This window comes from Okibacterium sp. HSC-33S16, assembly GCF_024171565.1.
Taxonomy (GTDB): domain Bacteria; phylum Actinomycetota; class Actinomycetes; order Actinomycetales; family Microbacteriaceae; genus Mycetocola_A.
Map to the genome: position 1 here is coordinate 57,363 of NZ_JALJZZ010000002.1, position 112,614 is coordinate 169,976.

At 64.3% G+C, this 112,614-nt stretch carries 112 protein-coding genes and 1 pseudogene (1 of these 113 cut by a window edge); 61 read left to right on the forward strand and 52 right to left on the reverse strand.

The window, feature by feature from the left end; translation table 11 throughout:
• The 4 genes from L1277_RS05385 to L1277_RS05400 all read left to right on the forward strand — a co-directional run.
• A protein-coding gene (locus L1277_RS05385) for a serine hydrolase (protein ID WP_253375339.1) crosses the window boundary here: on the forward strand, window positions 1-1,642 show its 3' portion. It extends 449 nt beyond the left edge of the window; the window shows 1,642 of its 2,091 coding nt (coding positions 450-2,091); the start codon falls outside the window, past its left edge; it ends in the stop codon at window positions 1,640-1,642.
• Window positions 1,643-1,733: 91 nt separating this feature from the next.
• Window positions 1,734-3,143 carry a sensor histidine kinase gene (locus tag L1277_RS05390; protein WP_253375340.1) on the forward strand — a complete coding sequence of 470 codons (1,410 nt, stop codon included), beginning with the start codon at window positions 1,734-1,736 and terminating at the stop codon, window positions 3,141-3,143.
• Window positions 3,140-3,823, forward strand: a complete 684-nt coding sequence (locus L1277_RS05395; RefSeq protein WP_253375341.1) for a response regulator transcription factor — start codon at window positions 3,140-3,142, stop codon at window positions 3,821-3,823. The genes L1277_RS05390 and L1277_RS05395 overlap by 4 nt, the downstream gene beginning before the upstream one ends.
• Window positions 3,824-3,892: 69 nt before the next feature.
• Window positions 3,893-5,359: a flotillin family protein gene (locus tag L1277_RS05400; RefSeq protein ID WP_253375342.1), complete on the forward strand. Its 1,467-nt coding sequence runs from the start codon at window positions 3,893-3,895 to the stop codon at window positions 5,357-5,359.
• A 147-nt stretch (window positions 5,360-5,506) separates the two neighbouring features.
• Here L1277_RS05400 and L1277_RS05405 read toward each other — a convergent pair whose 3' ends face one another.
• The gene (locus L1277_RS05405) at window positions 5,507-6,604 is read right to left on the reverse strand and encodes a hypothetical protein (RefSeq protein WP_253375343.1); all 1,098 of its coding nucleotides are present in this window, start codon (window positions 6,602-6,604) and stop codon (window positions 5,507-5,509) included.
• Window positions 6,605-6,679: 75 nt separating this feature from the next.
• On the opposite strand from L1277_RS05405, the gene L1277_RS05410 reads away from it, so the two are divergent.
• Entirely contained in the window at window positions 6,680-7,633 is a 954-nt protein-coding gene (locus L1277_RS05410; RefSeq protein ID WP_253375344.1) for an L-lactate dehydrogenase, read from the forward strand.
• Between the two features lie 12 nt (window positions 7,634-7,645).
• Here L1277_RS05410 and L1277_RS05415 read toward each other — a convergent pair whose 3' ends face one another.
• Window positions 7,646-8,668, reverse strand: a complete 1,023-nt coding sequence (locus tag L1277_RS05415) for an NADPH:quinone reductase (RefSeq protein WP_253375345.1) — start codon at window positions 8,666-8,668, stop codon at window positions 7,646-7,648.
• Between the two features lie 11 nt (window positions 8,669-8,679).
• Window positions 8,680-9,597: an NADP-dependent oxidoreductase gene (locus tag L1277_RS05420; RefSeq protein ID WP_253375346.1), complete on the reverse strand. Its 918-nt coding sequence runs from the start codon at window positions 9,595-9,597 to the stop codon at window positions 8,680-8,682.
• 124 nt (window positions 9,598-9,721) lie between these two features.
• Here L1277_RS05420 and L1277_RS05425 point away from each other — a divergent pair, with 124 nt between their 5' ends.
• From L1277_RS05425 to L1277_RS05440, 4 genes are all read left to right on the forward strand, one after another.
• Window positions 9,722-10,990 (forward strand): MFS transporter, encoded by a 1,269-nt coding sequence (locus L1277_RS05425; protein ID WP_253375347.1) that lies wholly within the window; start codon window positions 9,722-9,724, stop codon window positions 10,988-10,990.
• 95 nt (window positions 10,991-11,085) lie between these two features.
• Window positions 11,086-11,514: a hypothetical protein gene (locus L1277_RS05430; protein ID WP_253375348.1), complete on the forward strand. Its 429-nt coding sequence runs from the start codon at window positions 11,086-11,088 to the stop codon at window positions 11,512-11,514.
• Window positions 11,508-11,747, forward strand: a complete 240-nt coding sequence (locus L1277_RS05435; RefSeq protein WP_253375349.1) for a helix-turn-helix transcriptional regulator — start codon at window positions 11,508-11,510, stop codon at window positions 11,745-11,747. Before L1277_RS05430 ends, L1277_RS05435 begins: the two co-directional genes overlap by 7 nt.
• 5 nt (window positions 11,748-11,752) lie before the next feature.
• Window positions 11,753-12,724: an NAD(P)-dependent alcohol dehydrogenase gene (locus L1277_RS05440; RefSeq protein ID WP_253375350.1), complete on the forward strand. Its 972-nt coding sequence runs from the start codon at window positions 11,753-11,755 to the stop codon at window positions 12,722-12,724.
• A 6-nt stretch (window positions 12,725-12,730) separates the two neighbouring features.
• Here the strand turns inward: L1277_RS05440 and L1277_RS05445 are convergent, their stop codons facing one another.
• Window positions 12,731-13,564 (reverse strand): aldo/keto reductase, encoded by an 834-nt coding sequence (locus L1277_RS05445; protein ID WP_253375351.1) that lies wholly within the window; start codon window positions 13,562-13,564, stop codon window positions 12,731-12,733.
• Window positions 13,565-13,746: 182 nt separating this feature from the next.
• Here L1277_RS05445 and L1277_RS05450 point away from each other — a divergent pair, with 182 nt between their 5' ends.
• On the forward strand, window positions 13,747-14,763 hold the full coding sequence (locus tag L1277_RS05450) for an isopenicillin N synthase family oxygenase (RefSeq protein ID WP_253375352.1): 1,017 nt from the start codon (window positions 13,747-13,749) through the stop codon (window positions 14,761-14,763).
• A gap of 4 nt (window positions 14,764-14,767) precedes the next feature.
• Here the strand turns inward: L1277_RS05450 and L1277_RS05455 are convergent, their stop codons facing one another.
• From L1277_RS05455 to L1277_RS05465, 3 genes are all read right to left on the reverse strand, one after another.
• Window positions 14,768-15,214 carry a hypothetical protein gene (locus L1277_RS05455; protein WP_253375353.1) on the reverse strand — a complete coding sequence of 149 codons (447 nt, stop codon included), beginning with the start codon at window positions 15,212-15,214 and terminating at the stop codon, window positions 14,768-14,770.
• 144 nt (window positions 15,215-15,358) lie between these two features.
• A complete protein-coding gene (locus tag L1277_RS05460) occupies window positions 15,359-15,634 on the reverse strand; it encodes an SHOCT domain-containing protein (RefSeq protein ID WP_253375354.1) in 276 nt (91 codons plus the stop codon).
• Between the two features lie 372 nt (window positions 15,635-16,006).
• The gene (locus L1277_RS05465; RefSeq protein ID WP_253375355.1) at window positions 16,007-16,441 is read right to left on the reverse strand and encodes a very short patch repair endonuclease; all 435 of its coding nucleotides are present in this window, start codon (window positions 16,439-16,441) and stop codon (window positions 16,007-16,009) included.
• Window positions 16,442-16,577: 136 nt separating this feature from the next.
• On the opposite strand from L1277_RS05465, the gene L1277_RS05470 reads away from it, so the two are divergent.
• Genes L1277_RS05470 through L1277_RS05485 form a run of 4 tightly spaced genes read left to right on the forward strand, consistent with a single transcriptional unit; the run spans window position 16,578 to window position 23,788 of the window.
• Entirely contained in the window at window positions 16,578-18,077 is a 1,500-nt protein-coding gene (locus tag L1277_RS05470; RefSeq protein WP_253375356.1) for an ATP-binding protein, read from the forward strand.
• A complete protein-coding gene (locus L1277_RS05475) occupies window positions 18,074-20,740 on the forward strand; it encodes a Z1 domain-containing protein (RefSeq protein WP_253375357.1) in 2,667 nt (888 codons plus the stop codon). The genes L1277_RS05470 and L1277_RS05475 overlap by 4 nt, the downstream gene beginning before the upstream one ends.
• Window positions 20,733-21,713 (forward strand): PD-(D/E)XK motif protein, encoded by a 981-nt coding sequence (locus tag L1277_RS05480; protein WP_253375358.1) that lies wholly within the window; start codon window positions 20,733-20,735, stop codon window positions 21,711-21,713. Before L1277_RS05475 ends, L1277_RS05480 begins: the two co-directional genes overlap by 8 nt.
• A complete protein-coding gene (locus tag L1277_RS05485) occupies window positions 21,710-23,788 on the forward strand; it encodes an AIPR family protein (protein WP_253375359.1) in 2,079 nt (692 codons plus the stop codon). Before L1277_RS05480 ends, L1277_RS05485 begins: the two co-directional genes overlap by 4 nt.
• Window positions 23,789-23,804: 16 nt before the next feature.
• On the opposite strand, the gene L1277_RS05490 is transcribed toward L1277_RS05485, so the two are convergent.
• Window positions 23,805-25,292: a DNA cytosine methyltransferase gene (locus tag L1277_RS05490; protein ID WP_253375360.1), complete on the reverse strand. Its 1,488-nt coding sequence runs from the start codon at window positions 25,290-25,292 to the stop codon at window positions 23,805-23,807.
• A gap of 497 nt (window positions 25,293-25,789) precedes the next feature.
• Window positions 25,790-26,734 carry a hypothetical protein gene (locus L1277_RS05495; RefSeq protein ID WP_253375361.1) on the reverse strand — a complete coding sequence of 315 codons (945 nt, stop codon included), beginning with the start codon at window positions 26,732-26,734 and terminating at the stop codon, window positions 25,790-25,792.
• 115 nt (window positions 26,735-26,849) lie between these two features.
• Between L1277_RS05495 and L1277_RS05500 the strand changes: the two genes are divergently transcribed.
• From L1277_RS05500 to L1277_RS05520, 5 genes are all read left to right on the forward strand, one after another.
• On the forward strand, window positions 26,850-27,467 hold the full coding sequence (locus L1277_RS05500; RefSeq protein WP_253375362.1) for a GyrI-like domain-containing protein: 618 nt from the start codon (window positions 26,850-26,852) through the stop codon (window positions 27,465-27,467).
• Between the two features lie 29 nt (window positions 27,468-27,496).
• A complete protein-coding gene (locus L1277_RS05505) occupies window positions 27,497-28,228 on the forward strand; it encodes an MBL fold metallo-hydrolase (protein ID WP_253375363.1) in 732 nt (243 codons plus the stop codon).
• An 81-nt stretch (window positions 28,229-28,309) separates the two neighbouring features.
• The gene (locus L1277_RS05510) at window positions 28,310-28,729 is read left to right on the forward strand and encodes a YciI family protein (protein ID WP_253375364.1); all 420 of its coding nucleotides are present in this window, start codon (window positions 28,310-28,312) and stop codon (window positions 28,727-28,729) included.
• A 26-nt stretch (window positions 28,730-28,755) separates the two neighbouring features.
• The gene (locus tag L1277_RS05515; RefSeq protein WP_253375365.1) at window positions 28,756-30,000 is read left to right on the forward strand and encodes an RNA polymerase sigma factor; all 1,245 of its coding nucleotides are present in this window, start codon (window positions 28,756-28,758) and stop codon (window positions 29,998-30,000) included.
• Window positions 30,001-30,075: 75 nt separating this feature from the next.
• A complete protein-coding gene (locus L1277_RS05520; protein ID WP_253375366.1) occupies window positions 30,076-30,705 on the forward strand; it encodes a TMEM175 family protein in 630 nt (209 codons plus the stop codon).
• A 73-nt stretch (window positions 30,706-30,778) separates the two neighbouring features.
• Here the strand turns inward: L1277_RS05520 and L1277_RS05525 are convergent, their stop codons facing one another.
• Entirely contained in the window at window positions 30,779-32,284 is a 1,506-nt protein-coding gene (locus L1277_RS05525) for an HNH endonuclease signature motif containing protein (RefSeq protein ID WP_253375367.1), read from the reverse strand.
• Between the two features lie 231 nt (window positions 32,285-32,515).
• On the opposite strand from L1277_RS05525, the gene L1277_RS05530 reads away from it, so the two are divergent.
• A complete protein-coding gene (locus tag L1277_RS05530; protein ID WP_253375368.1) occupies window positions 32,516-34,063 on the forward strand; it encodes a deoxyguanosinetriphosphate triphosphohydrolase family protein in 1,548 nt (515 codons plus the stop codon).
• Here the strand turns inward: L1277_RS05530 and murQ are convergent.
• On the reverse strand, window positions 34,060-35,964 hold the full coding sequence (gene murQ, locus L1277_RS05535) for an N-acetylmuramic acid 6-phosphate etherase (RefSeq protein WP_253375369.1): 1,905 nt from the start codon (window positions 35,962-35,964) through the stop codon (window positions 34,060-34,062). The genes L1277_RS05530 and murQ overlap by 4 nt on opposite strands.
• 109 nt (window positions 35,965-36,073) lie before the next feature.
• Here murQ and L1277_RS05540 point away from each other — a divergent pair, with 109 nt between their 5' ends.
• Entirely contained in the window at window positions 36,074-37,165 is a 1,092-nt protein-coding gene (locus tag L1277_RS05540; protein ID WP_253375370.1) for an alkene reductase, read from the forward strand.
• A 145-nt stretch (window positions 37,166-37,310) separates the two neighbouring features.
• Entirely contained in the window at window positions 37,311-38,126 is an 816-nt protein-coding gene (locus L1277_RS05545; protein WP_253375371.1) for a DarT ssDNA thymidine ADP-ribosyltransferase family protein, read from the forward strand.
• A 5-nt stretch (window positions 38,127-38,131) separates the two neighbouring features.
• Here the strand turns inward: L1277_RS05545 and L1277_RS15705 are convergent, their stop codons facing one another.
• Complete coding sequence (locus L1277_RS15705) at window positions 38,132-41,002, reverse strand: helix-turn-helix transcriptional regulator (RefSeq protein ID WP_305884282.1); 2,871 nt, start codon at window positions 41,000-41,002, stop codon at window positions 38,132-38,134.
• 171 nt (window positions 41,003-41,173) lie between these two features.
• Here L1277_RS15705 and L1277_RS05560 point away from each other — a divergent pair, with 171 nt between their 5' ends.
• Window positions 41,174-41,590: a hypothetical protein gene (locus L1277_RS05560; RefSeq protein WP_253375372.1), complete on the forward strand. Its 417-nt coding sequence runs from the start codon at window positions 41,174-41,176 to the stop codon at window positions 41,588-41,590.
• A 13-nt stretch (window positions 41,591-41,603) separates the two neighbouring features.
• On the opposite strand, the gene L1277_RS05565 is transcribed toward L1277_RS05560, so the two are convergent.
• The 6 genes from L1277_RS05565 to L1277_RS05590 form a co-directional block, all read right to left on the reverse strand.
• Window positions 41,604-42,794: a MarP family serine protease gene (locus L1277_RS05565; RefSeq protein ID WP_253375373.1), complete on the reverse strand. Its 1,191-nt coding sequence runs from the start codon at window positions 42,792-42,794 to the stop codon at window positions 41,604-41,606.
• Between the two features lie 141 nt (window positions 42,795-42,935).
• Window positions 42,936-43,343 (reverse strand): hypothetical protein, encoded by a 408-nt coding sequence (locus tag L1277_RS05570; protein WP_253375374.1) that lies wholly within the window; start codon window positions 43,341-43,343, stop codon window positions 42,936-42,938.
• Window positions 43,344-43,423: 80 nt separating this feature from the next.
• Window positions 43,424-43,930 (reverse strand): metallophosphoesterase, encoded by a 507-nt coding sequence (locus L1277_RS05575; RefSeq protein WP_253375375.1) that lies wholly within the window; start codon window positions 43,928-43,930, stop codon window positions 43,424-43,426.
• A 43-nt stretch (window positions 43,931-43,973) separates the two neighbouring features.
• Window positions 43,974-44,150, reverse strand: a complete 177-nt coding sequence (locus tag L1277_RS05580) for a hypothetical protein (protein ID WP_253375376.1) — start codon at window positions 44,148-44,150, stop codon at window positions 43,974-43,976.
• A 100-nt stretch (window positions 44,151-44,250) separates the two neighbouring features.
• Window positions 44,251-44,988 carry a hypothetical protein gene (locus L1277_RS05585; RefSeq protein WP_253375377.1) on the reverse strand — a complete coding sequence of 246 codons (738 nt, stop codon included), beginning with the start codon at window positions 44,986-44,988 and terminating at the stop codon, window positions 44,251-44,253.
• A gap of 15 nt (window positions 44,989-45,003) precedes the next feature.
• Complete coding sequence (locus L1277_RS05590; protein WP_253375378.1) at window positions 45,004-45,660, reverse strand: hypothetical protein; 657 nt, start codon at window positions 45,658-45,660, stop codon at window positions 45,004-45,006.
• Between the two features lie 114 nt (window positions 45,661-45,774).
• On the opposite strand from L1277_RS05590, the gene L1277_RS05595 reads away from it, so the two are divergent.
• Window positions 45,775-46,527 carry a hypothetical protein gene (locus tag L1277_RS05595; RefSeq protein ID WP_253375379.1) on the forward strand — a complete coding sequence of 251 codons (753 nt, stop codon included), beginning with the start codon at window positions 45,775-45,777 and terminating at the stop codon, window positions 46,525-46,527.
• Here L1277_RS05595 and L1277_RS05600 read toward each other — a convergent pair.
• A complete protein-coding gene (locus L1277_RS05600; protein WP_253375380.1) occupies window positions 46,505-47,632 on the reverse strand; it encodes a LacI family DNA-binding transcriptional regulator in 1,128 nt (375 codons plus the stop codon). The genes L1277_RS05595 and L1277_RS05600 overlap by 23 nt on opposite strands.
• Window positions 47,633-47,789: 157 nt before the next feature.
• Between L1277_RS05600 and L1277_RS05605 the strand changes: the two genes are divergently transcribed.
• The 10 genes from L1277_RS05605 to L1277_RS05650 all read left to right on the forward strand — a co-directional run bounded on the left by L1277_RS05605 (window position 47,790) and on the right by L1277_RS05650 (window position 57,298).
• Window positions 47,790-49,013 carry an ABC transporter substrate-binding protein gene (locus L1277_RS05605; protein ID WP_253375381.1) on the forward strand — a complete coding sequence of 408 codons (1,224 nt, stop codon included), beginning with the start codon at window positions 47,790-47,792 and terminating at the stop codon, window positions 49,011-49,013.
• 46 nt (window positions 49,014-49,059) lie between these two features.
• Window positions 49,060-50,043, forward strand: coding sequence for a carbohydrate ABC transporter permease (locus L1277_RS05610; RefSeq protein WP_253375382.1), 984 nt, complete (start codon window positions 49,060-49,062; stop codon window positions 50,041-50,043).
• Between the two features lie 121 nt (window positions 50,044-50,164).
• Window positions 50,165-50,917 (forward strand): carbohydrate ABC transporter permease, encoded by a 753-nt coding sequence (locus L1277_RS05615; RefSeq protein ID WP_253375908.1) that lies wholly within the window; start codon window positions 50,165-50,167, stop codon window positions 50,915-50,917.
• A gap of 71 nt (window positions 50,918-50,988) precedes the next feature.
• Window positions 50,989-51,768, forward strand: a complete 780-nt coding sequence (locus tag L1277_RS05620; RefSeq protein ID WP_253375383.1) for a ThuA domain-containing protein — start codon at window positions 50,989-50,991, stop codon at window positions 51,766-51,768.
• 5 nt (window positions 51,769-51,773) lie between these two features.
• Window positions 51,774-52,901: a Gfo/Idh/MocA family protein gene (locus tag L1277_RS05625; protein ID WP_253375384.1), complete on the forward strand. Its 1,128-nt coding sequence runs from the start codon at window positions 51,774-51,776 to the stop codon at window positions 52,899-52,901.
• A gap of 150 nt (window positions 52,902-53,051) precedes the next feature.
• Window positions 53,052-53,804, forward strand: coding sequence for an SDR family NAD(P)-dependent oxidoreductase (locus L1277_RS05630; RefSeq protein WP_253375385.1), 753 nt, complete (start codon window positions 53,052-53,054; stop codon window positions 53,802-53,804).
• A 33-nt stretch (window positions 53,805-53,837) separates the two neighbouring features.
• On the forward strand, window positions 53,838-55,130 hold the full coding sequence (locus L1277_RS05635) for a M18 family aminopeptidase (RefSeq protein WP_253375386.1): 1,293 nt from the start codon (window positions 53,838-53,840) through the stop codon (window positions 55,128-55,130).
• 94 nt (window positions 55,131-55,224) lie between these two features.
• Window positions 55,225-56,271, forward strand: a complete 1,047-nt coding sequence (locus L1277_RS05640) for a glutathione S-transferase family protein (RefSeq protein WP_253375387.1) — start codon at window positions 55,225-55,227, stop codon at window positions 56,269-56,271.
• A gap of 23 nt (window positions 56,272-56,294) precedes the next feature.
• Window positions 56,295-56,975, forward strand: a complete 681-nt coding sequence (locus L1277_RS05645; protein ID WP_253375388.1) for an SRPBCC family protein — start codon at window positions 56,295-56,297, stop codon at window positions 56,973-56,975.
• Complete coding sequence (locus L1277_RS05650) at window positions 56,975-57,298, forward strand: helix-turn-helix transcriptional regulator (protein WP_253375389.1); 324 nt, start codon at window positions 56,975-56,977, stop codon at window positions 57,296-57,298. Before L1277_RS05645 ends, L1277_RS05650 begins: the two co-directional genes overlap by 1 nt.
• An 83-nt stretch (window positions 57,299-57,381) precedes the next feature.
• On the opposite strand, the gene L1277_RS05655 is transcribed toward L1277_RS05650, so the two are convergent.
• Window positions 57,382-57,699 carry a zf-TFIIB domain-containing protein gene (locus L1277_RS05655; protein WP_253375390.1) on the reverse strand — a complete coding sequence of 106 codons (318 nt, stop codon included), beginning with the start codon at window positions 57,697-57,699 and terminating at the stop codon, window positions 57,382-57,384.
• 141 nt (window positions 57,700-57,840) lie between these two features.
• Between L1277_RS05655 and L1277_RS05660 the strand changes: the two genes are divergently transcribed.
• On the forward strand, window positions 57,841-58,197 hold the full coding sequence (locus tag L1277_RS05660; protein ID WP_253375391.1) for a hypothetical protein: 357 nt from the start codon (window positions 57,841-57,843) through the stop codon (window positions 58,195-58,197).
• Here L1277_RS05660 and L1277_RS05665 read toward each other — a convergent pair.
• Window positions 58,190-58,690 (reverse strand): glutathione peroxidase, encoded by a 501-nt coding sequence (locus tag L1277_RS05665; protein WP_253375392.1) that lies wholly within the window; start codon window positions 58,688-58,690, stop codon window positions 58,190-58,192. The two genes, L1277_RS05660 and L1277_RS05665, sit on opposite strands and share 8 nt — an antisense overlap.
• 227 nt (window positions 58,691-58,917) lie before the next feature.
• Between L1277_RS05665 and L1277_RS05670 the strand changes: the two genes are divergently transcribed.
• Together L1277_RS05670 and L1277_RS05675 are read left to right on the forward strand one after the other, a co-directional pair.
• Window positions 58,918-59,421 (forward strand): flavodoxin domain-containing protein, encoded by a 504-nt coding sequence (locus L1277_RS05670; protein WP_253375393.1) that lies wholly within the window; start codon window positions 58,918-58,920, stop codon window positions 59,419-59,421.
• A gap of 54 nt (window positions 59,422-59,475) precedes the next feature.
• Window positions 59,476-60,198: an alpha/beta fold hydrolase gene (locus L1277_RS05675; protein ID WP_253375394.1), complete on the forward strand. Its 723-nt coding sequence runs from the start codon at window positions 59,476-59,478 to the stop codon at window positions 60,196-60,198.
• 11 nt (window positions 60,199-60,209) lie between these two features.
• On the opposite strand, the gene L1277_RS05680 is transcribed toward L1277_RS05675, so the two are convergent.
• A complete protein-coding gene (locus tag L1277_RS05680; protein WP_253375395.1) occupies window positions 60,210-61,013 on the reverse strand; it encodes a 3-hydroxybutyrate dehydrogenase in 804 nt (267 codons plus the stop codon).
• An 85-nt stretch (window positions 61,014-61,098) separates the two neighbouring features.
• Window positions 61,099-62,490, reverse strand: a complete 1,392-nt coding sequence (locus L1277_RS05685) for an MFS transporter (protein WP_253375396.1) — start codon at window positions 62,488-62,490, stop codon at window positions 61,099-61,101.
• A 142-nt stretch (window positions 62,491-62,632) separates the two neighbouring features.
• On the opposite strand from L1277_RS05685, the gene L1277_RS05690 reads away from it, so the two are divergent.
• A complete protein-coding gene (locus L1277_RS05690) occupies window positions 62,633-63,553 on the forward strand; it encodes a LysR family transcriptional regulator (RefSeq protein WP_253375397.1) in 921 nt (306 codons plus the stop codon).
• A 43-nt stretch (window positions 63,554-63,596) separates the two neighbouring features.
• The gene (locus L1277_RS05695; RefSeq protein ID WP_253375398.1) at window positions 63,597-63,887 is read left to right on the forward strand and encodes a DUF4287 domain-containing protein; all 291 of its coding nucleotides are present in this window, start codon (window positions 63,597-63,599) and stop codon (window positions 63,885-63,887) included.
• A 51-nt stretch (window positions 63,888-63,938) separates the two neighbouring features.
• Here L1277_RS05695 and L1277_RS05700 read toward each other — a convergent pair whose 3' ends face one another.
• Both L1277_RS05700 and L1277_RS05705 read right to left on the reverse strand, forming a co-directional pair.
• Entirely contained in the window at window positions 63,939-65,117 is a 1,179-nt protein-coding gene (locus L1277_RS05700) for an NAD(P)/FAD-dependent oxidoreductase (RefSeq protein WP_253375399.1), read from the reverse strand.
• On the reverse strand, window positions 65,114-65,302 hold the full coding sequence (locus L1277_RS05705) for a ferredoxin (RefSeq protein ID WP_253375400.1): 189 nt from the start codon (window positions 65,300-65,302) through the stop codon (window positions 65,114-65,116). The genes L1277_RS05700 and L1277_RS05705 overlap by 4 nt, the downstream gene beginning before the upstream one ends.
• Window positions 65,303-65,503: 201 nt before the next feature.
• Between L1277_RS05705 and L1277_RS05710 the strand changes: the two genes are divergently transcribed.
• The 3 genes from L1277_RS05710 (at window position 65,504) to L1277_RS05720 (ending at window position 68,339) form a co-directional block, all read left to right on the forward strand.
• Complete coding sequence (locus L1277_RS05710) at window positions 65,504-65,980, forward strand: HtaA domain-containing protein (protein WP_253375401.1); 477 nt, start codon at window positions 65,504-65,506, stop codon at window positions 65,978-65,980.
• A complete protein-coding gene (locus L1277_RS05715; RefSeq protein ID WP_253375402.1) occupies window positions 65,973-66,911 on the forward strand; it encodes a LysR family transcriptional regulator in 939 nt (312 codons plus the stop codon). Before L1277_RS05710 ends, L1277_RS05715 begins: the two co-directional genes overlap by 8 nt.
• Before the next feature lie 249 nt (window positions 66,912-67,160).
• Window positions 67,161-68,339 carry a cytochrome P450 gene (locus L1277_RS05720; protein ID WP_253375403.1) on the forward strand — a complete coding sequence of 393 codons (1,179 nt, stop codon included), beginning with the start codon at window positions 67,161-67,163 and terminating at the stop codon, window positions 68,337-68,339.
• A gap of 43 nt (window positions 68,340-68,382) precedes the next feature.
• Here L1277_RS05720 and L1277_RS05725 read toward each other — a convergent pair whose 3' ends face one another.
• Window positions 68,383-69,429 carry an ABC transporter permease gene (locus L1277_RS05725; RefSeq protein ID WP_374110167.1) on the reverse strand — a complete coding sequence of 349 codons (1,047 nt, stop codon included), beginning with the start codon at window positions 69,427-69,429 and terminating at the stop codon, window positions 68,383-68,385.
• Window positions 69,426-70,943 carry a sugar ABC transporter ATP-binding protein gene (locus L1277_RS05730; RefSeq protein ID WP_253375404.1) on the reverse strand — a complete coding sequence of 506 codons (1,518 nt, stop codon included), beginning with the start codon at window positions 70,941-70,943 and terminating at the stop codon, window positions 69,426-69,428. The genes L1277_RS05725 and L1277_RS05730 overlap by 4 nt, the downstream gene beginning before the upstream one ends.
• A gap of 167 nt (window positions 70,944-71,110) precedes the next feature.
• Here L1277_RS05730 and L1277_RS05735 point away from each other — a divergent pair, with 167 nt between their 5' ends.
• The 3 genes from L1277_RS05735 (at window position 71,111) to L1277_RS05745 (ending at window position 74,491) form a co-directional block, all read left to right on the forward strand.
• Window positions 71,111-72,157: a substrate-binding domain-containing protein gene (locus tag L1277_RS05735; RefSeq protein ID WP_253375405.1), complete on the forward strand. Its 1,047-nt coding sequence runs from the start codon at window positions 71,111-71,113 to the stop codon at window positions 72,155-72,157.
• Between the two features lie 129 nt (window positions 72,158-72,286).
• Window positions 72,287-73,438 carry a Gfo/Idh/MocA family protein gene (locus L1277_RS05740; RefSeq protein WP_253375910.1) on the forward strand — a complete coding sequence of 384 codons (1,152 nt, stop codon included), beginning with the start codon at window positions 72,287-72,289 and terminating at the stop codon, window positions 73,436-73,438.
• 48 nt (window positions 73,439-73,486) lie between these two features.
• Window positions 73,487-74,491 carry a sugar phosphate isomerase/epimerase gene (locus L1277_RS05745; RefSeq protein ID WP_253375406.1) on the forward strand — a complete coding sequence of 335 codons (1,005 nt, stop codon included), beginning with the start codon at window positions 73,487-73,489 and terminating at the stop codon, window positions 74,489-74,491.
• Between the two features lie 218 nt (window positions 74,492-74,709).
• On the opposite strand, the gene L1277_RS05750 is transcribed toward L1277_RS05745, so the two are convergent.
• Window positions 74,710-75,909: an ROK family transcriptional regulator gene (locus tag L1277_RS05750; protein WP_253375407.1), complete on the reverse strand. Its 1,200-nt coding sequence runs from the start codon at window positions 75,907-75,909 to the stop codon at window positions 74,710-74,712.
• A gap of 95 nt (window positions 75,910-76,004) precedes the next feature.
• Between L1277_RS05750 and L1277_RS05755 the strand changes: the two genes are divergently transcribed.
• Entirely contained in the window at window positions 76,005-76,895 is an 891-nt protein-coding gene (locus L1277_RS05755; RefSeq protein WP_253375408.1) for a 3-methyladenine DNA glycosylase, read from the forward strand.
• A 29-nt stretch (window positions 76,896-76,924) separates the two neighbouring features.
• On the opposite strand, the gene L1277_RS05760 is transcribed toward L1277_RS05755, so the two are convergent.
• Window positions 76,925-77,557, reverse strand: a complete 633-nt coding sequence (locus L1277_RS05760) for a LysE family translocator (RefSeq protein ID WP_253375409.1) — start codon at window positions 77,555-77,557, stop codon at window positions 76,925-76,927.
• Between the two features lie 95 nt (window positions 77,558-77,652).
• Here L1277_RS05760 and L1277_RS05765 point away from each other — a divergent pair, with 95 nt between their 5' ends.
• Window positions 77,653-78,084 carry a DUF1761 domain-containing protein gene (locus tag L1277_RS05765; protein ID WP_253375410.1) on the forward strand — a complete coding sequence of 144 codons (432 nt, stop codon included), beginning with the start codon at window positions 77,653-77,655 and terminating at the stop codon, window positions 78,082-78,084.
• On the opposite strand, the gene L1277_RS05770 is transcribed toward L1277_RS05765, so the two are convergent.
• Both L1277_RS05770 and L1277_RS05775 read right to left on the reverse strand, forming a co-directional pair.
• Window positions 78,081-78,890, reverse strand: coding sequence for a tryptophan-rich sensory protein (locus L1277_RS05770; protein WP_253375411.1), 810 nt, complete (start codon window positions 78,888-78,890; stop codon window positions 78,081-78,083). The genes L1277_RS05765 and L1277_RS05770 overlap by 4 nt on opposite strands.
• A 181-nt stretch (window positions 78,891-79,071) precedes the next feature.
• Window positions 79,072-79,497 (reverse strand): DapH/DapD/GlmU-related protein, encoded by a 426-nt coding sequence (locus L1277_RS05775; protein WP_253375412.1) that lies wholly within the window; start codon window positions 79,495-79,497, stop codon window positions 79,072-79,074.
• 294 nt (window positions 79,498-79,791) lie between these two features.
• On the opposite strand from L1277_RS05775, the gene L1277_RS05780 reads away from it, so the two are divergent.
• Window positions 79,792-81,063 (forward strand): cytochrome P450, encoded by a 1,272-nt coding sequence (locus L1277_RS05780; protein ID WP_253375413.1) that lies wholly within the window; start codon window positions 79,792-79,794, stop codon window positions 81,061-81,063.
• Between the two features lie 57 nt (window positions 81,064-81,120).
• A pseudogene (locus L1277_RS05785) lies at window positions 81,121-81,717 on the forward strand (oxidoreductase); the annotation flags it as partial.
• A gap of 160 nt (window positions 81,718-81,877) precedes the next feature.
• Here L1277_RS05785 and L1277_RS05790 read toward each other — a convergent pair.
• The 5 genes from L1277_RS05790 to L1277_RS05810 form a co-directional block, all read right to left on the reverse strand.
• A complete protein-coding gene (locus tag L1277_RS05790) occupies window positions 81,878-82,858 on the reverse strand; it encodes an SDR family oxidoreductase (RefSeq protein ID WP_253375415.1) in 981 nt (326 codons plus the stop codon).
• A 121-nt stretch (window positions 82,859-82,979) separates the two neighbouring features.
• Window positions 82,980-83,990 (reverse strand): PHP domain-containing protein, encoded by a 1,011-nt coding sequence (locus L1277_RS05795; RefSeq protein ID WP_253375416.1) that lies wholly within the window; start codon window positions 83,988-83,990, stop codon window positions 82,980-82,982.
• 11 nt (window positions 83,991-84,001) lie between these two features.
• Entirely contained in the window at window positions 84,002-84,349 is a 348-nt protein-coding gene (locus tag L1277_RS05800) for a hypothetical protein (protein ID WP_253375417.1), read from the reverse strand.
• A gap of 74 nt (window positions 84,350-84,423) precedes the next feature.
• Window positions 84,424-85,266 carry a DUF4097 family beta strand repeat-containing protein gene (locus tag L1277_RS05805; RefSeq protein ID WP_253375418.1) on the reverse strand — a complete coding sequence of 281 codons (843 nt, stop codon included), beginning with the start codon at window positions 85,264-85,266 and terminating at the stop codon, window positions 84,424-84,426.
• An 11-nt stretch (window positions 85,267-85,277) separates the two neighbouring features.
• Window positions 85,278-85,757, reverse strand: coding sequence for a nucleoside deaminase (locus L1277_RS05810; RefSeq protein WP_253375419.1), 480 nt, complete (start codon window positions 85,755-85,757; stop codon window positions 85,278-85,280).
• A gap of 120 nt (window positions 85,758-85,877) precedes the next feature.
• Between L1277_RS05810 and L1277_RS05815 the strand changes: the two genes are divergently transcribed.
• Window positions 85,878-86,237, forward strand: a complete 360-nt coding sequence (locus L1277_RS05815) for a helix-turn-helix transcriptional regulator (RefSeq protein WP_253375420.1) — start codon at window positions 85,878-85,880, stop codon at window positions 86,235-86,237.
• Window positions 86,238-86,241: 4 nt separating this feature from the next.
• Window positions 86,242-86,724, forward strand: a complete 483-nt coding sequence (locus L1277_RS05820; protein ID WP_253375421.1) for an SRPBCC family protein — start codon at window positions 86,242-86,244, stop codon at window positions 86,722-86,724.
• A gap of 75 nt (window positions 86,725-86,799) precedes the next feature.
• Here the strand turns inward: L1277_RS05820 and L1277_RS05825 are convergent, their stop codons facing one another.
• Window positions 86,800-87,045, reverse strand: a complete 246-nt coding sequence (locus tag L1277_RS05825; RefSeq protein WP_253375422.1) for a hypothetical protein — start codon at window positions 87,043-87,045, stop codon at window positions 86,800-86,802.
• Between the two features lie 80 nt (window positions 87,046-87,125).
• On the opposite strand from L1277_RS05825, the gene L1277_RS05830 reads away from it, so the two are divergent.
• On the forward strand, window positions 87,126-87,896 hold the full coding sequence (locus tag L1277_RS05830; protein ID WP_253375423.1) for a VOC family protein: 771 nt from the start codon (window positions 87,126-87,128) through the stop codon (window positions 87,894-87,896).
• 112 nt (window positions 87,897-88,008) lie between these two features.
• Here the strand turns inward: L1277_RS05830 and L1277_RS05835 are convergent, their stop codons facing one another.
• From L1277_RS05835 to L1277_RS05845, 3 genes are all read right to left on the reverse strand, one after another.
• Entirely contained in the window at window positions 88,009-88,953 is a 945-nt protein-coding gene (locus L1277_RS05835) for an LLM class flavin-dependent oxidoreductase (RefSeq protein ID WP_253375424.1), read from the reverse strand.
• Window positions 88,954-88,992: 39 nt separating this feature from the next.
• Window positions 88,993-90,777, reverse strand: a complete 1,785-nt coding sequence (locus L1277_RS05840) for a hypothetical protein (RefSeq protein WP_253375425.1) — start codon at window positions 90,775-90,777, stop codon at window positions 88,993-88,995.
• Window positions 90,778-90,854: 77 nt separating this feature from the next.
• Window positions 90,855-91,835 (reverse strand): diacylglycerol kinase family protein, encoded by a 981-nt coding sequence (locus tag L1277_RS05845; protein ID WP_253375426.1) that lies wholly within the window; start codon window positions 91,833-91,835, stop codon window positions 90,855-90,857.
• Between the two features lie 142 nt (window positions 91,836-91,977).
• Here L1277_RS05845 and L1277_RS05850 point away from each other — a divergent pair, with 142 nt between their 5' ends.
• Window positions 91,978-92,847, forward strand: coding sequence for a metal-dependent hydrolase (locus tag L1277_RS05850; protein ID WP_253375427.1), 870 nt, complete (start codon window positions 91,978-91,980; stop codon window positions 92,845-92,847).
• Between the two features lie 89 nt (window positions 92,848-92,936).
• Window positions 92,937-93,395, forward strand: coding sequence for a hypothetical protein (locus L1277_RS05855; RefSeq protein ID WP_253375428.1), 459 nt, complete (start codon window positions 92,937-92,939; stop codon window positions 93,393-93,395).
• Between the two features lie 72 nt (window positions 93,396-93,467).
• Here L1277_RS05855 and L1277_RS05860 read toward each other — a convergent pair whose 3' ends face one another.
• The 5 genes from L1277_RS05860 to L1277_RS05880 all read right to left on the reverse strand — a co-directional run bounded on the left by L1277_RS05860 (window position 93,468) and on the right by L1277_RS05880 (window position 100,775).
• On the reverse strand, window positions 93,468-95,057 hold the full coding sequence (locus tag L1277_RS05860) for a M28 family peptidase (protein ID WP_253375429.1): 1,590 nt from the start codon (window positions 95,055-95,057) through the stop codon (window positions 93,468-93,470).
• A 164-nt stretch (window positions 95,058-95,221) separates the two neighbouring features.
• Window positions 95,222-96,703, reverse strand: a complete 1,482-nt coding sequence (locus tag L1277_RS05865; RefSeq protein ID WP_253375430.1) for an amidohydrolase — start codon at window positions 96,701-96,703, stop codon at window positions 95,222-95,224.
• A complete protein-coding gene (locus L1277_RS05870; protein WP_253375431.1) occupies window positions 96,700-97,314 on the reverse strand; it encodes an FMN-binding negative transcriptional regulator in 615 nt (204 codons plus the stop codon). Before L1277_RS05870 ends, L1277_RS05865 begins: the two co-directional genes overlap by 4 nt.
• 112 nt (window positions 97,315-97,426) lie before the next feature.
• Complete coding sequence (locus L1277_RS05875) at window positions 97,427-100,066, reverse strand: glycoside hydrolase family 78 protein (RefSeq protein WP_253375432.1); 2,640 nt, start codon at window positions 100,064-100,066, stop codon at window positions 97,427-97,429.
• A gap of 112 nt (window positions 100,067-100,178) precedes the next feature.
• Window positions 100,179-100,775: a TetR/AcrR family transcriptional regulator gene (locus L1277_RS05880; RefSeq protein ID WP_253375433.1), complete on the reverse strand. Its 597-nt coding sequence runs from the start codon at window positions 100,773-100,775 to the stop codon at window positions 100,179-100,181.
• A gap of 136 nt (window positions 100,776-100,911) precedes the next feature.
• On the opposite strand from L1277_RS05880, the gene L1277_RS05885 reads away from it, so the two are divergent.
• The 3 genes from L1277_RS05885 to L1277_RS05895 all read left to right on the forward strand — a co-directional run bounded on the left by L1277_RS05885 (window position 100,912) and on the right by L1277_RS05895 (window position 104,424).
• The gene (locus tag L1277_RS05885; protein ID WP_253375434.1) at window positions 100,912-102,261 is read left to right on the forward strand and encodes an MFS transporter; all 1,350 of its coding nucleotides are present in this window, start codon (window positions 100,912-100,914) and stop codon (window positions 102,259-102,261) included.
• A gap of 69 nt (window positions 102,262-102,330) precedes the next feature.
• Entirely contained in the window at window positions 102,331-103,572 is a 1,242-nt protein-coding gene (locus tag L1277_RS05890) for a glycoside hydrolase family 1 protein (RefSeq protein ID WP_253375435.1), read from the forward strand.
• Between the two features lie 30 nt (window positions 103,573-103,602).
• On the forward strand, window positions 103,603-104,424 hold the full coding sequence (locus tag L1277_RS05895) for a nucleoside hydrolase (RefSeq protein ID WP_253375436.1): 822 nt from the start codon (window positions 103,603-103,605) through the stop codon (window positions 104,422-104,424).
• 75 nt (window positions 104,425-104,499) lie between these two features.
• Here the strand turns inward: L1277_RS05895 and L1277_RS05900 are convergent, their stop codons facing one another.
• Both L1277_RS05900 and L1277_RS05905 read right to left on the reverse strand, forming a co-directional pair.
• Window positions 104,500-105,291 carry a PIG-L family deacetylase gene (locus L1277_RS05900; protein ID WP_253375437.1) on the reverse strand — a complete coding sequence of 264 codons (792 nt, stop codon included), beginning with the start codon at window positions 105,289-105,291 and terminating at the stop codon, window positions 104,500-104,502.
• Complete coding sequence (locus L1277_RS05905; protein ID WP_253375438.1) at window positions 105,288-106,481, reverse strand: glycosyltransferase; 1,194 nt, start codon at window positions 106,479-106,481, stop codon at window positions 105,288-105,290. The genes L1277_RS05900 and L1277_RS05905 overlap by 4 nt, the downstream gene beginning before the upstream one ends.
• Window positions 106,482-106,555: 74 nt before the next feature.
• Here L1277_RS05905 and L1277_RS05910 point away from each other — a divergent pair, with 74 nt between their 5' ends.
• A complete protein-coding gene (locus L1277_RS05910; protein WP_253375439.1) occupies window positions 106,556-106,849 on the forward strand; it encodes a DUF1905 domain-containing protein in 294 nt (97 codons plus the stop codon).
• A gap of 7 nt (window positions 106,850-106,856) precedes the next feature.
• On the opposite strand, the gene L1277_RS05915 is transcribed toward L1277_RS05910, so the two are convergent.
• Window positions 106,857-107,453: a helix-turn-helix domain-containing protein gene (locus tag L1277_RS05915; RefSeq protein WP_253375440.1), complete on the reverse strand. Its 597-nt coding sequence runs from the start codon at window positions 107,451-107,453 to the stop codon at window positions 106,857-106,859.
• Between the two features lie 65 nt (window positions 107,454-107,518).
• On the opposite strand from L1277_RS05915, the gene L1277_RS05920 reads away from it, so the two are divergent.
• Window positions 107,519-108,493: an NAD(P)/FAD-dependent oxidoreductase gene (locus L1277_RS05920; RefSeq protein WP_253375441.1), complete on the forward strand. Its 975-nt coding sequence runs from the start codon at window positions 107,519-107,521 to the stop codon at window positions 108,491-108,493.
• Between the two features lie 52 nt (window positions 108,494-108,545).
• On the opposite strand, the gene L1277_RS05925 is transcribed toward L1277_RS05920, so the two are convergent.
• Complete coding sequence (locus L1277_RS05925) at window positions 108,546-109,277, reverse strand: alpha/beta hydrolase (RefSeq protein ID WP_253375442.1); 732 nt, start codon at window positions 109,275-109,277, stop codon at window positions 108,546-108,548.
• A 248-nt stretch (window positions 109,278-109,525) separates the two neighbouring features.
• Here L1277_RS05925 and L1277_RS05930 point away from each other — a divergent pair, with 248 nt between their 5' ends.
• Window positions 109,526-109,705, forward strand: coding sequence for a hypothetical protein (locus tag L1277_RS05930; RefSeq protein ID WP_253375443.1), 180 nt, complete (start codon window positions 109,526-109,528; stop codon window positions 109,703-109,705).
• Here the strand turns inward: L1277_RS05930 and L1277_RS05935 are convergent.
• On the reverse strand, window positions 109,702-110,232 hold the full coding sequence (locus L1277_RS05935) for a glyoxalase/bleomycin resistance/extradiol dioxygenase family protein (RefSeq protein ID WP_253375444.1): 531 nt from the start codon (window positions 110,230-110,232) through the stop codon (window positions 109,702-109,704). The genes L1277_RS05930 and L1277_RS05935 overlap by 4 nt on opposite strands.
• Before the next feature lie 68 nt (window positions 110,233-110,300).
• Here L1277_RS05935 and L1277_RS05940 point away from each other — a divergent pair, with 68 nt between their 5' ends.
• The gene (locus tag L1277_RS05940) at window positions 110,301-111,095 is read left to right on the forward strand and encodes a helix-turn-helix domain-containing protein (RefSeq protein ID WP_253375445.1); all 795 of its coding nucleotides are present in this window, start codon (window positions 110,301-110,303) and stop codon (window positions 111,093-111,095) included.
• 162 nt (window positions 111,096-111,257) lie between these two features.
• Here the strand turns inward: L1277_RS05940 and L1277_RS05945 are convergent, their stop codons facing one another.
• The gene (locus L1277_RS05945) at window positions 111,258-112,043 is read right to left on the reverse strand and encodes an SDR family oxidoreductase (RefSeq protein ID WP_253375446.1); all 786 of its coding nucleotides are present in this window, start codon (window positions 112,041-112,043) and stop codon (window positions 111,258-111,260) included.
• Window positions 112,040-112,549: a MarR family winged helix-turn-helix transcriptional regulator gene (locus tag L1277_RS05950; RefSeq protein WP_253375447.1), complete on the reverse strand. Its 510-nt coding sequence runs from the start codon at window positions 112,547-112,549 to the stop codon at window positions 112,040-112,042. Before L1277_RS05950 ends, L1277_RS05945 begins: the two co-directional genes overlap by 4 nt.
• Window positions 112,550-112,614: the final 65 nt, after the last annotated feature.

Consider the following 112,614-nt stretch of genomic DNA (forward strand, 5'->3'; position numbering starts at 1 on the left):
TCGGGTCGGATCCGTGTCGAAGCTCTTCACGGCAACCGCGGTGATGCAACTCGTCGAACGCGGCGAGCTCGACCTCGACAGGGATGTCGACGAGTACATCGACTTCGACCTGCCGCGGCACTTTGATACGACGCTGACCCTTCGGCACCTCCTCAGCCACACCGCCGGATTCGAAGAGCGCATCGCGGGAATCATCGGGTACGGCGACTCGGTCCCGAGCCTGCGCGACGTGCTGGCCACGGATCCGCCGGAGCAAGTGTACGAGCCGGGCACGGTGCCGGCCTATTCCAACTACGGGAACGCGCTCGCCGGCTACATCGTCGAGCGGGCCAGCGGTATGCCGTTCGCGGAATACGTCGAGTCGAACGTTCTGGAGCCGGTCGGCATGACCTCGTCGCGGTTCGCCCAACCGCTCCCGGCCGAGCTCGCCGACCGGATGGCGAAAGGTTACGCCTCGGGCAGTGACGTGCCGACGCCGTTCGAGATGGTGCCCGTTGCCCCTGCCGGTGCGCTCGCCGCGACCGCAACCGACATGGCCCGGTTCATGATTTCCCAGCTCGGGGACGGCCCACAGCTGCTCGAGCCGGACACCCTGGAAGAGACGCACTCGCCTGCCCTCGGCGAAGACTCGCTGGGCACCCTCGCCGCCGGACCGCGCATGGCCCTCGGCTTCTTCGACGAGAGCCGAAACGGCACCCGCATCATCGGCCACGGTGGCGACACCAACGTCTTCCACTCACACCTGCAGCTGTACCCCGATGACGGTGCCGGAATCTTCATCTCGCTCAACAGTTCAGGAAACGGGCCGCTCGACGACCTCAACATCCGCGAAACCGTCATGACCGGTTTCGCCGACCGCTACTTCCCCGGTGAGAAAGCGGATGCTCCAGCGTCTGCAACGGCCGCCAATCATGCCGCGCAAGCGGCCGGCACCTATACCGAATCACGGGCAGCCCGGAGCACATTCGCCGGCGCATTCGCACTCACCGGTCCCACCGAGATCAGCGCACGAAATGACGGCACCATCCTCGTCTCGCCCGCTCCGCTCAGCCTGACGCCAGCGGTGTTCGAGGAAATCGAGCCGTGGCTCTGGCAGGAAGTCGGCGGTGACCGCCAGATCAGCATGCGCGCCGAAAGTGGGCAGGTGACCACCATCTCCTACGACTCGGCCTTCGCGCTCCTGCGCGTCGACACCGCACAGCACCCGGGCATCGCCGTCCCCGTGCTCCTCGGCTCGGCAACGGTGCTGCTTCTCGCCGTGCTCCTCTGGCCGATCAGCGCACTGGTCCGCCGTCACTATCGCGTCAGCTCGGCACCCGCGCCGCGGAGCAGCCGGGTCGTCCGACTCCTCACCCGCGTGGCGGCAGCAAGCACCCTGTTGGCCCTCGCCGGCTGGATCCAGGCGGTGACCCAGATCATGGAGTTGCAGGATGTGCCGACCGTCGCCCTGCGGGGGCTTCAGGCGCTGCAACTGCTCGGTGTGCTTGGAGTGATTCCCGCCGCTCTCACGGTGACCGACAGCATCCGTTCGAAAAAGGGGTGGATTCGAATCGTCGGCTGGATCCTCGTCCTGGCCGCGCTGGTTGGGGTGGCGTGGTTCGCCCTGACTTTCAACCTCATCGCCCCGAGCGTCTCGTACTGACCGGCAAGCGACGCGGCAGGCTGGCGAGCCTGCCGCGTCGCTGGCATACGATCGGAACACGGAACCGGCAGCCGACCCCACAAGGACTCACATGCAGAACGACAACCCGAACCGGGATCGCCCGGTCGCTGGGGGAACCGCCGTGTTGCCCGCCCCGCGGCGCTGGCGACTCGACGAGCGGCTCAGCCGGGTGGGCCTCGGCAGCCCGCTGGCGCAAGACACCGCGCTCGCCGTGATCGTCGCACTTCTCGGCGCCGTCATGGTGTGGGTTCTCGTCAGTTTGCTCGGCCCGTCCGAAGGCCTGAGCCTTACCGCCGGGGACGTCACCGCCCTGCTCGTCACCTCAACGGTGCAGTCGCTGTTCCTCTGTTTCCGCCGCAGCCGACCGGTGCTGTGCCTCGTGCTTGTCGCTGTCGCGCAGGTGGTTCTCGTCGCCCTGCTGCCGGTGGGCTTCGGCTTCCGCGGGTTCGCCGCGTTCGTGGCCGCGTACACGGTGGGGGCGCTGCTTCCGTTCAGACCCGCGCTTCAAGCGGTCGTCGCCGTCGTGCTGCTCGAGGTGGTGGCCGGAGTCGCGGTCTCCCTCCTGGTCTCGAGTCCACCGCCAGGGTCAGGAACCGTGTCCGACGCCATCGGCGGGGTCGGCATCCTCCCGCTCCTGCTCATCAACTTTGTCATCACCGCTGTGCTCAGCTACGTGGCGGCCGCGCTCGTCGGCTCCTACGTAGCGACCCGACGCACCTATGTCGAGCTGGTGCACGTTCGGGCCACCGAGGCGATTCGCGAGCAGGAGGCCCGAGCCGACGCGGCGATCCGAGCCGAACGCTCCCGCATGGCTCGAGAATTGCACGACATCGCGGCCCACCACCTCTCCGGCATGGTCGTGCAGGCGGGAGCGGTCGAGCGGCTCATCGACAGGGACCCGCAAGCCGCCAAGGACGCGACGGCGTGGATTCGCGCCCAAGGCAGAGAGACCCTCGCGAACCTGCGCTCTGTGGTCGGCGTGCTGCGTGAGCCGACCGCGACAGGCAGCATCGAGAGCGCCCCGGTGCCGGGCGTCGACGGAGTGGACGAGCTGATCGAGACGGCCCGCAGCCTGGGTAGCGGGGTCGAACTCACTCGCGAGGGTGACCCGTTCCCCCTCGCCCCGATCGCCGACGTCACGCTCTACCGCGTGCTCCAGGAGGCACTGTCGAATGCGCGCCAACATGCCCCTGGCCAGCCGGTTCGGGTGCGGCTTGCCTGGGGCGCCGCGTCCGTGACGCTCGAGGTCGAAAATTCACCTGCTGCCAATGCGCAGTCGAACAACCCGCAGGCGAATAACCCGTCGACGGATGCCCGCAGCGGGCTTGGTCTTGTCGGCATGCGTGAGCGCGCCCACATTCTGGGAGCGCGCCTCGATGCCGGGCCATCCCCGCACGGCTGGCGTGTCGAACTCGAGGTGCCGGCCGAGCGTGCGGACAGTGCCGGGCGTGCGGAACGTGCGGAGAAGGAGAGCTCATGATTTCGGTCGTACTCGTCGACGACCAGGCCGTGGTGCGTGCCGGGTTTCGGGTGATTCTCGAATCCGCCGGTGACATCGAGATCGTGGGTGAGGCCGCGACGGGACCTGACGCGGTGGACGTCGTGCGTCGGCTGCAGCCCGACGTCGTGTGCATGGACGTGCGTATGCCGGGCGGAGACGGCCTCACGGCGACCCGCGCACTCGTGGCCGAGCGGGGTGCCGACGCGACCGCCCCCGCGATCCTCATCGTCACCACCTTTGACCTCGACGAGTACGTGTTCGGCGCACTCGAAGCCGGAGCAAACGGGTTTGTGCTCAAGGACACCGAACCCGACGAGCTCATCGACGCTGTCCGGCGCCTCGCGGCAGGTCAGGGGCTCGTAGACACGGCCGTCACCTCCCGGGTCATCGCCGAGTTCGCTCGTCGCTCCTCCGGTGCCCGGGTGGTCGAGCCGATCGCCCCGCACGACGCCATTGCCCTCGACTCGCTCACCCTGCGCGAACGCGAGATCGTGCGGCTGCTCGCCAACGGTCTCTCCAACGCCGAGATCGCGACGGCGTTGTTCGTCGAGACGAGCACCGTGAAGTCGCACCTCACGCGGGCCATGGCGAAAATTGGGGTGCGCGACCGCCTGCAGACGGTGGTGTGGGCGTACCGCAACGGAGTGGCATCCGTGTGAATAATTTGTCGCCGTGAAATGACGCCCCACTAGGCTGGGGGCGCCGACCACCGGCCGACAAGGAGCGTCATGGAATTGCTAGGTATTGTTCTGAGCCCGATTCTCGTGGCGGTGGTCGTGGGCATCGTTGTCCTGATCGTTCTCATCATGTTTGTCCAGGGGCGATACAAGATCGCTCAGCCGGACGAGGCGATCATCATCACCGGGCGACGCGCACGCAAGTCCGTCGGAGCTGACGGTCGGACGATTACCGACCTGACCGGCCAGAAGGTGGTGCAGGGCGGTGGCGTTTTCGTCATCCCGTTCCTGCAGAAGCAGTTCTCGATGTCGCTGCGCTCGCGCGCGATCGGCATTCAGGTGGTCGCGCAGACCCGCAACGGTGTGACGATTCGCATTGAGGCCGTCGCCGTTGTGAAGGTCGGCGACAGTGATGGTGCGATTCGCTCGGCCGCCCAGCGGTTCCTCGGTCAGGACCAGCACATTGAGCCGTTCACGCAAGAGGTGCTCTCGGGTTCACTGCGTTCCTCGATCGGTAACCTCACGGTTGAGGAGATCATTCGCGACCGGGCCGGACTCGCCGAGCAGGTCATCGAGGCGGCGCGGACGTCCTTGCTCAACCAGGGACTCGACGTCGACACCTTCCAGATCAAGGAAATCGCCGACGACAAGGGCTACATCACCGACCTCGGCCGCCCGGAGCAGGCGCGTGTGCGCCAGGCCGCCGAAATCGCCGAGTCGGTGTCGGCGCGTGCATCCGAGCAAGCCCGGATTGAAGCCGCGGAGGCGATCGCCGATGCGAACCGTGAACTGTCCCTGAAGAACGCGTCGATCAAGAGCGAGACAGACAAGGCGCTCGCCGAAGCCGAGGCCGCGAAGCCGCTCGCCGAAGCGTTTGCCCAGCAGGGGATCCTGCAGCAGCGCGAGGTCACCGCCCAGCGCGAGACCGCCCTGCGCGAGCAGCAGCTCAACGCCGATGTGCGTAAGACCGCTGACGCCGAGTCGTATCGGATCCGCCAGATCGCTGAGGCAAACGCGGCGCAGGTGGTTGCCGAAGCGAAGGCAGACCGTGACCGCCGTATCGCTGAAGCCGAGGCGACCCGGGCTGAGGGTGAAGCCGAGGCAGCCGCGATCTTCGCCCGGGGTCAGGCTGAGGCTCGCGCGACCGAGCTGCGGGTAGCCGCTTTGCGTGACGAGTCCGAGGCGCTGCTGCAGCAGCGAGCGATCGAGATTCTCCCCGAGATCGCCAAGCAGCTCGCCGCCCCGTATGGTGCGATCGACAATCTCACGGTCATCTCAACCGATGGCGCGTCGCACCTGTCAAAGCAGGTCGTCGGCAACGTCACCGAGGTGAACCAGCTCCTCAAGGACTCGACCGGAATCGACCTGGCCAGCCTGCTGAGCGGGTTCGTCGGTGGGCGGTCAGCCGCCTCGACAACGACCGCGGCCACAGCGTCCAACGCTGAGGCCCAAGACCCGACCCCGGCCGACGTGCCGGTGCCCGCGATCGCCTCGGCTGCGTCCGTGCCCACCGAGTAGCAGCCCGGATCGAACCCGCAGACGGAAATCGGCCCCAGCGAAGGATCAGAATTCAACTTCTGTCCTTTTCTGGGGCCGATCTCCTGTCGCCGCCACGTGGCATCCGCTCACCGTTTTATGTACGGAAGCGGTGGCACTTTGACCGGGCTACAGGGATTCGATGCCGAAAGCGAGCAGTCCGACCGCGACAGCGATGACAATGCCCCAGAGAGTCGCTGTGTGGGCGCCTCGGCGCAAGCGCCGTCCGTCCACGCCGACACCGGGTGGGCGCACCGGAGGGGTGACGGACGGGCGCACGGATGCATCGGTCGGGGTGATGGCGGGCTGCTCCAGCCGATCGTCACGCCAGCGTGACCACTGGTCGACCTTGGCCTGGAGCGCGTGAACCGTGTCGAACAGCCAGGCCCACTGCTCCGGGCTCGTTGTTGAGATGCCGGGGCCGGTGTAGAGGAAGAGCGTGTTGTCGACAATCTCGATGTCGAAGAGAGCGGCGCGATCGACGAATCGAGCCATGATGTCGGGCGAGAAGAGGTAGAGCGCGTCGCGTTCGTAACCGGAAGGGCAATACAGCGCGAAGTGGCGGTCGAAATCGCCCTCGAGCGAGAGCCGCTGTGAGCCGGAAAACGAGGCAGGCAGGTTCGTGCCCAGTGCCGAGTTGTTGGTGACGGCGTCGAGCACGATGTGTGGGAGCGTCGTGTCAAGTTCGATGGCGATGTAACCCCACCGAAAGTGTGTCGAGCTCTTGCCGCGACTGACGAGGTATTGATGGTGGCCGTATTCGACGGTCGGCTGGGATTGGGTGCGAATCACGTCGGTGGCGATGCGGTCCCCTCCGACCGAGAAGATCATTCCGGGGAGCTTCGGATTCCGGACCTGGTGCTCATACGTCATGTGGTTTGCGGTCGCAAAATGGTCGAGCCGGTATCGAATCTCCCAGTCCCTGCGGATGCGGCGACGCACCCGGATCGTGATGAGCGTTGCGCCCGCGGCGATGACGGCAAGCACGCTGATGACGACGACGGGGCCGGCGGGCAGGCGCGCCAGGTCACGGAACAGCAGAACGAGCGGGATCAGGCCGATCAACACCACGAACGGGATGATGACGGACACAAAGACGTCCCCGGCCGTGCGCGTGCGAGCGGCTTTCAGCGTGTCATGGTGCTCCCGGACCTTCCGGTTGTCGACGGGCTCGGTCAGTGGGGTGGGGTCAAAGGCGAGATCGGGTCGCAGGGAAGGCAGGCTCACCTACCCCACGGTATCGAAACGGGACGCTGCGTTTCGGGTCTGTGCTGTCGACCGGGATCCCGCCATACTGGGGCGATGACCCTCGTGCGCAATACGAAACTGTCAATCATCGGTGCGGGAAGCGTGGGCTCGTCGCTCGCCTATGCGGCACTTATCCGGAATTCGGCCCGTGAGGTGGTGCTGTACGACCTCAACGCTGTGAAGGCCGAGGCGGAGGTGCTCGACCTCGCACACGGCACGCCATTCATCGGCTCAAGCCGCATCACCGGCGGCGCAGACATCGAGTTGGTGGCCGACTCCGACGTGATCGTCATTACGGCGGGTGCGAAGCAGGAGCCGGGCCAGACCCGCCTAGACCTCGCCGCCACCAATGCTCGTATCCTTGAGAAGCTGATGCCTCGGCTTGTCGAGCTCGCGCCAAATGCTGTCTTCATTCTGGTGACTAATCCGTGTGACGTACTCACCGTGGTAGCCGAGCAGTTGGTCGATCTGCCCGCCGGCCGCATCTTCTCGTCGGGCACCGTGCTTGACTCGGCACGGCTGCGCTGGCTACTGGCCGAGGCCGCTGACGTTGCACCACAAAGCGTGCACGCCATCATCGTCGGCGAACATGGCGACAGTGAGTTTCCGCTGTGGTCGGACGCGACGATCGGGCAGACCCCGTTGCGCGACTGGACTGACGCGACCGGCACCCGGCTGTTTCCTCGCGAGAAGCTCAAGTCGCTGACCTCTGACGTGGTGCACGCCGCCTACAAGATCATCGAGGGCAAGGGCGCAACCAACTACGCCATCGGACTCTCGGGCGCGCGCATCGTTGAGGCCGTGTTGCACAACGAACGCGCCATCCTCCCGGTGTCGAGCGTGCTGACCGGCTATCGGGGCATCGACGGAGTCGCGCTCAGCGTGCCGTCGATCGTCGGGGCGGGTGGAGTGATCCGCACCCTCGACGTGCCCATGGATGACGTCGAGGTCGATTTGCTGCACCGCTCGGCCGAAGCGCTGCGCGGATCACTGGCCCACGTCCTGTAACCGAACCGTCGATCAGGCGTCCTCCTCGCTCACGCGAATGAGCACCTTGCCCGTTGTGCCCGTCTCGACGGCGTCATGGGCGGCAGCGGTCTCCTCGAGCGGGAACCAGGTGAGGGGCAATCCGGCCGATTCGCCGACGGGCAGCACGCCGTCGCGCAACGCCGCCGAGATGTCCTCGGTGGCGGCGTGGTGCGCAGCAGATCCCATCGTGTAGAGGAGGAGGCCCTGCCACCGGACGTTCTTCGCGTAGCTCGGGTTGATCGGTGCCGTGAACTCGTCGCCATTGTTGTTGGCGTAGTACGCGATGCTTCCGTGGTTGGCGATTACGTCGACGTCGAGCGCCGCGTTCTGTGCCGGGGACACCTCGACGATCTGGTGGACGCCGTCAGAAGCAATCTCACGGATGCGGTCAGCCAGCGCGTCGTCGGGGTAGCGGAGGACGTGGTGGGCGCCGGCGGCGCGGGCAAGTTCGGCCTTCGCGTCGCTGCTGACCGTCGCAATGACAGTGGCTCCGGCCCAGACCGCCAGTTGAATGGCGGCGTGGCCAACGGCACCCGCGCCACCCTGAACGAGCACCACTCGATCGGCGAGGGCGTCAGGAGCGAGGCGGGACGGGCCGTGCTCGTGCACGGTCAGAGCGCGGTGCGCGGTCATCGCGGGGACGCCGATACTGGCTCCGACGTCGAAGCCCACACCCTCCGGCAACTGAACCACCCGATCAGCCGGGAGGATCGTGAACTCCTGGGCCGTTCCCGTCGGTCGACCATGGGCCGCGAGATACACCCACACCCGATCGCCCACCCGAACGTCGTCGACCCCGTCACCGACCGCATCGACAACGCCGGCGCCATCCTGGTTCGGCACTACGTCGGGAAAAGCGATGCTGGTGCCCGAGCGCGCCTTCCAATCGGTGGGGTTCACCCCGGAGACGACGACGCGAACGCGAACGTCACCGGGCCCCGGATCGGGGATGTCACGCTCGACGAGGGAGAGTACGGAGGACGCGCCGGTTCCGGAATACACGATGGCCTTCATGGCGACCCGATTCAATCCGTCACCACGATGAGCTTGCCGCGCACGTGGCCGCGCTCGAGCTCGTCGTACGCCTCGGCAGCCCGTTCGAGCGGGTAGATGCCGCTGATCGGGAGGTCCAGGTCGCCGCTCGCGACGAGTTCGGCGACGGCGAGCAAGTCGTCATTGGTGGCTTGGGCGCCGCCGACGTGCGCGGCTCCGCGGTCACCGGGGCCGTGGACGGCGATCGTGTTGATGCGTTCGATCGGGATGCCCAACTCGAGCGCAACATCAATCGAGTCCGTCCCGTGATTGTCGAGCGCAGCCGTATAACCCTGCGGGGCGGCGGCGCGCAGCCGTTCGACGAGTCCGTCGCCGTACGCAACGGGAATCACGCCGAGCGAACGCAGGTACTCGTGATTCGATTCGCTTGCCGTACCGACGACCGTCGCGCCCTTGCGCTTCGCGAGCTGAACAGCCAGTCCTCCGACGCCACCCGCAGCGGCGCTGACGAAAACCGTGTCAGCATCCGTCAACGATAGAGACTCCACAGTGGCCCACGCGGTGCGTCCGACGACCGGAAGAGCGGCCGCCTGCTCGAAGCTGAGGTCGGTGGGCTTGTGGACGATCGACGCCTCTTCGGTGGTGACCAGGAAGTCGGCCATCGCGTAGTTGCGGGCCCCGCCGAGAACGGCATCGCCGACCGCGAACCGGGTGACGCCCTCTCCGATCTGCTCGACGACTCCGGAGTAGTCGTTCGCAACACCGGTCGGTGGTGTCGCGCCGTAGGTCGCGGCAGCCGGACCGCGGAAAATCTTGAAATCGACCGGGTTGAGTCCAACGGCGCGGACCCGGACAACGATCTCGCCGGGACCGGCAGTGGGCTTGTCGACGTGAATCAGTTCAAGGACCTCTGGTCCGCCGAACTCGGTGTACTGAAGAAATCGGGGCATGCGTCCTACTTTCCGGTCGAGGAATCGTGCGTTACTGAAGTTCTACGCGCGGTATGGCCGGATTGTTCCCATCGACGGCACTTTTTCCTGTGTTCAGAGGCGGCATGGAGGGAAGAATGGACCGGTGACCTCCACCACCCTCGATCTCGCCGCGCTACAGCGACGCACCGTTCGTGTGCTGATCGCCGGCCAGATTCTCGGCGGCCTCGGCATCGGCGCCACCCTGTCAATTGGTTCGGTGCTGGCCGCCGAGGTGAGCGGATCGGAAGCGTGGGCCGGTTCAGCCGCAACCCTGAGCACTCTCGGCGCGGCCGCCGTCGCGATCCCGCTCGGCCGGCTCACCCGTCGGCACGGCCGCCGCGTCTCGCTCGCCCTCGGCACCGGCATCGCGCTGCTCGGTGCGATCGTCACGGTGGCCGCCGCCGCGATCGCGTTCTTCCCGCTCATGCTGCTGGGCTTCGCCATGCTCGGCTCGGGTGCGGCCGTCGGTCTGCAGTCGCGATTTGCCGCCACCGACGTTGCCGACCCGCGTCACCGCGGTCGCGACCTGTCGATCGTCGTCTGGTCCGCCACCGTCGGCTCGGTGGTCGGCCCAAACCTGTTCGGCCCCGGTGAAGTGATTGCGACCTGGTTACGGATGCCTCCCCTCACCGGATCGTTCGTTATCGCGGTCATCGCCCAACTGGCGGCGGTCTGCGTCTACGCGTTCGCGCTCAAGCCTGACCCCTACCTCGTCAGCCAGGCGCTCGCAGCCGAAGCTCCGGCGACCGACGAGGCACAGCCCACCGCGGACTCTGCGTCCGAGCGCGCCGCAGGTGTGATGCACAACCGCACGATGGTCATTGTCACCATTGGCATTCTCGGCCTCAGCCACGCCACCATGATCGCGGTCATGTCGATGACGCCCGTTCACCTCGTGCACCACGGCACATCGCTCGCCGGCGTCGGGCTCACCCTCAGCCTCCACATCGCCGGCATGTTCGCCCTCTCCCCCGTGTTCGGGTGGCTGAGCGACACCTACGGTCGGTATCGGGTCATTCTCCTCGGGCAAGCGATGTTCGCGATCTCGCTCGTGATCGTCGCGCTCGGCGAACAGTCGATGGCCCTCGTCACCGTGGGCCTTATCTTCCTCGGTCTCGGCTGGAGCGCGTCAACCGTCTCGGCCTCCGCCCTGCTCGGCGACCTCGTCACCGGAGCTGCGCGCCCGATCATCCAGGGCCGCAGTGACCTCGTGATGAACCTCGCCGGTGCGGTTGGCGGAGCGGCCGCGGGCCCGGCGCTCGCCCTCGTCGGCTACCCGGGTCTGGCGGCGTCCGCTGGAGTACTCGTCGCGGCCGTGGTCGTCGCCGTTGTGACGGTCGGGCGGCCGTCCAGCCGCACTCGCACCGCTTGACACCCGTCAGGCAGGTTAATTTTCCTTGACATCGTGTATAGAACTCTTTACATTAGCGAGGGTAAAGAAATCTTTACACGAGCAGGGAGAAACGGATGTCATCCGAAGAGAAAAGCGCGTGGGTCATGCTGGTCGTATCGCTGGCCGGCTACGCGACGTATGCGGTCATTGTGGCCGCACAGGCGGCATCCGTTTCGGTGATGGAAACCGCCTGGGTCACCGCGATGCTGTGGACGATTGGCGGCGGGATTGTGGCGGGCATCGTTCTCAACATGGTGTGGGGCATGTTCTCGGCGAAGGACGCCGGCCGCAAAGATCAACGCGACCGCCAGATCACTCGATTCGGTGACTCGATCGGGCAATCATTCGTGGTCATTGGGGGTGTCGCCGCGCTGGCTCTCGCGATGGTCGAGGCCGACTACTTCTGGATCGCCAACGTGATCTACCTGGCGTTCGTGCTGTCTGCGTTTCTGGGTTCGATCGCGCGACTGGTCGCCTACCGCCGGGGGTTGCCGACATGGTGAGGACCAAGGCGGCCACCCGGGTGACCAATGACATTCGGCGCCTGCGCTTCGCTCACGGTGAGATGACCCAGGCCGACCTGGCCGACCGCATCGGGGTCACCCGCCAAACCATCATTGCCATCGAGCAGGGACGGTATTCGCCGTCGCTCGAGATGGCGTTCGAGATCGCCGGTGTCTTCGGAGTGCCGCTCGACGATGTTTTCTCGTATTCGGCGCCCACCACGAAGGAGTGATCATCATGAAGGCTGTTGTTCAACACAGGTATGGAGAGCGCGATGTTCTCGCGGTCGAAAACGTGGAGACACCGACCGTTCGGGAGAACGAGGTTCTGATTCGCGTGACCGCGGCCGGCGTTGACGCCGGCGTCTGGCACACGATGGCGGGCAAGCCGTACTTACTGCGGTTGTTCGGCTTCGGCCTTCGGGCACCGGCCAAGAAAATTCCGGGGCGGGATGTCGCGGGCGTCGTTGCGCAGGTCGGCTCGGCCGTCACACGATTCGTCGTCGGCGATGAGGTGTTCGGAACCACACTCGAGGGCAGTTTTGCCGAGTTCACTCGCGCACCGGAGGACCGGCTCGCACAGAAGCCCGCGAACGTCACGTTCAAACAGGCAGCGGCGGCACCGGTGTCGGGGTGCACGGCCTTGCACGGTCTACGCGCCGGAGGGTTGAAAGCGGGGCAGAAGGTGCTCGTGCTGGGAGCGGGCGGGGGCGTCGGTTCGTTCGCGGTTCAGATCGCCGTGGCCGAAGGTGCAACGGTGACCGGTGTCTGTGGGCCGGAGAAGGTCGAGTTCGTCTCATCGCTTGGAGCTACCCGGGTCATCGATCGGAGTAAGGAAGACTTCGCGGCCGGCACCGAGCGGTACGACCTCATTCTCGACACCGCGGGCCACACGTCACTGGCGCGGTTGCGACGGGTACTGACGCGGCGCGGCACACTGGTGATCGTCGGCGGAGAGGGCGGGGGTCCGCTGCTCGGTGGGTTCGGGCGCTCGCTGCGGGCGCCGATCGCCTCGCTGTTCGGGGCCCAGAAGCTCAAGGCGCTGGCGTCGAAGGAAGACCTGCCCACCCTTGAGGCGCTTCGCGACCTGATGGGTGCGGGCAGCGTCGTGCCTGCGGTCGACCGAATGTTCCCGCTCGAGCAGGCGGCCGCGGCAGTGGAATATCTGCACGCGGGCCGCCCGCTCGGGAAGGTCGTTGTAACGGCGTAGGACCGGTTAGTTGACGTCCTCCGGGTGGCCACCGACGCGGCGGTTCTCGTCGAGGGCGTCAATCGCGGCCATCTCCTCGGCGCTCAGCTCAAAGCCGAAGATGTCGAAGTTCTCGGCCATGCGTTCGCGCCGGGTGGACTTCGGGATCACGATGTTGCCGGTCTGGATGTGCCAGCGCAGCACGACCTGCGCCGGGGTGACGTCGTGGGCGGCCGCGACATCCGCGACGGCCGGCATGGAGAAGAGGTCGTACTTGCCCTGTCCAAGCGGTCCCCAGGCTTCGGTGCGGATGCCGTGGGTGGCCTGGAACTCGCGCAGTTCACGCTGCTGGAAGATCGGGTGCAGTTCGACCTGGTTGACGTCAGGAACCACATCGGTGGCGGCGAGCAGCGTCTCGAGGTGAGGAACAAGGAAGTTGCTCACGCCGATCGACCGGGCGCGGCCCTCCGACTTGAACGTCTCGAACTGGCGCCAGGTCTCGACGAAGCGCTCGTTCTTCGGCATCGGCCAGTGGATGAGGTACAGGTCGAGGTAGTCGAGCCCGAGCATGTCGAGGCTGCGCGAAAACGCACCGGTGACGTCGCCCGCCTTGTGGTCGTCGTTGAGTAGCTTCGTGGTCACGAAGATCTCTTCGCGCGGGATGCCGGATGCCTTGATCGCGGCACCGACCTGCGTTTCGTTGTTGTAACCGGTGGCGGTGTCGATGTGGCGGTAGCCCACCTCAAGCGCGTCTTCGACGACGCGCTGGGTGTCGGACGGGTCAACGAGGAAGACGCCGAATCCGAGCTGCGGAATGCTGTGGCCAGAGTTGAGTTCGATGTGCGGTACTGAATTCGTCATGGGACGACGCTAACGGAGCGGTTTGGTGTGCGTCCAACGGTTGACAGCAGAAATGTGCGCCGCGGGACCGTTGGAATCGCATGTATTCCCGAGCCGCCGTAATGTGACGGCGCTCGCCGCCAGCGCGGTCCAGCCGGCACCGTTTCGTCATATGCCCGGACCGCACACACGCCCATGAAACCATGGCAGTCATGATCTCCACGCTTCCGATTCTCGACTTCTCCCGACTGGACGGGGGCGCCGATGAGGCTGCCGCGTTCCGCGCAGACCTGCTGCGCGCCACCCATGAAGTCGGATTTTTCTACCTCGTCGGCCACGGCGTTGACCGCCAGCTCATCGACGACCTGCTCGCCGTGTCTCGCGAGTTCTTCGCGCTGCCCACCGAGGAGAAGCTCAAACTCGAGAACATTCACAGCCCGCAGTTCCGCGGGTACACCCGCGTTGGCGGCGAACTGACCCACGGCGATGTGGACTGGCGCGAGCAGATCGACATCGGGCCCGAGCGCCCGGCGGTCCAGCAGTCCGAGGACACACCGAACTACTGGCGACTCGAGGGTCCGAACCTCTGGCCCGACGCGTTGCCCGAGCTGCAGCGTGTTGCCGAGCGCTGGAACGACGAGCTCAGTCGCGTCTCGCTGCGGTTACTGCGCACCTGGGCTCTCGCGCTCGGCGCACCCGAGGACTTCTTCGACGAAGCGTTCGCCGAGAAGCCGTTCTCGCTCACCAAGATCGTCCGGTACCCGGGTGAGTCCGACACCGAGCGCAAACAGGGTGTCGGAGCACACCGAGATGGCGGTGTTCTCACGCTCCTCCTCGTCGAGCCCGGCAAGGAAGGCCTGCAGGTCGAGCACGAGGGCGAGTGGATCGACGCCCCGAGCATTCCGGGCGCCTTCGTCGTCAATATCGGCGAGATGCTCGAGCTCGCCACCGGCGGCTACCTCAAGGCAACCCTGCATCGCGTCTTCTCACCGCGCGTTGGAACCGACCGCATCTCGGTGCCATTCTTCTTCAACCCGGCCCTCGACACCGTGATGCCGAGGCTTGAGCTGAGCCCCGAACTGGCCGCCGAGGCACGCGGGCTGTCGGTCGACCCGACCAACAGCCCGATTCTCGACACCTACGGAGACAACGCCCTTCGCTACCGGCTGCGGGCGCACCCGAACGTGGCTGAGATCCACCACGCTGATTTGCTGGCCTGACCCCTTACCGGGCTGAGCCGATGTAGCGGTCGTCGATGCCGTTTGCGGTGGCCGTTCCGATGAGCGTGCCGGACGCCTTCACTCCATCGAGGAAGCCCCATCCATCGAGGACGTGCCACTTTCCGCGCGATCCGAAGTCACCAAACACCGCGGAGAGGCGAACGTCGACGCCACCTTCACCGCCGGCGCAGGTGAACTCCTTCACTCCGGTGTAGACACCGCCCCAGGAGGTGAAGTGTGTTGTGCTCGGGCCTTCGGCAACCGTTCCGGTTTCGCAGCCGGGGATGTTGCCTCCGAACGGGTTCACCGTGGAGTCGAAAGCGGTGTGAGCGACCACATCTATGGAGACGCTCATCGGCGCGGCCTCGGCTGGCGCTAACGCGCCGACTGCAAGCAGCGCACCGAACGCGACGCCCGTTGCTCCCGCGCGTGCCAGTGATTTTTTAAACATTTTGTTGCCCCAAACTCGGACTGTTTGCCCGATGGTCCGGACAGTACGCCCCGGACAGGTCTGCATCCAGCCCCTTCGCGAAGCTGTTCGGTGGCGACGAACTCGACGTGTCTGGGGCGGTGGCTGCGTCTCAATCGCGACGGTTCAGAGCTCACCGAGAATGGCGTCACGTCGAGCGGCGTGTTCCTCGGGCGTGATCGTTCCGGCGGCGCGCAGAGCCTCGAGTTCCTGAAGACGTTCGCGGGCGGTATGGGCTACTGGGACTGACTGGTTGGTGGGAGTCGGTCGACCAGTCGCAGCGGAAGCCGGCGGAGTGCGACGATGGCGCACCGCCAAGACGACCAGGACAATGCCGACGACCACGAAGATCACCGCGGCGAGCGTCGCGAGTACCCAGAGAAAGTCAACGATCAAGTTCACGGTGCCTCCGGCCGGATGGAGTTCAAGCTTCGCAACGATGGGCCGGTGTCGTCAAGGACAGCGGGGCGGGTCGAGTCTTGGTGAAGCTGTACGAACAGAACAGCGGATGCCGTGACGCACGTCGTGCGTGGCGGTATCCGCTGTTCGTGTGGTTACGGTGTTACGGAACCAGGGTCGCGCGACCCGGAACGACGCCGGCCTCAAGGTCGGCGAACGCCTGCTTGCCGTCTTCGAGTGAGTATTGCTTGTCTCGACCGAGATATTACCGAGCTTCGCTAGCTCGATCTGCGCCGAGCCGCCAAACACTGCCAAGAGGTCTGCGATGCGAAGAGGACATGAACACCCATCGTTGACCGATGTAGCCAGCAACCGTCACGCGGCCGAGCCCGGACTCCTTCTGACCGACAGGAAATCGACGAGCTCCGTCTCAAGCACGTCCATGTTGCTGGCACGACACTCCCACACAACCAGCACATCCCAACCCAGGCTCTGAAGATCCCGTCGATTCCTTGCATCTCGAGCCACTGTATCTGACCGCTTCTTTGCCCAGAACTCAGAGTTGGTGACAGGAACGACCCTGCCGTATCTGCAGTCGTGGGAGTGCCAAAAGCAACCGTTCACGAAGATGACTTTTCGTCTACCGGGGAACACCAGATCAGGCTTTCCCGGCAGACCGCGCACATGAAGTCGGAATCGAAAACCTAATTTGTGTAACCGTCGTCTGACCGCTAGCTCGGGCTTTGTGTCGGTCGCACGAATGTGGGACATATTTTTTCGCCGCTGCGCTGGTGTCAGCACGTCATTCATGAATTCAGCCTACGCTGCGCTGTGCATCCGTGAGCCTTACGACTTTTGAGCATCGTGAGACCCACGAATAGGGGTGAGGCAGGATGGTCCTCCGGCGAAGACGCGCAGATATGCTCAAAGGGCGTTATGGCAAGGGGTGGGGGATGCATTGAAGCATGAGGTTTGGGTACCTGGCGCACAGCTTATGGATTCCATGCGGGCGGTCGGTTATTCGCTTCGCACCGCGCTCGCCGACATCGTGGACAATTCACTTGCGGCCCGCGCGCGGGCAATCGAAATACTTTTCGAGTCTGGGCCTACGCCTTACATAGCGGTTCTGGACGACGGCGAAGGAATGGACGCCCGTGCAGCGCGCGAGGCCATGCAGTTGGCCGGGAGAAGCTCCTTGTCGGATCGTGACTCCAGCGACTTGGGCAGGTTCGGCCTTGGCCTAAAGACCGCGTCTCTCTCGCAATGTCGGCAACTCACGGTAGTTTCGAAACAGAGCTCGACTCTTGTTGGTCTCGAGTGGGACTTGGACCATATAGCTCAAGCTAACGAGTGGAGCCTAAATGTTCTCGACCTCGATGAAATCGAGGTGGTTCCAGGCTTCGCAAGGTTGGCGGAGCAGGAATCTGGCACGCTGGTCGTTTGGCGACGGCTTGACCGGCTGCTGGAAGCAGGCGGCGATTCCGCCGATCATCTTGACGCCGCAATGGTGGATGCGCGTGATCATTTGTCCCTTGTGTTTCATCGATTCCTTTCAGGAGATGATGCCCCGCGCGTGGCACTGTCTGTCAACGAAGTATCGATTGACCCCGTGGATCCGTTTCTAACAAAGTCAAGGCGCACGCAGGCTTCGCGCAAAGAGGACATCGCGTATCAAGGCGCGGCTATTGAGGTTCGAGCCTTCACGTTGCCCTTCATCAACAAGATGACCCGCAGGGAACGTGAACTGGCTGCAGTTGCGGGCGCGCTCAGGGACTCGCAGGGCTTTTACATCTATCGTGGCGCGCGTCTGGTGATTTGGGGCACATGGTTCCGGCTGATGCCCAAGAGCGAATCGGGTAAATTGACCAGGGTTCGCGTCGACATACCAAACTCACTCGACCACCTTTGGAGTTTGGACATCAAGAAGTCATCGGCCGTACCGCCGGCTGCGGTGCGTGCCCGCTTGCGGGAGCTCGCTACCACTATGGCCGAGCCGGGCCGAAAAGCGATTTCGTTCCGCGGTCGAAAAGCGGCTGAAGAGGATGCAGTCATTCGCCCTTGGGAGCTCGTTCTGGACCGCGACAGCTTTCGCTACGGGATAAATCGAAACCACCCGATGCTGGGCGGCTTCGTGGACGGACTGGAGCCATATCAGGTTGCGCAGTTCGACGCAGTCCTGCGAGTGCTGGAAGGAACATTTCCGGTTCAGGATCTCCACAACCGCATGTCCAACGATCAGGTCTCGAGTCAGGCAACCGAAGACTTGGCGGAGCTGCGGGCCGCGCTGCAAAGTATGTGGGCATCCACGGCGGTGCGCCGCGAGACGGTTGAAGGATTTGTTGAACGCATGGTTGGGCACGAGCCATTTGACCTGCTCCGGGGCGAGCAGCAATCGCTAATTTCGGCCCTACAAGAACAAGAAGCAGAAAGGGCGACCGCTCGATGAATGACGTGCAGCAGAAGCAATACCTGAAGTTGAAGAACATGCTCATGGCGGCTGCAGCAATCGACGTTCCGTCGGAGCATGAGCTGCGAACTCTTATCAGCGAGTTGCGAGGGCTCGGCCCGGACCTAACCGACGAGCACTTGGACATCGTTTTTGACGAAGTGTCGAAGGTATCCAACGTCATTATGGACATGGGCGTGATGATCGAAGCCGGGGACAGGAAGCCGTGGTTGGCCGACCGCAAAGACAAGATCGAGTGGCGACTCTGGGACGCTTACCGCAGGTGGATGACAAACACCGGTCGCTCACCCCGAGTGATTGATGTACTGGATCAGACGTTAGACACGATTCTCGATCACATGGGTGATCCCATGGACAAGACTCCGTGGGCTCGGCGTGGACTTGTTATCGGCGACGTCCAATCTGGGAAGACGGGCACTTACATTGGGTTGATCAACAAGGCCGCAGATGCGGGATATCGTTACGTTATTCTCCTGACCGGCAACACGGAATCACTCCGCCAACAGACGCAATCGCGTGTGGATCAAGGTGTTATTGGACGTGACTCTTTGTCTCTGTCGCGAGCGGACGCCGGACAGCCGAACAAGTCGCGCCATGTTGGAATTGGACGGTACCTAGAGTCAACATCGTCGGCTATGAGTCTCACCACGATGACCATGGATTTTCGGAAGACGAGTATCGAGGCGGTTGACTTCAATCCTGGCCCGGACAATATCGTCGTATTTGTTACCAAAAAAAATAAGCTCATCCTCAAGAGGATTGCTGATTGGCTGGAGCAGCAGGGCAATGCCGAGAAGCGGGTGAATCAACCCCTCCTCCTCATTGACGACGAATCGGACTACGCCTCGATTGACACTACGGACGAGGACGAAGATCCAACGGCGATCAACGCGGCCATACGCCGTCTTCTCTCAATATTTGACCGTAGTTCGTACGTCGGCTTCACCGCCACACCGTTCGCCAACATTTTCATCAGCGACGAAGTTGAGGATGACCTGTTTCCACGTGACTTTATTTTCGGACTCGAAGCCCCTTCGAATTACATCGGCGCCGGAACGATTTTCAACGAACAGCCAGAAGGAGGTGCAGACCCGATTCGCGTCATCGACGACGCCGAAGACGCGTTCCCGTTAAGCCACAAGAGCCAGCACGCGGTTTTCGAGCTCCCAGAATCGCTCATCGGTGCCGTGCGCACTTTCATCGTCGCCAACACTATTCGCGATTTGCGTGGAGACGCGCCCCATCCTCGCTCCATGCTCATCAATGTCTCACGTTTCAACTCTGTTCAAGCGCAGGTCCAAGAGTTGGTTGCTGAATTGCTGGCGGCATACAAAAACGCAATTTCGCTGCACGCAAAGACCTTCGCGAAAGGCAAGCCCAATGACAGGCTGGCTGAGTTGCAGGACGCTTTCGACGACGAATTCAGCGATCTGCCATTCACTTGGGATGAAGTGTTGGAGAAGTTGCCGGCATCCTCCAGCGGAATTCAGACATTGCTAATGAATTCCAAAACAGAACAGCAGATCGAGCAGGATGAGCTGAGCAGCGAAGCGCCGCCTCGTCTGATCGCCGTGGGTGGAGACATGCTTAGCCGGGGGCTCACCCTGGACGGTTTGATGGTGAGCTACTTCTATCGACGAACGGCTGCAGCAGACACATTGATGCAGATGGGCAGATGGTTTGGATATCGAGACGGTTACGAGGACCTCTGCCGGATCTGGATAAACAATGAAATGCAGGCGGCCTTTGGTTACGCCGCTCGAACCCTCGACGAGTTGCGCACAGAGCTTGTGCGCATGCGCAATCAGAAGCTCACGCCCGAGCAATACGGACTGGCGGTTCGAAACCACCCCGATGCATTGCTAATCACTGCTCGAAACAAGATGAGAAGCGCAAAGGTGGGAAGCAAGAGCATTTCGTTGCGGGGGCATTCCATCGAGTCATACAAGCTCTCAAGCGAAAATCAAGACCTCACTGAGAACTACACTGCCTTCGTTGACCTCGTCGAGGAGCTTGGAAGGCCGGACTCCGGCTCGCGGACCAACCGTCCTGTGTGGACCGGCGTGGACAAGAAGCGGATTGCCAAGTTCATGCAGACGTTTCGTGCACATCCGTCCTCGCAGCTTTTTCAGGAAGGTGCACTATCTCGATTCATCCGGAATGCTTCGGCAGACGATCTCCAGCGGTGGGACGTGGTCGTCGTTGGAGGGCAGGGTTCCTCATTAAGCGTCGGCGAAGTTTCGTTCGCACAACCGATCCGGGGGCTTTCGGCGGGGGACGATGGATCATGGCTCGTATCGAAACGGAATCAGCGGGTGGCCGGCGCCGGGGACGTAGCTACCACACTAGGCCGCGACCGAGCTAAGCGGATCGCGAATGCCTATCTCAGTGAGGCAGTGAATAAGAAGGGTGTGCCCGATACGGCCTATGTCGCAGAGCTCGAGCGACCGTTATTGCTGGTTTACCCGATCGAACCGAAGGGCCTTCATCTTGCTGCTCCGGCAATCGCAGTAAATATTTCCATCCCTGGCGCACGTAACGACGACTCGGGTTCGTCGGATGAGGATCAAGTGACGTACCTGCTGAATAGGGTTGCTCAGCGCCTCTGGTTCCCCGAGCTATTGGCGGGCGACGATGTTTGAGAGTTTGGTTCAGACATGGGAAGAGATGCTTAGGACCGGCGAGCACGGGCAGCGGCTGATCGATCACCATCCCTTGCGGCTCTACTTCGGTTCTGACGCCGGTTCTCGACCGCTCTTTTTCCTCATCACAGCTTCCAAACCGCAGATCCCGGAAATGTCCTCAGCGGTCACTGTGGACCGCGGCGAGCGGCATGACGGCAGTTGGACCATTGTCCTAACACTTCAGGACAAGCTTCTCGCACCTGCGTTCATCGGGATGTGTCTCGAAATGGTCCGAAGGTCCGCGAACGTGACTGATGAAAGTCTCGCTTTGAGTCAGTTCTTTTCCGCGCTCAATCAGCTGCGCTCCTTGCTCGATTTGAAGCCCAAGCACCGATTATCGCTGGAGCAGCTGCGAGGTTTGGCGGCGGAAGTGTGGTTCGCGACCCACGTTTTGTTTGACTCCAGTGCTCCGTCTGACGTGCTGGTCGCATGGCAGGGCCCTTACGGCGCACCCCAGGACTTCCGTCTTGCGAGCGGCCAGATGTTTGAGGTGAAGGCCCTCCACGCGGGTGCGCGGGCATTCGATGTGTCCTCTGTAGAGCAACTGGACCCCACCACCAAAGGAACTCTTGCTCTGGCGGCGGTTGTTCTCGAGGATGCAAGTAGTGCAACCTCGGGTACCTTCACCTTGCTCACGGTTCTCGAAACGTTTAGAACCGCTCTGATCGGCGATCGGAAATCTCTAGAAGGTCTCGACCACCGACTTAGCGCCCTTGGCGTAGAAACCAATGATGACTTTTACGCCAATCACCACTTCATCGTGTCTGGAGTGCGATTTTTCGATGTGACCAATGAATTCCCTCGCCTCCTTCGCGAGGATGTCCCACTTGCGCTTGAGAATGTCACCTATCGAGTACGTCTTGCCGGTATCTCCCAATTGGAGGTGGGGCGCGATGTGGTCGGCCTCGGAAAAAGGGAAGTGAAAGCGTGAGCGAGCTGGATGTCTTCTACACGGACCTGCAGAATACAGTTCGTACAGCGGCGAGCACAGATCAGACCTACACGGCAAGTGCTTTCGTCGACGAGGTCGGTAGGCGGCTCGCGGATGCAGAAGAAGTAGACGCGCTTGCCCCCGGGCACTACGAGGGATCAGCGCCGCGGACGGCGAAGAAGCTCGCGATGGACGCCTATGACTTTGGCGACGAGGAGGGCCATGTCGTCCTAGCGCTGACAGACTATTACGCGACGGATGACGTTCAGACGCTCACGGGGTCCGCCGCGAAACGCCAATTTGGGATGCTCGAAGGATTCCTTGAAACAGCGTTAAGTGGTGGCTTCGAAGGACACCTAGAAGAGAGCTCAGATGCCTATCAGGTCGTCTCCGAGCTGAGGGAGCGGAGGAGTGCCACCTTCAAGTACCGGCTCTACCTGTTAACGAACGCAAAACTGAGCTCGACGGCGAAGGCGTTTGAGAGTACTGAGATTGATGGCGCGACGGTTGAATACCACTTGTGGGATCTCGAGCGCTTCCGAAAGGTAGAGGCATCGAGTCTCGGTCGTGAAGAGATCGATATCGATCTAACCGAGTGGGCACCAGATGGGGTTCCGTTTCTCAAAGCCGCCACTGAGTCAGCGGAGGTCGATACGTATCTCGCTGTGCTCCCAGGCGCCATGCTGGCTGGCATCTATCGAAAGTACGGGGGGCGGGTTCTCGAAGCGAATGTTCGGTCGTTTCTGAGCGTTCGTGGAAACGTGAATAAGGGGATCCGCGGGACGATACTGCAGCAACCTGAAATGTTCCTCGCTTACAACAACGGGATCTCTGCGACTGCCACTGAAGTTCGGACTAGAGAACTCGGTGGGCTGCAGACATTGACGAATTTGAAGGATCTTCAGATCGTCAACGGTGGGCAAACGACGGCTTCCCTTTTCTATGTCGACAAGGATGAGAAAGCCGCTGATCTCTCAAGCGTGTTCGTCCAAATGAAGCTGATCGTGATCGACCAGGAAGCTGCGGCCGAGGTTGTGCCGAAGGTGAGCCGATATGCGAACACTCAAAACAGAGTTAGTGAAGCGGACTTCTTTTCTAATCACCCGTTTCACGTTCGGATGGAAGAGAAGTCGCGTCGGATCCTTACACCTGCGAAAGCCGGAACTCATTTCCAGACAAAGTGGTACTACGAACGCACCCGCGGGCAATACCTCAATGAAAAGGCCAAAATCACCGCTGCTCAGGCTAAGCGGTTCGAGGCCGAGAACCCTCGAGGTCAGTTGATCACGAAGACCGACGCCGCAAAGTACCTTGTGTCGTGGAATCAGCTCCCGCATATTGTCAGTGCCGGTGCACAAAAAAACTTCCTCGCGTTCGCAAAGGACGTGGCAGAGAACTGGTCAAAGGACGACACTCGCTTCAGCGATGATTTTTACCGGACGCTTGTTGCCAAAGGCATACTTTTCAATTCGGTTCGTGCGCTTGTCCAGAAAAGCGATTGGTATTCGTCGGGGTACTTGGCGAACATCGTGACCTACACGATGGCGAAGGTTTCGAATCTTGTTCGGGGCACGAACGGAAGAAGCGATCTTGACTTCGCGCGGATCTGGTCTGAGCAGGCGGTTCCCGACGTCTTGCTTAGCGCGGTCGAACCGATTGCGCGTGGCGTTTTCAGTGTCCTGACGGCGGATGATCGTCCAGTTGTCAACGTTACTGAGTGGGCAAAGCGGGAAAAGTGTTGGGACCAGGTGCGGTCTCTGAACTTCCCGCTGACGTCAGACCTGCGCAAGTACGTTATCGACCCCGAGGCCAGCTCCGCGAACCAACGCGAGTCGAAGAAAGAGCAGCGCGTTGACAATGGGATTCAAGCCCAGATTGACGTGATGAACCTTGGACCGCGCTATTGGGTGAACCTCAGGCACTTCGGGCGAACGACCAGATCGATCACGCCGAAGGAAGCGTCAGTTCTCAATTTTGGGACCGGCGAATCCGGACGCCCGCCCAGCGAGGCGCAGGCAAAGCTGCTTATGCAACTCAGCGAGAGACTCGAATCTGAAGGGTTTGTAGGCAAGTAGCAAGCGCGACCCACGCTCAGGAAACGAAGAGTCGTGCGACCACTTGGGCGATCTGGTTAGCCAGCAGCGGTGGCACAGCATTGCCAACCTGATGGTATTGCTGAGTACGGTTCCCCATGAAGAAGTAGTTATCGGGAAATGACTGGAGGCGTGCAGCTTCCCGCACCGTGAGGCTGCGCATCTGGTCCGCGTCAGGATGAATGTAGTAGTGACCGTCCTTAGCAATGTGTGAGACGACCGTTGTTGACGGCTTATCCCAAACCTGCACACGAAACCGGTCCTCGAAGGGACGGGACTCGGACGAAGCATTCTTGTGATTTGGCTGAAGCGCCGGCGGAAAGTGACGGAGCTTTGGAGACACGGCGTCCATCTCTGCTCGTGCAGCCGCGAACCAATACCGCTTCAAATCTTCGACCATGTGTGATCGAGCCTCGTGTTGGATCACCGCTCGCACGCGTGAGTCAGTTATCCATGCGTTGTACGTGGCGTCCAAAGAAGGGGCAACAGGTGCCTCGACCGATCTTGACCCTCGGTCGAGCGCGTCCGAAGCTCGCGTGGGCCTGTCCACGTCACCAAAGGCGGAGGTCATTTCGGACCGGATGGCCTCCCAGTCAGCTGGGTTATCCAACCGTGCTGGGCTGATACCGGACCGAAGCCGGGGCATTCCGCCTATTGCGTCTCGGAGCCGCACTACTTCCCGCTTCTCGAGCTTGCCCACCCGAAGGTTGTCCGTGAAGAATCCCTTGCGGATACCCAGGAGAATCACACGGTGCCGCTTCTGCGGGACACCATATTCCTCGGCACGGATTATGTAATCGGTGGGCTTCAGCCGATCGAGATCAGCATCGACCGTGAGCGAGTGAATTTCGTACTCGAGCTCGGGCGTCGGGTGTTCAAGATCGCTTTTGATCATGTCGAACATTCGCTCACCTGAGTTAGTAGATGAGAGCAGGCCTTTCACATTCTCCATGACGAACACCGGAGGTGCGAACGTGGCGATGATGTGAAGGTACTCCCGGTAAAGAAAATGTTTCTTGTCCTTCTCGAACTCGGCATCGTTCGCACGTCTCGATCGACCTGCAAGTGAGTACGCCTGGCAAGGTGGGCCGCCAATGAGCACCCAAGGTTCAGTGAGTGCCGACACCCCGTTTTCATGAAGGGCTTCGCTGATCTTCACATCTGACTCTTCGCGGTTGACCCCCAGCTCAATCTGATGAACTTCGTTGCGGGCCTCTTTCAATGCGCGCGCGACTCGAGGGTTGGCTTCGAAGGCCTCCCATGACATTTCGCCACGAATGAATCGATAGTAGTCCTGTGGGACGCCTTCAGGCGCACGCTTCAGACGTCGAAACGCGCTACGGAGGCGGAGAGTACTGCATGCAGACGATTCCATTTCGAACGACCCGACGGTTTCAAATACGGGCGAATTTCCATCCTCGCCGAGTCGTGAAAACCCCTCATTAAGTCCGCCAGGGCCTGCAAAAAGGTCAATGACAGGGATCACTCGTGCTCACTTACTTTCGTCTGGAATTGCCTCAGCCAGGTTACCAGGTCGTCTAGTAATCTGGGCCCTCTCACTGCGGAACTAAGCCCGTGTCGCGCTCCGGACCGCTCCGGATCGATAGGAAAATTGTCTCGGATGCCGCTGACATCAGACTTTGCGGCTATGTGAACGCCCGCCGCCGCCCTGCTCGCTTCACGAGTCGCCGCACATCTGAGTCCGATGCCGAGGCTACGGCGTCCGATAGCGGCGACTGCCAGGGTGCGGCCGTAACGCCCCAATCTAGGTGGATGCTGTGGAGGGGATTCCAGCAGCGCGCTTCGGAATCTCGGGGCTCTTCTGTTTGCCCGTTCCCGTCGGAGCGGCGCTATTGGCTTTACTTGCGGACCGTCTCAAAATCTGCTGGTCGTGAATCCACACGCTCGTCGAAATCTCAGTTGCCTCGGCTCTGAGGCCATCGTATTGAGCGAGAGCCGCAGCACGGAGCGGAATCGCCGTCTCTAGAAGCTCTGAGTGGAGCCCGTCCATCGCAGAACCCGCAGCGCCCGTAGGGTGACCCAGCGGCTCGGTTCTCCTTCCTCCTCCATCTCGAAGTGAACCCTGCCCGGGTGCGTATTCTCGAGCCGCCAGCGGCCATCGGGTCCGCGCTTACTTTCGACCACGTCCAGCGCCTCCGCGAGGCGCGGGTCCGGCGCGTCGCCGGTTCGCCGAAAGCAGTCGAGCCCCCTCAGTACGTCATAGAACCACCGGGTGGGGAATGAGAAACGGGTGAAATCAGGGTCCGCGATCTGCCCTGTCGACAGGCGCCGGAACATCCGTCGTTCGAGAAGATATTCCTCTGCTCGTCTGCGTGCGGCCGTCACATCAGGGGACGGACCCTGTGATTGCTCGTGCTGAAGCAGGCCCTCGAGTACGCAGATTGTCGTGTGAAAAGACGATCGGGTCGAGCCGCGCTCAACCTCGCAGTTCCAGCCGCCATCGCTCAACTGTTCGCCGAGAAGTCGGTTCACGAGGGGTTCGACCGCTTCGCCGAAGTAGTCACCAAGCGCGACCACCATCCCATTGACGCACGGCTCGACCTCGCCGCTGAAGTAGTCCTGACCGCCGTGATCCCAGGTGACGTTGGCTCGCACTCGAGCGATGGCCTCACGAACCTGTTCGCTCACCGGGTCGACGCCGAGCTCGCGGAGTAACACCAGCGTGTGGTGCGTCGCCGTCCACGGCTGCCCAGGAGCGTCATCATCGCGGCCCTCCGCCGGGTCGTAAACCCCACCGTCCCACTGCCCATCCGCTGCCTGCGCGGCGAGGAGCCGCGCTCCCCAGCCTTCGGTTGCGACTCTTGCGCGCTCGGCCGCCACCTGGTCTGGCGAGGCGTCGAGCAGGTCGCGCAGCACCTGCCAGCGAATGCTGGGATCAGAGTCAAGCAACCACTCAGTGACGGTCATGCCACGCGAGTTTAGGACTGACCGCGGGCTGGCGGAAAGGGATGCTCGGCGAATCCTTCCCAAGCACACCCAACGATGCGAAGCTCAGAGACGTGGAAGAGGAGGAGGTCTCGGCGTGGACAAGTACGACATCAAGGTCGCCTACAAGACGTTGTACGCGCCATCCGCTCAGGATTTTGCGTTGGTCGACGTGCCGGAACTTCACTACCTCGCGATTGATGGGCACGGCGACCCCAACACGTCATCCGAGTACACGGATGCGCTCGAAGCCCTCTATCCCGTTGCCTACGCGCTCAAGTTCGAGAGCAAGAAGACGCTCGGCCGCGACTTCGTGGTCGGGCCGCTCGAAGGCCTCTGGCGCGCCGACGACATGACCGCGTTCACTCGCCGGGAGAAGTCGGCCTGGGACTGGACCATGATGATCAGCCAACCCGACTGGATTACCGCAGACATGGTCGCGCATGCAATCGATACGGTGGCGTCGAAAAAGCGGATGCCACCCGTCAACCGCCTGCGATTTCTTACGCTGGTCGAGGGCACGTCTGTGCAGATTCTTCATCGTGGCTCCTACGATGACGAAGCCCCGACCCTTGACCGTCTGCATGAGGAGTTCATGCCCGCGCACGGACTGACCTTCGCGGGCGATCACCATGAGATATACCTCAGTGACCCCCGGCGGACTGCACCCGAGAAGCTCAAAACGGTGCTCAGGCAACCGGTCCGGCCGGCGTAGGCAACCGCAGCATCCTCTGTGCGTGCCCCGTGGCATCCGCTGTTCTCAAGCCCTCGACCGCGCTGGCGGCGCATGGTTCACTACGACAGTCACCAGAAAGGACTTCGCCCATGCGCCTCATCGCCGACAACGTCTTTCAGCTCGAGAAATCGAAAGGTGCGAATGGCTATGTCGTTCGCGGTGAGGGGCGAACGGCGGTGGTCGATCCTGGGATGGCGTCTGGCTATCACGGGGTGCTCGCGGAGCTGCGCGATGCGCGTAACCGCACCGGGGTCGTCACCGATATCGTGCTGACCCACTACGACGTCGATCACGCCCAGGTGGCGAAACGATTACAGGCGACGCTTGAGGTTCCGGTGTGGATGGGCACGGCGGATGCCGCGATCCTGCGTGGCGACGTTCAGCCGCCAACACGGTTTCGCCGGCTCCTCGACCGGGTGGCGCACTCGGACTATCCGGAAAACGTGACCGAAATCACGGGAACGCTCGAGATCTTTCAGGGTTTGCTTGCCTTTCCGACGCCGGGCCACACGCCCGGACACATCGCGCTGCGCTGGCAGAGTGTGCTGCTCACCGGCGACTCGGTCAGTGTGACGAAGGACGGGGACATCAAGCAGTTCTTCGCACGGCCGGTGATCAGCGACAAGGCGATGGCGCGCACGACGGAAAAGCTCTTGCGCGAACGTATCCGGACCGACAAGATCGAGTGGATCTGCGCCGGGCACAATCCGCCGACCACGGTGGGCCAAATCTTTTCTTGACCGGATGTCGATCTGACACGACGCCGTTCGACGTCTGAGTAAGGGCGCATCCGGCGCTCGTCGAATCCGAGGAGAACTGCCATGAAGTACATGCTGATCATGCGATCAACCGATGAGGCCAAGAAGGCCTACCAGTCTCTGCCGTTCGAGCAAGTGCTCGAGGCGATGGGCAACTACAACGAGCAACTGATTAAGGCCGGAGTGCTGCTCGCCGGCGAGGGCCTCGCCGATGAGCTGACCGACGCCTTTGTCGTCGACTTCTCGAGCGACACCCCGGCGGTCACCGATGGCCCCTACGGCGAGACCCACGAGCTCTTCAACGGGTTCTGGATTCTCGAGGTCGGCTCGAAGGAAGAAGCTGTCGAGTGGGCCAGCCGCTGCCCGCTCGGTCCCGGGTCGAAGCTCGAGGTTCGCCGGGTCACGGACATGAGCGACTTCGCCGAGTACGCCGACACCCCGGCCATGCAGAAGGAAGCGGTCTGGCGGGCTGAGGGCTTCTAGCTCGCCGACCCGAGCGGAGGATCGTGATGCCCGACGTGAAGCGCACCCTCGATGCACTCTGGCGCATTGAGGGTGCGAAGATCGTCGGCACCCTGGCTCGCATGACCGGCGACCTCGGCCTGGCCGAAGACCTCGCGCACGACGCCGTTGCCGATGCCCTCGTCTCCTGGCCCGAGTCGGGCATCCCGCGCAATGGTGCGGCGTGGCTCACCGCCGTGGCCAAGCGCAAAGCGATCGACGGGTGGCGTCGGCGTGACCGGCTCGATGAGCGGTATCGCGCGATGGCACACGACCTCAACGACGTTGCGCCCGATCAGGGAATGGCGACGGATGCCTGGGAGCCTATTGATGATGACGTCCTGCGTTTGGTCTTCACCGCATGCCACCCCGTGCTCAGCCGTGAGGGGCAGATTGCGCTGACCCTGCGCATCGTCGGCGGTCTCACCACCGAGGAGATCGCTCGGATGTTTCTCGTACCCGTTGCGACGATCCAGCAACGGATCGTGCGTGCGAAGAAAACCCTCACCGAGGCGCACGTTCCCTTCGAGGTGCCGGACCCGAGCGAGTGGAAGCCCCGACTGTCCGCCGTGCTCGGTGTGGTCTACCTGATTTTCACTGAAGGTTACGCGGCCACATCGGGTGATCGCTGGCTGCGGATTGACCTCGCTCATGAAGCGTTGCGGCTCGGCCGGGTGCTCGCCGGTCTTGTGCCCCGTGAGCCCGAGGCGCATGCCCTCGTCGCGCTGATGGAGTTTCAGGCGTCCCGGTTCGCCGCCCGAGTCGACGCGGACGGATCGCCCATCCTGCTGGCCGACCAAGACCGCAGCCGCTGGGATCGCACTCAGATTGGCCGCGGTCGTGCTGCGCTGGCCCGTGCCGACGAGCAAGGCTCTGGTCGCGGCAACTATGCGTTACAGGCCGCCATCGCCGAGTGCCATGCGCTCGCGCCGAGTGTCGCCGAGACGCCGTGGGAGCGGATCGTGCTGTTGTACGAGGCGCTCGGTCGAATCGCACCGAACCCGATTGTCGAGCTCAACCGGGCCGCGGCAGTCTCGATGGCGACCGGGCCAGCATCCGCTCTTCGTATTGTGGATTCGCTCGCCGACAGTGGGGCGCTTCGCGGTTCGTATCTGCTGCCCAGTGTACGAGGTGAGCTGCTCGCCCAGCTGGGCCGCGTTGCGGAAGCCAAGTCAGAGTTCGCGACCGCTGCTGCACTGACACCGAACGAGCGGCAGCGTGATGTTCTTCTCGCGAAGGCAGCCGCGCTCTGACCACTCACGGGTTGCCGATCGACGAGAAACCAGTCGCCGTAGCGCAGCGATCCTGCCGTGGCTACCCTTGGTGCCATGCCGACAACGCGAGGGCTTGAGCGTTTGATCTTCTTCAGCGATGCGGTGGCGGCCATCGCCATCACGCTGTTGATCCTGCCTCTGGTTGACGCGGCATCCCAGGCCGGAGAAGCTGATCGAACGGCGGCCCATTTTTTCGAGGAAGAACGGCAGCAAATCGTTGCCTTTCTCATCAGCTTCGCCGCAATCGCGCGCCTGTGGGTCGCCCATCATTCACTGTTCGAGCACCTGGCGTCCTACAGCAGGCGAATAGTCTTCCTCAGCCTCATCTGGGCGTTCACCATCGTCGTGCTCCCGTTGCCGACCGCCATGTCAGCCGAGTTCGATACCGAACCGCTGACCGTGGGCTTCTACATCGGCACCATGTTCGCCAGCAGCCTGATCCTGACGCTGCTCGCGGTGACAATCCGCGGTGATCCCCTGCTTGAGGCGCCGGAGCACCCGATCAGCCGGACGGTGGTGCGCGGAAGCTCACTGATGACGGTTCTCTTCGCGATGGCGCTCGTGGTGGGAGTGGTCGCGCCAGTGGTCAACTATTGGGCGCTTGTGCTCCTTCTCCTCGCCGGTCCGATTGAAGCTCTCCTCAATCGGCGCCACGGGGCGAACGGGAAGCTGCAGAAGGCCTGAGCTCGTGGGTGCCGGAGTGCGCGACCTTGTGAGCAGATCGTAAGCCGTGGGGCGCGTTGCCAGGCGGGCCGGATCAGAATGGCGGCGGGCCGTCGTCGACCGGCGGGGCCGAGGTGTCGGCCGTCGGAGCGGGCGAGTCTGACCGTGAGTGGCTATCATCAGGCGCCGCGGGCCCCGGCGGAAACAGCACTGCCGGTTCGGTGGCATAGGTGCGGTTGCCTGGCGAGGTCCATTCCAGTCGACCGGCACCGGTTTGAGCCACGCGCCACGTCGTTTGGTGCTTGAGACGGTGGTGTTTTCGACAAAGGTGGGACAAATTGTCGCACTGGGTCGGACCACCGAACTCCGCTGCCTGAGTGTGGTCGATATCGCAGTGTTTCGCCGCGCGATTGCATCCCGGGAAGCGGCAGGTGCCGTCTCGATAGCGAAGGAACCTTTTCATGGCCTTGCTCGGGCGGTATTTTGTGCTGTCCAGGCTGATCGGAACACCGGTCGACGGGTCCGTCAGCAGCCGGTACCAGGTGGTGGACTGGCCAGCGAGCTCGCGGGCCGTGTCTGGATCAATCGGCCCATACCCCTCGAGCATTCCCGGTTCATCGCTGACGCCGAGGAGAGTCAGTGCGGGCACCGTGACGGTCACCGTCGGGCGAATGCGACCGAATGCACAGCCGAAGCGGTCGACGGGTTCTTGCTTCATTGCCGACCCCTGCGCGGAGAAGAACTTTCGCCAGTCGGCGGGCTCTTCATCGCTGCTGCCCGAACCAGGTGAAGCGGCGTCAGAATTCGTTCCGACGGCTCCAGACAGCGCCGCAGCGAGAGCATCCGTATAGGCATCAGCGGTGATTTGGGTCAACGTTCGAGGATCAGCCGGATGCTGCAGTCCTCGCGCGTAATCGCGCACGGCCGTATAGATTGACGTTGCTTCGGGAGCGGTCGTGTAGAGGTTGAGCCAGGCCATGCCGTCATCGGCGGGCACGAAGTCGAGCCGGCGGTCTTTCGCTGACCGCGCCACTCGTTCGGTGATGGAATCCGGATCAAGCCGCTCACGGATGAGCTTGGCCTGCGCGCGGAACTTCGTCACCGTCAACTTCATCGCCTCGGGTAGAGCTTCATCCTCGAATCGAATCGCGATATCGCCGGAGAGAGTCTTGCCTTGATCAACGAGCACCTCTGCATGTCGATAGGAAATTTCACCCTCGCGAAGGGCATCCATAGTGAGTGGAAAGCGGGTCATCAGCTCCTCGCTGGTTGTCACCATTCCGTCGACCGTGACTTCAGGCATCCGTAACGCGCACGCGATCTCCGCGACCAAGTTGCGTCGAACCATTTCGAATCGTTTGCTGGCTGACATCGTGGAACCGACGGTAATGAGACCGTGTTCGCTGGCCTCGGCCATGCGGCGAGCGTCGTCGATCATCTCGACCTGCCACGCGCGCTCTCTCGCGGCGGTGCGCTCGACGTTCGCGATCGCCTCGACCATCGCGCTGCAGGCGTCTGAGCACGCCGCACTGTACGGAAGCTCGGCTGCTGTGCCGTCGTCGTCGTACGCCTCATCGAGTGGTTCGTGGAACTCGTCCATGTCCCCATTCTCCGATGCACCTCTGACATTGAGCCATTTCCGGCAGGCATGAAAGCCCCGGCTGTGGACAGTTTTCGAAACAGGTGTGCTGTGCAGGAAATGGACCAGGCACTCGATCGATATGTTGCCGCCGATCGCTCATCACCAGCACAGCGGATGCGTCGGCGCGGCACCGATTCGACCGCAAGCCCTCTCATCAGAAATTGCCCAACTACTAGGCTGGCGGACACCATGCTGAGCTTCCCGAGATCCCACACTGATGGTGGCCGCGACCGCGCAATCGTCGAGCCGAACACCGACCTCGAAGACGACTTCCGCGTCGACGTTGAACGCATCCGCTTCTCTCCGTACTTCTCCCGGCTCTCCGCCGTCACCCAGGTGATTCCGCAGGCCGGCTCGGGCACGGTCGTCCACAACCGCCTCACCCACTCGCTCAAGGTGTCTGCGGTTGCACGATCCATCGCGGTGGGCTTCCGCGACGTCTCCGACGATGTGCGCCGCACCATCGAGGACCTCGGCGGATGCGACCCCGTCGTCGTGCAGGCCGCCGCCGCCGCTCACGACCTCGGCCACCCGCCCTTCGGTCACCTCGGCGAGCAGGTGCTCGACCGCGTGGCTCGTGACAAGCTCGGCCTGCCCGACGGATTCGAGGGCAACGCCCAGACCTTCCGCATCCTCACGGCCCTCGACAGCAGCGACGCGACCCCGCGCGGCCTCAACCTCACCAAAGCCGTGCGCGCCGCCGTGCTCAAATACCCGTGGACCCGCAACGAATGGCGCACCTTCCCACCCCGCGCCGCCGAAGACCTCCCCCGCGGCGTCGGCTCCGACATCTCGACCGGTGCCCTCAAGTTCTCGGCCTACTCGATCGACGCCCGGGAAATGGCCGACGCGCTCGCCGCCTTCCCCGCCATCGCGCGCCACCAGCAAACCCTCGAGTGCTCGGTGATGGATGTGGCCGATGACATCGCCTACTCCGTCCACGACCTCGACGACTTCTACCGGGCCGGCGTTCTGCAATACACCTCGGTGTCTGCCGAGCTCAACGGCTGGCTCGCGTCGCAGGCCTCGCTGGCGGCCCTCGACGCCCGTGACCTTGCCGTCCGCCGCGTTCCCGGGCACTCGCTCGAGGCAGCCTGGCGCCAGGTTCAGGCCAAGGACGCGTGGATCGCCGACGTCGACGCCTTCCGCAACGCGGTCGAGCGGGTGACCAGCGACCTCGTCGAGGGCCTGCTCACCATTCCCTATGACGGCGGTCTCGAGGCCGATCGAGCGGTCTCGGCCTTCACCCGCCGCTGGATTGACCGGCTCAAGGGTTCAATCCGGGTCGAACGCGAACCGAACATCCGCAGCGGACACGTCCGATTGAGCCGCCAGGCCTGGCACGACGTCGTGGTGCTCAAGTTCGTGCACACCCGATTTGTGCTCGACCGCCCCGACCTGGCCGTGTTCCAGCGCGGCCAGTCACGTGTCATCGAGGCACTCGTCGACGGTTTCCACGGCTGGCTCAACGACCCGGCCGATGCGGCGCGTGCTCCGCGTCGCCTGCTGGACTCGGTCGAAGCGACCACCGAGGAGTACCGCCGTCTCCGCGACGAAGCCCCCGAATACTTCGACGTCGCCGGCGTATCCATGGGTAGCTCCGACATCGCTCGCCTCGGCCAGGCCCGCGCGGTGATTGACTACATCGCGTCACTCACCGACGCCCAGGCCATCTCGGTAGCGACGCTCATCAGCGGCACCTCTGACAACCTCTGGGACTCCGGCCGGGGGCTCTAAAGCGTCGTCCGTTTTTCCGGAACGGATGCCGCGGGGCGCGTCCGCGCGCCCTCTCGCGTGGTGGCCGCATCCAGCGCCGCCCGCAAGAATCCCTGATGCTCAGCGAGCAGGCGGCGTGCGTCGTCCGGCCCGAGTTCCGTGCGCAGTGCGAGTATGGCCTCCTTGACTGACCCGCCCGCAGCGTCGAGGGCGGCGGCTGCACGGTCGCTCGAGGCATCCGTCACCGACATAATCGTGCGTTCAGCACGCGCGCGCAGCTTTTCATTGCTGACCCGAAGATCGACCATCACGTTGCCGAACGTCTTGCCCAGCCGCACCATCGTGAGCGTCGAGATCATGTTGAGCACGAGCTTCTGGGCGGTTCCGGCCTTGAGCCGCGTCGATCCAGCGATAAATTCTCCGCCAACCACCACGTCGAGGGGATGCGTCGCGAGAGCGCCGATTCGCGACGCACGATTGCAGGACACCGCGATGGTGAGCGCACCCCTGGCGTTCGCGAAGGCGAGTGCGCCGATGACATACGGGGTTCGACCGGACGCCGAGAGCCCGACCACGACGTCGGTGGGTCCGAGGTCGATCGCGTCCAGGTCGTTCGCACCGGCTGCCTCGTCGTCTTCGGCGCCCTCGACGGCCGAGGTGATGGCGATCGGGCCGCCCGCGATGATGCCGATCACCCGGTCGGCGTCGGTGCCGAAGGTGGGCGGGATCTCGCTGGCATCGAGCACTCCCAGGCGGCCAGACGTGCCCGCACCGAGGTAGATCAGGCGACCGCCCGCCGTCAGTCGTTCGACAATGTCATCGACGGCCACGGCGATGGCCGGGGTGACCGCCGCTACGGCGTCGGCGACCTCGTGGTCGCCGGCATTCATGGCCGTCGCCATCTCGAGGGTCGAGCGCAGGTCGAGGTCGCGAAGCTTGTCGTTCACCGCCTCGGTGCTCAACTGGGACAGCTCGCTGTGCAGGTCGGCGGTGTCGCCAGAGCCCGTGGGATCGGCCGCACCGCTCAACTCGAGCGCGTCGGGTACATCGCCGTGCGTCGTGAGCGCGAGAACGGCCTGGCGGTGACCGGCTGCCAGGCGCTCTCCGGCATCCGCTCCGGCGAGGTGCGCCGCGAGATAGCCGCCCGCGAACGCGTCGCCGGCACCGACCGCCTCGAGTACCTCGGTCGGAGTGGCCGGGACGAAGACCGCTCCGGCGCGGGAAAACTCGGTGGCGCCGACGTGCCCGTCCTTGACCACGAGTCGATCCGGGGCGTCGAGCAGTCGACGCACCTCCTCCGCCGTGGTTGTACCCCAGAGGGTTTCGGCCTCGTCGAGCCCGACAAACACGAGATCCGCCCGTTGGGCGAGCTCACGCAGACGCCCCGCCGCCATGGCCGCATCCCAGAGCCCCTGTCGAAAGTTCACGTCGAAACTGACCAGCACATCAGTACCGGCCAGCCGCTCGAGAACCGCGTCAAGCAGGGCGCTGCAACTCTCCGACAGGGCAGCCGTGATGCCGGAGAGATGCACAACCGACGCCTGCTCGAGCGGAATCTGTTCGAGTGCCGCCGGCGACATGCGCGACGCCGCTGAGCCACCGCGGTAGTAGAGCACGCCCGCGCCGGGATCCTTGAAATACACCCCGGTCGGCGCGGTCGGGTGCACGGCCAGCCAGCGGCAATCGACTCCGCGCTCCGAGACTTGCCGGGTCAGTCGTCGCCCGAGCGCGTCGTTCCCAACGGCGCTCACCCACCCGGCCGCAACGCCGAGCCCGGCCGCGTGAATGGCGACATTCGACTCCGCCCCACCGGCGCCCAGCGAGAAGTCAGTCGCGGTTTCCAGCGGTTCAGCCGTTGTCGGGGCGATGACCACCATGGTCTCGCCAATCGCGATCAGCTCGGGAAACCGGGGCTCAGCCATGGCTCCACTATGACACGGGCCATCCCGTCGAGCCGGAATAGTTGCCGCACTTCCCCGGTTGGCGTCAGAGGCCCCGATCCGGACGCCGCAATCGAAAGGCACTCACTCTATGGATTTGTTCTCCCCCGTTTCGCTCGGAGATCTGCACCTCGCCAACCGCATCGTCATGGCCCCGCTCACCCGGCTCCGCGCCGGAGCTGACGGCGTCCCCACTGACTTGATCGCCGAACACTACGCACAGAGAGCGAGCCTCGGCATGATCATCACTGAAGGCACTTTCCCGAGCGCCGAATCCCGCGCCTATCCTGGCCAGCCGGGCATCGTGACCGAGGAGCAGGCCGCCGGGTGGTCTAGGGTCGCCGACGCCGTGCACGCGCGCGGCGGACGCATCGTCATGCAGGTCATGAACGGCGGCCGGGTGTCCCACACCGCCATCACCGGCACCGACCGCATTGTCGCTCCGAGCGCTCTGGCGATCGATGGAGAGGTGCGTACCCCGCAGGGCAAGCTTCCATTCCCCGTGCCGCATGCACTTACCCTCGCTGAACTCGACACCGTGCGCGATGAATTCGTCGCGGCATCCGTTCGTGCAATTGAAGCCGGCCTCGATGGAGTTGAAGTGCACGGTGCCAACGGGTACCTGCTGCACCAGTTCCTCTCCCCCGCATCGAACATCCGCGATGACGCGTTCGGCGGTTCGCCTGAAAACCGTGCCAGGTTCGTTATTGAGGTGACGACAGCGATAGCGGATGCCGTCGGCCCTGGCCGTGTAGGCATCCGTATTTCTCCATCGCACAATATTCAGGACGTCCTCGAGACCGACGCCGATGATGTTGCGGCGACCTATGGAGCCCTTCTCGACGGACTCGCTCCGCTCGGCCTGGCCTACCTCAGCATCCTGCACAACGACCCGACGGGCGACTTCGTCCAGGGGCTGCGCGCACGGTTTGGCGGCACCGTCATCGCGAACAGCGGCTTCGGCACCGTGACCACGCGCGACGAGGCCATCGACCTCATCGAGTCGTCGCACGCCGACGCCGTTGCGATCGGACGCATGGCCATCGCCAACCCGGATCTGGTTGAGCGCTGGCAGGGCGGACACCCCGAGAACGAGCCGAATCCGGCCACGTTCTACGCCGAGGGAGCCCTGGGTTACACCGACTATCCGCGCCTCGACGAGTCTGTACTCGCCCGAGCCTGAGCCGATCCCGCTGGCACTGTGTTCTCGGAGCCGGTGCCAGCGGGCTTTTCAGCATCGAACGCCCAGCGAAAGCGCGTAACGTAGATCGATGGCACCGCCCCCTCCGGGTGCCGAGCGCACACTGCGCTCTTCTGAAAGGTTTGCCTTGAGCGACGAATGTAAGCACGGGTTCGAAAACGGAGCCTGTGCGACCTGTTTCCCATCCGCCCCACCCGTACCCAAGGTCGTCGAAGCTCCCAAGCGTGCACCGCGACCTCGCACCACCAGCCTGCGCACCGCCCCCGCAGCAGGGTCCAAGGCCGCCGCCGTCTCCGCCGTTGACGTGAGCGAGCAGCGGATCTACCACGTCACCCACATCTCCAACCTCGAAAAGATTCTCTCATCGGGAGTTCTTCTCGCCGACGCGCTCTCTGCCGAGCCAGCAGTCGACATCTCGACTCCAGAGAATCGTGACGCCCGACGATCAACCCTCGTGTCGAAGGCCGGCACCGCAACGGTCGCCGACTACGTGCCGTTCTTCCTCAGCCCGAACGCGAGCCTCTGGGCGAGCCTTCGCTCCGACGCAGCCGATCCACGGCTCTCTCGTGAGGCACGGGATACCGCGGTCAACGACTACGTCGTCCTGGTCAGCTCAATCAAGAACGTCCGCGACACGAGCGAGCCGGGCTATTCAAACATCGTCGTCACTGACGGCGACGCGGCCGGACCCGTCACGCGACTCGAGTCAACCAAGGAAAGCGCCGAGCGTATGCTGCGCAAGCTTCGGGCTGACGAAGAGTCTGACGCGTTGCTGGAGTCCGAGGTTCTCGTTGAGACGAGCCTGCCCTTCCACGCCATCTCGGTGATCGGCGTGGCCACGGTCTCGGTGCGTGAGTCGGTCAAGCAGATGCTTGAGTCGTCGCCGTACAAGGCGAAGGTCGCGGCTCACCCGCCGTGGTTCCAGGCACCGGACGTCCTGTAGAGCGCTCAGCTCTCGGGAGATCCCAGTGCACGCACGGCGAATCGGGCCAAATCGACCCGGTTCGCCGTTCCTGTTTTTCGCAGCAGGTTCGAGATATGTGAACTCACCGTCTTTTCGCTGATCACGAGTGCGCGCGCAATCTCGGCGTAGGTGCGACCCGCAATGACGTGATCGAGAATCTCCCGCTCGCGCGGGGTCAGGCTATAGGGCACCAGCCGCGCCGGCGGGGCCTGGTCCACCCGGCCAAGTGGAATGCGTGCCGTCTCGGCGAGAGACGCCAGCAGCGCGCGCAGCGGTTCGCATCGAAGTCGTTCACTCAGGTCGTATCCACGCCGGAGAAGGGCTGCAGCCTGCTCTCGATGAGAGTGACCGCGGGTAAGAAGTGCCTCGGCAGCGCGCCAGCAGCTGTACGTTTCCTCCCAGGGGAGGAGCGCACCGGCGAGGGCGTCCGCCACACTGGCCCACTGCATGCCGCTGTCGGAATGTCCCCAAGCTCGAACAATCTCAACCTGGTAGAGAGCATCGAGCGCGGCGCATTGGCGATCATAGATCTCAGACGGCCCGCCGATATCTCGAATGATCGTCGGGAACTCCGTGACGAGACCGTCCAGCCGCTCGATCAAATCCGTCGTGTCCTGTCCCGCGTCCCTGCGTTCCTGGAGGAGATTCGCCAACGCTGAAGCGGCGAGAGGCATGAGCCACTCGCACATGGTCGGTGGTATCCCCGGCGAGGTTGCTCCAGCCATCGCGGCATCGTACGCGCGAGCATTGTCCCCGTGAGCCAGGGCGACTTCCGATCGAACCGCATCGAATGCGAACGCCAGAAAGCCACTCCGGTCCCGGAGGAGCTCATCGGCGCGATCCAGGTGAGACTGCGCCTCTGCCGTTCGCCCCTGCCAGGCTGAGAGGCGGGCCGCGGTCAGCCGCGCACTCGCGTCGGTGGAAGGCCCCGGGTCGGAACCCAGCACAAACCGAACCCGTTCCAGGGCCGCCGCCCAATCACCGAACGCCAGTCGGGATGACGATTCAGCCGCCGAGAGAAACGCGATGTATGTATGTGGCGCGCCCAAGGTCACGAGTTGCTCACGCCGCGCACGCAGGTGGTCGGCGAAGACGGGAGCCGTCCATGTCTCCAGACCGTTTCCCTCCCAGAGGGCCGCGTGAACATACCCCCACCAATCCAGCGCTTTCACGGCTTCCTCGAGCCCGCGCGCGGCGTACTGAAAAGCCTCCTCGTTGCGACCCTCAGACAAGCTGGCCATAGACATAGCCGTGTAGGCATACGAGAGGGCCCGAGGTTCACTGTTGCGAATGGCGTACGTGAGGGCCTCCGCGGCTCGCGCAGGAGCATCGGCGATTCCGGCCCAGAGTTCCGCGTGAGCGAGTTCGGCCAAGGCGAATGCGTACTGCCAGCTGGATGGGTCGGCTGAGGCCGCAGCGACCGCCGCCTCACCGTCGACGATGGAAAGGAAATCACGTCCAGTGGAGAACCTGAGATGCATGCGTCGCACGATCAACTCCGCCCGCTCCAACGGAGGGAGCGCCGGGTCCTCAAGCGACTGTTCCACCGCGACGAGTTCTTGCTCCTGGGCGCCGGCGGTGTTCGCCGCGGAACGGAGTCGAACCAGCAGATCGTGCACACTCACCGGAGCGTCAGGAAGGCTTCGTCTGAGATCAACGGCGCGGTGCAAGAGGCGCAGCATCTCGGGGCGTCCACCGGTTTCACCGGCCTCCGCTGCCGCCTGCAGGGCCCAGTCGAGTGCATCGGCCGCGTGTCCGGCGCGGTCGTGGTGATCCGCAATTGCGACAAGCACTTCAATTCGGCCGGCGTTGTCGGCGAGCTGGCGTTCGTAGTGCTCAGCGAACCGGGAATGCCACCGCCGTCGTGAGTCGGGAGCAATCGACCGTTCCAGTACTTCGGCAATCAGGGGGTGGTGAAACCAATACGTACCGCTCGGCGACGCATCAATCGTGCCCGCATCCACGGCTTCGCTTAGGAGCGGCACGACGTCGTCCACCCCGGAGACCGCCTCAAGGTCGTCGGCGGTGATGGGGCCGCCGTTGATTGCGAGGATCTCTGTGAGCCGACGTGCCTCGGTCGAGAGCTGACGCCAGGTCTGAAGGACGGCCGACCGCAAATCGGCGGGAAAGTCCGGTCGAATGTGCCTCGAGTCCGGAGAGAGACCCGAAACGACCAGCCGCGTGAGGTAGGCATTGCCCTGGGTATGCGAATACACCTCTTCGACAAGCGACTGATGCGGAGTGAGGTCAAAAAGCCTGGCCATCTGCTCTCCGGTCGCGACCCGGTCGAGCGGTTTCAGGACGATCTCGGTGATGTCGGGCAATCGCCGGATATCCGCGAGCCAGCGCTGCAACCGCAAATTTGAATCATCAGTGCGAATGGTGCACACGATCGCTAACGCCCGACGGGCCTGACCCGCGATGAGATACATCAGGACATCCAGGGTGCTTTGATCCGCCCACTGCAGATCGTCGATCGTGAGAACGACCGGACGGATAGCGCAGAGTTCATCCAGCCAGGCGTCAATCAGAACCGGCACGTTCGGGGTGGTGTCGGAGACCCGCGGGGGCGGCGGTCCGTCGTCCGGGCCGAGATTGCGCACCGCAGAACGCAAAGCAAGAAAGGGAACGCTGAGCGACGTGAGGGGGAGGCAGGTGCCATAAAGCTCGGTGATGGTACCGGTGAGATTCTTGACCGATCGCACCAGCGCTGTCTTGCCTACTCCGGGATCACCGACCACCAGGAGAGTGACAGCATTGCCTGCGCTCGCTCGCTCAAGCTGGGCGCTGAGGATCGCCAGTTCCGCATCACGACCGACGAGGACCGACCCTGGTACGCCACCCCGCACCTCCATTGCCCCAGTGTCCCACCGAAGCCGTGCGATGCCGAGCCCTTCCGGGAGTTTTCCTGACGCGCCAGCCCACCGGTTTTGTCCTCACGTCCCGGGTCGCCGACGGCGGATCTCAGGGTTCCGCGCCTTGTTCTGAGGGGATACATCCGATGTGGCCTCGACGGGACGGGGAGGATGCTCAACACAGATCAGGTGCGGGGCCGGCTCGATCTTTTCCTCATGGGATCTGCCGGCTCCCACCGGTTTATTCTCGTCACCGCGATCGTGGTGGCGCTGCCGGGCTCGACAAAGAAAGTGCACCCCATGTTCACTCCACGTGGTCGTCTTGTTCTCACCGCCGCAGCCGGTGCTCTTCTGGTCGGTGCGGGGGTGGCTGCCCTGTCAACGGGCGCAGCGGCGTCCGCTCCGCCCTCACCGTCGACGTTCACCGTGAACGTCTCGACGAGTTGCTCCCTCCAGCGGATCGGCGATCAGTTCGTGAAGTGTGACAACCTCACCGGAGCCGGTGTTCGAGCGCCGGCATTCATACCGCTGGTCGTTCCCACTCACGTGTCAGGGATCCAGCGGATCGGTTCCGGCGATTTTCGCTGACGCGTGGTGACAACTAGCGAGTGCAGGCTCCGGTCCCGACCGGGTTCGTCAGGGATGGCGCTTGGGCAATGACCGGAAGCACCTCCTCCATGGTGATGGCATAGCCAACGTTCTCCGTGACATCCGACTTGGCGAAGATGACACCGGCAACCGAGCCATCCGTCGCCAGGAGCGGGCCGCCGGAATTCCCCTGCTGCACGTTGGCGGCCAGGGTATATACCTGCCGCTGTGCCGGATTGCTGCCGTAGATGTCAGGAACGAGCGTCGGCCCTTGCGCAATGACGCTGGCCGATCCTGCCGTGAATGGGCCTCCGAACGGGTAACCCATCACCGCGGCCTCGGAGCCCGGCGCGAGTGTCGGCGACATCGGCAGCGCCGCGGCGTCGAGTCCGGGCACCTCGATCACCGCGAGGTCATCCACAGGGTCGAAGTAGACAATCCGGCCCGACCTCGGCATCTCACCCGGCGCTTCAACGACGAGCTCGGTCACGCCGGCCAGCACGTGGGCATTGGTCACCACGCGGTCGTCCGAGACGACGAATCCACTGCCGACGCGACCCGTCCCGCACGACGGTGCGTTGCCGGTGATTCGAACAACGGATGCAGCTGCCTGCGTCAGCGCCGGAGAGTCCAGTTGGACAGCGGGTAGGTCCGGTGAGGTTTGCGGTACGCCGACTGCGTCGAGGACGCGAGGTAGCCCGTCATTCATGACCGTCGTGCGCACCTGCGCGAGGAACGACTCGACCGGCGCGGGCATGAGCCTGTCGAGCGTCCGCAGTGCCGTCGACGACGCCATGGCCTGGCTGAGCACGGGTGCGCCGAGCGCCTGCGCGCTGAAGGCGAGCAGCGAAATGACGACAAGGGCGACCGCAGTGTTCGCGATTGCTCCGATGAGTTTGTCGAGCAGCTTGAGCGGGGTCTTGTGCAGCGGTCGACGGATCAGGTTCCCGAGCGCAATACCGATCGTGTAGCCGATGCTGATGAGCAACACGGCGGCGACGATCGAAGCGAGCACCCGCCACTCCGGCAACCAGGTGGCGATGAGTGGCAACACGAAGAAGGCCGCCACTCCCCCGGCGATCATGCCGGCAATGCCGCCGACGATCCGAAACAAGCCGCGGCTGTAGCCCTGGATGAAGGCGCCAAGCACAACGAGAAGCAGCACGATGTCGAGCGCGATTGCACCAAATGTTGCTGCGTCCAAGGGGCCTCCCGCCGTGTCCGATTCATTCTAGGTGGGGCATCTGACCGGACCCGTCGGGTTGCGCCGGCCGACGGGCGGCATAACGACGGCGACCTGCCGCTCCCCGAAGGGAGCGGCAGGTCGCGAATCGACGGCGGGAGCCTAGCTCTCAGAACCGGTTGTGTCGGTGGCTGGCGCTTCGCTCGACGCGAGAGCGTCGCTGTCCATGGCATCGGTCAACTGCGACGTTGTTGTGTCCTGGTTGTCGCTCCCCGGTTCAACTTCACCGTGCGTGTTGCTGAAGAGGTGCTGGTCGTTCTCGGAGTCCATCGAGTCGCCAGACAGCGACGTCTCCACATCGGCTTCGTCGACGTCGAGGAACGCGGCGTCCTGTTCAACCGGCTCACCGGCAACGGCGTCGTTAGCGACGGTCTCCTTGGCGAGAACATCCTCATCCTTCGGATCACCAACCCCCCACACGCCGCCCTCGGAGGTCAGGCCATCCGTTGCCGGGTTCTGGTCCGCAACCGAAGTGTCGTCGGTGGGACCGGTGGTGTCTGCATCGCTCATGATTCTCCAATCGTCGGGGCTACCCACGCTAAGGCGGCTGCTGACCTGACCTCAAGGGGTTGCGAACCGGGGCATTTGGCCTATGCTCGCACGACGGGTACGAGTGACACGTCTCGCAACGCTCCGTCGTCGGCGATGGCCGTCAGGTAGGTGCACACCGGCTGTCGACGCCGATCGGTGGGCGAACCTGGGTTGAGAAGCCGCAGCCCATTCGCACTCGTCGTGTCCCACGGAATGTGGCTGTGCCCAAAGACGAGCACATCTTCGTCCGGAAACTGGGCGTCCGCCCGAACCTCGCGATTTTTCGCAACTCCGGTTTCGTGAATCATCGCAAAACGGATGCCATCGATTACCGCCTGAGCGACCCGCGGCAGCCGGCGCTGCAGGGCTTCGCCGTCATTGTTGCCGTACACGCCGATGAGTCGCGTGGCACGCTCCTCAATCTGGTCCAAGAGTGTCTCGCTGACCCAGTCTCCCGCGTGAAACACGACATCGGCTGCGTCGATGGCGTCCCAGACCTGGGCGGGAAGTTCGCGTGCTCGTGTGGGGACGTGAGTGTCAGCAAGAAGCAGCAGGCGCGTGGGCATAGGGCGATTGTGTCAAAGTCGTTCCCCACAGTCGATCTGGTGGTCAGAACTCATCGTACGAGCCACCCGCGAGGAAATTGTCGATATGTTCCGCCTCGATCGCTTCGTCTTCGCGAGCTTGGAGCCGTTCCCGCCGGCGCGCCTCAGCGGCCTCGTCGCTGACCGGATTCTGCGCGTCCGTGATCTCTGGCTCGTCCCTGTTCTCTCCGGCTGCAATCATGACATTCCGTTTCCGATATATAAGCGATGACCCTGAGGGTCGCTGTCGGCAGGGGGATCCGGGCGCAATGGCACCGGTGAGGTGACGATTCTCGAGTGGCCTACAGCGCGGGGTTAGGTTTGGCGTGCCGTGGTCCCGACGAGGACTGGTCACCCTCAGGAACGTTGCCGTTCAGCCCGCCGGAGAGCGGATTTCCCGCGTTTTCCCGAGCATCTCGGTGCCCGTCATCGGTCGCCGGGTAGCCACTGTCCGTCCCGGAAGGTGTCGCGTCGGCGTGCGCGTCCCGGTCGGTGTCGATCTCATCGAGACCCGCACGGTCACGCCGTAAGTCACCCGAGTCGTCGTCGCGCGCTCCGCGCTCCACGGTCGTCGCCGCGTGTTCGCCGGTTGCTCCGTCGTCCCGCCGATCGCTCGCCGAATCCTGAGCGGCCCGTTCATCGCGCTCCTGCGCGGCCGCGCGTTCCATCAGTTCGGGGCGCTCGGGATACTCGTCCGACGGGCGAGCCGTTCCCCCATCGGTGTCCACGTCGCTGATCCCGAAGTGACGATTGAGCGCTTCCTCGTTGTGCGGGCTCAGTCCCTCATCGGCGTTAAGGCGCGGCGCCGCGAGGAGTGCGTTCTTGTCGTGCTCAGTGTGGATGATTTCGCCGTCCCACGTCGCGTTGGCGAGCGGTGCAAAGATTTCGTGCCGACCGAGGAACCCGGTTTTGAGAGTGATCCAGTTGGGAGCACCGGTGACCGCGTCGACGAACACCTGGTGCACCGTCCCGATCTTCTCGTTGTCTGGGCCGTGCACCGGGGCGCCCTGGAGGCCGCCGATGTCGCGTGAATCAAGCATGTCTTCTCCTGACGGTTAGCGGCCGAGACCGGCTCGGTCGACTCGACGGTGGAAACGCATTCCGGCGAGCCCACCCAGAACGGCAGCGCCGAGAGCGACGATCAGAGCGAGGATCGCGGTGATGATTCCACCCGCCGTCAACTCGTCTGCTCCGGTCGGAATGCGGGGGAACGTGTTGAGGTCGGCGAGCACGTTGAACTGGCTGCCCGCAACCGCGCCGAGGATGGCGAGCACAATGGCAATCACGATCGCCCAGATCCACACCGCGATTCCCTGCTTCGCTCCGCTGAACCGGGCCATGCGCCCTGCGACATACCCGCCGCAGTAGTAGGCGATAAAGAGAATGACCAGAACGACGATGGCGTAAACGAACACTCCGCCCAACTGTGTGCTGAGCGTGCTCTCTGCGGCATCTTCGACGCCGCCGGAGACTCCGACCACGATTGCCGCGACCAGCGCGGTCAGGATGACAGTGAGTCCCATTGCGGTGAGCCAGCCGAAGAAGGCAGAGCCGAACTTCATTCCGCCGAAGCGTTCCTTCTCGCGCTCAATCACATTCTCGCGATACGACTTCTGTGATTCAGCCGGAACGGCACCGTGGGTTTGTGGTGCGGTGTCGCGATCGTAGGCCTCTGTGCGCCCGTCGCGATCCCGGTCTGCGGGAATGCTCATGATCGATGTCCTCTCTGGAGTGCTGCCACAAGTCAAGGCCCCGGCCGGTGAGAGGCGCAAGGGGTTGCGAATTGCCCTGCTCCTGAGTGAGGGCGCTAGCCGTAGATTAGGAACGTGACCCGCAGACAGCGCCCGGTGGTGCCCCTCCTCATCGGCATCGTGGCGCTTCTGGGCTTTGGTTCCGTCTGGGTCGCGACCGAAGAATCGCTCGCGCCGGCCTCAACGGTGGCGTGGTTCATTTCCGAGACGGCACTTGCCCTCGCCATCATTGTCCCGGCCATCTGCCTGTTCTTTGTGATCCGGGCTCTGCACGCCAGGCGGATGCAGGCGAGGGAAACCGCCGCGCCGCCCAGTGCCGGTATTCGACAGGGCAGCGAACTGCTGTGGGCGCTGTCGCACGGACTCCTTCCGCAAACCACGACGTCGAAAAATATTCGAACGGATGCCACGGAGCTGATCTTCCTCTCCCAGTCCGCGGTCGTTGGCCGGCACCGGCAGTCCGCCCCGAGTACGCGATCGCTCACCTCGTCGGCCCGAGCGTTGGCGTCTTCCGTGACTGGCTCTCCGGATACGCAGCGTCCCAACCGCTCGAGCGCGGCCTGGGCATCACTCGACGAGGTGGAGTTTGCCTCAACAGACCGCCGCTTCCTCGTCCGCCGCGGCGAGGAGACCATCGACGTTCCCTACGCCGACATCGAGGCCGTGCACCTCGTTCCCGGTGCCGTGGTGTTGAGGGTTCGCGCCGGTGCCCCCATGCTCATCCTGTGTGAGCATGCCGAGTCGATCGCCGTTCTCGCGGTCTGGGGTAGTGCGGGCGAGTCGGCGCTCAAGCGCCACCCGGATTTCACCGCGCTTCGTTCGTCCTGACCGCGGACCGACCGCGCTCGGCGGTGATGGCTCGCGGTGCTGCCGTTGACTTTCCCGGCTCAAACGCACACATCACGAGCGACTGGCGTTCGTGGTCGTCTGTCCCGTCGAGCTGCCCGATCAGCAGCTCGACGCCCCGACGCCCCAACTCGACGCTCGGTGCGCTCATCACGGTGAGTTCAGGTTCCGTCATGGCGGCCATCTCTCGCGAGGACGCGAGTGAGAGGATCGAGAGGTCCTCGGGCACGCTGATGCCGAGTCGGTGCAGCCCTGTGACGAGCCCGGGACCTGCGTGCTCATTCATCAGCAGAAGCGCCGTCAGATCGGGTGCTCCCTCCAGAAGAGCTGGTGCTGCGGCCCGGCCCGCGGCGGGGTTTTCGTCGCAGGTGGCCATAAAGGACGTCAGGCCGCGCTTGGTCATCTCGTCCTGATAGGCCTGGCGGATCCGGACAACCGGCCCGTAACCGCGTAGCGCCCCCCGACCGACGCCACCGTCAAGCAGACCGATGGAGGTGTGGCCCAGGCCGACGAAGTGGTCGACGGCCTGGGCCACGGTGTTTTCGAAGTCGATGTCGACGTAGTCGAGAGCGGACGGATCGGCGGTGCGTCCGATCAGCGCGAACGGGGTGTTCGACTTCTGCAGCTGATCCACCCGTGGGTCGTCAACCTGCACCTCCATCAGAAGCACGCCGTCCACGAGCCCGGTCGACGTGAGCTCATCGAGTTCCGCGTCGTTGCCGGCCGGCCACAACACCAGGTTGTAGCCGTGCTCACTTGCCGTGCTGGCCGCACTCGTGAAGAAGTCAACAACGGTTCCCCGGAAGCGGTGCTGCAGAGCGGGATAGAGCAGGGCGAGGATGTGTGTTCGCTTGCTGGCGAGAGCCCTTCCTACCGCGTTGCGACGGAATCCAAGCTCCTGCATCGCCGCTTCGACCCGGGCACGCGTGGCCGGCGAGACGGGCTTGCTGTTGTTGACGGTAAACGACACCGTGGCGATCGACACGTTCGCCAAACGGGCGACATCCTGCATGGTGGCCACGATGCTTCCTTCCGAGCCAAATCCCGCGCGCTCGTCCTCGAGCACACTCGACTCGAAGTCTTGCACAAACCGACGCTGTCTCCGGTCATGGGTCACGATCTGGTAAAGCGCTTAACTTTTCTCTTGACACCCTCGCTCAAGGGGCACAGAATCGGTGGAACACCTTCTCAGTTAAGCGCTTTACCGGAACATCGACGTCCCGACATTGGCAAGGGAGCCACTCATGAAGAAACGCAGACTAACCACGTTGCTGGCAATCGCCGCGATCACTCCTCTCGCACTCACTGCCTGCGGCAGCGGTGGGGGAGGCGCTAAATCGGGAGGGGACCCCGACACCCTCACCGTCCTCGACTATTACAACAACGAGCCCGACAAGACGCTCATTCAGGCGGCCATCGACAAATGCGCCGAAGCGCTCGATGTGAAGGTCAAGCGCGAAACGGTTCCGGGCAAAGACCTCATTCAGAAGGTCCTGCAGCGCTCGTCCTCGAAGACGCTGCCGGATGTGCTGATGCTCGACAACCCTGACTTGCAGGAGATCGCCGCAACCGGCGGACTCTCGCCGCTCAGCGACTACGACATTGACACCTCTGGCTTCGCCGAGGGCATCCTCGACGCGGCCACCTACGAAGACGAGGTCTACGGACTGGCCCCCACCGTCAACACCCTCGGCCTGTTCTATAACGAAGATTTGCTGGCGGCAGCGGGAATCCAGCCGCCCACAACGTGGGACGAGCTCAAGACGGCCGCGTCGGCACTGACGACGGGGGACCAGTATGGGCTCGCCTTCTCCGCCATCGCCACCTACGAGGGCAGCTGGCAGTTCCTTCCCTTCATGTGGACCAACGGCGGCGACGAAACCGAACTGGAAACCCCCGAGGTCGCCGAAGCACTGCAGTTGTGGGTCGACCTTGTTGACAGCGGAGCGTCGTCGAAGAGCGTCCTCAACTGGTCGCAGGCCGACGTGAAGGATCAGTTCGTTGCGGGAAAGGCCGCGATGATGATCAACGGCCCGTGGCAGATCCCGGCTCTGGCCGAAAGCCCCGACGTGAAGTGGGGCGCCGTGCAGGTTCCCGTGAACGAGATCGGCCAGACGCCCATTGCCCCGCTCGGCGGCGAGGTGTGGACAGTACCGGTGACCGGAAACGATGAGAAGCAGGGAAAGGCCGCGTCGTTCGTCGAGTGCATCTCGAGTGATGACAACCAGCTTGAGCTCGCCACCCAGCGGTTCACGGTGCCCACCAAGACGGCACTGGCTGACGAGTACGTGGAGGCGGTTCCCACCATGGAGGCGTTCACCGAACAGGTCGCAAATGCACGCTCGCGCACCGGCCAACTCGGCGAGGAGTGGCCCGAAGCCGCGACCGTCATTTACACGGCGATCCAACTTGCGCTGACCGGCCAGGCATCGGTCGAGGACGCATTCGCTCAAGCATCGGCTGGCTAACCCGCCTCGGCAGGGTGTTTCGACGCGAGCTCTGAAAGGTTTACAGATGTCACTGACACGTCTTCCCAGCGAATCGGCTCCGGCCGAGCGCGAGGGCGCGCCCCGTCGGAGCACCCTGCCCCCCAGCGAGAAACGCCGTCGGCTGCGGCGGCAGTTCTCGAAAGAGAACATCACCAAGGTCCTCTTTGTCGTTCCAGCGGCGCTGTACATCGTCTTGTTCTTTGGCTACCCCATCGTCAAAAACGTCGTGATGAGCCTCCAGGACTACACAACCAAGACGTTCTTCACGGGTGAGGCGCCCTGGGTGGGCCTCGACAACTACATCACCGTGGTGTCGAGCAACCTGTTCTGGCCGTCGTTGACGAACACCGCGCTCTTCACCATCGGTTCGATCATCGGTCAGTTCGTCATCGGGCTCGCGCTCGCCGCGTTCTTCAAGCGCCGATTCCCGCTCAGCAATTTCCTCCGGTCGATGCTGCTTCTTCCCTGGCTGCTTCCGCTCATCGTGGCGAGCGCGACCTGGCGGTCGATCCTCGACCAGGACAGCGGAATCCTCAACCGATTCCTCGGCACCTTCGGGCTCGACTCGGTGCCCTGGCTGACCAGCCCGTCCGTCGCGCTGACCGCCGTGATTCTGGTCAACATCTGGGTCGGGATTCCGTTCAACGTGACGATTCTCTACGGCGGTTTGCAGGACATTCCGGACGAACTGTACGAAGCCGGGGCGCTCGACGGAGCCACCGGGTGGAAGGCGTTCTGGCACATCACCTGGCCCAACCTGCGCCCGGTCGTCAGCGTGGTGCTGCTGCTCGGCGTGGTTTACACGCTCAAGGTGCTGGACATCATTCTCGGTCTCACCAACGGTGGGCCAGCGAACGCGACGCAGACGCTCGCGATTCGCTCCTACCAGGAGTCGTTCGTGAACTTCGAGTTCGGTGTCGGCGCCGCGTTCAGCAACATCCTCATTCTCATCTCCCTGTTGTTCGCGATCATCTACCTCCGCGCCAATCGGCGCCAGGTCGACGAGTAAGGAGCCGGACATGGCCATCGTCCCCGTTGTCCTGCCGCACGCGGCAGCCAGCCGCCGCCGACAGAAACAGAACACCCGGTCCGCCGGATACACCGCCCTCGGTATCGTCTTCCTGGCGATCATGCTGTTTCCGGTTTACTGGATGATCAACGCGTCACTGCAGCCGTCCGGCAACACACTGACCGCCGACATCTTCCCGTTCAACCCGAGCTTCGCCGGGTACGAAAAGGCGATCGCCGATCAGGGCGGCAACCTCGTGACGAGCCTGATCATCTCGCTCGGCACCGTCGTTCTCAGCCTGCTTATCGCTGCTCCGGCCGCATACGCCCTGGCGCAATTCCGCTTTCGATGGATCAACGTTGCGCTGTTGGCCATCATCATTTCCCAGATGATCCCGGGCATCGTCATCGCCAACGCGCTCTACGCCGCGTACAACGACCTCGGCCTGCTCAACTCGATTCCCGGGCTGATCCTCGCCGACGCGTCACACGCCATTCCCTTCGCGATCCTCATCCTTCGCGCGTTCATGATCGGTATTCCGCCGTCGATCGTGGAAGCGGCGCGCGTAGACGGCGCCGGCCTGGTGCGCGCATTCGTGTCGATCGTCGTCCCCATCAGTCGAAATTCGCTCATCACGGCTGGCCTCTTCGCGTTCCTGTTCTCATGGAGCGACTTCCTCTTCGCGTTGACCCTGACGACAACGGATGAGGTGCGGCCGGTGACGCTGGGCATCTACCAGTACCTCGGAACCCAGGTTTCGAACTGGAGCGCGGTGATGGCGACCGCCGTGCTGTCGTCGGTCCCGGCGATCGTGCTGCTCATTCTCGCCCAGAAGTACATCGCAGCGGGGGCAACCGGCGGCGCTGTGAAATAGGCCGCGTGCGTTCGCCGCTCGCCGGCATCCGCTCTTCTTTTCATTCACTTCACACAGGTAAGGAAACATCCATGTCGAACACCACCTCTCCGATCCGCGTCGTTGTTTGGGGCGAGAATCGCCACGAGCAAGAGCAGCCCGAAATCGCCGAAATTTATCCGGATGGTATGCACAACACCATCCGAGAGGGGATTGAGGAGAACCTCGGCTCTGCGGCCTCGGTCACCACAGTGACCCTCGATGACCCGGAGCACGGCCTCACTGACGAGGTGCTTCGGAACACTGACGTGCTCGTGTGGTGGGGTCACGCTGCGCACGGCGAGGTCAGCGACGAGGTTGTCGACCGGGTACACAGGCACGTTCTGGCCGGAATGGGACTCCTCGTGCTGCACTCGGGGCACTGGTCGAAGATTTTCGGCAAGCTCATGGGCACCTCGTGCACGCTGCGCTGGCGGTCGGAGCAGGATCGCGAACTCGTGTGGACCGTTGATCCCACGCACCCGATCACCCAAGGGGTCCCACACCCGTTCATCATTCCCCAGCAGGAAATGTACGGCGAGTTCTTCGACGTGCCCGCACCGGACGAGCTCATCTTCCTTTCGACATTCAGTGGGGGAGAGGTGTTCCGCAGCGGTATGACCTACAAGCGCGGCTTCGGCAAGATCTTCTTCTTCAGCCCCGGCGACCAGGATTACCCGGTCTACCACCAGAAGGAAGTGCGTCGGGTGATCGCGAATGGCGTGGAGTGGGCGGTGACCGTGCGGCCTGAGCGTACGGATCCGGAACTGTTGCGGTACGAAACCGAGGACTTCTACAACGGTCACGGCTATCAGGGAGCGATGGCCAATTGAGCGCAGTGTCGTTTCCTGTGATCGGCGGGAACCAGCCGATCCGCGTGGTGCAGGTTGGCGCCGGGGGGATGGGCCGTAACTGGATTCGCGTGTTGACCCAGTCGCCAGACGTTGAGCTGGTCGGTCTCGTCGACCTCAATGTGGCAGCAGCGGAGACCGCTCTGGAAGAGGCTGGGCTTCACGGTGTCATCGTCGGCACCAACCTCACTGAGGTCGCGACCGCCTCGAAAGCACAGGCGGTCGTGAATGTCACCATCCCGGCGGCGCATCACCCGGTGAACGTTGAGGCGCTCTTTGCCGGACTGCCCGTTCTGTGCGAAAAGCCGGTCGCGCCCACCGTCGCCCAGGGGCTGGCCCTCGCCGCGGCCGCGGAGGTCAGTGGGCAATTGCTGATGATCAGCCAGTCTCGCCGTTACTACCGCACGCTCGCCGCGTTCCGCGCGGACCTCGCGCGGCTCGGTGAGGTCGGGGTGGTCACGACGGAGTTCTTCAAAGCGCCGCACTTCGGCGGATTCCGTGAGGAGATGGAACACGTGCTGCTCGTCGACATGGCGATCCATCAGTTTGACGCCGTGCGGTATCTGCTCGATCGAGACCCGGTGTCGGTCTATTGCGAGGAGTTCAATCCCGGCTGGAGCTGGTACTCCGGCGACGCCGCAGCGACCGCGGTATTCGAGTTTGAGGGTGGCACCCGGTACGTCTACACGGGCAGCTGGTGTGCTGACGGGCTCGAAACATCGTGGAACGGCAGTTGGCGCGCGAATGCTGCGGGAGGATCTGTGCGCTGGGACGGCGAGGGCGACCCGGTCGTCGAGCGGGTGGCGGCCTCGGACCCGTCCGGAACCCCCGGTGGGTCGGTAACGTCTGATGTCGACAGCGGCGAGGCCGAGGAAATTGCCGGGGCGCTTGCCGAATTTGTGGCCGCGCTTCGCACGGGCGTCGTGCCATCGGGCGAGGTGCACTCCAATGTCTACAGCCTGGCGATGGTGGAAGCCGCCGTGCTCTCGTCGTCCACGGGCGCGAAGGTCCGGATCGCCGACGTGCTGGAGGCGGCATACGTCGACGCGGTACGAACCGAGGCTCGCACCGATGTGAGGGATGCGCTCGAGCAATGGGGGTCCCCGTTGGGGTGAGCGCGACGGAGGCGCCTTACTGCGGACAGAAAGCATCCGTTTTCGAAACATTCATGAAAACGAATAAAACTGACCGGTTCTTGTTGGCTTAAGTGACCGGTCGTTCGGGCCGGCCTTCGATGTGCCCCTCGCGGGCGTCAAGGAGAAATCATGGCTGAGAAGTTTGCAGGAAAGATCGCTGTCGTCACCGGTGGCGGCTCGGGAATCGGCAAGGCCGTCGCGACAGCGCTGGCCGCTGAGGGCGCGAGTGTCGTCATCAATGACCTGAAGCTCGAGGTGGCGCAGTCCGTCGTTGACGAGATCACGGCAGCCGGCGGGACAGCCGTTGCCATCGCCGGTGACGTCTCGAATGCCGATGACGTGAAGGCGGTTGTCGAGAAGGCGGTCGACACCTACGGCGGCCTGCACCTCGCTTTCAACAACGCCGGAATCGGCGGCCCGCAGGGACCCGTTGCCGACATCGACATCGCCGGATACCGCGCGCTGATGGGAGTCAACCTCGACTCCGTCTTCTACGGAATGCACTTCGAGGTACCCGCGATTCTCGCCGCCGGCGGGGGAGCGATCGTCAACACGTCGTCCATTCTCGGAGTCGTCGGTGACGCCAACGCGCTGCCGTATGTCGCCGCCAAGCACGGCGTCGCCGGAATGACCAAGGCCGCGGCGATCAGCTACGCGGATCAGGGCATCCGGATCAACTCGGTACACCCGGGTTACATCGACACCCCACTGCTTCAGGGTATGCCTGAGGAGGCATACAACGGACTGGTCGCCAAGCACCCGATCGGACGACTGGGTGCTTCGGAGGAAGTCGCCAAGGTCGTGCTCTTCCTGCTCTCGGACGACGCGTCGTTCGTGACCGGCTCGCAGTATCTTGTCGACGGTGGCTACACAGCCCAGTAATCGCGATCGGCGGGCGCGTGATTGGATGGAACCATGACGAACGCGCCCGCCCGAACCGAATCCGTCGCCGACTACATCGAGGACTTCGGTCGGTTCATCGCCGCGAGCCCGTCGTCGTATCACGCGGCCGCCGAGGTGGCCCGAAGGCTCGATGGTGAGGGTTTCACGCGGCTCAACGAGTCGGAGGACTGGCCGACCGGGGCAGGAAAACGCTACGTCGTTCGAGACGGAGCGGTGATCGCGTGGAGCCAGCCCAAGGCATCCGTTTCGACAACGCCTTTTCGAATTTTAGGTGCGCACACCGACTCGCCCGGCTTCAAGCTCAAGCCGAAACCGACCATCGGATCGCACGGTTGGCTACAGGCCGGCGTTGAGATCTACGGTGGGCCGCTCGTCAACTCCTGGCTCGACCGTGAACTCGAACTGGCGGGGCGGCTGGTCACCCGTGATGGCCGCGAGTATCTCGTGCGGACCGGGCCTTTCCTGCGGATCCCGCAACTCGCCATTCACCTGGACCGGGATGCGAACAGCGGGCTGACGCTCGACCGGCAGCGCCACACCACACCTGTTTTCGGTGTGGGTGACGCGAGCCAGGCCGACCTGATCGGCCATCTGGCCAAAATCGCCGGGATCGACGGCTGGGACGTCGCTGGCTACGACGTGCTGACCGCTGACACCCAGGAGCCACGCCGATTTGGCTTGGGGAATGGGTTCTTCGCGGCCGGGAGAATGGACAACCTCTCCTCGGTGTACGCCGGACTCATCGCTCTGCTCGATGCGCCGGACGACGCTGCCCAGATCAACGTGCTCGCGGCTTTCGACCACGAAGAGCTCGGCTCGAACTCTCGATCCGGCGCCTCGGGTCCGATGCTCGACGATGTGCTGTCTCGAATCGGCGCCGGGCTCGGCGCGACGGTGTCGGACAAGCTGCGGGCGTATGCCGAGTCGTGGTGCCTGTCCGCCGACGCGGGCCACTCGGTGCACCCGAACTACCCGGAAAAGCACGACCCGGTGAACGCTCCGGTGATGGGCTCGGGCCCGTTGCTCAAGATCAACGCCAACCAGCGCTACGCGACCGACGCCGCCGGTGCGGCGCTGTGGGCCCGAGCCTGCGCGGCGGTGGACGTCTCGTACTCCGAGTTCGTCTCGAACAACACTGTGCCGTGCGGCTCAACGATCGGCCCGCTGACCGCAACCCGGCTCGGCATCAAGGTGCTCGACGTCGGGGTGCCGCTGCTCTCGATGCACTCGGCTCGCGAACTCGCGCACGTGAACGACCTGGTCGGGCTGTCGCGGGCCATCGGGTCGTTCTTCGCCGGAGCCTGATCGGCCGGTGTCACCTCGATGCGCGATGGTCGCGCATGGATCCGGCTCACGCAAGCCCGAGGTGCCGTTCGGCTCACCTGCTTAGGCTGGATTCATGACCACCGAGCAGACCACGCCAGGCAGCTACGTCGAACCGGGTGAGGAGTACACCCGAGACACGAACTACATCGAGGACCGGATCACCCGTGACGGTCGCGACGGCTGGCCGGTCGAGGCTGGCCGCTATCGCCTCGTCGCGGCGCGCGCCTGCCCGTGGGCCAACCGCACCGCCATCGTCCGCCGGTTGCTCGGCCTCGAGGAGGCGATCTCTTTGGGGTTACCCGGCCCCACCCACGACGCCCGCAGCTGGACCTTCGACCTTGATCCGGACGGGCTCGACCCCGTTCTCGGCATCCACTGGTTGCAGGACGCCTACTTCCGGCGGTTCGCCGACTACCCGCGAGGCATCACCGTTCCGGCGATCGTCGACGTCTCCTCGGGCAAAGTCGTCACAAACAACTTCCCGCAGATCACTCTGGACTTCGAAACCGAGTGGACCGAGTTTCACCGTGACGGCGCTCCCGACCTCTACCCCGAGCACCTCCGCGCCGAGATTGATCAGGTCAACGATCTCGTCTTCCGTGACGTGAACAACGGGGTCTACCGTGCCGGATTCGCCGGCTCGCGGGAGGCATACGAGAAGGCGTACGACCGCCTGTTCGACCGGCTCGACTGGCTCAGCGACCGGCTCGAGAATCAGCGCTACCTCGTTGGCGACACGATCACCGAGGCCGACGTCCGCCTGTTCACGACGCTCGCCCGCTTCGATGCCGTCTACCACGGTCACTTCAAGTGCAACCGCAACAAGCTCACCGAGATGCCGGTGCTCTGGGCGTACGCCCGTGACCTCTTCCAGACCCCCGGATTCGGCGACACCATCGACTTCGAGCAGATCAAGCAGCACTATTACCTCGTCCACACCGACATCAATCCCACCGGCATCGTTCCGAAGGGACCGGATGCTTCGGGCTGGCTCACTGCGCACGGTCGTGAATCGCTCGGCGGACGTCCGTTTGGTGACGGGACTCCGCCCGGACCGCCGTTGCCTGCGGAGCGCGTTCCGGAGGCTTTCGGCGCCAAAACGAACCCCTTGCACATATAAGTGCCGCCTGATACGTTGTCCCTATGGACACCAATTCATCAGAACTGACAGAGGCAACCGGCGCCCAAATCGACGCGGTCACCCGAAAGCTGAGCCGTCGCGAAATTGACGGTGAAAACGGGCGAGTGATGACCATCTCGCAGACTTACCCCACGAGCCAGGCCGATCTCTGGAACGCCATCACCACCGGCGACCGCATCTCGCGCTGGCTCATGCCCATCACCGGCGACTTGAAACTCGGGGGGAGCTACCAGCTCGAGGGCAACGCGGGCGGCGACATTCTCGAGTGCGCCAAGCCACATACCCTCGCCATCACCTGGGAGTACGGCGGGGACGTCAGCTGGGTCACGGCTCGCCTCACCGGCGACGAGTCGTCGGCCACCCTCGAGGTCGAGCACTCTGCACTCGTCGACGACGCCGACTGGAAACAGTTCGGCCCCGGTGCCCTCGGCATTGGCTGGGACTCCATGCTCCTCGGCCTCGCCCTGCACCTCTCGACCGGTGCCAGCATGGAGCCCGCCGAGGCGATGGCTTGGGTGGAGTCCGAAGATGGGATTCGCTTCATGACCCGCAGCAGCGACGCCTGGCGCGACGCCAGCATTGCGGCAGGCGAGAAGAAGGTCGATGCCGACGCCGCGGCCGCCCGGTGCCTGGCCGCATACACCGGTGTCGGCCCGGACCCCGCCGAGGGCGTCGCCGGGTAGTGCACGCCTTCGATATCCTCGGCGATCCGGTGCGCCGTCGGCTACTTGAACTGCTCGCCGATGGCGAGCGACCAGCCGGTGACCTCGTCGCCCTGATCAGCGCAGAGTTCGGCATCAGCCAGCCCGCCGTCTCGCAACACCTTAAGGTGCTGCGGGAGCATGGGTTCACCACCGTGCGCGCCGATGGTCGGCGGCGCATCTACGCGATCGACGCCGAGCCGCTGCACGCCGTCGACGAGTGGCTCGAGCATTTCCGCGGCTTCTGGACGCAGCGACTGGATGCGCTGGGCACCGAGATTGCCCGCGGGCAACGACATCAATGAAAAATCGAAGACGGATGACGTCCCGCAATCGTGCGTGACGGCATCCGTTCTTCTGAGGCGGCCAATGTGGACCGAACCAGGTCCTAGCCGAAGAGGTCGGCGATCCAGCTTTCCTTCTTAGACTTGCGATACCCGTCGCGCTCGTCATAGCGCCGATCGTTATCGCGCCAGTCGTTGTCGCCGCGCTCACCATACTGAGGCGAGCGTGGGCGCGGGTTCTGCGAGTACTGCGGGGCGGGTGCTGCCGGCGCGCTCTTCGTGAACTCGTTCTCGGCTCGCTCAATGATCTTGTCGAGCTCGCCACGGTCGAGCCACACTCCGCGGCACTCGGGGCAGTAGTCGATTTCGACGCCGCTGCGCTCGCTCATGACGAGAGTGGCTGAATCGGTTGGGCACTTCATGATGTCCTCCAAGACGCGTTTGTGCCCATCCTAGGAGGGGAGTTCCGGCTCATCCTGAGAGCACCTGGTGTCCTGTGATCGCGTTTGCTGGCATCGATGCATTTCTCAGAATCGCAACGGAGGTCACCGTAGGCTCGAGGCATGCTCCGTCGAATCGTCCCGCTCGTCGCCCTGCCGTTTTTCGTTGTGCTTGCGGGGTGCAGTGCCGTTGGTGATGCCGCTTCCGACATTGCGGGGCAAGCTGCGTCTTCGGCCGGAGAGGCCGCCGCACGTGAGCTGCAGAACCAGATCTGCACCACGATTGACGACGGTCGGGTCAGCGATCAGGACCGCGACGTTCTTGTAGGTCTTCTCTCCGCGGCCGAGGCGGCTGGGATCGCTACCGACATTCTGACTCCACTCACCACCATCACCGGTGGGGGCGACCAGGTTCCGAGCGAGGCGGTTAATGATCTCTTCGAGGCGTGCGGTGTTGGAGCGACTCCAGCGCCTAACTAGCCGATGAGGCCGCTGGCGCCAGTGAATCCTCGATCACCGAGATAATCTCGGGAGCGTCGGGAACCGTCGTCGGTCGAAAGCGGTGCACGGTGTCATCGGGAGTGATGACGAACTTCTCAAAGTTCCACTTCACCTTGCCGGCCTTGCCGTTTGCATCAGGAGTCTTCGTCAGCTCCTCGTAGAGCGGGTGAGCGCCCTTGCCGTTCACCTTAGTCTTCTCGAACAGGGGGAAGGTGACGCCGTGGTTAATGCGGCACGCCTCTTCGAGTGCCTCGCCGTCGCCGGGCTCTTGGAAGAACTGGTTGCTCGGGAATCCCAGGACGATGAAGCCGCGGTCCCGGTACTTCTGGTACATCGCCTCGAGGGTGTCGTACTGCGGCGCAAGGCCGCACTTCGAGGCGACGTTGACGACGAGAACCACCTTGTCGGCGTGCTCTGCCAGGGTCGTGGTGGCGCCGGAGATCGTGGTGAGAGGAATATCGCGGATGCTCATGGCTTGAGAGTACGACCGGAGGCTGGAGGTTGGCTGCGTCTTCTTGCAGTTCCTGCATGTTTGGTTGCATGGGTATGTGGGAGGTGCACGCCGGGGCTCCCGCCGATGCGTCATAGGGTGCTCAGAGCTGGGGCACTGCCGATTCTTGGATTCCTTGACATCGACGAGCCGCCGCGCAGACTTGCAGAAGGGCTGAGGGAACACCTCTCACTGACAAAGGAAATACCGTGCGCGCACTTGTGGTCTACGAATCCCTCTGGGGCAACACGGGACAGGTTGCCCGGGCAATTGCGGACAGGCTGGGATCGACAGCGACGGTCGACGTGGTGGATTCCGATGCAGCACCGGCAACCGTCGACGGGTACGACCTCGTTGTTGTTGGCGGACCGACGCACGCCTTCTCCATGACGCGCCCCGCAACCCGTGCCGAGGCTGTCACCAAACACGCGGCACCCCACCAGCCCGCCCGCGGAATCCGGGAGTGGCTTGATCAACTGGAGCGGCCCAGCACGCCGATTGCCGCCATCGCCTTCGACACCCGCGTGGACTCGCCGAGGTTGCCCGGCTCGGCGGCGAAAGCGATGAGACATGAACTGCGATCGCTCGGTTTTGAGACGATGGTAAAGCAGGAGACCTTTCGGGTGCATGGTTACGAAGGGCCACTCTTGGACGGTGAACTGGCCCGCGCTGCAGGGTGGGTGGACGCGGTCGTGTCGACGGTAGCCCGCTGACGCCCCTCGAGCCGAGGAGGTTCGCGCGCCTCAGGCGAATCTAGGATGAGGAGCATGCCCGCTCCCGTCATCTTCGTCCACGGTCTCCGCACATCGGCGACACTCTGGCGGCACCAGGTCGAGGAGCTCACCGCACACGGCATTCCGGCCATCGCGATTGACCTGCCCGGCCATGGCACGCGCATCGGCGAACGTTTCACCCTCGAGGCGGCGCTGCAATCGATCGATGATGCAGTGTCGGCCGCCGAGGCATCCGGAAATCAGCCCTATCTCGTGGGGTTTTCGCTCGGCGGCTATCTCGCCATCGAATGGGTCGCGCGAAACCCGGGGAGGGTCGCCGGACTGCTCGCCGCCGCGTGCGCGACCGTGCCGCATCCGATCGTGATGCACACCTGGCGCGCTCTGGCGAAGGGGATCCACGCGTTCCCGGACCGGGGGCGCGCCCTGAACGACTTCACCGTGCGACTGTTTGTGCCGCAGCCCGGCGCCACCGACGTGATTTCGGGTGGTGTCGCGCTCGAGGTGATGGACGACGTGCTGCTCTCGTTGCTGACACTGCGCCCGGTCGAACGCCTCGCCGAGATTGACGTTCCCGTGCTCTTCGTCAACGGTCGGTTCGACCACGTGCGCGCACACGCTCGCCGTTACCTCGCGGCAACTCGAAACGCTCGTCTGGTGACGGTGCCGGGCGCGAGTCACATGGTCAGTGTCGTGCGTCCGGCCGAGTTCACGGCAGCGCTGCTCGACGGCTACCGGGAGGCAACCGCCTCGGTCTGAGAGATGATCGGCTACCGCGCCGACCAGCCGCCGTCCATCGTGTAGCTCGCGCCGGTCACCATTGCGGCGTCGGGTGACGCCAGCCAGCCGATCAGCGACGCAACCTCGGCCGGCTCCACCAGGCGTTTGATCGCGCTCTCGGTGAGCATGATCTTCGACAGCACCTCGTCCTCCGGGATGCCGTGCACCACGGCCTGATCCGCAATCTGTTTCTCGACCAGGGGAGTGCGCACATAACCCGGGTTGACGCAGTTACTCGTCACCCCGTGCTCGCCGCCCTCAAGGGCCGTGACCTTGGAGAGCCCTTCGAGCCCGTGTTTCGCGGTCACGTAGGCACTCTTGAATGGCGACGCCCGCAGCCCGTGCACACTCGACACGTTGATGATCCGGCCGAACCCCTGTGCGTACATGCTCGGAAGTGCTGCCCGGATGAGGAGGAACGGCACCTCGAGCATGAGCGTCAGGATGCGGCGGAAGTCCGCCGGGTCGAATTCCTCGATCGGGCTCACCTTCTGGATGCCCGCGTTGTTCACAAGGATGTCGATTCCGTCGAGTGCTGGAGCGAGCGCGGCATCCGAGACGGCACTCGGGTCCAGAAAGTCGACCACCCAGCTGGAGCCGGAGATCTCCTTGCTCAGCTGCTCGGCGGCGTCGCGGTCGCGGTCGGCGATCACGACGTGAGCACCGCGGTCCGCCAGCGTTCGAGCGACAGCTGCGCCGATCCCGCTGGCGCCGCCGGTGACGAGCGCCCGTTTGCCGGCGAGCGGCCGGGGGAACGACACCGTATCGGGCGCGGGGTTGGGAATGTCGGTCATCGAGAGTCCTTCACGAAGTTCAATTGCGGATGCTTCGGGCACGTTCCGGTCGGCGCTGAGGTCGTCGATCGGAAACGCGCCCGTCCTACTTCTCGGTGGGCACGGTCACCGGTTCGAGACCGTGCTTGCGAGCGTCCTCGGCGTCGACCTCGAACAGTGAAGCTCCACGGGTTTCCTTGAGTGTGATCACGGCCACAGCCGTGATGGCGCAGGCGATAATGAGGTAGATCGCCACGGGTACCCACGACTCGAAGCGCTGAAGCAGGGCCGTTGCGATGATGGGGGCGAGCGATCCCGCGAGGATCGAGGTGACCTGGTAACCGAGGGAGACACCCGAGTAACGCATCCGGGTTGGGAACATCTCGGCCATGATTGCGGGCTGGCCAGCGTACATCAGGGCATGGAAGCAGAGTCCGATAGTGATGGCAGCAACGATGAGCACCGGGTTGAGGGTGTCAAACATCGGGAATGCGAAGAACGCCCAGGTTGCGCCGAGGATCGCTCCGGCGAGGTAGACCGGCTTGCGGCCGAAACGGTCCGAGAGGCGACCCACCTGCGGGATGACGAGGAAGTGCACGACGTGCGCGATGAGGAGGGCGAGCAAAAGCTGGCTGGTGTCGTACTGGTGCACGGTGACCAGATAGACAATTGAGAAGCTGACGATGATGTAGTACAGGATGTTCTCGGCGAAGCGGAGGCCCATGGCGCTGAGCACACCGCGCGGGTACTTCCTGACGACCTCGCCGACGCCGTAGCTGATGGCCTTCTCCGCCTCAACCTGGGCGCGAGCCTCGAGGAAGATCGGTGCTTCGGAGACGTGCGTGCGGATGTAGTAGCCAATGACAACGATCACGGCGGAGAGCCAGAACGCGATACGCCAGCCCCAGCTCATGAACTGGTCTTCCGGCAGGATCCATGAGGTGGTGAGGAGCACGAGGGTGGCGAGGAGGTTTCCGACCGGAACAGCGGCTTGAGGCCAGCTGGACCAGAATCCCCGGGACTTGTTGGGGCTGTGCTCGGCAACGAGCAGGACGGCTCCGCCCCACTCGCCGCCGACGGCGAAGCCCTGAATGAAGCGCAGGATCACGAGGAGCGCCGGTGCCCAATACCCGATGGAGTCGAACCCGGGGAGGCAACCCATCAGGAACGTGGCGACACCGACGAGAATGATCGTCACCTGCAGGGTGTGTTTGCGGCCCAGTTTGTCGCCGATCTGGCCGAAGACGATCCCGCCAAGCGGGCGAGCGATGAAACCAACGGCGTAGGTCAGGAAGGCAGCAATGATGCCGTCCAGCTGGCTACCAGCGTTCGGAAAGAAGAACGCGCCAAACACCAGGCTCGCCGCGGTGGCGTAAAGGAAGAATTCGTACCACTCGACGACGGTGCCGACCATGGATGCGGCGACGATCTTTTTCAGCCCGGACTTCTCGGTGGGCTCGCCTCTCCGTGTGGAAACGGCTGGGCTGGGAACACTCATTGTCTTCTCCTTTGTGTCTGCACTGACACGAACGGTTCCGGCGCGCCGCATCCGGGGAGGAGCGCGGCTGTATCGAGTATTCGCGCTGGTTCAGGCGGTCACAATGACCAAGTCAACACACCGCGTGTGCATAATTGCAGACATGGCCGCCTCTCCACCACCGACACGCACGCCGAACCCCGACGACCTGCTTGTCCTGCTGGCGGTCGCCCGGACCGGTCGCTTCACCACCGCGGCGGATGACCTGGGCATCAACCACACCACTATTTCGCGTCGCATCGCCGCGCTGGAGCGCGATCTCGGCGGTCGTGTGCTGTCACGAACGGCAGGGGGCTGGGAGCTGACGGAGCTGGGAACACAGGTCTTCGCCGCCGCTGAACGGGTCGAAGCCGCCGTCGCAGCGTTGGCGGAACCGAGCGGGACTCCCGCCGGGCTGTCCGGTGTTGTGCGGATGTCGGCGACCGACGGATTCAGCGCATACATCGCCGTTCCCGCGATCGCCGAGTTGCAGCGCCGCCATCCCAAACTCAACGTCGAAATCATCACGGTGACGCGTCCCGCTCTGCAAAACCGCTCAGGACTCGACATTGAGGTAGTGGTCGGAGAGCCGCACGCGCACCGGGCTGAAGCGATTCGGCTGGGGTCGTACATTCTCGGGATGTACGCCTCCCAGGCGTGGCTCGAGGAGCATGGCACGCCCGCGTCCCCTGCCGCGTTAATGGAGCATCCGCTCGTCTATTTTGTCGATTCGATGCTGCAGGTTGACGCTCTCGACATGCCGAGACGGCTGGTGCCGGGGATGAGGGACGCGCTCACGTCGACCAATGTTTTTGTGCACGTCGAAGCCACCCGGGCAGGCGCTGGAGTGGGATTTCTGCCGTGCTTCATGGCCGACCAGCACGACGACCTTGTGCGGTTGCTGCCCGAGCACTTCCGTGAGGAACTACCGTATTGGATGGTGTTGAGGCCCGATTCACTTCGACAGCCCGCCGTTGCCGCCGTCGCCGATGCGCTTCGTGCGCGAGCCGCCGCGTTCAAACCGCAACTGATGGGTGCGGACTAGGTCGCTGACTTGCTACGGTGACAGCCAACGAAGAGGAGTGACCATGTCCTTTCAGGCATACCTCGACACCATTGAGGACAAGACCGGGCTTACGCCGCGCCAGCTCGTCGAGATTGCTCACAGCAAGGGTTTCGAGGGTGAGTCCGTCAAAGCAGGCGAGATTCTCGAGTGGTTGGGAACGGACTACGGGCTGGGCAGGGGCCACGGCATGGCGCTCGTGCACGTCATTAAGAAGGGTTCGCAGATCGACGCGAAGTTCGTTGGGACGACCGGAACCCATCGCGACGAGTCGGACATGCTCTGGCTCGACGGCAAGGCGACCAAGCCCGCGTAAACCGCGTTGCCGCGGCTCTCAGCGGGTCGTCCTAATTCAGGGGAGCTGCGCTCAAGCTGCGGGTGACACCGCCGCGGCTAGTGCACTGCTCAGTCGACGCAACTTCGGGATCGGAATCCGGTAGTTGATGGCCACGGCGGTTCCGGTGCCGTCGTCATGGGACCACCGGAGGAGTGCCTTGTCCTCGCGCAGGTCGCCTTCCAGGACCTCCGGATCACCGGCCAGGGGCAGGTATCCGCTCGCCTTGAGGCTCAGCCCAAACTGCTCCGTCCAGAAGTACGGCTGGAAGCTGAGTTCGGGAGCGTCATTGCCGCGCACCAGGGTCAGCGCGGCAACCTTGCTCTGCTCGATCGCGCTGGTCCACAACGGCACCCGGCGGATGCCACGGGCGGTCGGGAATGCAGCAACGTCTCCGGCAGCGACGATATCCGGGGCGACCCGACCGCGACTGTCCACCCTGAGTGCAGCGCCGAGGAGAAGGCCGCTCGACTGCAACCACTCGGTGTTGGGCAGGTCTCCGACCGCACTGATGACCAGTTCGGCTTCAAGGCTCGAGCCGTCGGCGAGAACTACCCGCGAGTGCGCCTCCCGGTGATGCACCTCGCGTGCTGGCGACGTGGCAATCGTCAGGCCTCGCCGACGCGCGGCCGCAAGGAAGTACTCCGAGAGATGAGACCCAAGCTGACGGACGAGCGGCGGATCGCTCGACACCAGCGTCACGGCACATCCCGCGTCGAGGCAGCCGGATGCGATTTCCATCCCCAGGGCGCCGCCACCGAGAACGACAACCGACGGCTGCGTCGCGATTCGCTGCCGGAGCACGAGCGCATCATCGAGCGTGCGGAGCGTCAGTTCGCGCTCCGCCTCGCCTGCGTCGCCGGAACCCAGTCGTCTGGCCCGTGACCCTGAGGCGATCACCAGGGCGTCGTACGGAACCTCGCTTCCGTCTGCCAGTCCAACGACTTTGTTGTCAGTGTCGAGGCTCGACGCGCTGACCCCGAGAATTTCGGAGGCTTCATGGGTGGGAGCTGGCAGGTGATGCGACGTCATCTCACCGTCGTCGAGAAGCGCGGCTTTCGACAGCGCCGGTCGGCTGTACGGCGGGTGATATTCGTCACCGATGATTGTGAGTTCACCGTCGAAACCGGCTGTTCTCAACGAGTCGCTTGCCGTGAGGCCGGCAATGCCGTTGCCGACCACGACGATCCGGTGTGGAGTTGCCGTGGTCATTCGAGGCGCAGCGCTGCAACCGGGCAGACCCGCACGGATGCCTTGGCGCTATCCAGATCGTTCTCAGTGATGTCCTCAATGTCGAGGATCAATTCGCCCTCGTCGTCGAGGTGCATGAGCCGCGGTGCGGCCTCCTCGCAGAGTCCATGGCCTTCGCAGCGTGGGCGGTCCAGGATGATTTTCATGATGCCTCCGTACCTCGACACGGCGGCATTGTCGCGTCGACTCCAGCAAGCTTCGCCCGGCTTCCGAACCTCGTCAAATGAAGATTCCACATCGAGTACATGCACGGTTCGAATACTTCATGCCTTACGCTATTCGCGGGACGACGATGACCTGTGCTTGCGTCGCCGTCTGACATCCCCGAGATGAAAGACCGGTGACGAATGACCGCCGCAAACCTGGAGCTCCGTTGGCCGATCAAGGAAAGCCTGATCGCGTACATCGAAAACCTTGACGATGGAGTGGTCGAGGTTATCGAGCCCGCCTTCCGTTCCGACCAGGGATTCCACTTTCCGAGTGCAGGCGACAACGCCGATGGTGACAGCCAGCGGTTCTTGGGAACCGTGCGCCTGAAGGGCCATTGGGGCGCTCTCGACATCGAATTGCGCGACCCACGAATCGACGTCGAAACCGACAGTGGCGCGCTTCTGGTTCGAGAGCGCGGCGGGCGAGACGGCGGCAGAATGTTGCGGTTTGCCGACCTCGTCTTCAGTGATGAGAAAACGGATGTCGATGGCTGGGACGGCAGAGAAGCCACAGCTTCTCTGACCGGTCACGGACAGATTCTGCTTGGCGGGCAGTACCGCATTGGCGAAGTACTCAGTCCGCTCCGCGTGGTGAGGCATCACGACGATGAGTAATGGCGATCGCGACTGGCGCGGAGACGTCGAGTTCGGTCGTCTCGCCTCGGTGGATCTCAACCTGCTTGTTCCACTCCTCGCATTGCTCGAAGAGGAGTCGGTGACTCGTGCCGCCGAGCGGGTGGGAATGTCCCAGCCCGCCATGAGCCACGCTCTCCAGCGGATGCGGCGGTTGATGGGTGACGAGCTGTTGGTTCGGCAAGGGACCGGCATGGTGCTCACTCCCCGGGCTATGGAGCTGATCGCACCATTGCGCGGGGCGCTCCGCCGAACCGCTCGATTGGTGAGTGCAACGGCCTTCGACCCGGCGACCGACAATCGTGAGATCACAATGGCCATGACGACGAGCACGGTATTCGTGATCGGTAGCGCGATCTCCCGACTTCTCGCGGAACGCGCACCCAATATGGTGCTGCGTCTGGTCACGACAACGATGCGATCCCCCACGATGTTCACCGATGACGGGGTGTTCGTTACCTTGCTCTCCGAAACCTTCCCCTCGCCATATCCGCGGGAGCGCCTCTACGAGGATCGATGGGTCGTGGTCGCTCCGGGCCGAGCGCCGCGGGATGCGGACGCACCGGCGTTACTGGAAACTCTCCCGCATGTCATCTTCGACGCGTCGCCAGCAAAGCTTCGTCCGTACACGATCCTCGACGAAGAGCGCGTGAAGTACTCGGTCCGTGAGAAGGTCACCGATTCACTGCTCATCCCTCATCTCGTCGGCAATGCCGGAGGTGTCGCCGTGCAGCGGCACCGGGTCGCTTCGGCATTTCGAGACACATTAGACCTGCGCGTAGAGGAGTTTCCGTTCCCGATCCAGACGCTCGGCATCGACATGATCTGGAATCCGCGATTCGCTGATGAACAGTTCCGGGTCTGGCTTCGCGCGCTCCTCGCCGAGGCCGCGTCGACGCTGCCGACCGCCTGAGACGGGGCCAGGCATGCTGCGCCAGGAGACCCGATATTCGCGCCGTGCATGAAGTGCATAACGACAATTCACTATTCATCGTGACAATTCACTTGATCTTCCGTCGCCTCGGGCTTTGACTGAAGGAAGCGGTCCGGTGCCGGGAGCTGCATGTCACAGTCGACCTGAACCCGCGCAGCGTCCGTCCCCGCCCGAAGATTCGCCCCAGACACGCTCCGGACGAATCACGAGTCACTTCCGAGGTGCCCAATGACTTCTGCAACCATCGCCACATCCGACATCGATCTCTGGTCAGATGAAACACTGGCGAACCCGTACCCCGTCTTTGCCGAGCTCCGCGAACAAGCGTCAGTCGTGCGATTGAGCACGAACGGCGTTTGGGCACTCACGCGGTATGACCCCATTCGTGACGCGCTGGCCAACTGGCAGGCGTTCTCTTCGAACTCGGTCGCCTTCAACGATGCGATGAACGGCGCTCTCGTCGGGACAACTATGGCTGCGGATCCGCCTGTCCATACCGGACTTCGAGCCGCCCTCACGGAGAATCTCTCGCCTCGTGCCTTGCGGGGACTCAAGAGCAGTATCGACGAGAAGGCGGACGTTCTGGTTGCTAACCTCGTTGAGCGCGGCTCCTTCGATGCCATGGACGACCTCGCTCGGGCGCTTCCGCTCCAGGTCGTTATCGACCTCATCGGCCTGCAGGGGGATGTTCGCGACAAGGTACTCGGCTGGGGCGAAGCGGCATTCAATGTGCTCGGTCCAATGAACCAGCGCACGGCGGAGAACTTTCCGATCGCTGGCGAACTGTTCCAGTGGGCGAGCACCCTGCAGGGCTCAGAGTTGACCGAGGGCAGCATGGGGCGCGCAATCTTCGATGCGGCCGACCGTGGTGACATCGGCGCATCCAACGCTGGTCAAATCATTCACCAGTATGTCGCCGCCGGGATGGACACCACGATCGCTGCGATCGGAAACGCGATCGCGCAGTTCGCCGCTCACCCCGACCAGTATGAGATCCTGCGTCAGGACCCGTCTCTTATCCCTTCCGCGTTCAACGAGGTCCTTCGTTACGAAGCGCTCATGCTTGCCGAGGGCCGGCTGGTCAAGGAGGACACTGAAGTTGATGGCACTCTGATCCCTGCCGGGGACCAGTTGGCCATCCTCTTTGGAGCGGGCAACCGCGACCCGCGTCACTACGACGACCCGGACGCTTTCCTCGTTCAGCGAAACCCCGTCGACCACCTGACCTTCGGTTACGGCATTCACAGTTGTGCCGGCCAGGGTCTCGCACGCCTCGAGGCGTTCGCCGTATTGAGCGCGCTGGTTCGCCGCGTCAGCAAGATCACTGTCGGAGAGCCCGTGCGCAAGGTCAACAACACCAGCCAGAGCCTCGATCACCTGCCGGTCCTCGAGTTCGTCGCCGCTTAACGAGAAATCCCCTCCCGGCTCTGGCCGGGAGGGGATTCGCACTTTAACGCTTCCGTGCCGCAGCGCCTCGGGTGGCGAAGCGCTGCTGCAGCAGAACGGCGATCACAATGATGAGGCCCTTCGCCACCTGCTGCACCGAGGTATCCAGGTTGTTCTGCGTGAACACATTGGTGAGTGTCGAGAAGATGAGGACACCGAGAACGGTGCCGACAATGGTTCCGCGACCACCGATGAGCAGCGTGCCACCCACTACGACAGCGGCGATGGCGTCCAACTCGTACAGCGTGCCGTGGGTGGAGGTGCCCGCCGTCGTTCGGCCGAGCATCATGATTGCCGCGATACCCGAGGTGACTCCGGCGAGCAGGTAGATGTAGACGAGGTGTCTCTTCACCTTGATGCCAGCCAGCCGGGACGCCTCGGCGTTGCCGCCGATGGCCACGGTGCGCCGGCCGAACGTTGTGCGGTTCAGCAGGAACCAGCCAGCAACCGCGACCGCCGCAAAGATCCAAATCAGAACCGGTACGCCCAGGAAGTCGGCGCGGATGACTTCAAGGAAGTCACGGTTGTTCACGATCTGTGTTCGTCTCCCGGAAATCAGCTCGGCAAGTCCGCGCGCTCCAACCAACATTGCAAGGGTGGCCATGAACGCCACGACATTGCCATAGGCGATGATGATTCCGTTGATGAGACCAGCAGCGGCACCGACGGCAAGCGCGACGACGACCATGAGTAACCAACTGCTCTGGGTCGCTGCCGCCTGAACAGCCGCCAGACTGGCGACAACCGAGGCGAGGCCCATGACGGAGCCGACGGACAAATCGATGCCGCCTGACGTAATCACAAAAGTCATGCCGATCGAGATCACGCCGATGACCGACGCATATCGGATGATCGTGAGGAAGTTGTTCACATCGGCGAACCGGTCACCGGCGGTGACGGTGCCGATGATGAAGAGCACCACCAGGGCGATGACGAGTCCGAGGTTTCGGCCGACGGATCCTCCCATCACTCGCCGGAAAGTACTTGGCCGCTCCGCCTGTTGTGATGCACCGGCCAGCGCTGGCTCGGAGGTGGTGGTTTGCTCGCTCACGCGGCACTTCCTTTCAGAACCAGATCCAGTACGCCGGATTCATCGATGTCGCTTGCGTTTGTTGTAGTGAGAACCTCGCCGTCGCCGATGACCAGGACGCGGTCGCTCAGTCCGAGCACTTCCTCGATCTCGCTCGACACGACGACAATCGCTGTTCCGGCCGCGGCCAGGCGCCGAATCAGCGCGTAGATTTCTGCACGAGCGCCGACGTCGACACCGCGGGTGGGCTCGTCGAGCAACAGCACCTTGGTGCCGTGTACGAGCCAGCGCGCGAGCAGGATCTTCTGCTGGTTGCCACCGGACAATGTTCGGGCCGGTCGGTCGGGATCGTCAGGTCGCAGCTCCAGCGCCGCAATCTGCTCCTTCGCGGCGTCCCGCTCGCCTCGTTCGTTCAGCACCCCACCGCGCGCGAACCGCCCGAAGGTTGACAGGGTCACATTCTTGAAGATCGGCTCGTCGAGCAGGAGTCCCTGGCTCTTCCGCTCCTCCGGTGAAAAGCCCATGCCAGCGCGCACAGCGGCGGCGACGGATCCTGCAGCCAAGGTTCGCCCGTCGATCGAAACGGTTCCGGATGTCGCCTTCCGCGCTCCATAAATCGTCTCCAGTATTTCGGTTCTTCCTGAACCAACCAGACCAGCCAACCCGACGATCTCGCCGGCACGTACCGTGAAGCTCACATCGGAGAAAGCACCACGGAGGTGAAGGTCCTGCACGTCGAGGAGTACGGGTGCGTTCGGTGCCACCGGCGTCGCCGGCGGGAAGACATTGGCAACGTCGCGACCGGTCATCAGCCGAATGAGATCGGCTGTGCTGGTGTCGGCTACGCTCAGGCCGCTCGCGGTCGACCGGCCATCCTTGATCACCGAAATTCGGTCGCCGATCTGCCGGATCTCTTCGAGCCGGTGGGAGATGTAGACGACCGCGATGCCCTGCGCTGTCAGCTCGCGGATGACCCGGAACAGGTTGGCCACCTCGCCGGAGTCCAATACGGCGCTCGGTTCGTCCATGATGATGAGTTTGGTGTCACGAGAAAGGGCGCGAGCCATGCTGACGATCTGCTTGTTCGCCGCAGACAGCTGGCTGACTTCTGTCGTGGCAGGAATGTTTCCGTGCCCAAGTCTTGAGAGCAGCTCGCGAGTGAGGCGGTTTGCTTCGCCAACCCGAAGCATCCCGCCGGTGGATCGTTCATGACCGAGGAAGATGTTCTCGGCAATGGTGAGACCGTCGACGACGTCGAGTTCCTGGTACATGGTGGCAATGCCGAGATCGAGCGCGGCAACGGGGTCGGCAATCGTGACGGTCTGGCCCTGCCAGACGATTTCACCATCGTCCGGAGCGTGTACGCCCGAGAGCGTCTTGATCAGCGTCGACTTGCCGGCGCCGTTCTGGCCGAGCACGCAGTGCACCTCGCCGGGACGCACCGTAAGGTCGACTCCCTTGAGCGCTTGCACCCCGGCAAACGCCTTGGTGATGCCGCGCACCTCAAGCAGCACTGCATGGTCATCGTTGATCATGAGGGGAACATAACACACATATGTCGATCGACAATATAAAGTCGGCGATTCGATCAGCACTTCTGCTATGGTGGGCGCGTCGATGAGGACACAGGAGCACGCACGAGGCTTTGGGGTGCCTGCGCCCCTCGTTGGCGCCCGTGCAATTCGCTCAACCTGGAGGAAACATGCTTGCACTTCGCACGTCGCGGGGAAGGATGCTCGTCACCGCGGGCTCCGTCCTTGCCGTTGCCGGTCTGCTGACCGGTTGTACCGCAGGAACCGAAACTAACAACACACAGCCCACCAATGCATCCGTCGAGGGCAACGAGGCCAGCGGCGACACCATCACCATCGGATTCTCTGGCCCCGCTGCTGACCACGGCTGGCTCGGAGCGATCAACTCGGCGGCGCTCGCCGAAGCCGAGAAGTACGACGACATCGACCTCAAAGTCGCGGAAGGAACGAACGACGCCAACCTGCAGATCAGTCAGGTTGAGGGCTTCATCAACGACAAGGTCGACGCCATCGTTTTGCTCCCCACCGACGGGGCTGCGCTGACGGAGGTTGCCATCCAGGCGATGGAGGCCGGTATTCCGGTGATCAACGTCGACCGTGAGTTCTCCAGCACCTTTGCCTCGCGCGTCACCATCCTCGGTGACAACTACGGCATGGGCGTCTCGGCTGGTACCTACATCTGTGAAGAGGTCGGCGACAACCCCGACGCTGTCGTCGCCGAGATCGCCGGAATCGACTCACTTCCGCTGACCCAGGACCGCAGCCAGGGCTTTAAGGACGCGCTCGAGGACTGCGGCCTCGAGGTCTCCAACCGGGTCGCCGCTGACTTCACAGTGCAGGGTGGCGAAGCCGCAGCGTCGCAGCTGCTCTCCGCCGCTCCGAAGATCGATGCACTGTGGAACCATGACGACGATCAGGGCATCGGCGTCATGGCTGCCATCGATGAAGCCGGCCGCGATGAGTTCATCATGGTCGGTGGAGCCGGGTCGAAGAATGCCATGGACCTGATCAAGGGCGGCGAGAGTGTGCTTAAGGCGACGGTCATTTACCCGTCCACTCAGGCCGCTGACGGTATCCGTCTCGCTCGACTGGTTGTGCAGCAAAAGGCGCTGAGTGACCTGGTCGAGATCGAGGTGCCCAACCGTATCGTGCTCAACGCGCCGGTCGTGACCAGCGACAACGTCGACAAGTACCTGCCAACGGCTTTCGAGTCGTAGGCGCTGCAGGGCGGGGCGCCGTTCGGTGCCCCGCCCTGCTCCGCGTGACCGCCCACCCATTTCCGTGATGTGTCATGGAACGCCAGAGAAAGAGGAACTGTGCCAGAAAAACCACCGCTTCGGATCGCCATGATCGGCTACGGCTTCATGGGGGCCGCGCACTCACAGGGCTGGCGGGTTGCTCCCCGGTTCTTCGACCTGCCCGCGAACCCCGAGATGACCCTGCTCGTCGGTCGCAACGCCGAAGCGGCATCGGCCGCCGCCGAGAAATTCGGCTGGGCCGAAACGGCGACGGACTGGCGTGACGCGATCGCTCGTGACGACATCGATGTCATCGACATCGTGACGCCGGGCGACTCGCACGTCGATATCGCCATCGCCGCACTCGAGGCTGGCAAGCACGTGCTCTGCGAGAAGCCGCTCGCGAACTCCGTTGAGGAGGCGCGCGCCATGGCCGAGGCTGCCGAGAAGGCCGCAGCCAAGGGCGTCTACGCGATGGTCGGATTCACCTACCGCCGGGTGCCAGCGGCGACGTTCGCCCGCGACCTCGTGGCCTCGGGCGCGATCGGCGAGATCCGCCAGGTACGCGCCAATTACCTGCAGGACTGGCTCGTCGACCCCGAGGTGCCCCTGGCCTGGCGGCTGCAGAAGCACCTGGCCGGATCCGGCTCGCTCGGTGACATCGGTGCCCACGCCATCGACCTGGCCCAGTTCATCACCGGGCAGAAGCTCACCTCGGTGAGCGGCATGCTGGAGACGTTCGTGAAGCAGCGCCCGATCCTCGCCGAGGTGTCCGGGCTGTCAGGCACCGCGTCGGAGGAGATGGGCGACGTCACCGTTGACGACCTCGCCCTGTTCACTGGACGGTTCGACGGCGGAGCGGTCGGCTCGTTCGAAGCAACCCGCATGTCGACCGGGCGGAAGAACGCCTTCCGGATCGAGGTGTCCGGCTCGAAGGGCGCGATTTCGTTCGATCTCGAAAACCTCAACGAGCTGGGCTTCTACGACGCCACGGCTCCGGCGGACCGCCAAGGGTTCACCCGGATCCTCGTCACCGAGCCGCAGCACCCGTATATGGAGGCGTGGTGGCCGACCGGCCACATGCTCGGCTACGAGCACGGCTTTAGCCACCAGGCCCGCGACTTCGTGGTGGACGTGATGGCCGGCACCCAGCCGACGCCGTCGTTCGCCGACGGGCTGCAGGTGCAGCAGGTTCTTGAGGCCGTCGAGCACAGTGCGGAAACCGGCAGTGCGTGGACCGCGACGTCCGACGCTCGCTAAGCCAATGGCATCCGTTATTTCGATCTACATTGACCGAGGAGTATTTTCATGACCCGTCCTGTCACCCTGTTCACCGGCCAGTGGGCCGACCTGCCGTTTGAAGAAGTTGCGCGCCTGGCGTCGGAGTGGGGCTATGACGGCCTCGAGATTGCCTGTTGGGGCGATCACCTCGACCCGTGGCGCTGGGATGACGCAGAGTATGTCGCGGGCAAGCTTGCGCTGCTCGAGAAGTACAACCTCAAGGTGTACACGATCTCGAATCACCTCAAAGGCCAGGCCGTGTGTGATGACCCGATCGACCAGCGGCACCGCGACATCTTGCCCGATGTCGTGTGGGGCGACGGCGACCCGGAGGGCGTGCGGCAGCGTGCGGCCGAGGAGCTGAAGAACACGGCGCGGCTTGCTGCTGCGTTGGGGGTCAAGACGGTCACCGGTTTTACCGGGTCGTCGATCTGGAAGTACGTCGCGATGTTCCCGCCAGCCACCGAGGCGATGGTCGACGCCGGGTACCAGGACTTCGCCGACCGGTGGAACCCCATCCTCGACGTGTTCGACGAGGTCGGGGTGCGGTTCGCACACGAGGTGCACCCGTCGGAGATCGCCTACGACTACTGGACGACCGTGCGGACGCTTGAGGCGATCGGGCACCGCGAGGCGTTCGGCCTCAACTGGGACCCGTCGCACATGGTGTGGCAGGACATTGACCCGGTCGGGTTCCTCTGGGACTTCAAGGACCGGATCTACCACGTGCACTGCAAGGACACGAAGAAGCGCCTCGGCAACGGCCGCAACGGTCGGCTCTCGTCGCACTTGCCCTGGGCCGACCCGCGCCGCGGCTGGGACTTCATCTCGACCGGTCACGGCGATGTGCCGTGGGAGGACGCGTTTCGGATGATGAACGCGATCGGCTACGACGGACCGTTGTCGGTCGAGTGGGAGGACGCCGGCATGGATCGACTCGTTGGGGCGCCGGAAGCTCTCGAGTTCGTGCGCAAGTTCGCGTTCCCGGCACCGGACGCCGCGTTCGACGCCGCGTTCAGCACCAAAAACTAGGTCGATCGGTCCGAAGGGTCGTTATCGCGAATCGATCGGTCGGGAAGGGTCGTTCCTGTTGACGAGGAGCGACCCTTCGGGCCGTCTCGATCAGACGAACGACCCTTTCTGCCGTCTCGGTGGTGGGCGTGAGGGCGGTGCGCGGTTCGTCGGGCCCGAGTGCCGATTGTGATGCCGGATAGTCGGCTTAAGGGCCCAACGAGCGGTGGCAGGACCGCCTACGGGGCGGTCGCGTCGGCCAGGTCGACCACCATGGCCTCGACGCTCTCGGGCGAGAGCACGTGGTGGATGGCCAACAGGCTCGCACCGAGCACGGCCGCATTGGCGCCGACGCTTGACTGCGTGATCTGCAGGTGCTGGGTCGCGAGCGGCATCGAGCGGGCGTAGACAACTTCGCGCACCCCGGCGATCAGGTGTTCGCCGGCTTGCGCCATAGCGCCGCCGACCACGATCACCGACGGGTTGATCAGGCTGATGCACGCCGTGAGCACTTCGCCGAGGTCCCGCCCGGCCTGGCGAACGGCCTGAATCGCGTCGAGGTTCCCCGAGCGCACGAGGTCCACGACGTCCTGGCTCGACGGCGACTCGACTCCGAGTGACTTGGCGAGAGCGGGTCCCGATGCCAGCGCCTCAAGGCACCCGGTATTGCCACAGTGGCAGAGGGTCTCGCCATCGCGCGACACCCGAACATGGCCGAGGTCGCCGGCCACTCCCTGGGCGCCGCGCTGAAGCATCCCGCCGGAAATAACCCCGGCTCCGATACCGGTGGCGACCTTCACGAAGATGAGGTGATCGACTTCGGGCCAGGCCATTTCGCGTTCGCCGAGCGCCATGATGTTGACGTCGTTGTCGACGAGCACCGGCACACTGAAGTGCGCGCCGAGCCAGGCGGGAACATCGAAGTTGTCCCAGCCCGGCATGATCGGCGGGTTGATGGGACGACCGCTCGAGTGCTCAACCGGCCCGGGCAGTCCAACGCCAATGGCGAGCAGGTCGCCGAGCGAACGCCCGGCCGTGCTGAGCAGGGCGTCGCCGGCCTCGATCACCCAATTGAGCACGGCTTCGGGGCCCTGAGCGACCTCGATGGCGGCACTGTCTTCGCTGAGCGGGCGCCCGGTCAGGTCACTCACGGCGATGCGCACGTGCGTCGCCCCGATGTCGGCGGCGAGCACGACCTTGTTGCCCGCGCGCAAGGCAAACTGTGACGAGGGTCGGCCGCCGGTGGACGGTGCCGTCTCGGCCGGTCCGATCAGCCCGAGCTGGGTGAGCGAGTCAATCCGCAGCGCAACGGTGGATCGAGCCAACCCGGTGAGCGTCGCCAGTTCGGTTCGGGTGCGCGGTCGACCGTCCCGCAGGATCTGAAAGATGTCACTCGTCGCGCTGGATCCGAGCGCACCGCCTGGACTTATGTCGACCATCAGGCAATTCAACCACAGCGCCCGGTCGTATGTATGGTTACTTCGTCATATGTGGTTCCGTCCTGCGGGCTCGCTGGCGGGGTTACCCTCGAAGGGTGCCCACGCTCTCCCTTCCCGCCGTCGAGCTGCTGTCGCGTGCCGACTGGCAGGCGCAGGAGCGGGCGCACGCCGAGCGCGCTGACGCTCGCACGGCCGACTGGCGGGCACGGGTGCAGCGCGGCGAGAAGCATCCGGTCGAAGATTTTCTCTTCACGTACTATCCGGTCAAGCCGTCCCATTTGCGCCGCTGGCACCCGGGCGCTGGCGTTGCCCTCGAGGCAGCCGGTGAGGAAGAGCGTGCGGACTGGCGATGGTACGAAACGGATGCCATGGGCACCGTAACCGTCACTACGGCAGCTTTTCTTACGGCGAAGTCGGCATCGGTCGATTTCATCGAGAAACTTCTCAACCGAACGGCCGCACGGGTGGGGCAGTTCGGCTGCTTCGGACTGCACGAGTGGGCCATGGTGTACCGCCAGGGCGAGCACCGGCATGACGTTCCGCTGCGGCTCGGTCAGAGCGGAACCGACGAGGTCGTGCAGTCACACCGCATCGCGTGCTCGCACTTTGACGCATTCCGGTTCTTCACGCCCGAGGCCGTGCCGCTCAACCGGCTCGCGCCGACCCGCGACAACCAGCCCGAACTCGAGCAGCCCGGCTGCCTGCACGCCGGGATGGACGTCTACAAGTGGGCGATCAAGCTGGGCCCGCTCGTGCCGGGTGAGCTTCTCCTCGATACCTTTGACCTTGCCCGCGATATCCGGTGGCTCGACATGCGCGCATCGCCCTACGACGTCTCGGCGTGGGGCGCGGAACCTGTGGCCATCGAGACGCCCGAGGGCAAGGCCGAGTACGTGCGGCAGCAGCGCGGATTTGCCGAGCGCTCGAATGCGCTTCGCGCGCGGGTCGTCGAGGCGATTCGCGTGGCCCGGGCGACGGCTCACTAAACGGCCGAATTCGGTATGCCCGACGACCGTCAGCTCCGCGAACCGGTCAACGCGAGCGTGCCACCGAGTCCGATCATGAGCACTCCGCCGGTTCCAGCGAGGGTGGACACTCGCCGGGGTGACCGGGCAAACCACTGCCGGGCCGTGCCGGCGGCGAGAGCCCACACGCTGTCACTCGCGAGCGCGAGGGTCTGGAAGATCACGCCGAGAACAAGGAGCTGTGCCCACACCGCTCCGGCTGCCGGGTCGACGAACTGGGGCAACACGGCCACGAAGAAGGCGATGGTTTTCGGGTTGGTGAGTCCGACGAGAAACCCCTGTCGAAGCAGGGTGGCGGTCGAGATGCGCACCGGTGCCAGGTCGGGCAGGTGCGCCGAGCGGTGCCGAATCGCCTGGACACCGAGCCAGACGAGGTAGAGGCCGCCGACAATCTTGAGCGCCGTGAACGCCAGCACCGACGACGCCACGAGAGCCCCCACGCCAAACGCGACGGCAACCACCGCGGGAATCGTCCCGAGTGCGTTGCCCACGACGCTCAGCACTCCGGCTCGGCGACCCAGGGCGATCGACCGGCCGATCACAAACAGCACGCTGGGCCCCGGAATCACAATGAGCGCAATCGATGCCAGCGAGAACGCCAGCAGTGTGGGGATCCCAACCATGAGCGAAACGTACTCCACATCGGCCGGTGCCGCCCCTCCCGGGCCGCCCGACTCGGGACTAAACTGCGCCACACGACGGCGCAAAGGAGCACACCATGATTCCGGACATCAACTACTGGGCGGTTCTTGTGGCCACCCTCTCCAGCATGATCGTCGGGTCGATCTGGTACACCCCGAAGGTCTTCGGTACCTACTGGATGAAGGCCGCCAACGTGACCCCCTCTGGCGACGCCAAGGACGCGGTTGGCCCGATCGTCGTGACGGTGATCGTCAGCTTCGTCACCGCGTGGGTTCTCGCCGGCGCCACCTACCTGTCGTGGAGTTTCTACAGTGGCAGTTTCTTCGTCAACGCCCTGCTCACCGGCATTATCCTCTGGGCCGGGTTCACGGCTGCACGCTTCATCACCCACGACGCGTTCGACCGGCGACCCTCTGGTCTCACCGTACTCAACGTCGCCCACGAGTTCGTGACCATCGTGATCATGGCGCTGATCATCGGGGTATGGCCGCCGAACCTCGGCAGTTAGCGTGTGGCGGTGGTTCGGCGCTCGGGAAGCGGCCGGGGAGCACGCACCCGCGCAATCACCGTGACGAGCACGATCGCCACGACGGCGATGATCGCCGTGATCGCGGTCGGCGTTGAGCGCAGGTCACCCGCGAGGCGCCCCACCGCAACCCAGGCGATGCCCCAGCTCAGCGACGCTGACGGCGCGAGGCGACCACGGCTGTAGAGCGCAAGGCCCATGCCGATCAGCCCGGCCGCCACGATGAGAATGACACCCCAGGTGTCGGGGGAAAGCCCGAAGCCGTCGAACCCGGCGGCCTTGAGCACGGCGGCCGTATTGGCGACCGTCGCGATGGTCACCCACCCGAGATAAAGGCCGACCGTGCCGTCGGTGACGATCGCGTCAACAACGGTCCGCGGCCGGCTTGCGCGCGTGATGCGAAACGCCCAGATCAGAACGAGCAACAGGATCACGATCACCGGCAGGCTCGCCCAGAGCACATCGAACTGCACACTGAGAATCCACGCGGCGTTGAGCAGCAGCGACAGCACGACCGGGTAGCCCAGTCGACGGTGCCGTTCCGCGGTCTTTTGCGCGGGCAGCGCCTGCCAGATGGCATAGGCGATGAGCCCGGCGTAAATCACCGACCAGATCGCGAACGCGGGTCCGTCAGGGGCAACCGGCGTCGCATCGGCCGAGAGCGCTCCTCCCGATGCCTCGGCGATCGGCTGCCCGCCCGCGGCCCCCGAGCCGATGAATCCCCCGATCAGGGCGATGGTTGCGCTGGCCAGTACAACGATCTGGCGGAGTCGGTCGTTCTGCGACATGAGCTGTCCTTCCCGATGACGACGCGATCGAACGCGTCGAGCGTTCTTCGACCCTAACAAGGCAGTTTCGACAAGAAATCAACCTTTCGAACGGTGCTGGAAGATGCATTAAGGCGCGAAAAAACGGATGCCGCCACGCGGCATCCGTTTCGATAGCGGGTAACGGGAGGATCGAGCCCGACTACGCGGCGCGGGTCATGTCACGTTTGGTGGGCGTGGCACCTTTGCGAGAGCCGACGACTGAACCGGCGACGATGGTGCTGTCGCGGTCGATGCGGGCACCCGGCTCCACGGTCACGTTTTCGCCGATGCGGCAGTGGCTCTCGATCTGAGCGCCGACTCCGACGACGGTTCCGGCACCGACGTGAACGTTGGCGCCCACAAACACACCCGGTGCGAGCACCGCATCGCGGTCAATCCAGCTGCCGGCGCCGACCCAGCAGCGTCCAGCCACCGTGGCTCCGGGCTCTACATATGCTGTGGGGTCAAGGAATGTGGTCGGATCAACTTTGGCGGTGGACGCGACAAAGCCTCGGCCGTTGCTGTGGCGACGGTACTTCGCGATGTCGCCCGCTGAGGACTCGATTTCTTCGAATACTTTGCTCATGATCTCCTAACGGCGCTGTTCCGCGACAAGACGCGGAGTTTGTGCGCTCTCTCCATCAACAGCGGGGAAGAGCCGTGGATTCCTCCTACTCAGTGATCTGTCAGGTGACACTCAGGTGCCGTGCGCCACCGCTTCGAAATCGCCACGTCGGCACGGCAGATCTGTCGTGATCTGCGCCACTTCCGCACCGGGCACGGGATGTCAAGCGTCGGTGATGTGGTTGTGAGTGAGGAAACGGGATTGTCATGATGGACTATGGCCACCGTCTTTCCCCCGTTGATCAAGGACGACTCCGTGTCACTCCTCACTCGCGGCTACGGCTTTGGCGCGCACATCTGGCGCAGGGCGTCACGTGGAGCGAGATCGGTGCCGATGCGTTTGCTCGGAGACAAAGCCTTGCTGGTTCGAGGTGCCGAGGGTGTCGATCTCTTCTACGACGAGAGTCGCGTCATCCGTCACGGTGCAATGCCGGCCATCGTGCAATCGACGCTCTTCGGCAACGGATCGGTGCACAGCCTCGACGGTGACGACCACCGGCACCGGAAGGCGACATTCATCGATGTGGCCTACGACGACGCGCAGGTTGACCGATTGTTGCCACTGTTCGAACGCGAGTGGCGGAGAGAACGAGAGGCGTGGCTGTCTGGCGGCCGCCGGACAGCGTACGACGCAGCGGTCGGCGTCTTCGGGCGCGCGAGTATGACTTGGGCGGGGCTGCCCGGAACGGCCGGGGCGAAGACCCGGTGGTCGTCTCGGTTGGCGCAGGTCGTCGACGGCTTCGGAGTTCCGTACTCACCTGAGTACCTGCTCGCCGTGGCGAACAGGCGCTGGTCTGACCGGCATTCGCAACGTCTCATTGAAGCGATGCGTTCCGGCACCATCGATGCCGACGAGGGCACCGCCCTCTCCGAGTGGGCCTGGCACCGCGACCGGGAGGGTAATCTGCTGCCGCCACGGTTGGCGGGCAGGGAGCTGCAGAACAGCATCCGACCGATGATCGCCGTGGCCCGCTTCGTTGCCTTCGCTGCCAAAGAACTGCACGACAGGCCTGAGTGGCGGCAGCGCATCGCGGAGGAGGCCGAGGAGCGCGGCACTGTTATCAACGGTCCTCTCGCGACCGCTTTCGCACAGGAGATTCGTCGCACGGCTCCGTTCGTCCCGATGCTGCCCGGGTGGGCAACGACTGATATCGAGCTCGACGGTGCCCGGGTGCCCGCCGGCGGTCGAGTGGTGCTGGACATCCTCGGTACCGATACGGATGACCGCTCATGGGAACGCGCCGATGAGTTCCGCCCCGAGCGATTCATCGGCATCGACGACTACGAGGCTCTGCCCGCTTTCATTCCGCACGGAGGCGCCGACCCGGCGACGGGGCACCGCTGCCCGGGGGAGAAGCTCGCCATCGCTGGACTCGCTTCGGCCATCGCGACGCTGAGCGATCCACGCCTCATGATTCTGGATTCGGGCCTCGGTGTGAACCGGCGACGCCTGCCAACCAAGCCGGCGTCGGGTGGCCGAGTGCGCGCTGAAGGTGCCCCCGCACGGTGCCCGTTCCACGGGTCGTGAGACGAGAGTCCCCTCGCCAGAAGAGTCGTTGCCCGGCGTGCCCGAGAACAGCAAACCACCGCTGACGGCTTCGAGTTGCAGTTCGGCACGAACCATCTCGGCCACTTCGCTCTCACCGGTTTGTTGATCGACCGGCTCCTGGTCGCGCCGGATTCTCGTGTCGTCACGGTCAGCAGCACGGGGCATCGCATCCAGGCCGCCATCCACTTCGACGACCTGCACTGGGAGCGCTCATACAGCCGAGCCGCCGCCTACGGCCAGTCCAAGCTCGCCAACCTGATGTTCACGTATGAACTGCAGCGGCGGCTCGCTCCCCACGGCACGACGATCGCCGCTGCTGCCCATCCCGGCATGTCGAACACCGAACTCACGAGGAGCATTCCAGCCATCCTTCGGGTACCCGTGACCTGGCTCGCGCCGCTTTTCACCCAGAAGGCGGAGATGGGCGCGCTCCCGACGGTGCGCGCCGCCACGGATCCCGCCGTCCTTGGAGGCCAGTACTACGGCCCAGGTAACCGAGGGGAGGTCCGCGGTTATCCGAAGCTGGTTACGTCCAGCCAGGACTCCCACGACCAAGCCATACAGCAGCGGCTGTGGACGGTCTCTGAGGAGCTCACCGGAGTAACATTCCCCGTGGCTGCGCCCGCCAGCTGAACGAGTCGCCCGCGCGATCAGTCACCGTTGGATGTGCGCGACGTCCAATCAGGTACTCGCAGGGGTGAACTTCCTGAGGCGTCAGCAGCGATCCTGTCGGCAGTTCCCGTATCTCTTGCACGCTGAGTGTGACACTCAGATCCTGATGCGGAGTGTTGCCTCACTCCTTCGACAGGTACCGGCGCGCCAGCAGCACACCGATCACGGCAGCGACCAGCGAACCGAGGACCTGGCGATTGCCCTCGCGTTCGCGACCATTCCAGCCGCCGGTTACCGTGGCATCCGCTGTGGATGGTGGTGAATAGAGCGCGCCGCGCGTTGCCGGAGCCGACTTCGTGAGCGACAGGTGGGTCTTGTCGGTCTGCTGGGCCATTTGTGCTTCGACCGCGTTGGGTGTCTTGCGGTGCTGGGCGACGAGCGATTTCGCGATCGGGCCACCCGCGATGACTTCATTCTCGGGCTTGCGCGAGACCTTCACGATGGCCTTGGCCACGATCTCCGGCGAGTAGACGGGCGGCATGGCCTTGACCTCGCGGCCGGTGTAATTGGCCGCGTGCCGGAAGAACGGCGTGTCGATAGTGGCCGGGAGGATCGTCGAGACGGAGATGTGTTTCTGCTTGGCCAGCGCGAGTTCCGAGCGCAGGCTGACGCTGAGCGCACGCACGGCGGCCTTCGCCATTCCGTAGGGCGCGGTATACGGCTGCGGAACCTCGGCCACGATGGAGGCGACGTTGATCAAGCTGCCGCGTCCCTGTTTGGTCATGACGGCCAGTGCGGCTTTCGCGCCGTAAATGTAGCCCATCATGTTGACGTTGAGGACGCGGCGAAGGTCATCGAGTGGCATCTCAAGGAACGGGGCGAAGACCGAGACCGAGGCGTTGTTGACCCAGACGTCGATCCTGCCGAAGGTAGCGACGGTGCGGCGGGCGAGGGCCTCGACCTGGCTGGCGTCGGTCACATCGGTCTGGACGGCCAGGGCCGACCCGCCGAGTTTCTCGCACTCGGCGGCGAGTTCGGCGAGGGCCTGAGCCCGGCGGCTGGCGAGCACGACGGTTGCTCCGCGCTTCGCGAAACGGAGGGCCGTCGCGCGGCCGATACCGCTCGATGCCCCGGTGATCACAACTACTGTCTTCGACGACATCCCAGTTCTCCTTCGGCTGCGCCGGGCGGCGCGTTCTTCCACGGTGCGCGTTGTCGCGGTGTGCGGTCAAGAGGTGGTCAAACGGGCGCCGGTGGGTTAAGCGAGGGGCGACGAGGCCGGGTCAACGGCACCACTCGAGCAGCTTCTCGGCTGGCCAGGTGGTGATGATCCGGTCAGTCGGAACGCCCAGGCCGTCGGCGCGCGCGGCGCCAAGGTCGAGCAGGCCCAGTTGACCAGGCGCGTGCGCATCGCTGTCGATGCTGAACAGGCAGCCCGCGTCGAGCGCGAGGGTGATGAGCTCATCGGGAGGGTCCTGCCGTTCGGGGCGCGAATTGATTTCGACCGCGACGTTGTTCTCGGCACACGCCGCAAACACGGCCTTCGCGTCGAACGCCGACTGCGGTCGGGTTCCCCTGCTGCCCTGGACGAGCCGACCCGTACAGTGTCCGAGTACGTTGGTGTGTGGAGAACGGATGCCTGCAAGCATCCGTTTCGTCATTTCACGCGAAGGGGTGCGGAGCTTGGAATGCACGCTGGCTACAACCACGTTGAGCCCGCGGAGGACGGTGTCGGACTGGTCGAGGTCGCCACTTTCGAGGATGTCGACCTCGATGCCGGAGAGCATGCGGAAACCGTCGAAGCTCTCGTTGAGCGTGGACAGTTCGTCGAGTTGCTGGGTGAGCCGCTCGGTGCTGAGGCCGTTGGCGATGCGGAGCGAGGGGGAGTGGTCGCTCGCCACGAGGTATTCGTGACCGAGCCGTTCGGCGGTGCGGGCCATGGTGGCGAGATCAGTGGTGCCGTCTGACCAGTAGCTGTGGCTGTGTAGGTCGCCCTTGAGCTGGGCCCGCAGTTCGGCGCCGACCTTGGTGACCGGGCCGCCGATGCGTTCGCGCAGGTCGACGAGGTAGTCGGGCACATCGCCAGCGACCGCCTGCTCGATCACGGTCCAGGTGGTGGCTCCGATGCCCTTGCGGCGTTTGAGGCTGCCGTCCTCAACGCCGGCCTCGATCTCGTCATCGGTGAACGCCTCGATCGCCGCGAGCGCGCCACGGAACGCCTTCGTCTTGTACGGCGATGCGAGGTTGCGCTCGAGCAGGAACGCAATCTCGTCCAGGGCGTCGGTGGCCTTCATGGGAGTGGCCCTCAGTCCGCGTCGATGCTGTCGAGGAGCTTTCGGAGCGCCTCCCGGATGTCGTCGTGGTCGTATTGCCCGGCACGGCTCTCGCCGGAGATGATCGCGCAGCGGTGCACCTTGCGGAAGTCACCGAACGGAAACTTGTAGTGCCCCTTGGTGTCGTCCGGGTGTTCATCGTCGACGCCGAGGTGCCACTTCGAGTACTCGGACCAGTCCTTGTTTGTGATGAGTTTGTTTTCGTCGTCGGCAGATGGCGCGTGTTCGCTCCAGTCGTCGCGCTCGTCTTTCACAACTTTGCCGTCCTGAACGAGCTTCTTCGCGTGGCGGAATGCGGTGTCGTTGAGTTTCACTGCCATGTCGGCTCCTTTCGCGGTCGTGGTGGTCAAGCAAACGCGAATCGGGTTGCCGGGCGCAAGCCCCTTCCGGAACGCTAGTTCGCCTGCTCGACCGTGACCCGGCCGTTGGTGGTGCGGGCGGTGATCGATCGGTCCGCGTCCGGATCGGTGCGGATGTCGGCGGTGTCGACCTTGCCATTCGTCGTGTCCGCGTCCACTCGATAGCTCTCGTCGTCGTCGGGCACGCTCACCGAGATCTCGCCGTTGGTGCTGCGCGCGGAGACGACATCGGGGGCTGCCGAGAACTGCATCTGCACCGTTCCATTGGTCGTTTCAGCGTCGACGTTGGGTGAGCTGGCGTCGGCGAGCTCAATGCGCCCGTTTGTGGTTTCCAGGTCGAGGCGGCCGCTCGACTCTTCGATGCGGAGCGTGCCGTTGGTCGTCGAGAGGTCGAGGTTTCCGTCGAGCCCGGTGGCGGTCACGCTGCCGTTCTGTCCGTCAAGCTCGACATCCAATTCGGCCGGCAACAGCACCTCGACACGCACAGAGCAGCGGTTGAAGAGGAACCATCCGCGCGGGCAGCCGCCCGAGATCTCCGTTTCGCCGTCGTCGTTCGTCCCGACGGACAGCCGTGGCTTCTCACCAGAGGAGGTGCCCCGCATGGTGACCTGCACCTGCTCATCGTCGCTCGCACCCAGCGTTATCGCGGCATTCGGGAGATCGATGGAGACGCTGGAACCGGCATCCGCTCGCTTCTCTGACAGGACGGCAGAGCTGTCACCCGAACCGGCCACGACGCTCCGGATCGCGTTTGTCAGACCGATGGTGAACACGACGATGAGCGCAAGGATGACGAGCGGTATGCCGATCAGCAAGGTGAGGCGAAGGCCGCGGGACATCCGCCGTGGCTGCGGTGCCGGGGGGTAGGGAGAGGTCATGGAGTGCTCCGTTAGTAGTCGATTCGACCCGGGTGCTCGGCCCAGGCTGCGAAGGGGGCGAGCGGGTCGTCTGCCGAGCCGGCCGTGATCGGGATAGCCGGCGCCACACCGTCGAAGTGCTCGTGGAAACGTGTGTCGTCGAATCCAGCGCGGTCGGCGTCATGCCGATCGGCCGCGAAGACGATGGCATCCACGCGCGCCCAGAGCGACGCGGCAACACAAAGCGGGCAGGGCTCGCAGCTGGCGTAGAGCGTTGAGCCAGTGAGATCGAACGTGCCGAGTTCGGCACAGGCCCGGCGAATGGCGACCACCTCGGCGTGCGCCGTCGGGTCGTTGTCTGCGGTCACCCGGTTCGTTCCACCGTAAATCCGGCCTTCGGCGGTGACCACAACGGCGCCGAACGGCCCGCCACCGCGCGCCACGTTTTCGACGGCGAGTGCGACGGCCGAATTCAGATAGGCGGATGCCACGGGGTCGACAGGATCGGACATGCTCCAACGTTCCCACACCGACGTTCCGCACTGAAGGGTCGCTCCAAAAAAGCCTTGACGCGGGTGAGAGGCGGATCTACCCTTTAACAACCATCAAGTTGATAAAGCGATTGGTTGATTATGAGTTCGAGCACCACCACTGACGACCAGCTCGATCGGGCGTTTATGGCGCTCGCCGATCCGGTGCGTCGGGCGATCGTTGCGCGGTTGAGCAGGGGCGCTGCGACGGTGAACGAGCTCGCCGAACCATTCGCGATCACCAAACAGGCGGTCTCCAAGCACATCGCCGTGCTCGAGCAAGCCGGGCTCGTCAGTCGCTCCCGCGACGCCCAGCGGCGCCCGGCCGCGCTCGTTCCCGAGGCGCTCGAGCGGCTCACCGCCTGGATCGACACCTACCGGCTCACCACCGAATCACGCTTCCGCCGGCTCGACGACGTTCTCGCCGGCACCCCGTCATCACCCCCACAAGAAGAAAGGTAAAGAAATGACGAATCCAACCACGATCACGGCGCCCGAAGGTCTGCCCATCGTCGAGATCACCCGCGACGTCGACGCTCCCGTCGACGCCGTCTATCGAGCACACACCGACCCGACGCTCGTCGTCCAATGGCTCGGCCCTCGTGGATACGAGATGGACGTTGAGCGCTGGGACATCGTGAAAGGAGGCGGCTACCGCTACATCCAGCGCGATGGCGATAACTCCTATCCGTTCAACGGTGTTGTGCACTCCGCGTCGGTCGAGACCGGCATTGTGCAGACCTTCGAGTACGAGGGGTTCCCCGGAGCGGTGAGCCTCGAGTTCATGGTGTTCGAGGACCTCGGCAACGGACGAACCCGCCTTCACGGCCGTAGCGTGTTCCCGAACCTTGAGAGCCGCGATGGAATGATCGAGTCCGGCATGGACGTCGGTGTGAACGAGGGCTATGAGCGGCTCGACGAGTTGCTTGCGAGCCCAGTTTCGGCGTGACGCGCAGGTGCTCCCACGCGCGAAGGCGGGCAGGCTCGAGCGAGAGCTTGCCCGCTTTCTCGTGTGGAGCTTCGCTCAATAGCCCTCGCGCCGCCGCGGCGACCGCGGCGCGGGAGGCGCCGGAACCTCCTTGGCGGCAATCACCCGGTCAAATCGCACGGTCTCCATGCCGCGCTTACCGGCGATCACGCAGGCGCCGTCATCTGCGCGCATGAACCAGCCCAAGGCATCCGTCGCCTGACCATCATCGAGCAGGTAGCGAATCACGACGCGCGTGCCCTCCGTGGTGCGGCGGAGAAAATCGACGGCGTCAGCGTTCATTCTTCCAGCATCGCACGCGCCCCTAGCCGCCCCGAATCAGCCGGAGTAGCCTGACCCCACCACGGACGAAGGGGTCTTCCATGCCGAACATCACGGTCACAACTCCCGGCGCACCCTGCTGGCTCGAACTCACCACCTCTGACCCCGCGCGATCGCAGGAGTTCTACAGCTCGCTTTTCGGCTGGGACGCTGAGACCGGCGACGAGGTGCTCTACGGCGGCTATGTCAGCTTCAGCTCAACCGGTCGGCGCATCGCCGGTGCGATGCGCAAGCAAGATGGTGCCCCCTATCCCGACGCCTGGTCGGTCTATCTTTTGACAACGGATGCCACGGCGACCGCCGCCGCTGTTGCCGAAGCCGGCGGCATGAATATGTTCGAACCGCTGGCCGTGCCTGACATGGGCGTGATGGGTTTCGCTACTGATACCACCGGCGCGACGGTTGGCTACTGGCAGGCCGGCGAGCACACCGGGTTCCAGGCGGAGCGGGAGCACGGTGCCCCGGTCTGGTGCGAGCTGCTCGCGAAGGACTTCGACGCCGCCGTCGGGTTCTATGAGAAGGCGTTCGACTGGACACTGAGAGACGAGGGCAACACCCCGGATTTTCGGTACAAGACGTTCGAGCGCGACGGGCAGCCGTTCGCGGGCATCTACGATGCGTCGAGTGATTCGGCCGTTGGCGACGCGTCGAGCTGGGCCGTGTACTTCGGCGCCGACGATGTCGACGCGACGGTGGCGCGGGCCCTCGAACTCGGTGCGACCGTGAAGGACGAGGCCGAAGACACCGAGTACGGGCGCATCGCCACGGTCACCGACCCGACGGGAGCGGTGCTGCGGCTAATGTCGTTCTGAGTCGGGTTGCTCGCGCCGCTGTGTGACTTCACATGTCGCAAAACCGCGGTATCGCCCCGTCATACCGCTGAAACGCGGCATCCGAAGCACCGGGCTCGGCGGCCGAGTTCGCTCAGCGACCGATCAGCGGAAACACCTCGGTCGCGAACCGGCGGTAGCTCTCCTCGGGGTCGTCATCCCCGGCGACGATGACGATACAGTCCGCACCGGCCTCGGCCCACTGCGTGACTGTGCGGGCAGCGTCCTCAACGGTTCCAGCAACCGCGAGCGACTGGAGGATCTCATCGGCGAGTGTGCCGCTGCCGTCCGCGCCGAGTCCGGCGATCCCGGTGAGGTTGTCGTACACGCGGAGATCGATGAGTTCCTGCACCTTGGCGCGCACCCGGTCGAGGGCTCCGGCCCGGTCGTCACCAATGCTCGTCACCGTCAGAAGGAGTACCTCGGACGCCCCGCCCGCCGCCGCCATCTCGCGGTGAGCCCAGCGGATCGCATCCGGTGTGGCCAGCTCCGGCAATAGAACACCATCCGAGCTGCGGCCGGTGATCTTGAGGCCCGTCGGCCCCGTGGTCCCGAGGAAGATCTGTGGCACGTGCTCGGGCGGGAATCCGAGAGTCACACCGTCGAGGTTCACGTGTGTTCCGTTCATCGTGACGGTTTCGCCGTCGAGCAGGCGACGCAGGGCAACCGCCGTCTCCTCGAGTGCGGCGAACCGCCGCGGAACACTCGCCCCGATCTGGTCCATCCACGACGGGATCCCGTGTCCGAGTGCGATCGACAGCCGGCCAGGTGAGATCCGAGCTAGCGCCGCAATCTCCATAGCCGCGGTCGCCACGTTCCGGGTGACGGCGGGAAGCAAACCGATGCCCACCTGGATGCGGGTCGTCACAGCAAGTGCCGTCGCCGCCATCGCGATGCCGCCCGCCCAGGGCAGGTCCTCACTGAACCAGAGCTCGTCGAAACCGGCGTCCTCGGCCCAGCGAGCGAAGTCGGGCAGTCGCTCGGGAGCCCAACCCGGTTCGAACCGAACACCGAGCCGCGGGGTCATCACAGTCGTCATGCCTCGAGCGTAGGCAATGCCCGCACGGCACGACAACGATTACTGGTACGTAATCAGCTCTGGCGTCGGCTGTACGCCCGAGATGGTCTGTTCCGGCGTGAGCATCGGCTTGTCCTCGTGGTAGAAGTTCTTCCATCCCCACGCGACGCCCACCGGAGCATCCCGCTGCAGATTTGCCCAGGTGGCTTGCTTGTCGGCCTGGCCACCCTGCCCGTCGACGTGCAGCAGCAGGGCGATCTCGGGTCGGCTGAGGTCAAGGTTCTGCCGGTCGGTCAGCATACTCGGCCGGAACTGGTGCACGACCAGCATTTTCTGCGGCAACCCCTTCTCGTTCGTAAGGTCGGCCAGCCAGTGGGTGACCGAGTTGACCTCGGCGGCCGACACCGACCCGATGGTGCGCAGGTGCAGCTCGTCCGGCGCGAGCCGCCACTCCGGGTCGAGCGCGAGGCCCACGTTCGGCAGCTCAAGGAGCGACTGGTATTGCTGGGCCTGGGTGAGGAAGTCGGTGCGACCCGGCTGCAGGTCGATCACGACATACATGCCCGCCTGGGCGGCGGCGTCAATCCACGGCCGAAGCGACTCCGCCGACAGCTCGTTCGAGAAGTTCCCATCCGGCCCCGGACCGCCCGCGGCCACCGTCGCGATGATCTCGAACATCGGCACAACCGTTTTGGCGGTGAGGCCCTGATATTGCGCCGCGACTTCCTGCGCACGCGCCACCGATCCGGCAACGTCCTGCTCGCCGAGAACCCCGAGCACCGGAGTCGACGGCGTTCCATAGATTGCCACGAACTGGTGGTCGGCGAACAGCAACTGCCCTCCGCCCGGCAGCTGGGCACCGGTCCGGGCCGTCCGCACCTTCCAGTCGAGCGCTGGCTCGCTACCGAATGCGGCCCCAAGCGCGAGGGTTTTCTCGCCGCCGGTTGTGTGAAGTGCGTCAATAACGGATGCTTCCGCTTGCGGATTCGCCGATCCCTCCGTCAGCAGGTGCACCGGAATACCCGCGGCACGGGCGGTCGCGATTGGCGCGAGTTGCTCAACGCCGGGCAGGGCGATCGCGGCAGTGTCGTCGATCGGCTTCGGGCGCTTCACCGCCGGGATCTTGGCGGTGCCGGCCGTCGGTGTGCTCGTCGAGGCGGATTTCGGAGCCTCGAGCGCGGCGATTCCGGCGGAGAACGTCGCCGGGTTGCCTTCGGCCGGGGTGCCCAGCCGGTGCCCGATGGCCGCGCCGACCGCATGGGCGGATGCCGTGGCGCGCACAATGGTGAGCCCGTTCCCGCCGCGCTCGCTGTCGCGCTTGTCGCCGTGGCTCGGGTCCGTGCCGCTCGGGTCGGCGGCGTCGCCGACGAGGAGCGCGGTCGAGGTCTTGAGCCGGGCGAGTTCGTCGGCGAGGGGCTTCTCGGTCTCGCTTGCTTCGGCGGGATCAGTGTCCCCGTCGTCCCCGTCGCCGGCGTCGGACTCAGCGGGTTGCGTCGGCTCGGTGGACGACTCGGCGGCGTTCCCGGACTTCGCATCGCCGACGAGCAGCGGCACGCCGAGCGCGACCGCCGCACGCGCCGCGACCTCCTGCGCCTCGGGTGCACCGACCGGTGCCACGACAACCACCGGGGCGGTGGTGAAGAGTGCACGGCTGGTTGCGACCGATGCCGCGATCTCGGAAGGGTCCGCGATGACGGTCAGCGGAGCATCCGGGCTGGAAACAGTGGTGGCAGCCGAGGTGGGCTTCGTCGGATCTGTGGATTCCGACGCCGTGCAGGCCGAGAGGGCGACGATCGCGCCGAGCCCGAGGGCCGCGGAACGGAGGAGGCGGCTGCGACGGGTCATGCCTCCACGGTATGTCACCCGTCCGAGGGGAGCCAATCGGTGAATTGGGCTTGACGGCTCCCGGCGAGAAAACGCCCCTATGCCTCCTCGGGCACCCGCACGAGCAGACCGCCGGGCTCGACCCAGGTCTTGAGCGCCGTGGCCTCGCCGAACTCGTCACCGTCAAGCTCGATTGGCTCCGCGCGGCTGAGCCGCACGGTGAGCTTCTCGCCGCGGAAGTAGTTGAGCGCCTTCACATCCGGCGACACGAGCTTCTCGCCGAGCTTCGTGCGCCGCAGCACCCCGTTCTCCCAAATTACTTTGACGAAGATCTGCACCCAGCCGATGAAGCCCTCGGGGCGCAGCACGATGATGTCGAGCTCGCCGTCATCGACGGCCGCATCTGGAAGCAACACGACATTGGCCATCAGCGAACCGCAGTTGCCCATGATGATCGTGTGGGCGCGCACGGCCCGGGGTTTCTGGGTGCCGAGTTGGTAGCGCATGCGCAGGTAGTTCTTGTCGGTGAGGGCCTTGCCGATCGCGCCGACGTAGGCGAGCCAGCCGACCTTCGCCTTGAGTTCCTCGTCGGTGTTCGCGAGCATCTTCGCGTCGAGGCCAAGGCCGGCCATCACGAGGTAGGCGTGGTGATCGATCTTTCCACCCGACCGCTCAATGTCGATTTTCGCGAGGTCGATCGGGCGGTTCTTGCCGGCGAACGCCGAGTGCAGTGAGTGGTCGAGGTCGTCGAGAGTGAGGTTGAGGTTGCGGGCGAGCAGGTTGCCCGTCCCCGATGGCAGCAGTGCAATCGGGACGCCGGAGCCCGACATCGCCTCAGCCACGGCACGCACCGTGCCGTCTCCACCGGCCGCGATGATCATGGCTGCGCCGTCACTGAGCGCCTCAGTTGTCACCTCGCCACCGGGGTCTTCGACCGAGGTCTCGTAGTAGCGGGTCTCGGCCCAGCCCGCCTCGCCGGCTTCGCGACCGGCCGCTTCCTTGATCGCGTCAATGTCGACCTTGATCGGGTTGTAAATTACCGCGGCAAACTTCGGGGCGTCGGTCGATTCTGTACTCACTGTTTCACCGTGACGGGTGCATACCCTCTCGCGCAAGTCCCTCAGCAGAAGAGGGGCGGATGTCACGGCGTCTGCTATGAGGACGCCAGCGTAAAGTCGACAACGGCATTCCCTCTCCCCGCTCAAGCGAACGGACGTTCCTGTGGCTCTTCCCGAAACCGACACCCTCGTCAGCTATCCCGACGGCGCAACCAGCTCGACCGGAACCGTGCTCCACGTCGAGCCGCTTCCCGATGGCCGGTCGGCCGTGCTGCTCGATGAGACCGCGTTTCACCCGGTCGACACCGCCTGGCCCGACCAGCCAGCCGACCGCGGTACCCTCACCAGTGCATCGGGAACGCACGCCATCGTCGATGGCGTGACCGGAGGCATCCGTGACGGGAAGCTGTATCTGGGCGCGGACCTTCCGGTGCGCACGGGCGCCGAGGGGTGGACCTTCGTTGTCGCCCACGTGCTCGAGGGCGCGGTACCCGAGGTGGGCGAGACGGTGCGGGTCGAGGTGGACGCGCAGCACCGCGCCGCCCTGTCGGCCGGGCACACGGCGTGCCACCTCGCGTCACTGGCGCTCGACGCCGCGCTCGCCGACGCGTGGAGCAAGGACGTCGCGACCGATGCGCTCGGCAACCCCGCGTTTGACGCGCTCGCCATTCAGCGCTCGCGCATCGTGCCGAACGGGTCGCTCGACACCTACCGGATCGGCAAGTCGCTGCGCCGCAAGGGCTTCACTCCCGCTGCGCTCGCCGACCCAGTAGACGTCGCCGCCCACGCCAACGCCCGGCTCGCCGAGTGGGTGGAAGCCGGGGGAGCGGTCTCCATCGAGCGCACCGAGAGCTCCTTGACGGCTCGGCGCACCTGGGCGTGCGAACTGCCGACGGGTCGGGTCGAGATCCCATGCGGCGGCACCCACCTCGAGTCGCTGAGCGAGTTGGCCAGCGTCACCGTGGCGTTGACTACCGGTGAGATCGAGGGTGGAGTCGAGCTGGTCATGGAGACCACCGCGACCGTGAGGTAAGTGGGGAGCGGCGAGTTCATCCTCCCGGCTGACCCCGGATCATCCCTCGGGTCGATCCGCTCGGCTCGCCGAGCCGCTGAACTGGAGACATGCTTCCGAAACGTGTCCTCCTTCTCACCGCCGCAGCCGCCCTGGCTGCCCTCAGCCTCACCGGGTGCTCGGTGAAAGAGGTGCTGAGCAACTCACGTGAGTCGGAGTTCGCCAGCTATGACACCGCGGCCGAGTTGTGGCCGTCAGGCGAACTGCCGGGGTGGATTCCGACGGATGCCACAGGCATCCGTTCATTGGAGACGAAAGATGGGCGACTGTCGGTCATTCGGGTGACGACGTCGAGCCCGCTCGAGGGTGAGTGTGAGGAGCGGGCGCGCCAGGGCGTGCCGGTGCTCACCGCGACGTGGACCGCGGCGGCCGAGCGACCCGATGCGGTGATGGTGTGTGACGAGTACGAGATCATGCCGACCGAGGACGGCTGGCTGGGCTGGTTTGAAGGGCCGGAGGTGCCGAGCCGATTGGCGCCAGGTTCGCAGGCTGGTCAGGCCTCGCGCTAAGGGCGCGGCACCGCAGCGATCGGGCCCGCCGCGAGATGCGACGGGCCCGATCTTTGTCAACACTGGGAACGTTTAGCGCTTGCCGTTCGGTCCCTTGTGGTCGAAGCGGTCGGTGCGCCAGTGGCCCTTGCCGTGGCCCTTTCCACCGTGGTGCTTCGTCTTGGTTTCAGCGAAGGTCGCGGTCGAGTTCGCGATGGCGTCGGCCATCTGCTCGAGCACAACCGGGTCGATGTTGGTGATGTCGTCGCATGCTGAGTGGTAGCACTCGTCGTATGCGACTCCAGCGGTTCCGCCGAAGATCGCCGCTTGCTCGACGCTCTTGATGTCTTCTGCTCCGGAGAACAGGCCCCCCGCAGGGATGCCCGCCTCGATAAAGCCGAAGTAGTCGCTGCGTCCGTCGAACGCGGTGGGCTCGCTCGCGAGACCCTGCGATGCGAAGAACTCCTCGAAGTTCGCCTCGATCTCAGCCGAACCTTCGGGACCAGCCGTGCCGAACGCATCACCGTTGCCGTCATAGACGAAGCGCACCGCGTTGGGTGATCCGACCATGTCGAAGTTCAGGTTGAGCGCGTGCTGCGCGATCTGAGCTTCGGTCAGCTGGCTGACGTAGTAGTTCGATCCGACCAGGCCGTCTTCTTCACCACTCCAGAACGCGAAACGAATCTTGTTCGTCGGTGTGAGGTGTTTCTTCGAGATCTGCAGTGCGGTCTCGAGGATCGACGCGGTGCCCGAGCCGTTGTCGTTGATGCCCGGTCCTTCACGCACGCTGTCGAGGTGTCCACCGACGACGACGATCTCGTTGGGGTCGCCCTTCGGTGTGTCGGCGAGGAGATTGAAGGTGTTGATCGTTTCGACGTGGGCGTCGAAGGCGAGGCGAACCTCGGTGCCCGCAGCTGCGAGCGTCTCTCCCAGCGCGAATGTCGTGGTGGCGACGGGCAGGCTGAAGATCGTGTCACCGAGCGTTCCGGAGAAGAGTGCCGAGCGGTCCTCGGTCTCGGACGCATTGCCCTGGTTGAAGATGATCACTCCGACGGCGCCGGCGGCCAGTGCGTTGTCGGCCTTGACCCGGAAGTCGCAGCTGCCGCGTTGCACGAGCGCAATGTTGCCGGCTGTGAAGCCCGCAAAGTCGGTGGCCTCACAACCGCTGGTCGACGCACGGTCGCCGGTGAGGTTGATGTCGACGGCCTGCACCACACCTGAAACGTCACCCTCGGAGGCGTTTGATGCCTCGAGGAAGTCCACCTCGTACTGGTAGCTCACTGCAGTGGGTGCGGTCTGGTTGAGGACGGCGGTGTCGACGATGGACTTGTCGTAGCTGAACGGCTGACGCGAGGTGATGTAGCCGGCCTTCTTGAGTTTCGCTTCCATGTAGTCCGCCGAAGCGACGTGGCCGGGAAGGCCCGCCGCGCGGTTGCCGCCGTTGGCGTCCGCGATGTCCTGTAGTGCCTGCAGGTGGCGAGTGATGCCGTCGGCAGTGACGGCTTTCACGAGCACCTCTGAGGCGGTTTTGCCATTTCCGTGGCCGTTGTTCCAGCCAGGGCCGCCGCCGTGGCCGCCCTTGTTGCCGCCGGCGTAGGCCGGACCGGCGAAGCTGACGGCGACCAAAGCGCCCGTGGCGAGAGCCGCCCCGAGCGCTGTGCCCACCTTGCGTTTTTCAAACATGTATTACCCCTTCACTGGAGAGTGACAGTCAGGCCTGGGCTCGTGACCCCGGCACGGTGTTTCAGACTGTAGACCCCCGAAGAGGGGTAAGGGAAGCAAAAGGTGAGTGAATCTCGCAGTCGGTCCCCTGTTCGGAGGACTGGAAAACTGGTTTCGGGCTGGGGTCACAGCGTCCGGTGAGTCCAGCGTCCGCCGACCAGGGTGCCCGCGACCGTTGGGGCGCGCAGGGCTTCCGGCGGCGAGGTGAACGGGTCAAGTTCGACGACAGCGAGGTCCGCGATCTCGCCCACCGCAACATCCGTTCGTGTACTGGCTCTGAGCGCTTCGGCGGCTGACAGCGCCTGCTCAACGTGCCAGGGCTCACGCCCGTCGCGGGTGCGACCGACCGCCGACGCGATGGCGAACCACGGGTCGAGCGGCGCGACCGGTGCGTCGGATCCCAGGACCAGTCGAACACCGGCATCCACAAAAGAGCGCAGCACGAAGGCGTGAGCCGTGCGGCCGGGCCAAAATGTGTCGGCGATGTCGCGATCGTCCATGGCGTGCTCGGGCTGCACACTGGCTTCGACGCCGAGTGCAGCGAACCGGGCAATGTCGGCGTCGGTGACGAGCTGTGCGTGCTCGATCCGACCGCGAGTGATGCCGAGCGCTTCGAAGGTGTCGAGTACGTGTGTGTTGGCCGCGTCGCCAATCGCGTGCACCGCCGGGGAGATACCCGCGCTCGACGACCGACGAAGGTGAGCGGCAAGCTCGTCGGGCGGGACCACGAGGAGGCCGCGGCTGTCGGGCTGCCCGGCCATACCCGGGTACTCGTCGAAGCAAAACGCCGTGCGGGTGCCGAGTGACCCGTCGGTGATGACCTTGTGCCGGCCAACCGTGAGGAGTTCGGAGAGCCGCTGGCCGGTGTGCAGCCCCTCGGCGATCGCGCGGTCGATGTGCTCGCTGTAGATGCCGAACTCGACACGCACCGCATCAAACCCGCCCGTCATTCGGCGTTCCCAGCTCTCGCGGTTCCACGCCATCTCAAAATCGACGATTCCGACGATGCCGCGCGCCGCAGCATCCGTTGCTGCCTCATTCACCATCGGATCCAGCACCGAATCGGGCACCGCGTTGACGAGGTTCTCAATGGCGAACGCCGCCGTCTCGCGGATGAGGCCGGTGGGGTGCCCGGCGTGCCCGAAGAGCTCGAGCGCCACGGTGTTGAGCCACACCGAGTGGAGGTCGGAGCTGATCAGCACGATCGGCGCGCCACCGCCGGCCGCGTCGAGGTCGGCGAGGTTGGGCGCGTCTGGCCAAGTTCCGTCGCGAAAACCGTTGGCCACGAAGGTGAGCGGGCGACCGTCGTCGTCGACGGCCAGCGGGCCCGCGGCGGCGAGAGCGTCGTGCACCAGCTGAGCCGCATGGCGAGCGCTTGTTGCGGTCGACACGTCGAGCCGTCGGGTCTTCAGAGCCCACTGGCTAAAATGCACATGCTCGTCCCAGAGCCCCGGAATCACCCAGCGACCGTCGAGCGATACGTCGTCAGAATGCGAGCGGATGTCATCGGCCATCTTCACGATGCGGCCGTTTGTGATCAGAATGTCGGTGACACGATCACCGACCCGGGCGTCGCGGAGGACAAGGCTCTCGGCTGCCGCGCTCACCTGTCGTGGACTCGGCGCATCTCGGCCGCCAGGTCGGGCTGGGCGTAGTGCGCGCCGTGCTCCAGTTCGGACATCACGTGATCGACGACCTCGGTCGGCTTGCCCTGACTGAGCTTGGCGCGCGCCTCGAACCGGGTCACCCGCATGCGGAACCCCACGGTGCCCGACATAATGCGGCGGCCATACTCCTCGTTGTCCTCGAGGAGGTTCGGCTCGGGCATCGTGTGCTCAAAGTGGCTTACCAGCTCGCTGAGTACCCGCCAGTTCTCCTCGTCGCTGAGGATCTCCGGGGTGCCGTAAAGGTGAGCAGTGACGTGGTTCCAAGTCGGCACAGCGGGCTTCCCGTCGTACCACCCGGGCGACACGTAGCCGTGTGGTCCCTGGATGAGAACCATCACCTCGTGGTCGCCGAGTTCGAGCGCCCGGTCGTCGGGGCGGCCCACGTGGCTAACGATGCTGATGCCCTCGGCGCTCTCCTCGAGGATCACCGGGTAGTGCGACGCCACCAGGCCTTTCTCGGTGTTCGAGACGATCGTGGCCCACGGGTTGTCGCGGATCAGCCGCTTCACTTCTTCGGGGTTAGTGACGAGATAGGCGGGGGTGTGTCGCATGGGGAGATTCTGGCACGAGTTCCGCACCGGCGGTTCCCCCGACCGTGTGTCTCCATCGCCGGAGCCACATGAGCCTTTTCGCTACTCAGTATTCGATGACCAGTCGTCTTTCCTAATCAGTGAAGGACGCCGGCGCCGTTGTCAGGGGACGAGGCTCGAATTCACACGAGAAGTGGTGCTTCCCTGAGGCGACAACTACCACGGGTGACCCGTCGGGGAGCTGTATGTCAGCCTCGGTCGACGGCGCAACGACGACGTCGAGGGAAAATCGTTTTTCGTTGAGTCGCCATGAAACCGATGCCTCACCATATGGCGTGTTATGAGTTGCGCTCGCGGAGGTGAGCCGAGGGTCCGGCAGGGGAGCGACTCTGATCCGCCGGTATCCCGGAGCGGCTGGAGCGAGCCCCGCGACCCGGCGATGCATGAAGTCAGCCACCGCGCCGAATGCGTAGTGGTTGAAGGACGTCATGTCGCCTGGGTTGATGGTGCCGTCAGGAAGCATTGAGTTCCAGCGCTCCCAAATCGTTGTTGCTCCCATGGTCACCGCGTACAACCAGGACGGGTTCTCGGTTTGAAGCAGAAGCTCCCATGCGGTGGCACTGTTGCCGGTGTCGGCAAGCGCATCGCAGACGAGGGGAGTGCCCAGGAAGCCGGAGCCGATGCGGTAGCCGTCGGCCGCAACCTGCCCAGCGAGAAGCTCGCCGGCGCGCTCGAGTTGCTCAGGCAGCAGTAGTCCGAAAGCAATTCCGAGCGAATAGGCCGTTTGGGACGGGAAGGCTGCCCGTCCGTTCGGCGTCACATACTCCGAACGGAAACGCGCGGCGGCTCGGCTGGCCAGAGTGCCGTAACGGCTCGACGCTGCACTATCACCGAGGACGAGCGCGGCATCGCGCGCGATCTGCGCAGAACGTGCGAGGTAAGCGGTGGAGACCGCCTGCCACGGCAGGCGCGCCGCCCACGGTTGGTCGTCCGGCGCTGCCGAATCGAGCCAGTCGCCGAAAGAGAATCCTCCGCTTGCGAAGTCGAGTTCGTCGCCAGCGCGGGCAGCGAACACGTCGACCCACGCGGTCATCGAGTGCCATTGACGGCGAAGGATTCCGACGTCGCCCGAGCGCTCGTACATCGTCCACGGCACGACGGTTGCTGCGTCCCCCCAGCCCGCTTCCGCTCCGAGTGGCGGCAGGTGGGGATCGACGTCTGCCCACGGCACGTACACCGGAACGTTGCCGTCCTCGTGCTGGTCGGCAGCGAGATCAGCCAACCAGCCGGTCAAGATGCCGCTGGTGTCATAGAGGAACGACGCAGTTGGCGCGAACACCTGAAGGTCACCGGTCCACCCCAGTCGTTCGTCGCGCTGCGGGCAGTCGGTAGGCACGTCGATGAAGTTGCCTCGCATTCCCCAGACGACGTTTTCGTGCAGGCGGTTGAGTTGGGCATCCGAAGATGAGAACGTGCCGAGGCGCTGCATGTCGGTGTGAATGACAACGGCCTCGAGGTCATCCACCGCGAGCTCACCGGGCCAGCCTTCAACCTCTGCGTATCGAAAACCGTGGAAGGTGAACTCTGGTTCCCACTCAACGGCGTGGCCATCGAGGATGATCGCGTCGGTCGCTCGTGCGGCGCGCAGCGGACGTGTGCCAAGTTCGCCGTGCTCGAGCACCTCTGCGTGCCTGAACCGGACGACGTGCCCGGCCGGCGCCGCTGGGATCCGCACGCGTAACCGGCCGACGAGATTCTGTCCGAAGTCAACCAGTGTTGCGCCCGACGGGGAGGTGATGATCTCGAGCGGGCGCAACGACTCGATGCGGCGCACCGGTGGGCCATCTGGGGCGACAAGCGTTGCGAGATCCAGTTCTGCGATGCTGACCGGAGTCCAATCTGCATCGTCGAATCCCGGTCCGTCCCATCCGTCGTGACGGAGTCGAGCATCAAAAGTTTCACCCATGTACAAGTCGGCACTGACGACCGGTCCCAATGAGGCCCGCCATGTTTCGTCCGTCCCGACGATGCTGCGCGTGCCGTCGGCGTGATCGACCTCGAGCTGTACGAGGGCACCAGTCTGATCGCCGTAGACGTTTCGAAGCCCAGCGAAGCCGAGGTAGCCGCGGTACCAGCCATCTGCGAGATGGACACCGATGGCGTTGGCGCCTTCCCGCACCAGCCCTGTCACGTCCCAGCTTCGATATCGCAGGCGGGAACCGTAGCTCGTCCAACCCGGGTGCAGCACATCGTCACTAATGGGATGCCCATTCAGATGCACGGTCATGACGCCATGTGCCGTCGCTCGGATCCGGGCACGGACGATGGAGCCTCGGATTTCGCTTTCGCCGCGAAGAAGCACCGCGGGGGCGCCAGTGCCATCACCGTTCGAGGAAGGCAACTGTGGTTCGATGAGGCGCGCTTTCCACTGATCCGCATCGATGAGACCGACTTCAAGACTCGTCGGCGCGCTCCACGCGGAGGGTGCGTCGTCACCGCCCCAAACTCTGACCCGCACCGAACGTCGATCGCGGCTCACCAATGGCATGGCTGGCCAGGGTACGAGGACCTGCTCCGCCGAGTCGATACGGCCGGTGGAGAATCTTGCCGATTCGGCCTGCCCTCCCTGGTCGACGATCTCGAGTTCATAGGCGCGTTGCGACCAGCCCGCTTCATCCGTCGAGGTCACCCACGACAATCGTGGTTCGGACTCACCGATACCGAACGGTTCGCGGTGGTGCTCGACGCTGACGGGGTGCACGATGACGCTCATGGGTTCCTTCGGGTTCTCTGCACACGTCTTTTATGGCGCGTGCGGTTCTCTGCCGTCAGCGGCAACCCGCCGGTGGGACGTCAGAACGATTGGGTTGCTGCTGTGTTCCGGATTACGTTTGGAGCGGAGTGATGAGCATGTGATTCAGTCGATACCTGACGTCATCAGCCATATTGACGTCGAGGCCGTTGAGCCACAGAAGCTCAAGCCCCTCGACAAGTGCAACGAGTTCGATCGCGGCGCGCCGTGGCTCTACTCCTGGCCGAAGCCCGTCTTCCGCTTCGACTTCCTGCAGGGCGCCCGTCACCGCGTCGGTAATGCGGGTGAAGCGCTGCGCGAAATAATCGTGCGCTGGATGGTCAGCGTCTGTGGCCTCCGCCGAAAGAATTGTGTAGAGCTGCACAGCTCCTCGTTGCTGTTCCTGAGAGCGAGAAATTTCGATCAGACCCCTGAGGAATTGCCGACCGTGTCGTCCCTCAAGAACTCCTTCTGCCCGCGCATCACGTTGTTCGAGTACCGCTCGAAGAAGGGCGACCTTGCCTCCGTTGAAGTGGTGAAGGACCCCTGTCTGGGTCATTCCGACTGCACGGGCAATCTCGTTAACCGAACTCGCCGTATAGCCACCCTTGGTGAAGATGGCCGTGGCGGCGTCGAGAATTTGTCCGCGCCGCAACGCGCTCTTGCTGTACTCGCCTCTGGGCCCCGTCACGCCACCTACGGTAGCAGCTTCCGAACGAAAATATTGAGGGTTTAATATTTTCGTGTTACCGTCGTCCAGCCTCACCAGTGAGGCATTCACTAAAGAATTACCGCCATGCGAGCGGACCGTCCGGCAAGGAAGCCCCATGACCACACCGATCACCCCTCAACTCCCGAGCGCCGCAGCAGCTGCAGAACTGGGGGCACACGAGGGCACTACCTCCACCGTTGTCGAGGAACCCACGCCAACCGAGATGTTCCGCAGACAAGCAAATCCTCGGCCAGGCTTCGTATTCTTTGTCGTGTTCGCGATGGTTGGAGCAGGCGCCGCCCAGATGTCCGCGGCCCTTCTCACGCTCACACTCAAGGCCACCGAGCTGAGCGCTGATGCGGCAACGACGACCATCTCGATTTCTAGCGGCATCGCCGGTATCCTCACGCTGTTCGCCCTTCCGATCATTGGCTCGCTCAGCGACCGGTCGCGCTCACGTCACGGACGTCGTCGCCCATTCCTCATCGCTGGCGCCGCGTCGTTCGCACTAGGTGGCGTACTGCTGGGGATCGCACCGAACATTTGGGTGTTCGTCGCCGGGCACCTCTTCATCACCTTGGGTTTCGTGGCTGCCGGTGTCGTGACCATCGCGCTCATCGCGGACCAGCTTCCCGCAAACCGGCGCGGGCCAGCATCCGCGTTCGTCAGTCTGGGCACTCCTATGGGCGCCCTGCTGGGCACTGTCGTCGCGCTGCCGTTCGGTGCCGACCTGGGTCCTCTTATCGGAATCCCCACGGCCGTGGCCGTGATCGCCATGGTGCTCCTCGCGATTGTCGTGCGCGACCCTCAGTTCACACATCGCCGCGACACCCGCTCGATTCGCGAGGTCGTCGGAATCTTCTGGGTCAACCCGCTCAAGTTCCCGAGCTTTACCGCGGTCTTCACGAGCCGGATGCTTGTCTTCTCGGGTGTAGCAGCGCTCAATGGGTACCAAGCCATCTACCTTCTGATGAACATCGGCCTGGCACCGGCAGAACTCGGCAGCGCCATTCTTCTCACGGTCGTCGTGAACACGGGCGTATCGCTTGCGGTTGCGCCGGCCATCGGCAAGCTGAGTGACCGCCTCGGCGTTCGCAAGCCCTTCATCCTCGTTGCAGCCGTGATTCTCGGCCTTGGTCTTATTTTCGCGTCGATGGCGCCGAACTTCGGCGTCTACCTCATCGCGTGTGGCGTCGTCGCTCTGGGACAGGGCGTCTACTTCGCCGTGGAGTTGGCGCTTGCCACAAGTGTCGTCCCCGATCCTGACAACCCGGCGAAGGACCTTGCGATCATCAAGATCGCCGACAACCTTCCTGTCTCCATCGTCTCGGCGGTGGCACCTGCCCTTCTTGCGGTCGGCGTGGGCGCCTCGGGGGGCCAGAACTTCTCGGTTCTCTTCATCGCCGGTGCGGCGTCGGCGATTCTTGGTGGATTGGCCATCCTTTTCGTCCGCGCAGCCCGATGACAAAACTGACAAGCCTTTACGGCGGACGGGAGCCGAACCGCTCCCAACTTGAATTCTGAAAGGCACGATATGACAGACGCATTTCCCCCCGACTTCCTCTGGGGCGTGGCACAGGCTGGGCATCAAAACGAGGGAAACAACAGCAACAGCGACATCTGGTTCCTCGAGCGGGTCACGCCGACGCTCTTCCGTGAACCGAGCGGCCCTGCATGCGACGGTTACAACCGATGGCAATCGGACCTCGATCTGGTTGCGGGGCTTGGGTTGAATTCCTACCGATTCTCAGTGGAATGGGCGCGGATCGAGCCATCGCCTGGCGTCATCGACGAAGACGCTCTGGACCACTATGAGCAGGTCGTCGACGGGTGCGTGGCTCGGGGTATCGCTCCCATCGTGACGCTCAATCACTTCGCTTCGCCGCACTGGTTCTCGGCCGCAGGCTCTTGGCTTGCTGATGACGCTGCCGAGCGTTTCGCGGCGTATAGCGAACGAGTCGTCGGGCGCTTCGGCGACCGACTGCGCGCGGTCGTCACCCTCAACGAGCCAAACCTTGAGCAGCTTCTCCAAGCCGGGGGCAAGTTGCCTCCCCAGCTTGAGGAACTGAAAATCGATATGTTGGCTGCCGCCGCTCGATCGGCAGGGTCTGAGCGGTATTTCGCTTCGAACGTCATTCCGGCGAGCGATCAGGCAGAGTTCCAAGCAGCGTTCACCCGCGCCCATGTTGCGGCGCGGACGGCGGTGAAGCGCCTGTACCCGGCATTGGCTGTCGGGGTGTCGATCGCGATCAGTGATGAGGTCGCGATTCCTGGTGGCGAATCCAGCCGCGACGCCAAGCGGGCCGCTGTCTATGACCACTGGCTGCGTGTTGCCCAAGATGATGATTTCATCGGAGTGCAAAACTACGAGCGCGACCTTCATGGACCGAACGGGCCCTTCGTCGGCGACGGTCCCCGCAACGGCATGGGCACGGTGATCGAGCCGGCGTCGCTCGCCGGTGCCGTGCGGTACGCACACGAGGTCTCTGGTGTCCCGGTGCTCGTGACCGAGCACGGAATCCAAACCGACGATGACGAACAACGAGCAGCGTTCATTCCGGCGGCACTTGACGCGCTGAGGGAAGAGATCGCCGGAGGTACGCCCGTCCTCGGCTATCAGCACTGGACGCTCATGGATAACTTCGAGTGGATCTTCGGGTACGGCCCGAAGCTCGGTCTGATCGCGGTCGATCGAGAGACTTTCGAACGCACCCCCAAGCCCAGCGCTGCGGCATACGCCACAGCGGTCGCCGCCGTGAACGCTGTCGCGGTCTAGGGGCTCGCCGTGTTCCGTATTGTGCCCGATGTGAGGGTGGTAATCGACAACGATTGGGCTGGCGATCCCGATGGATTGGTCGCTCTCGCTCATCACGTGCTCTCACCGAGTAACAAAGTTGTCGGCGTCACGTCGTCGTTTCTCAGCCCCATGTTCGGCCCGAATGCCGGCGGAGCGGAGCGCGGATCGGCACTGGCCCTGGAGCTGCTCGCGCTTCTCGGTCGACCGGAGGTGCCGGTCGCTTCGGGTGTAGACATGCCGTTCAAACGAACACGGCCGCTCTCAGCCGCGGCCACCATGATCACCGACGTTGCGCGAACTCCGAGTGAATTGCCGCTCGTGGTTGTCTGTGGAGGTCCGCTGACGAACGTCGCCGAAGCGCTCGCGGCAGACGGGACGATGGCGTCGCGGTTCACTCTGGTATGGGTCGGTGGTTCAGTGACAGACGATGCCGAGTACAACCGAGACACTGACAGTGAAGCTGCCGCGTTCGTGCTCGCACACCCGGAGCTCGTCATCCGTCAGATCCCGCTCGAGATCTACCGCGCACTGACCTTTACGGTCGCGGAGCTTGAGCACAGTCTCACGAGTACAGGCGAACTCGGGGCGTGGCTGTGGCAGCGCTTTGTCGAACTGCCGCTACCCGACTTCGTGTCTGTCAACCCGATTTGGCCTCTGGGTGACAGCGCGCCAATCGTGGTCACGGCGCTTCCGGAGCACCCGGCCACATCATCGTGGGAGGCAATCACCGAAACCAGGAGTGTCTGCACCGCGATCGACACGAGGCTCGTTGTTGGCGACATGCTCGCGAGATTTGCCCTCCACGAGAAAGGCGCGCCAGGGTCCCAGTAGTCGTCGAACCGGTCCGCTATCGCGGCACCTGCGACGACGAGATGCGCCGTCGCTACAGGTGCCGAGCCCGGCCGGTTACCGTTCAGTGACGAGCTCGTGCTCGTCGGTGACGCTCGAAATCGTCGCCGCCTCGACGATGCGGAGACCGACGCTCGGGCGAATCGCCTCCCGCTGCCCGCCGGAGTGCACGACCTCGTCGCCGAAGACGGTGAGTTGGCTGGCGTGCCAGCGCAAAGCATCCGTCATCGTGGTGCGACGGTGCTCAAGCTCGAACCAGCGGGCGTCGGGAGCGGGCTCGTCGAGAAGTTCGGCGAACGGAATGCCGGTCTGAGCGGATGCTCGCACCGCGGCTTCGCGAATGCGCACGTGGTCGGGGTGTCCGTAGCCACCGTGGTCGTCGTAACTGATGACGAGATCGGGCTGCGTGGTGCGAAGAAGGGCCGCGACGTCTGCGGTCACGTCGGCGAGCTCGGCGCGGGCGAGTGCGTCGGTGGCCGCGTCGTCGGCCGGACCGGCCACCCCTTCGCGGACCCACACCATGCCCGAGTCGCGGTAGTGGCGTTCGGGCTGCCCGGCGGCGCGGGCGGGCGGGGTGCCGAGCCAGTAGTGCTCGGTGATTCCGAGGACGTCGAGGGCACCGGCGAGTTCGCGTTCCCGTTCGATAGAGAGCGCCTCGGTTCCGGCCAGGTGCGACAGGGGACCTGCAACGACCTCGCCGCGTTCGCCGCGACTCGCGGTGAGCAGGGTGACGTGGATCCCGCGGGCGACGAGTTCAGCGATGAGCCCGCCGGAGGCGAGGGTCTCGTCGTCGGGGTGTGCGTGGGCGAAGAGCACCGAACGCACACCGGTCAGCAGGTCGGCAGTCATGAGGCGACCCGCCCGCGGCCGTCGAGCAATCCGGCGTACACGTCGAGGGTTGCGGAGGCAGTGCGCCGCCACGTGAAGTCGAGGGCCCGTTCGCGTCCGGCGGTGCCGAGCGTGGAGGCCAACGTGCGGTCCGCGAGGACGTGCCGAATGGCATCCGTCCATGCAGCAGGGGCGCGGGAATCGATGAGAATTCCGGTGCGACCGTGGTCGACCGCTTCGGCGAGACCGCCCGAACGCATGGCGATGACCGGGATGCCGCTCGCCGCCGCTTCGAGCGCCACGAGGCCGAAGGTTTCGGAGTGCGACGGTACGAGCAGCATGCGGGCGCCGCGTAACAGGTCCGCGAGGTCGGTGCGGGACTGCGGGCCGAGGAAGCGCACGGTGATGCCGGCGTCGGCGGCGAGGGCATGCAGTTCGGCCGGGTACGACTCGTGACCGGTGGTCGGTCCGCCCGCGACGACAAGATCCGGCCGGTCGCCCTCGGGCAGAGCAGCCAGAGCGGTGATGGCGAGATCGAGCCCCTTGAGCGGTTCGAGCCGCGCGGCAACGACGACATAACCCGGGTGCTCGGTCGACGGTGACGCGAGCGGCGAGAAGAGAGTGCTGTCGACCCCGGGGTGCACAACCACGACGCGCGAGGCAGGAGCGCCGAGCCGGTTCACGATGGTGGCGCGTTCGGCGTCGCTCACCGCGATGACGGCATCCGACTCGCGGGCAAGCAGCTTCTCACCGCGCATACGCCCGGGCGACTCGGGTCGCTCACCCTCCGATAGCGGAGTCGACACATCGGCCGCGATGGAGTGGAAGCTCTGCACGTGCGGAATGCCGCGCCGTCGTGCAACGTCGAGCGCCGCCATGCCCGAAAACCAGTGGTGCGAGTGCACAATGTCGACGTGCCCGAACGCATCGAGCGCCGTGCCGAACTCGGCAATGAACCCCTCGTGCTCGCCCTTGATGCGCCGCTCGACGGGCCCCGCGGTGAGGTGGTGCATCGTCACGTTCGGAGCAATCGAATGAACGGATGCCTGTTGCGGCGACGTGCGCCTCGTCACAATGTCGACCGTGTGACCCAGTTCGCCCAACTCGAGAGCAGTCGCGCGAACCGCGACGTTCATTCCGCCGACGTCACCGGTGCCCGGATCATCGTCGGGCGACGTGTGAAGACTGATCAAAGCGACATGGAGGGGCACTGTCCAAGTTTAGGTTGCACCGCCTGAGTGTTCGATCTGGCCTGGCGTCTGCGGCGATCGATACTCTGGCGAGCATGCACTTCACGTTTACGGCGCCGCTCTGGGAGTGGGAAGCACGCGCGGCCTGGTACTTCGTCTCGGTGCCCGAGGAGGAGAGCGCCGACATTCGGGAGGTCCCGCGGCCACCGTCGGGCTTCGGTGCCGTGAAGGTGCGGGCCACCGTGGGCGGGTCTACCTGGGAGACGTCGATCTTTCCTGGGGCCGCGCCCGACGTTTACGTTTTGCCGATGAAAAAGTCTGTGCGTATCGCCGAGGGCATCGAAGAAGGGGACCCGGTGACCGTGCACATCGAGTTACTTCACCAGTAGCGACGCGCTACGCGTTTGAGTCCTGGCGTTTCGGCGACGCTCGCACATGCATCCGCTCGCCTTGCTTACCGAACAGGCTCAGGAACTCGACGTCTTCGTCACCCGCTCGGCCGAACCAGTGGGGGGTTTGGGTACTGAATTCGGCTGCCTCGCCTGGGGGCAGGATCAGGTCGTGCTCGCCGAGGACCAGGCGAAGTTTGCCCGCGAGGACATAGATCCACTCGTAGCCCTCGTGGGTGGTCGGCGTGGGGTCCTTGCGTGGGCTCGACGCCGGGATGACGTTCTTGAACGCGCGCAAACCGCCGGCCTCGGAACTCAGCGGCAGGATGGTCATGCCAAACCGTTTGATCGGACGCAGGTGGATGCGTGGGTCGCCGGTGGGCGGGGCACCGACTAATTCGTCGAGGGCGACGCCGTGTTCCCGGGCGAGCGGGAGCAGTAGCTCGAGGTTCGGGCGGCGTTGCCCGGACTCCAGTCGTGACAGCGTGCTGACCGAGATGCCGGTTCGATCGGAGAGTTCGGCCAGGGTGACGTTGCGGCTGAGGCGCAAGGCGCGGAGGCGGGGGCCGACGGCGGTGAGGATCTCTTCGGTGGTTTCACGCATGAACCCAGTTTGCCATTGCGGCAAGAATTCTTGTCAGCTTTCTTTGCCGGGCGGAGCATGAGGTTATGACACATTTCCCTTCTGTTCGATATGACGCTCTCATCGTTGGGGGAGGCGCGGCCGGATTGAGCGCTGCGCTCGCCCTCGGGCGGGCTCGCCGCTCCGTCGTGGTTCTCGATGGCGGCGAACCGCGCAACGCGCCGGCATCCGGTGTGCATAACTTCCTGACTCGCGACGGCACTCCGCCCGCCGAACTCATGCGGCTTGGTCGGGCTGAGGTCGAGGGTTATGGAGGTGTCGTTGTGAACGGCGAGGCTGTATCGGCCGCGCGAACGGAGGACGGCTTCACGGTCACAACCGCCGCGGGCGAGACGCTGTCGGCGCGTCGGATCCTCTTCGCGACCGGATTGGTCGACGAGCTGCCCGACGTGCCAGGTGTGCGCGAGCATTGGGGAACATCCGTGCTGCACTGCCCGTACTGCCACGGCTGGGAGGTGCAGGACCGAGCGATTGCCATACTCGCCACCGGCCCCAAGGCTGTGCATCAGGCGTTGCTGTTCCGGCAATGGAGTGATCGCATCACGCTGTTCTCTCACACGGCGCCACATCCCACCGACGAGGAGCGTGAGCAGTTAGCAGCACGCGGCATCGATGTGGTTGAGGGCAGGGTGGTATCGGTCGAGAGCGCGGACGGGACGCTGAGCGGGGTTCGCCTCGACGACGGCACTGAGCATCCGCTCGATGCGCTCGTTGTTGCGCCAACGTTCACCGCGCGCACGGATCTTGTCGCCCAGCTGGGTGTCGAGGTGTTGCCGCATCCCATGGGTGTCGGCAGTTACATCGAGACCGACGCCATGGGCGCGACGTCGGTGCCTGGCGTGTATGCGGCCGGCAACGTGACCGATCTGATGGCCCAGGTCATCACCTCAGCTGCCGACGGCCTTCGGGCAGGAGCCGCACTGAACGGTGACCTCATCATGGAAGACACCCGGGACGCGGTGACGGTGTACCGCGCCGCGCAAGCCCAGCCGGTCCGCTGACCGAACGGCTGGGCCCGCGGGATCGTCCACCCTGGACCAAGGCCGATCTCGGCTAAGTCAGATGCCGGCGAAAGAACCGTGCGGCGTCGTCCCCGGCGTAGGCGGGGACGCCCCTGTGTCCTCCCATGTTGGCCTGCAGAGTCTTCTCGACGGAGCCGAATGCGTCGAAGAGATCCAAGGCCGCTTGCCTGTCGTTCCCCTCGTCATCCCACTGGAGCAGGACGTGAAGCGGAATCGCGAGGCGGTGGGCCTCTTCGACGATGACGCGGGGGATGAAACTCCCGGCGAAAAGCCCGGCGGCCTTAATTCGCGGCTCAACGAGCGCGAGCCGGACGCCGATGGAGATGATTCCTCCCGAGTACCCGACCGGGCCGCTGACATCGGGCAGTGAAAGGAGGGCGTCCATCGTGTGCCGCCATTCGGGGACAGCTCGTTCGACCAGTGGAAGAACGAGCCGGTCGATGATGTCGTCATCGACGGGCCTCTGGGCTGTGAGCGCCCGGCGGAGGTCGGTTCGAGCTTCCTCCACGCCAGGCAGAGGCGCTCGCTCGCCGCTTCCCGGAAGCTCGATGGTCGCGGTTGCGATGCCGTCCGCCGCAGCGCGCCGAGCACGAGCGACCAATCGCGGCCGCATTGCCTGTAAGCCGCCGGGGTGGCCGAGGAGAATCAGTGGAACAGGTATCGGAGTGAACTCCGGTGTCCAGAGGATGCCCGGAATCTCGCCAATGGTGAATTCGCGTTCGATGACCCCGTCATCCAGACGAGGTTCAGAGGTAAAGTGCATGGTCGTGCCTTTCGGAAGTGCCCGTGAGGGGCGCTCCCGGGCGACCTATCGCCCGACCGTGGCTCCAGTAAGGAGCGCCCACGTGAATGTGTTCATGGGTATCACCTCCTCTGTCCGTTGCCCGGTTGTTGGAGACTACCGCGGTTGCGCAGCTACGAGAAGACCCAGTGGGCGAGCTCGACGATCCAGTTTGGCGAGACGCCCTCGCTAAGCTGGCCAGAGATCGCGCAGGAACATCGGGGGACGTCATGATCTGGGTAGCACTAGTGGCGCTGGGGATCGTCGGATTGTCGACAGGTGCCCTGTCCCGACGAGCGTCGATCGATCGGAAGATTCGGGAGCTCGAAGGCAGCGATCCAGAGATCGCGCAGGCGCTTCGAGACGCGCAACGCGATATCGACCAGGGCCGCTTTTACGGCGGCCTCTAGGAGGTCGAACCCTGCTGCGCGGCGGCCCACTCCGCGACTCGGGCAGCGCTCTCGGCCTCGGAGAGGTCCTCGACGCGGGACATCACCGACCAGCGCACACCGAACGGGTCGCGGATCGAGGCGAATCTGTCGCCGGACACGAAGTCGCTCGGTGCCTCGCGGATCTCTGCTCCGGCCTGCACGGCACGCGCGACGGTCGCGTCGACGTCGGCGCAGTAGAGGCCCATCGAATAGCAGTCCTCGTTACCGGCCGGCGGTGGCACGAGTCCGTAGTCTGGGCTCGGCTCGCCGAGCTGCAGGTGGCCGTTGCCGAAGTCGAGGTCCGCATGCACGACGACCCCGCCCATCTCGGTGGCATCTATCACGCGTGCATCAAACACGGACTGGTAGAACTCAATCGCATCGGCTGCGTCGGGCACCGCAAGAAATGGGGTCAGGCTCGTCGACCCGTGGGGGACGCCGTTCGTGGTGTGAGCGCCGGTGACACCCGTTCGCGCGGTGTGGTTGTCGGTCGTGGTTTCAGTCATGATGAGACCGTACGGCGGTGACGGCTACGGCGGCTTGTAAATTCGCGACGACCTGGACGGGAGGGCGCATGGCCGAACTCTCGGACGGGCGCGGAATTCTGTATCCCACCCGTCTGCCTACCTTCACCCGATCGCCCGCGCCCGATGACCTGAGCGCCTTGATTCGATGGTTCTGGATTCCGCAGTGGCGGCTGGCGCCCGGCCGAAGTTCGCGACAGGAGGTTCTGCCGTTCCCCGCATCCAATCTCGTCGTGGAGTCGGCCGGAGTGGCGTTGTCGGGGCCGACTACCGGCGCCTCGCATCGCGACCTTCAGGGAAGTGGGTGGGCCGTCGGTGCGCTTCTCCGACCGGCCGCCGTCGCAGTGCTGTGCGCGGACCCGTCGAGCGTTGCGAACGAGGAGGTACCCTTCGTCGCGCCGGATCTTCACCAAGCCGTGTCGGCGGGGATGACGTCAGACGAAACAGCTGACTTGGGTGGCGCGATCGAAGCCTTTGCCGACTGGTCTCGTGCGCACCTCAACCCGGCCGACGAGCACGGGCTTCTGGCTAACGCGATGGAGGACCTCATCGCGACTGACCCGAGCATCGTGCGGGTGGAACAGGTCGCGCATGAACTCAGCCTGTCGACCCGTGGAGTGCAGCGGCTCGCGCAGCGCTACGTTGGCGTTCCGCCGCTCGCGATGATTCGGCGCTACCGGCTTCAGGAAGCGGCAAAGCGACTGCGGGAAGACCCGTCACTCACGATCGCGCAGGTGGCCGCCGATTTGGGCTATGCCGATCACGCTCATCTCACGAGCGACTTTCGGCGGGTCCTCGGCTTCACCCCCACGAGCTACCGCCGGCACTCGACCGAGGAGCGGTAGAGCCGCGTTTGTGTTCTGTGGTGAGACCAGGAATGGCTCTCACCACCGCTGGGGGCCGGTTGTGAGAGCCATTCTGGCAATCGGATCGTGAGGAGGAGTCCGAGTTATGCGATCGATACCGGGGCCGAAGCCAGCCAATACCGATCGGGCCTTTTCGAGGGATTAGTCCCAGATGTTGTCGCCGCGAAGGGTGGCATCCGCTCCACCATCGATATAAATGGTCTGACCGGTGACGTGCGTGTTCTCTTCGCTGGTCAGCCAAGCGAGCAGGCGCGCTATCACGACGGCGTCGGAGTGACCGTTGAGGGGCATCGGCACCGAGGAGTCGACAAGGGCGCGGCCCTCGTCGGTGGCGAGCAGATCGCGCGTCATCGCCGTGACGACCGTGCCGGGAGCGACGGCATTCACCGGGATGCCGGCGCCAGCATAGCGAGGCGCAATGCTCTCGCGGCGAACCCAACGCGACAGCGCGCGCTTGCTCGACGGGTAGTTGAGGTAGCCGGCCTCGGGTCCCTGCGCTTCGAGCGCGCCGCCGATCTCCAGTGCTTTCGCCTCATCGCCCGACAGAATCGCGTCGACCAGTTCCGGCGAGTTTTGCTGCAGCGAGGCCATCGAGCTGACCACGGCGATGCGCGGGGCGTCGCTCTGGGCGAGCGTCTCGGCCAGGCCGTCGAGCAGTGCGGTCACGCCGAAGAAGTTGACGGCGACCGTGAGTGCCTTCGGGGCCGAGATTCCGGCAGCAGCGATGATGCCGTCGATCTTCGAATCGGATGCCTCAAGTACGCCTGCGATGGCGGCGTCGCGTCCCAGCGTGGTGGAGAGGTCAGCTTCGATGTCGGCGTTGCGGAGATCGACACCGATGACGCGGTGTCCGCGCTCGCGGAGAAGGTTGGCGGTGGCTTCGCCGATGCCTGAGGCGGATCCGGTGACGACATAGGTGCGGGTCATGGCTGTTCTTTCTGTGATGGGGAGGAGGGGAGTGAAGTGAGCTTCGCTGCGAATGCGCGGGTCGAACCGTCGAGGCGCTGGGTGAGTTGCGTCAGCAGGTGTCGTTCCTTGTCGGTCCAGCCGTCGAGGAGTTCGTCGAGCATGCCGTCGCCTGCGCGCACGAATGCCGCCGCGGCCTCGTCACCCGCCGAGGTCAGGTGTATGAGCGTGGCTCGTGCATCGGCGTCGTCCTTCCGGCGCTCGATGAGGCCAGCCGCCTCCAGTCGACCGAGCACCTTGCTCACGTTCGACGCGCCAGTGCCGAGCTGGTCGGCGAGAACTGACGGGCGCAGCGGACCCTGCCGGTCGAGGAAATGGATCGCCGTGATGGAGGTGGAGTCAAGGTCGATGCCCTCACGCGCGATGACGTTGACGAGAAATGTCGGGGCTGTCCACTGCGCGATGATGCCGGTCAGCGCGGCCAGGAAGTCCGATGAGTACGGATGCTTCAAATGTGAATCTGCCATGGCCTGCTCCGATTTAGTGTCCTGAGGACAGTATATCGAACGGGGCTGGTTCGCCTAAATAGCTC

Bases quoted from the DNA above. Each gene is read 5' to 3' on its own strand.
- L1277_RS05390 (WP_253375340.1), top strand. From the start codon at position 1,734: ATGCAGAACGACAACCCGAACCGGGATCGCCCGGTCGCTGGGGGAACC.
- L1277_RS05395 (WP_253375341.1), top strand. From the start codon at position 3,140: ATGATTTCGGTCGTACTCGTCGACGACCAGGCCGTGGTGCGTGCCGGG.
- L1277_RS05400 (WP_253375342.1), top strand. From the start codon at position 3,893: ATGGAATTGCTAGGTATTGTTCTGAGCCCGATTCTCGTGGCGGTGGTC.
- L1277_RS05410 (WP_253375344.1), top strand. From the start codon at position 6,680: ATGACCCTCGTGCGCAATACGAAACTGTCAATCATCGGTGCGGGAAGC.
- L1277_RS05415 (WP_253375345.1), bottom strand. From the start codon at position 8,668: ATGAAGGCCATCGTGTATTCCGGAACCGGCGCGTCCTCCGTACTCTCC.
- L1277_RS05420 (WP_253375346.1), bottom strand. From the start codon at position 9,597: ATGCCCCGATTTCTTCAGTACACCGAGTTCGGCGGACCAGAGGTCCTT.
- L1277_RS05430 (WP_253375348.1), top strand. From the start codon at position 11,086: ATGTCATCCGAAGAGAAAAGCGCGTGGGTCATGCTGGTCGTATCGCTG.
- L1277_RS05435 (WP_253375349.1), top strand. From the start codon at position 11,508: ATGGTGAGGACCAAGGCGGCCACCCGGGTGACCAATGACATTCGGCGC.
- L1277_RS05440 (WP_253375350.1), top strand. From the start codon at position 11,753: ATGAAGGCTGTTGTTCAACACAGGTATGGAGAGCGCGATGTTCTCGCG.
- L1277_RS05445 (WP_253375351.1), bottom strand. From the start codon at position 13,564: ATGACGAATTCAGTACCGCACATCGAACTCAACTCTGGCCACAGCATT.
- L1277_RS05450 (WP_253375352.1), top strand. From the start codon at position 13,747: ATGGCAGTCATGATCTCCACGCTTCCGATTCTCGACTTCTCCCGACTG.
- L1277_RS05455 (WP_253375353.1), bottom strand. From the start codon at position 15,214: ATGTTTAAAAAATCACTGGCACGCGCGGGAGCAACGGGCGTCGCGTTC.
- L1277_RS05465 (WP_253375355.1), bottom strand. From the start codon at position 16,441: ATGAATGACGTGCTGACACCAGCGCAGCGGCGAAAAAATATGTCCCAC.
- L1277_RS05475 (WP_253375357.1), top strand. From the start codon at position 18,074: ATGAATGACGTGCAGCAGAAGCAATACCTGAAGTTGAAGAACATGCTC.
- L1277_RS05480 (WP_253375358.1), top strand. From the start codon at position 20,733: ATGTTTGAGAGTTTGGTTCAGACATGGGAAGAGATGCTTAGGACCGGC.
- L1277_RS05495 (WP_253375361.1), bottom strand. From the start codon at position 26,734: ATGACCGTCACTGAGTGGTTGCTTGACTCTGATCCCAGCATTCGCTGG.
- L1277_RS05510 (WP_253375364.1), top strand. From the start codon at position 28,310: ATGAAGTACATGCTGATCATGCGATCAACCGATGAGGCCAAGAAGGCC.
- L1277_RS05515 (WP_253375365.1), top strand. From the start codon at position 28,756: ATGCCCGACGTGAAGCGCACCCTCGATGCACTCTGGCGCATTGAGGGT.
- L1277_RS05520 (WP_253375366.1), top strand. From the start codon at position 30,076: ATGCCGACAACGCGAGGGCTTGAGCGTTTGATCTTCTTCAGCGATGCG.
- L1277_RS05525 (WP_253375367.1), bottom strand. From the start codon at position 32,284: ATGGACGAGTTCCACGAACCACTCGATGAGGCGTACGACGACGACGGC.
- L1277_RS05530 (WP_253375368.1), top strand. From the start codon at position 32,516: ATGCTGAGCTTCCCGAGATCCCACACTGATGGTGGCCGCGACCGCGCA.
- murQ (WP_253375369.1), bottom strand. From the start codon at position 35,964: ATGGCTGAGCCCCGGTTTCCCGAGCTGATCGCGATTGGCGAGACCATG.
- L1277_RS05540 (WP_253375370.1), top strand. From the start codon at position 36,074: ATGGATTTGTTCTCCCCCGTTTCGCTCGGAGATCTGCACCTCGCCAAC.
- L1277_RS15705 (WP_305884282.1), bottom strand. From the start codon at position 41,002: ATGGAGGTGCGGGGTGGCGTACCAGGGTCGGTCCTCGTCGGTCGTGAT.
- L1277_RS05560 (WP_253375372.1), top strand. From the start codon at position 41,174: ATGCTCAACACAGATCAGGTGCGGGGCCGGCTCGATCTTTTCCTCATG.
- L1277_RS05570 (WP_253375374.1), bottom strand. From the start codon at position 43,343: ATGAGCGATGCAGACACCACCGGTCCCACCGACGACACTTCGGTTGCG.
- L1277_RS05575 (WP_253375375.1), bottom strand. From the start codon at position 43,930: ATGCCCACGCGCCTGCTGCTTCTTGCTGACACTCACGTCCCCACACGA.
- L1277_RS05580 (WP_253375376.1), bottom strand. From the start codon at position 44,150: ATGATTGCAGCCGGAGAGAACAGGGACGAGCCAGAGATCACGGACGCG.
- L1277_RS05585 (WP_253375377.1), bottom strand. From the start codon at position 44,988: ATGCTTGATTCACGCGACATCGGCGGCCTCCAGGGCGCCCCGGTGCAC.
- L1277_RS05590 (WP_253375378.1), bottom strand. From the start codon at position 45,660: ATGAGCATTCCCGCAGACCGGGATCGCGACGGGCGCACAGAGGCCTAC.
- L1277_RS05605 (WP_253375381.1), top strand. From the start codon at position 47,790: ATGAAGAAACGCAGACTAACCACGTTGCTGGCAATCGCCGCGATCACT.
- L1277_RS05610 (WP_253375382.1), top strand. From the start codon at position 49,060: ATGTCACTGACACGTCTTCCCAGCGAATCGGCTCCGGCCGAGCGCGAG.
- L1277_RS05615 (WP_253375908.1), top strand. From the start codon at position 50,165: ATGCTGTTTCCGGTTTACTGGATGATCAACGCGTCACTGCAGCCGTCC.
- L1277_RS05620 (WP_253375383.1), top strand. From the start codon at position 50,989: ATGTCGAACACCACCTCTCCGATCCGCGTCGTTGTTTGGGGCGAGAAT.
- L1277_RS05630 (WP_253375385.1), top strand. From the start codon at position 53,052: ATGGCTGAGAAGTTTGCAGGAAAGATCGCTGTCGTCACCGGTGGCGGC.
- L1277_RS05635 (WP_253375386.1), top strand. From the start codon at position 53,838: ATGACGAACGCGCCCGCCCGAACCGAATCCGTCGCCGACTACATCGAG.
- L1277_RS05640 (WP_253375387.1), top strand. From the start codon at position 55,225: ATGACCACCGAGCAGACCACGCCAGGCAGCTACGTCGAACCGGGTGAG.
- L1277_RS05645 (WP_253375388.1), top strand. From the start codon at position 56,295: ATGGACACCAATTCATCAGAACTGACAGAGGCAACCGGCGCCCAAATC.
- L1277_RS05655 (WP_253375390.1), bottom strand. From the start codon at position 57,699: ATGAAGTGCCCAACCGATTCAGCCACTCTCGTCATGAGCGAGCGCAGC.
- L1277_RS05660 (WP_253375391.1), top strand. From the start codon at position 57,841: ATGCTCCGTCGAATCGTCCCGCTCGTCGCCCTGCCGTTTTTCGTTGTG.
- L1277_RS05665 (WP_253375392.1), bottom strand. From the start codon at position 58,690: ATGAGCATCCGCGATATTCCTCTCACCACGATCTCCGGCGCCACCACG.
- L1277_RS05675 (WP_253375394.1), top strand. From the start codon at position 59,476: ATGCCCGCTCCCGTCATCTTCGTCCACGGTCTCCGCACATCGGCGACA.
- L1277_RS05680 (WP_253375395.1), bottom strand. From the start codon at position 61,013: ATGACCGACATTCCCAACCCCGCGCCCGATACGGTGTCGTTCCCCCGG.
- L1277_RS05685 (WP_253375396.1), bottom strand. From the start codon at position 62,490: ATGAGTGTTCCCAGCCCAGCCGTTTCCACACGGAGAGGCGAGCCCACC.
- L1277_RS05690 (WP_253375397.1), top strand. From the start codon at position 62,633: ATGGCCGCCTCTCCACCACCGACACGCACGCCGAACCCCGACGACCTG.
- L1277_RS05695 (WP_253375398.1), top strand. From the start codon at position 63,597: ATGTCCTTTCAGGCATACCTCGACACCATTGAGGACAAGACCGGGCTT.
- L1277_RS05700 (WP_253375399.1), bottom strand. From the start codon at position 65,117: ATGACCACGGCAACTCCACACCGGATCGTCGTGGTCGGCAACGGCATT.
- L1277_RS05705 (WP_253375400.1), bottom strand. From the start codon at position 65,302: ATGAAAATCATCCTGGACCGCCCACGCTGCGAAGGCCATGGACTCTGC.
- L1277_RS05710 (WP_253375401.1), top strand. From the start codon at position 65,504: ATGACCGCCGCAAACCTGGAGCTCCGTTGGCCGATCAAGGAAAGCCTG.
- L1277_RS05715 (WP_253375402.1), top strand. From the start codon at position 65,973: ATGAGTAATGGCGATCGCGACTGGCGCGGAGACGTCGAGTTCGGTCGT.
- L1277_RS05720 (WP_253375403.1), top strand. From the start codon at position 67,161: ATGACTTCTGCAACCATCGCCACATCCGACATCGATCTCTGGTCAGAT.
- L1277_RS05730 (WP_253375404.1), bottom strand. From the start codon at position 70,943: ATGATCAACGATGACCATGCAGTGCTGCTTGAGGTGCGCGGCATCACC.
- L1277_RS05735 (WP_253375405.1), top strand. From the start codon at position 71,111: ATGCTTGCACTTCGCACGTCGCGGGGAAGGATGCTCGTCACCGCGGGC.
- L1277_RS05740 (WP_253375910.1), top strand. From the start codon at position 72,287: ATGATCGGCTACGGCTTCATGGGGGCCGCGCACTCACAGGGCTGGCGG.
- L1277_RS05745 (WP_253375406.1), top strand. From the start codon at position 73,487: ATGACCCGTCCTGTCACCCTGTTCACCGGCCAGTGGGCCGACCTGCCG.
- L1277_RS05750 (WP_253375407.1), bottom strand. From the start codon at position 75,909: ATGGTCGACATAAGTCCAGGCGGTGCGCTCGGATCCAGCGCGACGAGT.
- L1277_RS05760 (WP_253375409.1), bottom strand. From the start codon at position 77,557: ATGGTTGGGATCCCCACACTGCTGGCGTTCTCGCTGGCATCGATTGCG.
- L1277_RS05765 (WP_253375410.1), top strand. From the start codon at position 77,653: ATGATTCCGGACATCAACTACTGGGCGGTTCTTGTGGCCACCCTCTCC.
- L1277_RS05770 (WP_253375411.1), bottom strand. From the start codon at position 78,890: ATGTCGCAGAACGACCGACTCCGCCAGATCGTTGTACTGGCCAGCGCA.
- L1277_RS05775 (WP_253375412.1), bottom strand. From the start codon at position 79,497: ATGAGCAAAGTATTCGAAGAAATCGAGTCCTCAGCGGGCGACATCGCG.
- L1277_RS05790 (WP_253375415.1), bottom strand. From the start codon at position 82,858: ATGTCGTCGAAGACAGTAGTTGTGATCACCGGGGCATCGAGCGGTATC.
- L1277_RS05795 (WP_253375416.1), bottom strand. From the start codon at position 83,990: ATGAAGGCCACCGACGCCCTGGACGAGATTGCGTTCCTGCTCGAGCGC.
- L1277_RS05800 (WP_253375417.1), bottom strand. From the start codon at position 84,349: ATGGCAGTGAAACTCAACGACACCGCATTCCGCCACGCGAAGAAGCTC.
- L1277_RS05805 (WP_253375418.1), bottom strand. From the start codon at position 85,266: ATGACCTCTCCCTACCCCCCGGCACCGCAGCCACGGCGGATGTCCCGC.
- L1277_RS05810 (WP_253375419.1), bottom strand. From the start codon at position 85,757: ATGTCCGATCCTGTCGACCCCGTGGCATCCGCCTATCTGAATTCGGCC.
- L1277_RS05815 (WP_253375420.1), top strand. From the start codon at position 85,878: ATGAGTTCGAGCACCACCACTGACGACCAGCTCGATCGGGCGTTTATG.
- L1277_RS05820 (WP_253375421.1), top strand. From the start codon at position 86,242: ATGACGAATCCAACCACGATCACGGCGCCCGAAGGTCTGCCCATCGTC.
- L1277_RS05825 (WP_253375422.1), bottom strand. From the start codon at position 87,045: ATGAACGCTGACGCCGTCGATTTTCTCCGCCGCACCACGGAGGGCACG.
- L1277_RS05830 (WP_253375423.1), top strand. From the start codon at position 87,126: ATGCCGAACATCACGGTCACAACTCCCGGCGCACCCTGCTGGCTCGAA.
- L1277_RS05835 (WP_253375424.1), bottom strand. From the start codon at position 88,953: ATGACGACTGTGATGACCCCGCGGCTCGGTGTTCGGTTCGAACCGGGT.
- L1277_RS05840 (WP_253375425.1), bottom strand. From the start codon at position 90,777: ATGACCCGTCGCAGCCGCCTCCTCCGTTCCGCGGCCCTCGGGCTCGGC.
- L1277_RS05855 (WP_253375428.1), top strand. From the start codon at position 92,937: ATGCTTCCGAAACGTGTCCTCCTTCTCACCGCCGCAGCCGCCCTGGCT.
- L1277_RS05860 (WP_253375429.1), bottom strand. From the start codon at position 95,057: ATGTTTGAAAAACGCAAGGTGGGCACAGCGCTCGGGGCGGCTCTCGCC.
- L1277_RS05870 (WP_253375431.1), bottom strand. From the start codon at position 97,314: ATGCGACACACCCCCGCCTATCTCGTCACTAACCCCGAAGAAGTGAAG.
- L1277_RS05875 (WP_253375432.1), bottom strand. From the start codon at position 100,066: ATGAGCGTCATCGTGCACCCCGTCAGCGTCGAGCACCACCGCGAACCG.
- L1277_RS05885 (WP_253375434.1), top strand. From the start codon at position 100,912: ATGACCACACCGATCACCCCTCAACTCCCGAGCGCCGCAGCAGCTGCA.
- L1277_RS05890 (WP_253375435.1), top strand. From the start codon at position 102,331: ATGACAGACGCATTTCCCCCCGACTTCCTCTGGGGCGTGGCACAGGCT.
- L1277_RS05900 (WP_253375437.1), bottom strand. From the start codon at position 105,291: ATGACTGCCGACCTGCTGACCGGTGTGCGTTCGGTGCTCTTCGCCCAC.
- L1277_RS05910 (WP_253375439.1), top strand. From the start codon at position 106,556: ATGCACTTCACGTTTACGGCGCCGCTCTGGGAGTGGGAAGCACGCGCG.
- L1277_RS05915 (WP_253375440.1), bottom strand. From the start codon at position 107,453: ATGCGTGAAACCACCGAAGAGATCCTCACCGCCGTCGGCCCCCGCCTC.
- L1277_RS05920 (WP_253375441.1), top strand. From the start codon at position 107,519: ATGACACATTTCCCTTCTGTTCGATATGACGCTCTCATCGTTGGGGGA.
- L1277_RS05925 (WP_253375442.1), bottom strand. From the start codon at position 109,277: ATGCACTTTACCTCTGAACCTCGTCTGGATGACGGGGTCATCGAACGC.
- L1277_RS05930 (WP_253375443.1), top strand. From the start codon at position 109,526: ATGATCTGGGTAGCACTAGTGGCGCTGGGGATCGTCGGATTGTCGACA.
- L1277_RS05935 (WP_253375444.1), bottom strand. From the start codon at position 110,232: ATGACTGAAACCACGACCGACAACCACACCGCGCGAACGGGTGTCACC.
- L1277_RS05940 (WP_253375445.1), top strand. From the start codon at position 110,301: ATGGCCGAACTCTCGGACGGGCGCGGAATTCTGTATCCCACCCGTCTG.
- L1277_RS05945 (WP_253375446.1), bottom strand. From the start codon at position 112,043: ATGACCCGCACCTATGTCGTCACCGGATCCGCCTCAGGCATCGGCGAA.
- L1277_RS05950 (WP_253375447.1), bottom strand. From the start codon at position 112,549: ATGGCAGATTCACATTTGAAGCATCCGTACTCATCGGACTTCCTGGCC.